At 44.2% G+C, this 93,510-nt stretch carries 92 protein-coding genes and 1 riboswitch (1 of these 93 cut by a window edge); of the genes, 45 read left to right on the plus strand and 47 right to left on the minus strand.

What is annotated here, in order from left to right; genetic code table 11:
- Window positions 1–164: the start of a hypothetical protein gene (locus C9I98_RS10630; RefSeq protein WP_107271949.1), read on the minus strand. It extends 343 nt beyond the left edge of the window; 164 of the gene's 507 nt are visible here — the first part of the coding sequence; it begins with the start codon at window positions 162–164; its stop codon lies off the left edge, out of view.
- 412 nt (window positions 165–576) lie between these two features.
- Between C9I98_RS10630 and C9I98_RS10635 the strand changes: the two genes are divergently transcribed.
- Genes C9I98_RS10635 through C9I98_RS10645 form a run of 3 tightly spaced genes read left to right on the plus strand, consistent with a single transcriptional unit; the run spans window position 577 to window position 4,146 of the window.
- Window positions 577–1,926: a paraquat-inducible protein A gene (locus C9I98_RS10635; RefSeq protein WP_107271950.1), complete on the plus strand. Its 1,350-nt coding sequence runs from the start codon at window positions 577–579 to the stop codon at window positions 1,924–1,926.
- Window positions 1,919–3,565, plus strand: coding sequence for an intermembrane transport protein PqiB (gene pqiB / locus C9I98_RS10640; RefSeq protein ID WP_036816954.1), 1,647 nt, complete (start codon window positions 1,919–1,921; stop codon window positions 3,563–3,565). Before C9I98_RS10635 ends, pqiB begins: the two co-directional genes overlap by 8 nt.
- Window positions 3,565–4,146, plus strand: a complete 582-nt coding sequence (locus C9I98_RS10645; protein WP_036816951.1) for a PqiC family protein — start codon at window positions 3,565–3,567, stop codon at window positions 4,144–4,146. Before pqiB ends, C9I98_RS10645 begins: the two co-directional genes overlap by 1 nt.
- 56 nt (window positions 4,147–4,202) lie before the next feature.
- Here the strand turns inward: C9I98_RS10645 and C9I98_RS10650 are convergent, their stop codons facing one another.
- Window positions 4,203–4,418 carry a hypothetical protein gene (locus C9I98_RS10650; RefSeq protein ID WP_036816948.1) on the minus strand — a complete coding sequence of 72 codons (216 nt, stop codon included), beginning with the start codon at window positions 4,416–4,418 and terminating at the stop codon, window positions 4,203–4,205.
- 108 nt (window positions 4,419–4,526) lie between these two features.
- Between C9I98_RS10650 and C9I98_RS26445 the strand changes: the two genes are divergently transcribed.
- Window positions 4,527–4,736, plus strand: a complete 210-nt coding sequence (locus C9I98_RS26445; protein ID WP_146153877.1) for a hypothetical protein — start codon at window positions 4,527–4,529, stop codon at window positions 4,734–4,736.
- On the plus strand, window positions 4,700–5,611 hold the full coding sequence (locus tag C9I98_RS10655; protein ID WP_338049185.1) for an ROK family protein: 912 nt from the start codon (window positions 4,700–4,702) through the stop codon (window positions 5,609–5,611). Before C9I98_RS26445 ends, C9I98_RS10655 begins: the two co-directional genes overlap by 37 nt.
- A gap of 95 nt (window positions 5,612–5,706) precedes the next feature.
- On the opposite strand, the gene C9I98_RS10660 is transcribed toward C9I98_RS10655, so the two are convergent.
- Window positions 5,707–6,753, minus strand: coding sequence for a porin (locus C9I98_RS10660; RefSeq protein ID WP_051901842.1), 1,047 nt, complete (start codon window positions 6,751–6,753; stop codon window positions 5,707–5,709).
- Window positions 6,754–6,756: 3 nt separating this feature from the next.
- Window positions 6,757–7,230: a hypothetical protein gene (locus C9I98_RS10665; RefSeq protein WP_051901845.1), complete on the minus strand. Its 474-nt coding sequence runs from the start codon at window positions 7,228–7,230 to the stop codon at window positions 6,757–6,759.
- A gap of 417 nt (window positions 7,231–7,647) precedes the next feature.
- Between C9I98_RS10665 and C9I98_RS10670 the strand changes: the two genes are divergently transcribed.
- A complete protein-coding gene (locus tag C9I98_RS10670) occupies window positions 7,648–10,014 on the plus strand; it encodes an ATP-binding protein (protein WP_051902231.1) in 2,367 nt (788 codons plus the stop codon).
- 726 nt (window positions 10,015–10,740) lie between these two features.
- Here C9I98_RS10670 and C9I98_RS10675 read toward each other — a convergent pair.
- Complete coding sequence (locus C9I98_RS10675) at window positions 10,741–11,913, minus strand: MFS transporter (RefSeq protein WP_036817940.1); 1,173 nt, start codon at window positions 11,911–11,913, stop codon at window positions 10,741–10,743.
- Window positions 11,914–12,662: 749 nt separating this feature from the next.
- The gene (locus tag C9I98_RS10680) at window positions 12,663–13,928 is read right to left on the minus strand and encodes a serine hydrolase domain-containing protein (protein ID WP_036817937.1); all 1,266 of its coding nucleotides are present in this window, start codon (window positions 13,926–13,928) and stop codon (window positions 12,663–12,665) included.
- A 59-nt stretch (window positions 13,929–13,987) separates the two neighbouring features.
- On the opposite strand from C9I98_RS10680, the gene C9I98_RS26525 reads away from it, so the two are divergent.
- The gene (locus tag C9I98_RS26525) at window positions 13,988–14,128 is read left to right on the plus strand and encodes a hypothetical protein (protein WP_158262677.1); all 141 of its coding nucleotides are present in this window, start codon (window positions 13,988–13,990) and stop codon (window positions 14,126–14,128) included.
- Between the two features lie 110 nt (window positions 14,129–14,238).
- Here C9I98_RS26525 and C9I98_RS10685 read toward each other — a convergent pair whose 3' ends face one another.
- Window positions 14,239–15,870, minus strand: a complete 1,632-nt coding sequence (locus tag C9I98_RS10685; RefSeq protein ID WP_173424663.1) for an AMP-binding protein — start codon at window positions 15,868–15,870, stop codon at window positions 14,239–14,241.
- Window positions 15,871–16,316: 446 nt separating this feature from the next.
- Here C9I98_RS10685 and C9I98_RS10690 point away from each other — a divergent pair, with 446 nt between their 5' ends.
- Complete coding sequence (locus tag C9I98_RS10690; protein ID WP_036829499.1) at window positions 16,317–16,778, plus strand: TetR family transcriptional regulator; 462 nt, start codon at window positions 16,317–16,319, stop codon at window positions 16,776–16,778.
- A 188-nt stretch (window positions 16,779–16,966) separates the two neighbouring features.
- Window positions 16,967–17,155 carry a hypothetical protein gene (locus C9I98_RS10695; RefSeq protein WP_036830997.1) on the plus strand — a complete coding sequence of 63 codons (189 nt, stop codon included), beginning with the start codon at window positions 16,967–16,969 and terminating at the stop codon, window positions 17,153–17,155.
- A gap of 13 nt (window positions 17,156–17,168) precedes the next feature.
- On the opposite strand, the gene C9I98_RS10700 is transcribed toward C9I98_RS10695, so the two are convergent.
- On the minus strand, window positions 17,169–18,059 hold the full coding sequence (locus C9I98_RS10700) for a LysR family transcriptional regulator (protein ID WP_051902635.1): 891 nt from the start codon (window positions 18,057–18,059) through the stop codon (window positions 17,169–17,171).
- A 127-nt stretch (window positions 18,060–18,186) separates the two neighbouring features.
- Between C9I98_RS10700 and C9I98_RS10705 the strand changes: the two genes are divergently transcribed.
- Both C9I98_RS10705 and C9I98_RS10710 read left to right on the plus strand, forming a co-directional pair.
- Complete coding sequence (locus tag C9I98_RS10705) at window positions 18,187–18,600, plus strand: VOC family protein (RefSeq protein WP_036830991.1); 414 nt, start codon at window positions 18,187–18,189, stop codon at window positions 18,598–18,600.
- 10 nt (window positions 18,601–18,610) lie between these two features.
- Window positions 18,611–19,342 carry an isochorismatase family protein gene (locus tag C9I98_RS10710; protein ID WP_051902638.1) on the plus strand — a complete coding sequence of 244 codons (732 nt, stop codon included), beginning with the start codon at window positions 18,611–18,613 and terminating at the stop codon, window positions 19,340–19,342.
- Window positions 19,343–19,494: 152 nt separating this feature from the next.
- On the opposite strand, the gene C9I98_RS10715 is transcribed toward C9I98_RS10710, so the two are convergent.
- The 4 genes from C9I98_RS10715 to C9I98_RS10730 all read right to left on the minus strand — a co-directional run bounded on the left by C9I98_RS10715 (window position 19,495) and on the right by C9I98_RS10730 (window position 24,030).
- Window positions 19,495–20,826 (minus strand): NCS2 family permease, encoded by a 1,332-nt coding sequence (locus tag C9I98_RS10715; protein ID WP_036830993.1) that lies wholly within the window; start codon window positions 20,824–20,826, stop codon window positions 19,495–19,497.
- 65 nt (window positions 20,827–20,891) lie between these two features.
- Window positions 20,892–21,992 (minus strand): adenosine deaminase family protein, encoded by a 1,101-nt coding sequence (locus C9I98_RS10720; protein WP_036830995.1) that lies wholly within the window; start codon window positions 21,990–21,992, stop codon window positions 20,892–20,894.
- A 158-nt stretch (window positions 21,993–22,150) separates the two neighbouring features.
- Entirely contained in the window at window positions 22,151–23,068 is a 918-nt protein-coding gene (locus tag C9I98_RS10725; protein WP_081879131.1) for a LysR family transcriptional regulator, read from the minus strand.
- Between the two features lie 8 nt (window positions 23,069–23,076).
- Window positions 23,077–24,030, minus strand: coding sequence for a LysR substrate-binding domain-containing protein (locus C9I98_RS10730; protein WP_245907133.1), 954 nt, complete (start codon window positions 24,028–24,030; stop codon window positions 23,077–23,079).
- A gap of 198 nt (window positions 24,031–24,228) precedes the next feature.
- Here C9I98_RS10730 and C9I98_RS10735 point away from each other — a divergent pair, with 198 nt between their 5' ends.
- From C9I98_RS10735 to C9I98_RS10750, 4 genes are all read left to right on the plus strand, one after another.
- Window positions 24,229–25,788 (plus strand): Mur ligase family protein, encoded by a 1,560-nt coding sequence (locus C9I98_RS10735; RefSeq protein ID WP_081878844.1) that lies wholly within the window; start codon window positions 24,229–24,231, stop codon window positions 25,786–25,788.
- The gene (locus C9I98_RS10740) at window positions 25,785–26,975 is read left to right on the plus strand and encodes a D-alanyl-D-alanine carboxypeptidase family protein (protein ID WP_036817648.1); all 1,191 of its coding nucleotides are present in this window, start codon (window positions 25,785–25,787) and stop codon (window positions 26,973–26,975) included. Before C9I98_RS10735 ends, C9I98_RS10740 begins: the two co-directional genes overlap by 4 nt.
- A 2-nt stretch (window positions 26,976–26,977) precedes the next feature.
- Window positions 26,978–28,198: an MFS transporter gene (locus C9I98_RS10745; RefSeq protein WP_036817650.1), complete on the plus strand. Its 1,221-nt coding sequence runs from the start codon at window positions 26,978–26,980 to the stop codon at window positions 28,196–28,198.
- 324 nt (window positions 28,199–28,522) lie between these two features.
- The gene (locus C9I98_RS10750; RefSeq protein WP_107271951.1) at window positions 28,523–29,404 is read left to right on the plus strand and encodes a hypothetical protein; all 882 of its coding nucleotides are present in this window, start codon (window positions 28,523–28,525) and stop codon (window positions 29,402–29,404) included.
- Between the two features lie 146 nt (window positions 29,405–29,550).
- Here C9I98_RS10750 and C9I98_RS10755 read toward each other — a convergent pair whose 3' ends face one another.
- Window positions 29,551–30,447 (minus strand): dihydrodipicolinate synthase family protein, encoded by an 897-nt coding sequence (locus C9I98_RS10755; RefSeq protein ID WP_036823652.1) that lies wholly within the window; start codon window positions 30,445–30,447, stop codon window positions 29,551–29,553.
- A 301-nt stretch (window positions 30,448–30,748) separates the two neighbouring features.
- Here C9I98_RS10755 and C9I98_RS10760 point away from each other — a divergent pair, with 301 nt between their 5' ends.
- Window positions 30,749–31,621: a MurR/RpiR family transcriptional regulator gene (locus C9I98_RS10760; RefSeq protein WP_036823655.1), complete on the plus strand. Its 873-nt coding sequence runs from the start codon at window positions 30,749–30,751 to the stop codon at window positions 31,619–31,621.
- A gap of 140 nt (window positions 31,622–31,761) precedes the next feature.
- On the opposite strand, the gene nagA is transcribed toward C9I98_RS10760, so the two are convergent.
- Window positions 31,762–32,919: an N-acetylglucosamine-6-phosphate deacetylase gene (nagA, locus tag C9I98_RS10765; protein WP_036823658.1), complete on the minus strand. Its 1,158-nt coding sequence runs from the start codon at window positions 32,917–32,919 to the stop codon at window positions 31,762–31,764.
- Between the two features lie 345 nt (window positions 32,920–33,264).
- Here nagA and C9I98_RS10770 point away from each other — a divergent pair, with 345 nt between their 5' ends.
- The 4 genes from C9I98_RS10770 (at window position 33,265) to nanQ (ending at window position 36,945) form a co-directional block, all read left to right on the plus strand.
- A complete protein-coding gene (locus C9I98_RS10770) occupies window positions 33,265–33,972 on the plus strand; it encodes an N-acetylmannosamine-6-phosphate 2-epimerase (RefSeq protein WP_036823661.1) in 708 nt (235 codons plus the stop codon).
- Window positions 33,969–34,862, plus strand: a complete 894-nt coding sequence (locus C9I98_RS10775) for an N-acetylmannosamine kinase (RefSeq protein ID WP_107271952.1) — start codon at window positions 33,969–33,971, stop codon at window positions 34,860–34,862. The genes C9I98_RS10770 and C9I98_RS10775 overlap by 4 nt, the downstream gene beginning before the upstream one ends.
- Window positions 34,863–34,899: 37 nt before the next feature.
- Entirely contained in the window at window positions 34,900–36,393 is a 1,494-nt protein-coding gene (locus tag C9I98_RS10780; protein ID WP_107271953.1) for a sodium:solute symporter family protein, read from the plus strand.
- An 84-nt stretch (window positions 36,394–36,477) separates the two neighbouring features.
- A complete protein-coding gene (nanQ, locus tag C9I98_RS10785) occupies window positions 36,478–36,945 on the plus strand; it encodes an N-acetylneuraminate anomerase (RefSeq protein WP_036823802.1) in 468 nt (155 codons plus the stop codon).
- Window positions 36,946–37,328: 383 nt separating this feature from the next.
- On the opposite strand, the gene C9I98_RS10790 is transcribed toward nanQ, so the two are convergent.
- Together C9I98_RS10790 and C9I98_RS10795 are read right to left on the minus strand one after the other, a co-directional pair.
- Window positions 37,329–38,396, minus strand: a complete 1,068-nt coding sequence (locus tag C9I98_RS10790; RefSeq protein ID WP_051902256.1) for a porin — start codon at window positions 38,394–38,396, stop codon at window positions 37,329–37,331.
- 522 nt (window positions 38,397–38,918) lie between these two features.
- Window positions 38,919–39,707 (minus strand): M48 family metallopeptidase, encoded by a 789-nt coding sequence (locus C9I98_RS10795; RefSeq protein ID WP_036820965.1) that lies wholly within the window; start codon window positions 39,705–39,707, stop codon window positions 38,919–38,921.
- Window positions 39,708–39,799: 92 nt separating this feature from the next.
- On the opposite strand from C9I98_RS10795, the gene C9I98_RS10800 reads away from it, so the two are divergent.
- The 4 genes from C9I98_RS10800 (at window position 39,800) to C9I98_RS27025 (ending at window position 42,304) form a co-directional block, all read left to right on the plus strand.
- The gene (locus C9I98_RS10800) at window positions 39,800–40,240 is read left to right on the plus strand and encodes a hotdog fold thioesterase (protein ID WP_036820968.1); all 441 of its coding nucleotides are present in this window, start codon (window positions 39,800–39,802) and stop codon (window positions 40,238–40,240) included.
- Window positions 40,237–40,470, plus strand: a complete 234-nt coding sequence (locus C9I98_RS10805; protein WP_036820971.1) for a DUF3389 domain-containing protein — start codon at window positions 40,237–40,239, stop codon at window positions 40,468–40,470. Before C9I98_RS10800 ends, C9I98_RS10805 begins: the two co-directional genes overlap by 4 nt.
- A gap of 233 nt (window positions 40,471–40,703) precedes the next feature.
- On the plus strand, window positions 40,704–41,591 hold the full coding sequence (locus C9I98_RS10810) for a phosphotransferase (RefSeq protein ID WP_036820974.1): 888 nt from the start codon (window positions 40,704–40,706) through the stop codon (window positions 41,589–41,591).
- Between the two features lie 80 nt (window positions 41,592–41,671).
- Window positions 41,672–42,304: a putative ATP-dependent zinc protease gene (locus C9I98_RS27025; protein WP_107271954.1), complete on the plus strand. Its 633-nt coding sequence runs from the start codon at window positions 41,672–41,674 to the stop codon at window positions 42,302–42,304.
- Between the two features lie 83 nt (window positions 42,305–42,387).
- On the opposite strand, the gene C9I98_RS10820 is transcribed toward C9I98_RS27025, so the two are convergent.
- A complete protein-coding gene (locus C9I98_RS10820) occupies window positions 42,388–43,203 on the minus strand; it encodes a DUF2797 domain-containing protein (RefSeq protein WP_036828311.1) in 816 nt (271 codons plus the stop codon).
- Window positions 43,204–43,442: 239 nt separating this feature from the next.
- Here C9I98_RS10820 and C9I98_RS10825 point away from each other — a divergent pair, with 239 nt between their 5' ends.
- The gene (locus C9I98_RS10825; RefSeq protein ID WP_036828455.1) at window positions 43,443–43,889 is read left to right on the plus strand and encodes a c-type cytochrome; all 447 of its coding nucleotides are present in this window, start codon (window positions 43,443–43,445) and stop codon (window positions 43,887–43,889) included.
- Window positions 43,890–43,973: 84 nt separating this feature from the next.
- Here the strand turns inward: C9I98_RS10825 and C9I98_RS10830 are convergent, their stop codons facing one another.
- The 4 genes from C9I98_RS10830 to C9I98_RS10845 form a co-directional block, all read right to left on the minus strand.
- The gene (locus C9I98_RS10830; protein ID WP_245907134.1) at window positions 43,974–44,648 is read right to left on the minus strand and encodes a cytochrome b/b6 domain-containing protein; all 675 of its coding nucleotides are present in this window, start codon (window positions 44,646–44,648) and stop codon (window positions 43,974–43,976) included.
- 172 nt (window positions 44,649–44,820) lie between these two features.
- The gene (locus tag C9I98_RS10835; RefSeq protein ID WP_107271955.1) at window positions 44,821–47,196 is read right to left on the minus strand and encodes a fatty acid cis/trans isomerase; all 2,376 of its coding nucleotides are present in this window, start codon (window positions 47,194–47,196) and stop codon (window positions 44,821–44,823) included.
- 177 nt (window positions 47,197–47,373) lie between these two features.
- Window positions 47,374–48,639 (minus strand): winged helix-turn-helix domain-containing protein, encoded by a 1,266-nt coding sequence (locus C9I98_RS10840; protein ID WP_107271956.1) that lies wholly within the window; start codon window positions 48,637–48,639, stop codon window positions 47,374–47,376.
- A 246-nt stretch (window positions 48,640–48,885) separates the two neighbouring features.
- On the minus strand, window positions 48,886–49,338 hold the full coding sequence (locus C9I98_RS10845) for a DUF3069 domain-containing protein (RefSeq protein WP_107271957.1): 453 nt from the start codon (window positions 49,336–49,338) through the stop codon (window positions 48,886–48,888).
- 320 nt (window positions 49,339–49,658) lie between these two features.
- Between C9I98_RS10845 and C9I98_RS10850 the strand changes: the two genes are divergently transcribed.
- The 5 genes from C9I98_RS10850 (at window position 49,659) to C9I98_RS10870 (ending at window position 53,438) form a co-directional block, all read left to right on the plus strand.
- A complete protein-coding gene (locus C9I98_RS10850) occupies window positions 49,659–50,597 on the plus strand; it encodes a GGDEF domain-containing response regulator (RefSeq protein WP_173424700.1) in 939 nt (312 codons plus the stop codon).
- 379 nt (window positions 50,598–50,976) lie between these two features.
- Window positions 50,977–51,648 (plus strand): YceH family protein, encoded by a 672-nt coding sequence (locus tag C9I98_RS10855; RefSeq protein WP_107271958.1) that lies wholly within the window; start codon window positions 50,977–50,979, stop codon window positions 51,646–51,648.
- Between the two features lie 83 nt (window positions 51,649–51,731).
- Window positions 51,732–52,082: a GIY-YIG nuclease family protein gene (locus C9I98_RS10860; protein ID WP_051902649.1), complete on the plus strand. Its 351-nt coding sequence runs from the start codon at window positions 51,732–51,734 to the stop codon at window positions 52,080–52,082.
- A gap of 142 nt (window positions 52,083–52,224) precedes the next feature.
- Window positions 52,225–52,764, plus strand: a complete 540-nt coding sequence (locus tag C9I98_RS10865; RefSeq protein ID WP_036831144.1) for a YaeQ family protein — start codon at window positions 52,225–52,227, stop codon at window positions 52,762–52,764.
- A 32-nt stretch (window positions 52,765–52,796) separates the two neighbouring features.
- A complete protein-coding gene (locus tag C9I98_RS10870; RefSeq protein WP_036831142.1) occupies window positions 52,797–53,438 on the plus strand; it encodes a YdcF family protein in 642 nt (213 codons plus the stop codon).
- A gap of 116 nt (window positions 53,439–53,554) precedes the next feature.
- Here C9I98_RS10870 and tenA read toward each other — a convergent pair whose 3' ends face one another.
- From tenA to C9I98_RS26830, 6 genes are all read right to left on the minus strand, one after another.
- Window positions 53,555–54,220 carry a thiaminase II gene (gene tenA, locus C9I98_RS10875; protein WP_036831141.1) on the minus strand — a complete coding sequence of 222 codons (666 nt, stop codon included), beginning with the start codon at window positions 54,218–54,220 and terminating at the stop codon, window positions 53,555–53,557.
- 18 nt (window positions 54,221–54,238) lie between these two features.
- Complete coding sequence (locus C9I98_RS10880) at window positions 54,239–55,180, minus strand: ABC transporter substrate-binding protein (protein ID WP_036831140.1); 942 nt, start codon at window positions 55,178–55,180, stop codon at window positions 54,239–54,241.
- A 48-nt stretch (window positions 55,181–55,228) separates the two neighbouring features.
- On the minus strand, window positions 55,229–56,086 hold the full coding sequence (locus C9I98_RS10885) for an ABC transporter permease (RefSeq protein ID WP_036831138.1): 858 nt from the start codon (window positions 56,084–56,086) through the stop codon (window positions 55,229–55,231).
- Window positions 56,079–56,855 carry an ABC transporter ATP-binding protein gene (locus C9I98_RS10890; RefSeq protein WP_036831136.1) on the minus strand — a complete coding sequence of 259 codons (777 nt, stop codon included), beginning with the start codon at window positions 56,853–56,855 and terminating at the stop codon, window positions 56,079–56,081. The genes C9I98_RS10885 and C9I98_RS10890 overlap by 8 nt, the downstream gene beginning before the upstream one ends.
- An 18-nt stretch (window positions 56,856–56,873) precedes the next feature.
- Entirely contained in the window at window positions 56,874–57,707 is an 834-nt protein-coding gene (thiD, locus tag C9I98_RS10895) for a bifunctional hydroxymethylpyrimidine kinase/phosphomethylpyrimidine kinase (RefSeq protein WP_036831134.1), read from the minus strand.
- Between the two features lie 67 nt (window positions 57,708–57,774).
- A riboswitch (TPP riboswitch) is annotated at window positions 57,775–57,870 on the minus strand.
- 207 nt (window positions 57,871–58,077) lie between these two features.
- Window positions 58,078–58,650 carry a PhnA domain-containing protein gene (locus C9I98_RS26830; RefSeq protein WP_036831132.1) on the minus strand — a complete coding sequence of 191 codons (573 nt, stop codon included), beginning with the start codon at window positions 58,648–58,650 and terminating at the stop codon, window positions 58,078–58,080.
- Between the two features lie 242 nt (window positions 58,651–58,892).
- On the opposite strand from C9I98_RS26830, the gene C9I98_RS10905 reads away from it, so the two are divergent.
- Together C9I98_RS10905 and C9I98_RS10910 are read left to right on the plus strand one after the other, a co-directional pair.
- On the plus strand, window positions 58,893–59,384 hold the full coding sequence (locus C9I98_RS10905; protein WP_036831130.1) for a hypothetical protein: 492 nt from the start codon (window positions 58,893–58,895) through the stop codon (window positions 59,382–59,384).
- Between the two features lie 272 nt (window positions 59,385–59,656).
- Window positions 59,657–60,847 (plus strand): S1 family serine peptidase, encoded by a 1,191-nt coding sequence (locus tag C9I98_RS10910; RefSeq protein ID WP_158262678.1) that lies wholly within the window; start codon window positions 59,657–59,659, stop codon window positions 60,845–60,847.
- A gap of 73 nt (window positions 60,848–60,920) precedes the next feature.
- Here C9I98_RS10910 and C9I98_RS10915 read toward each other — a convergent pair whose 3' ends face one another.
- Together C9I98_RS10915 and codB are read right to left on the minus strand one after the other, a co-directional pair.
- A complete protein-coding gene (locus C9I98_RS10915; protein ID WP_036821092.1) occupies window positions 60,921–62,207 on the minus strand; it encodes a cytosine deaminase in 1,287 nt (428 codons plus the stop codon).
- Between the two features lie 12 nt (window positions 62,208–62,219).
- The gene (codB, locus tag C9I98_RS10920) at window positions 62,220–63,461 is read right to left on the minus strand and encodes a cytosine permease (RefSeq protein WP_036821095.1); all 1,242 of its coding nucleotides are present in this window, start codon (window positions 63,459–63,461) and stop codon (window positions 62,220–62,222) included.
- Window positions 63,462–64,255: 794 nt separating this feature from the next.
- On the opposite strand from codB, the gene C9I98_RS10925 reads away from it, so the two are divergent.
- Window positions 64,256–64,921, plus strand: a complete 666-nt coding sequence (locus tag C9I98_RS10925; RefSeq protein WP_036821098.1) for a response regulator transcription factor — start codon at window positions 64,256–64,258, stop codon at window positions 64,919–64,921.
- Between the two features lie 36 nt (window positions 64,922–64,957).
- Here C9I98_RS10925 and C9I98_RS10930 read toward each other — a convergent pair whose 3' ends face one another.
- From C9I98_RS10930 to C9I98_RS10940, 3 genes are all read right to left on the minus strand, one after another.
- A complete protein-coding gene (locus C9I98_RS10930) occupies window positions 64,958–65,221 on the minus strand; it encodes an Lpp/OprI family alanine-zipper lipoprotein (protein ID WP_036821101.1) in 264 nt (87 codons plus the stop codon).
- A 159-nt stretch (window positions 65,222–65,380) separates the two neighbouring features.
- Complete coding sequence (locus C9I98_RS10935; RefSeq protein ID WP_036821104.1) at window positions 65,381–65,980, minus strand: SCO family protein; 600 nt, start codon at window positions 65,978–65,980, stop codon at window positions 65,381–65,383.
- On the minus strand, window positions 65,977–66,432 hold the full coding sequence (locus tag C9I98_RS10940) for a hypothetical protein (RefSeq protein WP_036821107.1): 456 nt from the start codon (window positions 66,430–66,432) through the stop codon (window positions 65,977–65,979). The genes C9I98_RS10935 and C9I98_RS10940 overlap by 4 nt, the downstream gene beginning before the upstream one ends.
- Window positions 66,433–66,753: 321 nt before the next feature.
- On the opposite strand from C9I98_RS10940, the gene ansB reads away from it, so the two are divergent.
- Complete coding sequence (gene ansB / locus C9I98_RS10945; protein ID WP_107271960.1) at window positions 66,754–67,815, plus strand: L-asparaginase 2; 1,062 nt, start codon at window positions 66,754–66,756, stop codon at window positions 67,813–67,815.
- 123 nt (window positions 67,816–67,938) lie between these two features.
- Here ansB and C9I98_RS10950 read toward each other — a convergent pair whose 3' ends face one another.
- Window positions 67,939–68,850, minus strand: a complete 912-nt coding sequence (locus C9I98_RS10950) for a polyprenyl-phosphate transporter (protein WP_036818311.1) — start codon at window positions 68,848–68,850, stop codon at window positions 67,939–67,941.
- Between the two features lie 167 nt (window positions 68,851–69,017).
- Here C9I98_RS10950 and C9I98_RS10955 point away from each other — a divergent pair, with 167 nt between their 5' ends.
- Entirely contained in the window at window positions 69,018–69,464 is a 447-nt protein-coding gene (locus C9I98_RS10955) for a GtrA family protein (protein ID WP_211318321.1), read from the plus strand.
- On the opposite strand, the gene C9I98_RS10960 is transcribed toward C9I98_RS10955, so the two are convergent.
- Window positions 69,418–70,716, minus strand: coding sequence for a sensor histidine kinase (locus tag C9I98_RS10960; RefSeq protein ID WP_036818307.1), 1,299 nt, complete (start codon window positions 70,714–70,716; stop codon window positions 69,418–69,420). The two genes, C9I98_RS10955 and C9I98_RS10960, sit on opposite strands and share 47 nt — an antisense overlap.
- Complete coding sequence (locus C9I98_RS10965; RefSeq protein ID WP_036818305.1) at window positions 70,713–71,393, minus strand: response regulator transcription factor; 681 nt, start codon at window positions 71,391–71,393, stop codon at window positions 70,713–70,715. Before C9I98_RS10965 ends, C9I98_RS10960 begins: the two co-directional genes overlap by 4 nt.
- A gap of 135 nt (window positions 71,394–71,528) precedes the next feature.
- Between C9I98_RS10965 and C9I98_RS10970 the strand changes: the two genes are divergently transcribed.
- From C9I98_RS10970 to C9I98_RS10980, 3 genes are all read left to right on the plus strand, one after another.
- Window positions 71,529–72,587 (plus strand): glycosyltransferase family 2 protein, encoded by a 1,059-nt coding sequence (locus C9I98_RS10970; RefSeq protein WP_081878863.1) that lies wholly within the window; start codon window positions 71,529–71,531, stop codon window positions 72,585–72,587.
- The gene (locus C9I98_RS10975) at window positions 72,584–74,023 is read left to right on the plus strand and encodes an ArnT family glycosyltransferase (protein WP_107271961.1); all 1,440 of its coding nucleotides are present in this window, start codon (window positions 72,584–72,586) and stop codon (window positions 74,021–74,023) included. Before C9I98_RS10970 ends, C9I98_RS10975 begins: the two co-directional genes overlap by 4 nt.
- A gap of 124 nt (window positions 74,024–74,147) precedes the next feature.
- Window positions 74,148–74,399: a hypothetical protein gene (locus C9I98_RS10980; protein ID WP_036824493.1), complete on the plus strand. Its 252-nt coding sequence runs from the start codon at window positions 74,148–74,150 to the stop codon at window positions 74,397–74,399.
- 82 nt (window positions 74,400–74,481) lie between these two features.
- Here C9I98_RS10980 and C9I98_RS10985 read toward each other — a convergent pair whose 3' ends face one another.
- The 5 genes from C9I98_RS10985 to C9I98_RS11005 all read right to left on the minus strand — a co-directional run bounded on the left by C9I98_RS10985 (window position 74,482) and on the right by C9I98_RS11005 (window position 80,827).
- Complete coding sequence (locus C9I98_RS10985) at window positions 74,482–75,027, minus strand: carboxymuconolactone decarboxylase family protein (protein WP_036824494.1); 546 nt, start codon at window positions 75,025–75,027, stop codon at window positions 74,482–74,484.
- Window positions 75,028–75,041: 14 nt separating this feature from the next.
- Window positions 75,042–76,862, minus strand: coding sequence for a thiamine pyrophosphate-binding protein (locus C9I98_RS10990; RefSeq protein ID WP_107271962.1), 1,821 nt, complete (start codon window positions 76,860–76,862; stop codon window positions 75,042–75,044).
- 20 nt (window positions 76,863–76,882) lie between these two features.
- The gene (locus C9I98_RS10995) at window positions 76,883–78,334 is read right to left on the minus strand and encodes a Dyp-type peroxidase (RefSeq protein WP_107271963.1); all 1,452 of its coding nucleotides are present in this window, start codon (window positions 78,332–78,334) and stop codon (window positions 76,883–76,885) included.
- Between the two features lie 130 nt (window positions 78,335–78,464).
- A complete protein-coding gene (locus C9I98_RS11000; protein WP_158262679.1) occupies window positions 78,465–79,031 on the minus strand; it encodes a carboxymuconolactone decarboxylase family protein in 567 nt (188 codons plus the stop codon).
- A 5-nt stretch (window positions 79,032–79,036) separates the two neighbouring features.
- Complete coding sequence (locus C9I98_RS11005) at window positions 79,037–80,827, minus strand: flavin monoamine oxidase family protein (RefSeq protein WP_036821788.1); 1,791 nt, start codon at window positions 80,825–80,827, stop codon at window positions 79,037–79,039.
- A gap of 344 nt (window positions 80,828–81,171) precedes the next feature.
- Here C9I98_RS11005 and C9I98_RS11010 point away from each other — a divergent pair, with 344 nt between their 5' ends.
- Window positions 81,172–81,588 (plus strand): VOC family protein, encoded by a 417-nt coding sequence (locus tag C9I98_RS11010; RefSeq protein ID WP_245907135.1) that lies wholly within the window; start codon window positions 81,172–81,174, stop codon window positions 81,586–81,588.
- Window positions 81,589–81,708: 120 nt separating this feature from the next.
- Here the strand turns inward: C9I98_RS11010 and C9I98_RS26645 are convergent, their stop codons facing one another.
- Both C9I98_RS26645 and C9I98_RS11015 read right to left on the minus strand, forming a co-directional pair.
- Window positions 81,709–81,879 (minus strand): hypothetical protein, encoded by a 171-nt coding sequence (locus tag C9I98_RS26645; protein WP_170111215.1) that lies wholly within the window; start codon window positions 81,877–81,879, stop codon window positions 81,709–81,711.
- A 259-nt stretch (window positions 81,880–82,138) separates the two neighbouring features.
- A complete protein-coding gene (locus C9I98_RS11015) occupies window positions 82,139–82,450 on the minus strand; it encodes a DUF3081 family protein (RefSeq protein WP_036821794.1) in 312 nt (103 codons plus the stop codon).
- Between the two features lie 221 nt (window positions 82,451–82,671).
- Here C9I98_RS11015 and C9I98_RS11020 point away from each other — a divergent pair, with 221 nt between their 5' ends.
- Window positions 82,672–83,850, plus strand: coding sequence for an amino acid aminotransferase (locus C9I98_RS11020; protein ID WP_107271964.1), 1,179 nt, complete (start codon window positions 82,672–82,674; stop codon window positions 83,848–83,850).
- Between the two features lie 23 nt (window positions 83,851–83,873).
- Here C9I98_RS11020 and C9I98_RS11025 read toward each other — a convergent pair whose 3' ends face one another.
- From C9I98_RS11025 to C9I98_RS11045, 5 genes are all read right to left on the minus strand, one after another.
- A complete protein-coding gene (locus C9I98_RS11025) occupies window positions 83,874–85,631 on the minus strand; it encodes an ATP-binding protein (RefSeq protein WP_245907136.1) in 1,758 nt (585 codons plus the stop codon).
- 2 nt (window positions 85,632–85,633) lie between these two features.
- Entirely contained in the window at window positions 85,634–86,173 is a 540-nt protein-coding gene (locus C9I98_RS11030; RefSeq protein WP_107271966.1) for a heme NO-binding domain-containing protein, read from the minus strand.
- Between the two features lie 260 nt (window positions 86,174–86,433).
- Complete coding sequence (locus C9I98_RS11035; RefSeq protein WP_245907137.1) at window positions 86,434–86,925, minus strand: hypothetical protein; 492 nt, start codon at window positions 86,923–86,925, stop codon at window positions 86,434–86,436.
- Between the two features lie 90 nt (window positions 86,926–87,015).
- Window positions 87,016–87,744 (minus strand): nitroreductase family protein, encoded by a 729-nt coding sequence (locus C9I98_RS11040; RefSeq protein ID WP_107271973.1) that lies wholly within the window; start codon window positions 87,742–87,744, stop codon window positions 87,016–87,018.
- A 119-nt stretch (window positions 87,745–87,863) separates the two neighbouring features.
- Window positions 87,864–88,712 (minus strand): lipase family protein, encoded by an 849-nt coding sequence (locus C9I98_RS11045; RefSeq protein ID WP_036818875.1) that lies wholly within the window; start codon window positions 88,710–88,712, stop codon window positions 87,864–87,866.
- Window positions 88,713–89,010: 298 nt separating this feature from the next.
- Between C9I98_RS11045 and C9I98_RS11050 the strand changes: the two genes are divergently transcribed.
- The 5 genes from C9I98_RS11050 (at window position 89,011) to C9I98_RS11070 (ending at window position 93,337) form a co-directional block, all read left to right on the plus strand.
- Window positions 89,011–89,721 carry a hypothetical protein gene (locus C9I98_RS11050; RefSeq protein ID WP_036818872.1) on the plus strand — a complete coding sequence of 237 codons (711 nt, stop codon included), beginning with the start codon at window positions 89,011–89,013 and terminating at the stop codon, window positions 89,719–89,721.
- A 164-nt stretch (window positions 89,722–89,885) separates the two neighbouring features.
- Window positions 89,886–90,383, plus strand: a complete 498-nt coding sequence (locus C9I98_RS11055; RefSeq protein WP_036818877.1) for an acyl-CoA thioesterase — start codon at window positions 89,886–89,888, stop codon at window positions 90,381–90,383.
- Between the two features lie 131 nt (window positions 90,384–90,514).
- A complete protein-coding gene (locus tag C9I98_RS11060) occupies window positions 90,515–91,153 on the plus strand; it encodes an SDR family oxidoreductase (protein ID WP_036818870.1) in 639 nt (212 codons plus the stop codon).
- Window positions 91,154–91,312: 159 nt separating this feature from the next.
- Complete coding sequence (locus C9I98_RS11065) at window positions 91,313–92,437, plus strand: acyl-CoA desaturase (RefSeq protein WP_107271967.1); 1,125 nt, start codon at window positions 91,313–91,315, stop codon at window positions 92,435–92,437.
- Window positions 92,438–92,716: 279 nt separating this feature from the next.
- Window positions 92,717–93,337 (plus strand): heme-binding beta-barrel domain-containing protein, encoded by a 621-nt coding sequence (locus tag C9I98_RS11070; protein ID WP_036829174.1) that lies wholly within the window; start codon window positions 92,717–92,719, stop codon window positions 93,335–93,337.
- Window positions 93,338–93,510: the final 173 nt, after the last annotated feature.

Consider the following 93,510-nt stretch of genomic DNA (forward strand, 5'->3'; position numbering starts at 1 on the left):
GCTAAAGCTTCAGTTTGGAACTCGAAGTCTGAGCTATTATCACACCCACTGAATATTTCAATACAGCGACCATCAACGAAACTAACATTATATAATTCATTGTTAACTTCAATATTCTCTATCCCGGTAAGGCTGCCTGTATTACTAATTTGTAAAATTGGCATAGAGAATGAAGATATGCTGAATAGTGAAGCTACTATAGCTAATATAAGCTTGTGTGCTGGAATTATTTTACTCGATTATTGAGTGTGAATTAGAATAAGCAAAATGAATGCCATACAGATAAATCAGTAGGTTATCATGAAGTATTACAATATCTGTAATAAACGCTGACACTGATGTATTGATTATTTACTGTGTTTTAATAGTTGTGAGTATTTAGTGCTATATGTTTTTTCCGTTTAAATCTTTGATTATAAAATACGTGCTATTGGTTTTCTTTATAAAAATTAAAAATTGTTGATTGTAAAAATATCTGACACTGTCAACTTTAAATGAATAATAAGTATTGTAAATGCAAGCACTTAGGTTAAATCCTTCCTATACTTGATTCAAGGCGCCATTTTTGGAAAGGAAATGTCTGAATCAGAGCAATTACAACCGCTAATTAGTTGTGAAGAGTGTGGGCTTGTTGTCGAATTGCCACCGCTTGAAGACGGTGAGAAAGCGTCGTGCCCGCGCTGCCAGCACACATTAGCCAAACGTGTCGCTCAGCCTTTCCAAAGGCCGCTTTCCTACGGGATTGCCAGCCTTGCTATGCTGGTTGCCAGTATCAGCTTTCCTTTTATGTCATTCAGTGTGCAAGGGATCAGCCAAGAAATAACCCTGATGCACTCTGCCAAGATGTTGAGCGAGTTTGAAAATAGCTTGCTGGCATTGCTTTTGCTGGCAACGGTTGTAGTACTTCCTGCCTTGTATCTGTCAGTGTTGCTTTATTTGTATGTTCGAGCAGGGCGCCTCACTAATTCTATTCACAAGAATGCGAGCCACAAGCCTATCTCGCATTTCGAAAAGCAACTGTGTCGGGTGATGATTAGGATTGAGCCATGGTTGATGGTCGATGTGTTTTTGATTGGCGTGCTGGTGAGCTTAATAAAAATCGCATCATTGGCCGATATTGGCCTCGGGTTGTCATTTTGGGCATTTTGCATATACACCATACTGGTGGTGAAGTGTGTGTCGATGGTGGATAGAACTTGGCTGTGGATGCAGTTCATTCCTATCACACCACTGCAAGGGGTGTCGGCGGGTGATAGCCACCAATCGAAAAACCATATCAGCTGTCATATCTGTGCGCAGATGAACCCGATGGCTTCAGAAGATAGCCACGAGCGATGTCACCGCTGTCACGGTGCACTTCACCCCTATAGCCCAAAGCAAATGTTACAACGGTCTTGGGCGCTGTTGATAGCAGCAGCGGTTTTTTTCATTCCCGCGAACCTGTATCCCATGATGTATACCGTGAGTTTGGGTAACAGCGAAGGCTCAACCATCATGGGCGGGGTGATTCTATTGTGGCAACTGAAGTCTTATCCAATCGCCGCCGTTATTTTCCTTGCCAGTGTTGTTATCCCCCTAGCTAAAATTTTTGCCCTAACTTGGTTGTACTTCCATGCCCATAAAAGCGCAGCTAGCGATGAACATCAGGCCATTCAAAAACTCAGGCTATACCGGATTACTGAGCTTATCGGGCGTTGGTCGATGATTGATATTTTTGTCGTCGCTATCTTGGTTGCCTTGGTACAACTGCAAAATTTAATGGCGATTTTCCCAGGTCCTGCGGCGTTGTCTTTTGCTTGTGTTGTGCTTTTGACCATGCTGTCAGCGATGACATTTGACCCAAGGGTCTTTTGGGTTGATCAGGTACAAGAGAAAGAGATAGACGAAAACTTAAATAATACGAACGAGAGCAGTGGTTATGAGTGAGCAGCAAGCTCCGAAAGCGAAAAAAGAGTCGGTAAAGCAGGTATCGTCCATATGGCTTGTACCGCTGGTTGCGATAGGAATAGGTTTATGGATGTTTTACCAATATATCACTAGCCAAGGCCCAGAAATAACACTCAATATGGGTACTGCGGAAGGGATAGAGGTAGGCAAAACCGAGATCAAAGCCTTGAATGTCAAAGTAGGGGTGGTGACAGATGTCACTTTAAATGATGACTATACCTCTATTACGGTTAAAGCGCAGATGGATAAAGACGCGGCGCGAATGCTTAAAGAAGACACCCTGTTTTGGGTGGTGAAGCCGAGGATTGGTAAAGAGGGGGTGTCAGGGCTGGAAACACTGCTTTCGGGGGCCTACATACAATTACAACCAGGGCGTAATGGCGATGAAGAGCGAGAATTTACCGTGTTGGATATTCCGCCAGTTGCGCCACCAGATGCAAAAGGCCTGCGCTTAGTGCTAACCCACAATGAGGCAGGCAAACTAGGTGTCGGTGATCCGGTGTTATATGAGGGGTTTACGGTTGGACGAGTTGAAAAAGTGAGTTTTGACCCTGAAACCAAGAAAGCACATTACCAGCTTTTTATTTTTGAACCATACAACAGCTTAATTAGAAAAAGAACGCGCTTTTGGCTGACTTCTGGTGTTGATTTGAATATGTCGGCAGAGGGTTTCAACTTAAAAATAGGTTCGATCGAATCGCTGATCACCGGCGGAGTAAGTTTCCGCGTCCCCAAAGGGCGAGATCCTGGCGAGCTTATTACCAAAGATTTGTCGAAATTCCGTCTTTACAACAATCTCAAGCAAGTACGTGAACGATTCTTTGATGAGTACCTTGAGTACGTCATGCTGTTTGATGAGTCGGTGCGGGGGTTAAACCCTGGTGCGCCAATCGAATACCGTGGTATCCGAGTCGGTACCGTACAAAAGGTGCCGCTTAGTTTACGCACTATGCGAGAAGGGTTTACCAATAAGCAAATCCCTGTGTTGGTTCGTATCGAATTAGGTAGGGTGCTTGATCATGTTAATTATGCCTCGTTGGGTGATTTGAAAACCAATCTAGAGCGTGAGTTTGATGGTGGGTTAAGGGCTTCATTAAAAACCGGTAACTTGCTAACGGGTGCCTTGTTGATCGATTTAGAACTTTACCCGGACGAACCGCCCATCAAGCAAAGGGAATATGCCAACTATGATTTGTTCCCAACCAAGGCCGGTGGCTTTGCCCAGATCCAAAAACAAATTATGGCCATTTTGAATAAGGTGAATGAACTGCCTGTTGAAGATACGCTGCTTAGTTTAAATGCAACCTTGCAAACGTCACAGAAAACATTGGCAGCCGCTGAAGGTGTGGCTCAAGAATTGAGAGGATTGCTAGCCAAAAACGATACCCAAGCCATACCGGGTGAAATACGGGAAAGCCTTCAGCAAATACAGCAAACCTTAAATGGCTTTGGACCGGATGCGCAGCCCTATCAGAACCTTGAACAAGCACTTGCCCAGTTTGAACAGGTAATGGCTGAGTTGCAGCCTGTATTAAGACAACTTAATGAGAAACCCAATTCGCTAATCTTCACTGGTGAAAAAACGCCGGATCCTATTCCTGTAGGGGGAGTGCAATAATGTACAGAGTTATTTTGTTAGCCTTGCTTGCCCTAACTGGGTGTAGTGCTTCGGAACCGGTGGTGAAAACATACTTATTGCCAACCAATGATAACGATCAGCTGGTAACTTATGCCAATAAGTCGCAACCTCTGGTGATCGTTAGGCCAGTTGAAGTCAGTGCCCATCTTGGTGGCACAGGGCTGGTTTATCAGGTAAGTGAAACGGAAGTGGTGCAGGCCCAACAAAACTTGTGGGCTGAAAACTTAAGTATGCAACTCACCCGTTTGATCACAACAGACTTGCGACAAAAGCAATCGCGGTATTGGTTTGACGAACTGACCCCTGCGATTAGCTCGGTTGATACGCCAAAGTTACAAGTGAGGTTCACTGAATTTAATGGCCACTATACTGGGCTAGCCAAATTAAAAGGGCAGTGGTTAGTGATCAACAAATCGGGCGATGTCGTTTCACGCCAACCATTCTTTATTCAAGTTCCTTTAGTTGAGTCTGGTTATGATGCGCAAGTAAGGGCGTTATCCGAGGGCGTGGATAGGTTGACAGGGCAAATGAGCCAGTACCTAGGCCAGCTTACCTTGTAAAAATATCCCCTCAGTAAGTAGTGAGGGGATATTTTTAAGTGGGGGAGCCAAGCTAACTAGCGTTGGCACTGCTTGTAGTAACCATTCACCCAGCACTCTGGTAACTCTTCTCCAGATGGGAAAGCGAGTTGTTGCTTATCGATATTGACCGGATCAGCCAGATCTTCACCTGATTGGTACTGTACAGTGACCTGTTGAGAAAAAGGGTTGATTAGTGATGACATATCAACAACATCAACGAGATCACCTGTGCGAGACTCTTTCAAAAACATTGCATTCATCTCCTGAAAGCCATACGAATACAAGCGCGTTTGTCGTGCCAGAGAGCAAGCTACAGACCATCGCTAACAGACAATCGCTCTGATAGTTTTGGTTTAAGTATGGCTGATTTTTCACTTTTTGGTGCCGGGTTGGTGTCTTGTGAGCAACAACCAGAATTGCCAAGGTTGTTCTGGTATTTTCTTTATCAAGATGACCCAGTGTTTTTGTACTCAACCTGTAATGGGCTAGGGATCGAAAAGATTAAAGCGCTGGGGGGAGTTAAGGAGGAGCAATGCCAATGGCCAACCACTATTGGGGTGTTGATTTAGGCGGGACTAAAATCGAGTGTGCGGTTTTATCTTACGCGAATAATGAATGTGTCGTTCGCGAGCGTATTCCAACGGAAGGAAACAAGGGTTATCAGCATGTGCTGCAACAGATAAAACGTTTAGTCGTTCGCTGCGAATCGCTGGTTGGTGAGCGACCTGAAGCCATTGGCTTTGGTACGCCGGGGACGTTAGACCCAATCAGCCAAACTATGAAAAACTGTAATTCGACGCACTTAAATGGCCAACCGCTTCACCATGACTTGGAAGCCGTACTGAATGTCCCGGTGCGTTTGGCGAATGATGCTAACTGTTTTGCCCTTGCTGAAGCCCATTTGGGTGTGGCAGCAAAGTTAGAGCATCAGCCAGAAGTGGTGTTTGGCATCATTATGGGGACAGGTGTGGGTTCGGGCGTTGTTGTTAATGGTAAAGCGCTATACGGGTGCCATGGCATAGCCGGTGAGTGGGGCCATAACGTCATAGAGCCTGAAGGTCGCGCGTGTTATTGCGGAAAACACGGCTGTGTTGAAACGGTGTTATCAGGCAAAGGACTTGAGGCTTACTATAGCGAAATATCGGGTGAGATACGGTCATTACCTGTAATCGTCGATTTAGCAAGTAATGGTGATCAACATGCGGTGGCGACGATAGAGCGCCTGCATCAACAGTTTGGCCGTGCCGTTGCCAATATCATTAATGTATTGGATCCTGACGTTATTGTTGTCGGGGGTGGCGTTGGCAATATCGACAGCCTTTACACTGCTGGTCGTGAAGCGATTTTGCCTCACTTGTTTAACCCGGTTTTAAATACCCAAATACTGAAACCTGAATTGGGGGATAGTGCAGGGGTGTTTGGTGCCGCGATGTTGGTGAAATAAGGGTTGAGGGAGAGTGAATAAAGGCGAGAGCCTCGTGATGTAAAAACGCTCAGCATGTGCTGAGCGTTTTTGGTTTTAGTCTTATAACCTTTCGTTTAGAAGACAAAATTAAGCATCAGTGTGTAGATGTTGGTATCTTTGTCTTCGCCAGCGATCCTTGGCGGCGTTACATACTGGCCAGTGTTAAATGCATCGTAATCACTTTGGCTCATGTACACACCTTGCCATTCCGCATTTAAAGAAATGGAGTAGGTCAGATCGTAGCGCAAGCCAGCGGTTACGCTGTTTGACTTTCTACGGTGGTGACTTTCGCCGTAAACAAGGTACGGCGTGAACTTGTCCATGCGATAGGCGCCACTAACGTACCAGTTAGTCTGGATTGAGTCGGCTTGAACTTCAGCCATAAACTGCCAATCATCTAATGAGTATTCACCCCCAAGGGTATAGATGTTTAAAATCTCTTCGTTAGTTGAAGGCTTTATCGAGTATTTGGTGTTCATATATCCAAAATGGACACGGTAGTTAAAGCCGCTGACTTCGGCTGAAATGCCCGCCATGTGCTCGGTATCAAAGGTCAGCTTTGAATCCCCTAACTCCGTTTTATTATCGCGCTCAAAACCATAGTAGGGGGTAAGGCTAAGTACGGCCTCATCGCTCAGGTCGTGACGCCATGTTGCCGACACCCCGTCAAAGTAGGTAAAGCCAAGAATTGAGTCATACACTTCTTGCGGAGGCCTTGCCCAAGTGTAGGCCTGCCCCACATAGTAGTATTCTGAAACAAGGAACAATGGAATACGAAGACGACCCCCCTTGAATGTGAGGTCATCATATTCGTATGATAAATATGCCCATTCTAGTTCAGGATCAGACCAAGTATCTTGTGGGCGTTTTACGAGTTGAACAGATGCATGGAACTCATCTGTCATAGCTAAATCAGCTTGTAAGCCAAATGTGGTATCGCAGTCGTAACAGGTGTCATCGGTGATTTCCCGATGAACAAAAATAGGCACGCTGTTATCTGAGCGGGTAATAGAGGTAGAGCCAAAGCCACTGACTGATAGATTGTCCGTAATACTAATCGCCGCTAAGGATGTTAATGGTGTTACAAGCAAGGGTAACGTAAAGATCAACTTATTCTTCATTGTTTACTCTCCTTGTAAAACAGTGATAAGAATATTGGCGTTTTCAGGCACAGCATTGACAGGCGCGTAGGCAATGCCATTTGGGTTTTGGTTTAACCACTCTAAGATATCTTTGATGTCATCGCTGCTGAGTTCTTCAGGCGGGGTTCCTTTACCTGAGAAAGACAGACTTGCCCAGTAGCCATTCATTTGAGAAATCGATTTACCAAGTAGCATGTTGTAGAACTCTTCACGATGGATAGAGTTTTCAGGTAAATCGACCAAAATGATTTTAATACTGCCGTTTAGCTTCTTAGTCTTCCCTTTATAAAGCATTCGAGCTTTACTTTTACTTAAAGTAGGCATGTCATTGTTCATCGAGAAAACGGCGAATTCAACGTCTTTTGCTTCTGCATGAACGGAAGTGGTTGTTAATGATAAAAATGTAAGCAAGCAGGCTGTCGCCAGTTTGGGCATTAATTTCAATCCATTGAGCATTAATAATTTTCCATTGTTATCGAGTAATACTGCTATAAATAATAGTAGACATTGAAGTGACTACAAACAGTCATTTAAGGGATTTAGCGTCAAGGAGCGATAATGGGGTGGTTTAATCGATTTTCAATAAAATCAAGGTTGCTTTTTTTAATATTAATACCCTTGGCTTTTTCTGGTGCCCTAGCCACTATTGAGCTTAAGTTATTGTTTGAAAAGGTAACCAATCTAAATACATTAAATGCCAGAATTCAGTTTTTGGGATCGAATTCAAACTTTTCAAATTCAGTTCATACATTAAGGATTGGCACGTTAACATCATCTGGTGAATTATTACCTGAAAGTGACATTAATAGCGCAATATCACAAATTTCAAATGTAATACCTAATGCTTTCACTGCGAAACAAAGCTCAGAGCTAATGGCAATCACAGATGAAATGAAAGAGCTGGTTGCAGACTTTGAAGGGGTAGGAAAAGAGGATATTAATGACTGGTCTGATTGGGCATATGATTTGTCAATTCAGAGTATGGTTAGCTTAGAAAAAAATAAGTTGAGTGCGGGTGATGTCATTATTGATCAAAAGATTTCTATTCTTTATCAATTGCAATGGTTACAACTTTGGGCTCAGCAAGAGAACTGGTACATCAACTTAATTAATGAGCAGCCTATCGAAAATAGTGACTACAAAGAGCAGCTAGACACCCTTATCGAACGACAGCAGTTGATTATTGATCGTTATCTAACAATCAATGCAACCCCTGCGCAGATTGAACTGCTGAGTAAAACATTCACAAACCCTGTTTTTGCAGAAAGCTTCCGTCTGCGTAGTTACATCATGTCGGATGATTTTAGCGGTATTCAGTCGAAAGCAACTTTCAACGCTATCGATGAAAGGTTTAATCTTGTTCAGTTCGTCGTGCATAAAATCAGCGATGAGCTTGTTTCAGATATTGACCGCTCTATTGCCGGTGCGAAGCGAATGATGTTGGTGTATTTGTTTGGCATTATTGTCTCGCTAACCATCATTGTCATGTTTGGCGTCAATTTGATGAAGCGAATAGGCTCGTACTTGAATCGAGTATTACGGGCGATGTCGTCTTTTGATAATGAAGACAGTGAACAAGCAAAAATCAAAGTAGACGGTAATGATGAATTTACTGTGTTCAGTAATAAACTAAATGCGCTAATCGAAGAGAGGGCGCAGAACCAAGCAAACTTGGTTAAAGCAAAGGATGAAGCCGAAAAGGCCAACGTGGCAAAAAGTTCATTCCTTGCCAATATGTCACATGAGATCAGGACACCGCTAAACGGGATCATTGGTATGTCGAATATTTTGGCAGATACCGATCTTAACCCCTCACAAACTGAATACCTGCAAACCATTGAAACTTCATCGCAAACATTATTGCTTCTTATCAACGATATTCTGGATTTGTCTAAGATTGAATCCGGCAATTTGATCCTGGCACCGAATGAGTGTGATGTTAAAGAAGTTGCTTACGACACCATGTCGATTGTTATCGCCAAGGCGGCAGATACCGGGTTGGACTTGGTTGTGAATATTTCACCCGATGTGCCTTATCGTTTGATGATAGACGAGCACAGGTTACGCCAAGTACTAATGAACTTGATGTCGAATGCGGTGAAGTTTACGACCAGTGGCTCAGTCACACTGCAAATAGAATCGGCGCTGAAGTCAGACAATAAGGCTGATTTAACCTTCTCAATTATCGATACTGGTATAGGTATTGAAAAGGATAAGCAAGCTCAGGTGTTTGCGCCGTTTACCCAAGAAGATGGTTCTATTACCCGGCAGTTTGGCGGTACTGGCTTAGGCTTGGCTATCTGTCGCCAGCTGGTTGAATTAATGGGGGGTGATATTCAGCTTGAATCAACAAAAGGGGTAGGGAGTAAGTTCTTCTTCACGGTTGAGGTTGATATCGTCGCGCAAGTGTCGCCAAAAGTTAAAGAGCTAGATCAGCGCCATGTATTGATGGTGAGTGAATCGAATAATGCCCAAACTCAACGCTTTGTTGATGAGTGTGAGTTAAACGGACTGCAGGTGGTGAAGTGTAATGAATTAAGTGCCATCAAGTCTAATCACCAAAGTGTTGATGTGGTGATGTACTGCCAAGAGTCAATTTTCCAGTCGACCAAAGAGCTGGGTGAAATTAGAACACTACTGCCGAATACGCCCTTGGTGCTGTGTTGTAGCCATATGGATGAGCAACACGACTTTGGTAATAGCATTGAAGGGATTGTGACAACACCGTTGTTAGGTAAGCGATTTACCAATACCTTGAAGTCAGTGCTTGCTGCTGGATTGGCGGCTAAGGCTAAACAAGCACAAGCTGTTCAAGACGTTGTCACGCCACAGGATGATGCAACCTCTCAAGGCGAGAGCAGGGCCACCGTGTTGATTGTTGAAGATAACCTAGTTAACCAAAAAGTTGCCTCATTATTTTTGAAAAAGGCGGGTTACGAGTTTGAATTGGCGAACAATGGTAAGGAAGCCGTCGATATGGTGAGGGAAGGTAAGCGCTACCATGCGGTGTTAATGGATTGCATGATGCCAATTATGGATGGTTTCACGGCAACTCAAGAGATCAGAAGCTGGGAGCAAAACCAGGATAGCGAGCGTTTGCCAATCATTGCTCTTACCGCAAGTGTGTTGGATGACGATATCACTAAATGTTTTGATGCGGGTATGGATGACTACGTGGCAAAACCGTTTAAGAAAGATGTTTTGTTAGAGAAGTTGGAAAACGTGGCAACGGTAGCCTAAAGGCGATGAGCTCGAAGGAACGCAAGTGGTGAGGCCCTGATATGCAGTCATATCGGGGCCTCACTTTTAGTATACGCTATAGAATTAACCTGCGTTCGCTGTGAGAGATCTCTTACAAAACTGTGGGAGTTGGTACAAATGTGTATAGCGACCTTTTCTGGTTGAAAATTAAACTCGTTTAAAATCAGTTTCTTATGGTTTGTTTGTGACATGGTGGTTCTTTGAGATAAAAAAGAAACCGTCGGCGTGGTTGAAAGAAAATAGGGAAAGCGTAATCTTATTGGTGTCGGAAGGAACTGACGGAACGGAACAGGAAATCAGCCAAGGATAATGGCAACCTCAGGAGGAGGTCGGTAAATTAGGATGATTTATCGGACATGGACTGTGAAGGGATAACCGTATGGATACGGTAAAGTAAGTAGGATACTTACTGGTCAGGACGACATGAATGGACCACTTCAGGATGAAGTTAGGGACACCTCCAGGAAGGAGAAGAGAGTCGAAACAGGATGAATCGACGGGTCAAGGTAGACTAATAGGAACATCTCTAGGATAGAGACTAAGGGAATACGCTGACGGATACAGCTTGATCATGGAATGATGCAGGGAGCACCATAGTAGCCGGATTGCTGCAAGAAAGACCAAGGGCGCGACAATAGTCGCGCCCGCTCTTTTTTATACCTACCGAAACACCACCTCCATTACCTGATTAGATATTTAGTGGCATTAGCTAACAATGGCTTGCGGCTTGGTTTTCACACTCGCAATCAACATATAAATTGCCGTTGCAAGGAATATGCTGAAGAAAAACCCCATAAGCCCGATAGAACGGCCCATTGCCCCTTGGATAAATTCATTAGCCAACATTGGTCCAGCCACTGAGCCCACACTGTAGCTAAACAGCATAACCTGAGTTGCCGATACAATGGCGGATGACGCTAAGCCATCACAGGCTAAGGTGATAGCTATTGGGTACAGGGCAAATGCCGACATGCCAAGTAGCGCTAAGGCGATGATCTGTGTTGTGTAGTGCTGATCAAGTAGGTACATCCCCATTGCAAATACACCTAACAATGAAAATGCAGCCAATAGCAGTGATTTCGACACCTGGTTTGCAATCTTGCCAACAATCGGTTGAATAAACATACCACCCAGCACAGTGACGGCCATCAGCACGCCTACCTGCTGTGTATCACTCGCCGTTGAGGCCAAATTGAGAGGCAGTAATCCATAAATTGAGCCCATGACCATCCCAGATACAATACAGCCAATAATTGCCGGCTTACTTAAAGCAAGCATTTTTCGCAGTGGAAGGCTCTGGTGCTCGGAACACTCAGGGTTGGCATTTTGGGTCACAACCATTGGTAGCGCAGCTAAAATCAATAATCCTGCAATAACAAAGAATGGCATTACACCATTGGTACCAACTATGCCAACGCCGAATTGACCCAATGTTGTACCACCATAGAGCGAGGTCATGTACAGGCCTAGGTTTTTGGCTCGTTGTTGGGCGTTGTCCCCGATTAGTAGCCAAGATTCAATCACCACAAAAATACCAGCTACGGCAATACCAGCAACTAAGCGAGAGAATAGCCAAGCACTGAGTTCTGTAAACGAAGCCATGGTAACAACACTGGCAACGAGCAAGCTTATAAAACCAACGAATGCGCGTTGGTGGCCTAAATGGACGATAGCCTTTTCAATGAACATCGAGCCAATTAATAAGCCGAGATAAAACACACTAGCCAACCAACTCGCTGCATCGGCATTAAAGTCAAATTGTTTTAATGAGAGCGGTAGCAGGCTCATTAGATATCCTGAACCAATAGAAAATACGGTTAGACCTGCAATTGGTACCCAAACGGTATTTTTAGCGAGTGTTGTAGTGTGCTTGTTCACTACTGCGATCTCCAAAGCAATAGAGACATGACTGACTAATCAGTTATGAATCATAAGTTTAAAATTAATTTTAGGTGTTTCAATAAGGCGAAAAGAAGGGTTTATGCCTTACCACTATCTAGCTAGGAAAGCTATTTTGAGGAATATGAACGGTTTTTTATGAACAGTAAAATGAGAAAAACTAATATCTAAAGAGGAAATCGATAATTATCGATAAAATACATTATAACCCTAAATATAGGCTTGCCAGTTATCGTGTATGAGCAGGGTGGAAATTACATACTATCAACGAATTAGACTTACTTTTTAGCGAGATAATCGAGTTGATTAGATGTCTACCCATTAGGGACGTAAGTATTTTCATGAAAATTACTTAACAAATTATTTTGAAAATAACCGAGTTTTCCGTAATCCCCCTTGTTCTTCTGCTTTGCATCGAAGTGGTTTTCGGCTCCTTAATGAGAGAAGGGGGTAGGTTACAATGCAGATGAATCACCTTGGTGCGATTAAGCACTATATTAGTGCCAAAGCAGGTTGGATATGTACATAATGGGTTGAATCAACAGGCTTTTATAGTTGGCATCAACATTGCTATATTCATTCTGTATCGAAGTATTAGTTAGCCCATGCCCTTTTAAACCAAGTGGTTTGGTAGAGCAAGTAGTTAACTGAGTAGGGTAGATATAGACACAATCTCATGTTGATGTTTTTGGGGACGACTTCCAGTAGCGGGGAAGTCGCCCCTTTTTTTATTTGATACGGGAAAAACGCGAAAGATAGCGACCATCTTTGGAGAAAAAGATGATTTCTCTGGTGGTTTCGTTGGCGTTTCGACTTATCCTGATTTTATTGTCGACACCAATGGCAAACAGGGTGTGATTGTTTTTAATTTTCAACGGGATATCAAACTGATTAACCTTGGCGACCAAGGCGCCATTTTGATACACAACCTGTAATGGCACCCCACTGGTATCGAGGTAGTTACCTATAACGTCGACATCATATTGCCAGTCAGCAAAGTTTGTTTTGGGCGGGATGACCTTGTGAATGGGGGCTTTATGATTGAGGATGCTAATGAGGTCAACGGCAAGGAAGTCGATGTTGGTATTGTTGAGGTTACTAAGCGCAATGATACTTAGCCCTGAGGTGGGCTGTTGAATGATGAATCCCTTGAAACCATCAATATTACCTCGATGAATGTAGTAAGACTGGCCGCCAATCTCTTCATGGAAAACACCATATTGCTCTTTGAGCATGGTTTGATATAGCTCGTGGGAAATAATTTTGCCGGTTTGAAGGGCGCGGCTCCATATATAAAGGTCACGAACGGTAGTGATGAGTTCACCAGCTGCCCAGGCACAGCCTGATGGGGTAATGTGAGCATCAACCAAACCGGATAACTCATAAGATTTAGCCAATTGGAAAGAGAGGGTCAGCTTGAGGCTGCTGCCGCTCATGCCTAGAGGGCGAAGTAATTCGTCGTTGATAAAGGAATTGTATGGCTGGCCCGTGACTTGCTCAATGATTCCACCTAACAAATGGTAGTTTGCATTGCTTTCGTTGAATAGTTTACTAGGTGGATAGGTGCTTGCTCTGTCGATGGTATTTTCTATTAACTTCGATGACTCACAGCGGCTTTCATACTCTCGCCAAGACGGGTCCCGATAAAAGCCAGCAGTGTGGTTCAGCAACATCGCAACAGTGATGGTATCGCCATGTTTAAGCGTGGGGTAGAAAGCTTTAATGGGCTGGTGGATATCGAGTTTGTTCTGTTCATGAAGCCTTAGTATGGCAGCTGCAGTCAACTGTTTGGTTATCGCCCCTGCTTTGAAAAGTGTTTGTTGTGTAATCGGGCGTTTTAATTTGATATCGGCATAACCAGTGGATTGCTCAAAGACAATATTATCTTGGTAGGCGATCAAGATATTGCCCCCGAAGCGCCCATATTTATTCTGATGCTCAATATAGTCAGCGAGAACTTGGTGAGTGTGGCTTTCACTTGCTTGGGTTGGCAAGGCTAGAAGCCAAGAAGCGGCAACGAGAATAAGTGCGGTGCAAAAGGGTGAGGGTAGGTATGCCATTGTTTAAAAAATTAAAGAGTAATAATGAAAAAGGTATCACTACTGTTAAGGTGCGGAAATTAAACGGCAAGGTGGTAATGGAAAAAATCGAGGCATTTTTCTTTATGGGTGAATGGGGTTTAACTGTTTCATAAAAAAGTGTCTAGCTGGACATTGTGGTGTCTTCAATACTTATTTCAGTTACAAAGAAAGAACAAGGCGGCTATTAAGCCGCCTGTACGTTGTTATGATAAGCGCTACACTATTACTCTTCCCACTGAACAAGCTTGTCTTTAGGCCAGTTAGCACCGATATCGTGATACTTCTTCTCAAGCAAGTGGCGCTTGATTTTCAGTGTCGGTGTTAGGATGCCGTTTTCGATGCTCCAAGGTTCTTTAATCATCAGCACGCCTTTGATTTTCGCATGTGATTCTAGCTCTTGGTTAATCGTCTCGATAACACGATGAGCTTTGCGTTCATAGCGCGCAGGGTCAAAGTCAGGGAACTCATGCGGGATGGCCAGTAGGATTGGTGCTGGCATACCTGAACCCACGACACACATCATTTCAATGTTAGCGAGCTCGAATAGGCGCTTCTCAATCGGCACTGGTGACACAAATTTACCTTTGGCTGTTTTAAAGGTGTCGTTTTTACGGCCTTGGATGGTTAGGTAACCTTCCTCGTCCATAAAGCCGATATCACCGGTATGTAGCCAGCCATCTTCGTCGAACATGGCCTTGGTTGCTTCTTCGTTTTTGTAGTAGCCAGAGAAAAGACCTAAACCGCGAACCAAAATTTCTTCATCGGCAGCGATCTTCACTTCAACACCTGGGCCAGCGTTACCAACCGTACCAATCTTATCGCTACGGAATGGGTGGTTGAGCGTGCTGTAGGCAAAGGATTCTGTCATACCCCATGCTTCAGTAATATTCAGGCCAATGCTTTCATACCAGCGAAGCAGTGCAGGTGAAACCGGTGCCGAACCACAGCCTAGAACGCGAGCTTTGTTCAGGCCAAGTCCATCCGCCAGCTTGCGCTTAATCACACCAGAGATAAACGGGATTTTCAGCAAGATATTCAGTTTGCCCTGAGGCAGTTTTTCAAGAATACGTTGCTGGAATAGCGTCCAGAGCCTTGGTACTGAGATAAACAGGGTTGGGCGGTGCATTTTGACATCTTCGATAAAGGTATCCAAAGATTCAGGGAATGCGACCTGAATACCCGCCATGACTGATGAACCGTAGATGTAAACACGCTCGGTAATGTGGGCCAGCGGTAGGTACGAGAACAGGCGCTCGCCATCACGCATACCAATGTGGTCGATAAGCTGCTGCGATGACCAAGAGAAAGCACCGTAGGTCAACATGGCACCTTTTGGTAAACCTGATGTACCAGAGGTGTACACAATAGACATTAAGTCATCTTGTTTATGGCTTGGGCGCTCTTCAGAAGGGGCGTGTTCTGAAATTAAGGATTCAAACTGATATTGACACGTTGATGGTGCCGTTGGGTAGTTGAAAGCAATAGTTGGTAGCGATGGGTATTTTTCCATTACCGAGGTAACGGCTTTATCATCGTCGAGTTTACCAATTAATAAGACTTTCGATTCACTATGGGTTAGGCAGTGCTCAACTGTTTCAGCCCCTGCAGTTGGGAAGATAGGTACACTGATGTAACTACCCAGCATTAGTGCGAGGTCGGTGATAAACCATTCGGCGCAGTTCTTTGACATCAGCGCTACACGATCACCGGGTTTAATGCCCATTTCTCTTAAAGCAGTTACTAGCCTTAAGGCTTTGTCGGCAACCTCTGCATAGGTGTAATCAACAAACTGGCGGTTAATGATTTGGCGAAGATACACTTCATCAGCGCGTTCTTCTGCCCATTTCAGAATCATTTCTGTTGGCAGTGGTTGGGTCATTTGTGCTTCCTTTAGGCGTTCCGATTGCAGAGGTAGAGTCATACTTCGATCCTTCCGTGTTATTGTTTTGTTAAAATAATGCTATTTGCACTGGTCCGTCAAGTAGCAATTTGCCATGTAACTGCATTAAAATGCGAGAAAAGTAAGCCTAAAATTCAAGTTTGCTTAAATGTTATAAATTAAAAATAGAACAAATTTAGCACTGGAGTGCATTTTTTTGTTATAGAGTATGCCTGTTCATAAATTTTTGTTTCTATTATAATTATGAAAATTTGAACCTAGTTACAGAGAATTTTTTTTGGTTTGTCGTATCGCTAACAAAAGGGTTTGTAACTTTTGATTAACGAATACAGCACTGGTATGGCAATCAAAACGATGTTCTGTAATACTGACAGCAAAGACGAATATAGAGTCAAGCCAATATGCCGAAGCGTAGTAAAGAAGATACTGAAATCACGATCCAGACCATTATGGATGCCGTTGTCGACCAAATTCTGACTTTGGGTTATGACAAAATGTCATACACAACGTTAAGCAAGCAGACCGGGATTTCTAGAACGGGTATCAGCCATCATTTCCCTAAAAAACAAGACTTCGCTAATGCGCTTGATGGTCGTATTTTCCGTTTGTTCGTTGAAAAGTTAGATATGGAAAACGGTATCGAAGGGTTTTCTGCAAGCTGGATTGCGGCGTTGGAAGATGAAAAGTTCCGTGCAACGTTGCGCTTGCTTTTCCACCATATTGCGGCGGCTGACGTTACCAATGAATTCTCTAAGCGCGGCATCGAGCGTTTATACGGCCTGTGCAAAGAGCGCTTCGGTGAAGAGAGTGAAAAAGAGCTTGAATGGCTACTGGGTAAGTCTTTAATTAGCCTAGTGAGATAAGTCAAGTTCTGAAGCAGTCATTCTTGCGCCAGACAGGTTACTGAAAAAATTTGTTTGAAGTCGATAGAAAAAGCAGCGAATTATCGCTGCTTTTTTAATGGCTCGCACTTCATGACTGCTCGCTTGTCTATGCATGTAAAAAAATATGTATATAATTCAGATTGGTTAACAATGATAACGAGAAAAACATGCTCAAATATATCATCATTGCTCTGGTGGGCTTCGGAATCTACATTGGTGTGACGTATAAAGATCAGATTGAAGATCTGACTAACTCTCGCTCGTTGGAAGATGTGCAAGACGTTTATGAAGACATCAGCGATAAAGCATCTGATACAGTCGGTGAACTGAGCGATAAGCTTGAAGAGCTGAAATAATCAGAGAGGTTGGCTAAGCGCCTTGGGCTAGCTTTTCGACCAAAAAATCGATCCACACCCGTGATTTTCGACTTAAGCCTCGGTGACTGGGGTAGAGCACATAGTAATAAATTTCTGGGCTGTGCCAATCAACAAGTACTGGTTGTAACAGCCCTTCAGCAACAGCACTCTCAGCAAGATACTCAGGGAGATGACCAATTCCAGCACCGCTTTCGATGACCGTACGTAGCGTACTGAAATCATTAACACTCATTTGCGGCTCTATCGATACCATATGCTGCTCATTCCCTTCTTTTTCCAACAGGCATTGATAACTTCGGCTGACATCAGACATAGCAAGAACTTTATGGCCCAGCAGGTCGTCTGGATGCTTAGGCTCACCGTACATTGACAGATAACCTGGCGCAGCATAAAGGCGGGCATAGGCACTAAAAATACGTTTGCTAACCAGTGACGAGTCATCTAAATCTCCCACTCGTATGACTAAGTCAAAACCCTCGCTGATCAGATCCACGCGGCGGTTATTCAAGTCTAACTCAACAGTAATATCCGGGTAAGTTTGCAGAAACTCACCCATATGGGGGGCAACCAGATACTGGCCTATCGCAACCGAAGTACTAATGTGTAGGTGCCCTCGCGGATTATCACTCAACTGTTGGAGTGACTCCAATGCGCCATCGGCTTCTTCTAAAACCCTCAAGCAATGCTGCAAAAATAGCTGCCCAGCCTCGGTCACATTGACTGCACGAGTACTGCGCTCTAATAAACCAACACCAAGACGCTGTTCCAGGGCAGCCATACGCCGACTAACTTTGGATTTTGGCATATTCAATACCCGTGCGGCAGGGGATATGCCTTGCAACTCTGCCACCTTGGCAAAGATCTTCATATCATTTAAATCCACGCTCTCACTCCAATTGACTTAGCCTGTCGTTCTATTTATAGAACAGTTTATTGCTATTTATGGGTCTAGTTAAACATTTTGCAACGATTAAACTGAATATAAGAAAAATAAATACAGGGAGATAACCATGAAAGCCATAACCCGCGTTAATCATATCGGTATTCGCGTCTGCGACTTTGAAACAGCAAGAGATTTCTATAGCAAGTTAGGGTTTGAGTACATCGCTGGACCAACAGGGCCAGAGCCTGTAGCCATTGTTATGCATCCATGCGGAATTAATATCAACTTGATCCTAAATGCTAACCAACCGGAAAGTAGTAATATTTTGATGGATGTAAAGACCAAATATACCGGTTACACCCATGTCGCACTGGAAGTTGACGATGCCGAAGCAGTAATCAAAGAGTTACAAGCAATGGATATTGCCTTAAGTGGTGAGATGAAGCACCCCACAGGACACTCAATTTTCATCCGAGATCCAGACCTTAATGTCATTGAGTTTTGCGAATACATCGGCTTGTCATCACTTAAAGCGCTATAGGGAGAAGATCATGAAAAATATACTATTAAGCATAACGCTACTATTGATGCCAATGCTGAGTTTGGCGGGTATAAAAACGATTAATGGTGTCGGCCAATATCCCGAAGGCTATTCGGGTACTGCGCCACGGGGAGCAGATGAAGATCCCTTTTTATCGCCACAAAACTCAGCGCTTATTCTCATTGATTACCAGCCGCATATTTTGATGGGAGTAAAAAGCATTGCCCATGAAGATTTAATGAATAACACCATAGCGCTAGTCAAATCGGCAGTACATTTCAATCTACCGATTATCTTTTCTCATGTTGGTGTTGGCTTAAATGGCTCTAAACCTTTTCTTGAGGAGTTGCGCAAGCTAGCACCCAACGCGGTGATAATTGATCGTACCAATGTTAATGCTTGGGAGGAGCCTGAGTTTGTGGCCGCCGTTAAAGCAACGGGACGGAAAAAGTTGATCATGGCCGGGTTGTGGACAGATGTTTGCCTTGCCTATCCCGCGATAGAAGCGGTTCAAAACGGTTTTGATGTGCATGTACCGGAAGACACAGTGGGTAGTATTAATCAATTGGCTCATAATAATGGTATGAAGCGAATGATTCAGGCCGGAGTGAAACCTCTTACCTGGAATGTTGTACTCGCTGAGCTACAACGAGATCATGCACGTAAAGAAACCGAGCATGAAGTGTCACGTATCTTTCTTGAGCACCTTTTTAAAATGGATCCGGATAAGGGCTGGCAATAAGCCATCTTAATGAAACAACAGCTACCCCGGATAGCCGTGGTAGCTGTTGTTTTGATTTATTGTTTATACCCAAGTTACTTGTTATATCAACTCAAGCGTTTGTCATTGGGTATTAGATGCTTGCTTGTTGTATTGCTGAGTAACAATGGCAATTAATGGGCTGAGATAATGTAGAAGTAATAGATCATGGAAGCTGCAATCACATAAACTGACCAGTGATCTTCTTTATATCGACCCGTTGCCAATTTCAGGAATGCGTACACTAGCATAGCCGCTGCGATACCATTACCTGCATTGAAGCTGAATACACTCATTACCACACAAACAAATGCAGGTAGGTACTCGGTAATATCGTCATAGTTGATCTTCTTCATTGAGCTCATCATCGCAATACCGATGTACATCAGTACTGGTGCCGTTGCTTCGGTAGGGATCATGCCTGCCAGTGGCGCCAAGAATAATGTCAGGCAGAAACATGCGGCTGTAACAAGTGCAGTAAAGCCTGTGCGGCCACCTGATTCAACACCAGCAGAGCTTTCTACATAAGTTGTGAGTACCGGGCATGAAAATAGCGCGCCAACGGTCGTGGCTGTCGAATCAACATGGAAGTTCTTTTCAATACCCGGCAGGTTACCGTCTTTGTCTAAGTAGCCCGCTTGTGCGCCAATACCCAGCATTGCACCCAGAGTAGAGAAGAAGTCAGGAATGAAAAATGCCAGTAGGAACGGCAGGTATGCAGGGCTTAGTGCGCCTATCACATCCAGCTCGAAAATCATGCCATCCATGCTGCCTGGCATGCTAAAGAAGTTTTCTGGTACTGAAGTAATGCCTAGGGGAATACTCAAAATTGTCGTGATGATAACGGCGAGGATAATGCCACCTTGAATTTTGCGCGATGCAAAAAACAGCACCATGAAAAAGCCAACAACGGCGGTAATCACTTCGATTGAGGCGAGATCACCAAAGATCAATACATTCTTACGAGGATCAGCAACAACAATACCGGCTTGCTTGAAGCCCAATAGGGCGATGAACAGGCCAATACCCACGCCAACGGAAACTTTGACACTGTGAGGGATGATTCTCACTACAAAGTCACGGACACCAAGGAAGGAGACCATCATAAACAACACACCACTGATGAAGACGATACCGGCGGCAATACTCAGCGGTACGTCGTTACCCAGTAGGGTGAACGAGAAAATAGCAACACTACCAAGACCAGGGCCAAGAACAAACGGGCGATTAGTATAGAGTGCCATACCGATAGTGGTGATGACGGTCATCAGTACCGTGACAGTCAATGCACTATCGAAAGGAAGGCCGCCTTTACTGAGCATGCCAGGGACGACCGCTACCATGTATGCCATTGTGGCGAAGGTGGTTAAGCCGGCAATAATTTCGGTGCGTAAGTTTGTATTATTTCCTTTAAAGTCAAACCATTTGGCCAAACTAAAGCCAGGTTTGCTTGCAACAGTTTCCATGGGGTTCCTCTACACGTCGTGTGTCTGTTATTTTTTATCCAAGCGATGTTGGTTCATTTATATTTTTATCGGCGATATTGAATAAGATGGTGCTCGGCGATGGATGGCTCGGCTTCCAGTAACGCTCTTAGGCGATCAAATTCAGCAGTCCATTCAATCAGCCATTGATGCTTAATCTCTTCTGGCATCCAACTCGCATTAATACTGTTAACCATCATCTGGCGTAAGCTACCTAAGTCAAAACCGAAATCTTCAACCATCACACGGTAGCAATTGGCGCTGGTGGTATTGTGGATATGCCAGTCATCAGTACATGGAATAATGTTTAATCCTGCTTTTGCCATGGCGCGAATAGGATGCTTTTTACACCATTCATTGTGTTCTGGCCATTGGGTGAAATAGTAGGTGTTCGATGGGATCACCGTAAATGGCACACCTTGGGTGGCATATTTTTGGGTAAGGGTTGGGTTGTCGAGAATGGTGTAGCCATGATCGATACGCTCAACATTGATCAACTCAAGCCCGCTTTCAACATTACGCCAGTGAAGGCCGAATTCAGAGCAATGTGCAGTGAGCTTCAAGCCATTTTGCTCAGCCAGTCGATAGGCTTTCCAAAAATGCTCAACCGGTGCATTGTGCTCTTTATAGTCAATACCGATACCCAGCACATAAGGGTGTGGGTGAGCGATGAGTTGCTCGACCATCTCAACAGCGACTTCAGGTGTCTTTTCTCGATTGATAGACGGAATTAAGCGAACAACAAGTCCTAGTTCACGTTCAACGTGATCAATGGCTTCTGCCATAGCCTGGGTTGCAATAGGGTAGGGAATGTTAGTGTCGCTAGGGTTCCAGAAGGTTTCGATATATCGTACGCCACAGGCATGGGCATCTTCGGCAACTTCAACAAGGACGCGGAAGTAATCTTCAGGCTCTCGCATCAAGCCATAGAGAAAGGTCAGTGCCTCAATGCCCCCTTTCACAATACCCGTTTCATGTTGGTGGGCCCGGTAGTAACACTTGGCATCCGTTTCAGAAAGCTCAACGCCATACTTGTTCGCAAGCGCAAGCATGGTCTCTAGTCTTACCCCACCCAACAGATGGTAGTGTATATCTGCTTTTGGGAATTTATGATAAAACTGGTTAAGTGTAATTGAAGTAGCGCTCACCTGATCTCCTCTGACGCAACGTTGTTGCGCAATCGTTTGCCTTGTGGGTGAGTATCTACCTGTTACGAAGAAATGTTAAATGCAAATAATGGTATGCTGGTGCCGAATCGGCACTAAGGTTTTATTTTAGTGCCAATTTTAAATTGCTCGTGAGCCTATTATTGTTGCCAAGGAAGGTGAATTTGCCAGCCCGATTGCACTTGCTTGCTCAGTGCTAGCCATAGTGCTTCAGCCTCCTTTCTCAACGGTGCCGAGTTACGGTACAGGCGAACTTGATAGGGGAGGCGATAAACATCAGGCTCGATTGCAACCAGGGTTTTATCTTTAAGAGCTTGCTGTATTTGGGAATCTGGCAACCAAGCGATCCCTTTCCCCCTGATTGCCATTTCTTTGTGTAGCTGGCACATGGAGGTTTCGAACACGGGGTAAGTATTGAGTTGCGGTAAATCGGGCTGGTGTTGTTCGATTAACCGAGCGCTATAGGATTCGGCACTGTAGCGAATGATTGGGGTGCGCTCGCTATTCGGTTGAAACAGCGCTTGGCCATTGTTATCGCTAGCCGATACCAGCAAAAAGTGGCCATGGCCAATACACAGGCTTTGGAATGGCGGTTGCAATAGTGACAAGATTTCAAAGCCGAGGAAAAAGTCACAATTTCCTTCTGTTAGCGATTCAACCGCGAAATCCACTCGAAGTATGTCGATAGCGTAGGTGAGGTCGTGCTCTTTATCACTGTGCTCAATGAGATCGAGTAAGGTCGGAGACGATAGAGAATGCGGCGTCGCGATTCGAATCGGGTTGACCAGTGGTTGCTCTGTACCATTGATAAGCCTCAAGCCTTCTTCCATTTGGGTGATCATATTACGCGCGATGTTCCTGAATTGCCTGCCGGCCGGTGTCAGGCTGATGGGTGTCGTCGAGCGGTCGATTAGGTTCTGTCCCACGGCTTTTTCAAGGGCACGTATATGCCGTCCAAAAGCTGGCTGGGTGATATGCCTTGCTTCTGCTGCGCGTGAAAAGTGCTGTACTTCGGCAAGCATGAGGAAATCTTCAAGCCATTTGGTATCAATGTTCATGGTTCAACCTATTTTATTGTTGTTATTTCGTTGTTTCTAAGTTTGCTGACCTTGGCTTGGATCACCTGCTGCACCTGCTTCATTAACCATTGGGTCTTCGGGTGTTGCTTATCGCGCTCGCGGCTTAGCATATCAATGTCAAAATCGGGGATGGGTATGGGCGGGGTACAGGTTGTGACGCTGTCACCGAATAGCTCTGAACGGCCTAGCATTTCTGCCATGACGCAGAGTAACCGTCGTCCATTGATCATGTGACGAAGCGTTAAGAAACGGGTAGAGCCCAGTACGACACGGCGTGCCTCATTCATATCTGCCAAGGTGATATCAACAGGACTGGATAGCGCTTGGTTAGCCGTAATAACGAGTTGTGGCGTTGCAAGGTACTCAGCAAGGCTAATGGGTAAATCAACATTGAGTATTGTATTGTCGAACAGGCAAACATGCTTTTCTCGATAAAGAAATGTTCGGCATAAATGTTCGCCTGATGTTTTGAATACGCCGATTGCGATATCAACATCACCATTTTCTAAGGCTTGTTCGCAATTTCCAGAATCAATGGCTTGGAAGAGGATTTGGCATTGTGGCGCGGCTTGAATCAGGTGGTCGAAGATGTCGGGACCAAATACTTGCTCTGCATAATCGGTAAAGCCAACCACGAATTTCTCTGTAAATGCAGCGGGCTCAAAGGCAGCTGGCTGAAGAATGTCATCTCGGATGATACTTAATACTGTGTTTATTTTGGGTGCCAACTCCATTGCCCTTGATGTTGGTACCATAATATTGCCTTGGCGCTCGAATAGTGGGTCATCAAGTAAAATACGTAATCGCTTCAAGTTATAGCTGGTTGCTGGCTGACCGAGGTGGAGCCGTTCAGATGCGCCAGAGACACTTCTGCAGGCCATGACAGCCTCAAAGGTCAGCAGCAAATTTAGGTCAACCCCTTTCCAGTTTATTCTATCCACTTAACTACTCATCCCGCTGAATCATCAATGCGCTTAGCGCTATACAATCACAACTCGATATGGGTTATCAAGCACGCTTATAACTTATATTGATTTATTCGATTTCACTGATTCAGGGTGGTTTTCTACAATCGTTGCCACACTCAACACCTTGGTTATGACGCTGGGTATAACCGAATTTAGCGATAGAACAACGATATGAACACAATCAGCCCCCCAACAGGAAAGCAACAGCTGGTAGGGAAGTTCTTGGCGATGCAGTCGCCATTGGAGCTCCTACAACGGCTACCGGTACGTAACTTTAAAACCCACAGCCAGAAAATTGAGCACGGGGACGTTTTTGTTTGTCGCCAGGGGCTAACTTGGGATAGCCATTTATCAGTGGACGATGCAATAAAGCGCGGAGCCGTGGCCGTTATTGCCAACAGGCCGCTTGATGTTGATATCCCCTGTATTGTCACCCCTAGCCACAGTAGCAGTATTAGCCTGATCAACCAGTTCTACCAATACCCGCAAGATACCATCAAACATATTGGCGTGACGGGAACGAATGGCAAAACGACCGTCGCGTATTGCTTGAATAGCTTGTTCAATCAAGAAACACCATCTGCGTACACGGGAACGTTGGGGAGCTATTTTGGTGATGCTCATTTCCCTCTGGATAACACCACGCCGGATGCGATTACGTTGCTTAACTTATTTCATCGCATGCAGCAAAACGACATCACCCACCATGTGATGGAAGTCAGTAGCCATGCGCTTTCTCAGGACAGGGTGAGTATTGTCGATTTTGACGCTGTGCTCATTACTAATATTGGCACCGACCATCTTGATTATCACAAAAGCCGTGAAGATTACATTCAAGCAAAATTACGACTGATTGACCGCTTGAAACCCAACGGTGTCGCGGTAATCAATCTTGATGATGATCTGGCGGCTGCAATGATTGAGCGATGTCGTTCCCGAGCGAGGGTTGTCACTTTCAGTCATCAAAATGAAAACGCAGACTTGGTCGCCAGTAAGTTAAAGGCATCTTGTGAGGGTGGGGAATATGAGGTTCGGTACCAGCATCACAAGTGTCATGTAAAAACCAATCTGCCATTTATGTTCAACATTGAAAAAACCTTGGCCATGTTAGCCATGATGGTTGCATTGGAGGCGCCTTTGGGTGTCGCGGTATCAAGGCTGAGCACGCTTAAGCCCGCGCCCGGACGGTGCGAGGTATACCGATTACCGAATCAGGCCAGGGCAATTATCGACTATGCCCATAACCAAGATAGCTTGTCGAATTTATTGATGAATGTTCGCCAGCACAGCCATAAAGGGCGTATTTATACCGTCATCGGGGTGACGGGCGATCGCCTTGGTGATGCGGCTGAAATCGGCAAGCTTTGTAGCCTCCATTCTGACCATGTGTTTTTCACCACTGATAATCCATTAGGCGTTTGCCAAGATGCGCTGTTTGCGGCACTGACAAGCCAGGTTGAAGGCAATAATGCCACCGTTGTATACGACCGAGCGTTATGTATTAAGAAGGCCGTGTCATGTTTGGCTGAAGGGGACGTACTTCTTCTGTGTGGAAAAGGGCATGAAACTCACCAGTATATTTCTAGCAATAAGAACGAGGCGAGTCCGTACATTGGCGATCTTGCCGCGTTAATGTCAGCCAGTAAACAAAATGTATGGCATGGCGAGCATCAACGGGAAACCGGGGAGCAACACATCCCTCAACCCGAGAGCACCGAGGATCAGCAATGAAAAATAATAAGTTAATCACTGTTGGTTTTAGTGTCTTGATTGCAACATTGCCGATAACCGGGCTTGCTCAACTGGTCCCGGCGGCACCAGAAATTGCAGCCAAAGGCTATGTGCTAATGGATTACCATTCGGGAAAAATTTTGGCATCAGGTAATGTCGATCAGCCGATGGCACCAGCTAGCCTAGCCAAAATGATGACTGCCTACGTTATTGGTCAAGAAATTAATAACGGACGACTAAGCTTAGATGACGAAGTCGTGGTCGGGGAGAGTGCTTGGTCAGTGAAATTTCCTGATTCGTCGAAAATGTTCATTCAGCCGGGTGACACGATAGCGGTGTCTAATTTGGCACGGGGGATAATGGTGCAGTCGGGCAACGATGCTTCTGTGGCAATGGCCGAGCATATCGCTGGGAGTGAAGGTGCTTTTGTGAGCTTGATGAACAGTTGGGCGAAAAGTTTGGGAATGACCAATACCCGCTATATCAATGCCCATGGGCTAGATGGCGAGGGCATTGCGACTTCACCAAGGGATATGGCAACCCTGCTCACACGGATGATTCAGGATACGCCTGATATCTATTCTATCTATAAAGAGAAAAGCTTTACCTGGAATGATATCACCCAGTACAACCGCAATAAGTTGTTGTGGGATCGATCGCTAAACGTCGACGGCGCCAAAACCGGATATACACCAGAAGCGGGCTATAGCCTAACGACCTCAGCAACAGATGGACGCATGCGATTAGTGTCGGTAGTGATGGGCACAAGTAGTCAACAAGCCCGTGTAGCTGAAACGAGAAAGTTACTGAATTATGGTTTTCGATTTTACGATACGAAACCAGTCGCCGTGTCTGGGGAGGCCTTGGGTACAGAAACTGTTTGGTTGGGAGAAAGCGATGAGTTGGAGTACAGCGTTGCAGATGATATCTACCTGACTTTACCAAAGAGTGACTATGGCAAATTGACGGTGAGTTATAAGCTTGAAAACGCAATCATTGCACCAGTTAAGCAAGGTGAAAAGATAGGCACAGTAACCTGGAGCGTTGATGAAGACATTGTACGAGAAGCGCCTTTAATCGCTTCTAAAGCTGTGGAACCGGGTAGTTGGTATAAGCGGTTAATGGATATGGTAAAGCTCAAAATCAAATCATTGTTAACCAGCCTGTTTGACTTTATTGGGCGATAGCAATGGCAGTAGAGACCGTTACGACACCTTTGTCGATGTGGAAAAATACCACTTATGTAAAGCTGCTCAGTGCGCAAATTGTTTCGCTGTTGGGTACAGGTATCAGCTCTATCACGCTAGCATTGCTAGCGTGGGATTTAGCGGAAGAGAATGCGAGTGCCGTATTAGGGACGGCATTTGCCATAAAAATGATCGCCTATGTTGGCTTGGCGCCTATTTTTGGTGCTATTGCCCATAAGTTACCGCGAAAAGCCTTCATGTTTGGACTAGATATTGTTCGTGCAGGTTTAATTCTGTGCCTGCCGTTCGTTACCCAAGCGTGGGAAGTGTATGTATTGGTTTTTTGTATTAATGCATGCTCCGCTGGCTTCACCCCTTTGTTTCAATCCACTTTACCGCAAGTGCTGCCCGACAGAGAGCAATACGTAAAAGCATTATCTTATAGCCGCTTAGCCTATGACTTAGAGCAAATCATTAGCCCTTTGATTGCAGCTGCATTGCTAATGGTGATTAGTTTCAGAGGCTTGTTTATTTTTGATGCTTGCACTTTTTTAGTGTCTGGGTTGCTGATTCTTTTTTGTATTTTGCCTGTATCATTACCCGTCGAACATGGGAAAGGGGTTTGGAACAACCTAAAGTTTGGGATTCAGTCTTACCTGCAAACGCCAAGTTTAAGGGCGCTCTGGATTGCTTATTTAGCGGCTTCTGGTGCGAGTGCAATGGTAATCGTCAATACCGTGGTTTATATCAATGAAGTGCTCGCTGGTGGGGATAAGCAAACTGCGCTAGCCATGGCCATTGTTGGGCTGGGTTCAATGGTTGTTGCCTTTAAACTTCCTACCTTATTGGATAAGTTTGATGTTCGTACGTCGATGATCGCCGGAACGGCTGCTATCACGATAAGCCTACTATTTATGAGTGCTCTGCCAATGTGGTTTGGTTTTGCGATAGCTTGTTTTGTCTTGGGCATGGGGATGTCATGTATTCAAACCCCCGCAGGGCTGTTGATCACGCGCTCTTGCAGTGAACAAGATTCAGCATCCTACTTTGCAGCTAATTTTTCGCTGTCTCACCTGTGGTGGCTGTTTACCTATTTGATCGCCGGATGGAGTAGTGCAGTGCTTGGGTTGTCTCATTCTTATTTGCTAATGGGACTACTGAGCGCAATCAGCTTGTTGCTAGTGGTGTGCTATTTCCCAAAACAGGGTAAACGGTTGGAGTAGCACTTTTAATTGCAAGTGATATTTCGAAACTAAAATTTAACATCTACCATTGTGAATATATTAACTATAAATTATCTTTGGTTGTTTAAATCTTATTCGCTAGCTTGTGACTAGCTGAGTAGTCATAACAACTAGGACGTTGCCATGGTTGATGGATTTAACAATGTGGTGAAAAAATGTGAACGACAAACGTTTCATTTGTTGTTCTTGCTTATTGGTTTTATTGCGTTTTCCGTAACGATCGTTTTATCACTAAATAATGATCAGAAAACCGTCGAAAAGATCATTGAGAAGGGAAATGTTAAAAGTTAATACATCAACAAGGTGATTAAAGATATTGGTTATGGCGGAGCAATCCATAGCTATAAAAACTATATTTTGCGGGCAGATGAAGACTATTACAAAGCATTCAGGCTAGCCTTTGAGCAGGCGTTGTCTGCTATTGGTGAACTCTACTTATTTCAAGACGATAACCTCGAACCTCACCTCGATAACATCAGTGAGATGCTATATGCCTACAATGACAAGATAGATATTGTTAGGAATCAGATTAAATTTTATGACCTATCAGCAGAGGAAAGGGATCGGGTCGGTCGAGTGGATGATAGAAAAGCCCTTAAAGCGATTGCTTATCTCATCAAACAAAAAGATGATATTGCCTTGCACGTGGCGGCTTTGGAGCGTACCAAGCAAGATAAGAAATACCTGATTCTTGTCGTGATGCTACTTTGTATTTTGTATTGTGCTTATGTCATTTTCGTTCGAAGTTCGGATACACAATATGATAAAAAGCTCATTAACCAGTTACATAAGACCATTGCTGAACATGATGGGTATAATAAATATATTAATGAGCTTTATTCACGAAGTGAGATGGTTTTGTCTGAGAAAGAGACCATTGATCGGATAGAAAAGTACAACAACAAGTTCATCGTAACCTGTGCCCTTAAAAATCAGTCGGAATATGATAAGCCTCTGCTTCTGCTGCGGAGTGAAATCACAACGGCAGTTCACTCGATCAAATGTATTAAGTTTACGGATAAGGAAGCAACGTTCTCTATCTACTCCAGCAGTAAAATGGAGTATGAGCTAGCGTTAAAGCTACTCAGAGGGTATGCGAGAAAGTACGATCTTGAAACTAAAGTGTATAAATTACCTGAGCAACTTGAGGATTATTTCAATTCCATTAAGCCCACTTTTGTTTAGCTGAGGCAAGTGGTGGTATTTCCAAACCTCTCAGTGTAGGTTGCTTCTCGGATTGAGTGGCTAAAATAGAGAAAAGCTCGACAAGAATTATTTTGTCGAGCTTTCATCGTAGAAATTGATTGGCGTAATTTCCAACCGCTCAGCGATTACAGGTCAATAAAGCCTGCTGCTTTCATGCGCTCAACCACAACTGCTTTTTGTTCATCGTTAAGTGGGGTGATTGGCAAGCGTGGGTTACCAGCATCAATGCCGTGCAATGCCATTGCCGCTTTACCAGCCGCAACACCGCCGAATTCAACCAGTACACGAATAAGTGCAATAACACTGTCCATGCCGTTGTAAACCGCGGTCATATCACCAGCGTTGAAGTCGTTAATGATCTTATGGAAAAGTGGGGCTGCGTAGTTGTAAGTACTGCCTACAGCGCCTTTAGCACCAACAGCTAGAGCGCCCGGTAGGTGCTCATCAACACCAAATGGAATATCAAACTTGCCGTCACAAGCACGAATACAGCGTTGGTACTCGTATAGATCACCGCTGTTGAACTTCAAGCCGTATAGGTTAGGAATGCGCTTGTCCGCTTTAATTAGGAATTGCTCCATGTCTAGGTTCACACCCGACATGCCAGAGTGGTAGTAGTAGAAACCTTTAGATGGAGCTGCTGCAGCAACTTGTGCACAGTATTCAACTAAATCGTCAACTGAACCTGGTTTGAAGAAGCAAGGACCAATGGCAGATGTTGCGAAGATATCAAGTGTTTCAGCATGACGAGTCAGTTCTAACGTATCAACAATGCTTAGCGCGCCAGTATGAACAGTGATTTTTAATTGACCATTTGAAGCCGCAACCCAACGCTCTGCGATGGCTTTACGCTCTTCAACCGAACAGTGAATGCCTTCACCTGTTGTACCGCAAATGTAAACACCGTTTACACCATCTTTGATAAGGTGCGCTGCAATTTGATCGATAGCAGCATAATTAACGTCTCCCTCTGATGTGAAAGGAGTGTGAGGTGCAGCGATAAGGCCCGTTAGCTTTTCCATAAAGTGATACCTAGTTCTTGAAGTTAAACTTCACTATTTGAAGTTAATCTGGAGTTTGGGTTTATTCTATGGAGTAAAATTTCATGTGGCAATCAATGTTGGTTTAATTTTATCGCTCATTCATCAAAAGTGTGAGCTGGTTTGCAAAGTTCATTTCATGCTTTATGAGCAATTGAGCGGTTTTATGGGTGAAGTTTTTACGTGTATTGTTACAAATGTACCGGAGTATCACTTCACAAACAGGGATTCTCATGGGAAAATCATCAATTATTGATACCAGTTACAATGTTAAGGTTTAACGATGGTCTCGAAACAAACGCCAGTTAAAGCTGGAAAAGTACTTGATATGATGGGTAGCCTACATGAAAGCTTTACTCCATCGGCAAGGCGGATTTCTGAGTTCGTGATGAAAAAGCCAGCAGATGTGACCAAGTTTTCAATTGCTGAATTATCTCAGGCTGTGAATGCGGGTGAAGCAACCATCATTCGCTTTTGTCGTACTTTGGGTTTCAAAGGCTTCCAAGACTTCAAAATGGAGTTAGCCATTGAGCTGTCGAACCAAAACCAAAGCGAAAAATCGATACTAGATACCGATGTCACACCTAATGATCATGCTGAGCTTATTGGTCAGAAGCTGCAAAATACCTTGAATAATGTGCTGACTGAAACCCTTAACTTATTGAACTTTGAGTCATTAGAGCAGGTGGCAGAGCAAATTCGTCAGTGCAATGCGGTGTATTTCTTCGGGGTTGGTTCATCAGGGATCACGGCGGAAGATGCTAAGAACAAGTTTATGCGTATTGGCTATAACGTTGATGCCCTAACCAACAACCACTTCATGTATATGAAGGCTTCATTGCTGAAAGAGGGTGATTTGGCAATTGGTATCAGCCATTCAGGTAACTCGGCTGAAACAACCAAGGCCATGCAACTAGCAAAAGAAGCGGGAGCAAAAACGGTAGCGCTGACTCACAATCCCCGTTCATCGGTTTGCGAGTATGCTGATTGGGTTTTGGTGAATGGAAACCGTCAAGGCCAATTACAAGGTGACTCAATCGGGACTAAGATCACTCAGCTGTTTGTTATTGATTTAATCTATACACTGTTGGTGAAAGATGATGTTTCTGGTGCCCAGGCCCAGAAATTGAAAACAACGAAAGCCCTTGAGACCTAACGGCTCCATCGCTGTTCGAGCTGGGTGGTTTTCAGCCCAGGCTTAGAGGTTGTATGAGGTAATAGTGATGACGCGTATCACTATTACCTTGTTATTTATCTTAGAACTCTTGCCTTATCTTTGGGATAGGCAGTGAATATTTACCCTTCAAATAACTTACCCATTTGATAAACGCTGTGCACCGTGTTTTCAGCTGTCAGTAGAGTTAAGTTGGCTTTATAGCCCGCTTTAACCGCACCATATTGGTCATCGATGCCAAGCGCACGGGCAGGGTATAGGCTTGCCATTCTTAGCGCTTCTTCTTTTGAAACGCCGACATGCTCAATTAAATTGCGAACACCGTCGATCATTGTTAATGCAGCACCGGCAATAGTACCATCCTTATAATGGCATTTCCCATCGGTAACAAAGGCCTCTGTACCCGCCATATCATATTGTGTCATTGTGGTGCCTGCCGGAGTAACGGCATCGGTGACTAAGAAGAGTTTTTCTTTCAGGATATTTTTCGCAATACGAACAGACGGGTAGGATGCGTGAATACCATCAACAATAATGCCTGCAGCGGGCTGCTGATCAAAAATATAACCAACAGCCCCCGTTTCTCTTGAGCTTAATGGCGTCATGGCATTGTAGAGGTGGGTCGCCATTGAAACCCCTTGCTTGTCGAGCAGTTGCTGATAACTGGCATTGGTATGACCCATAGAAACCGTGATCCCTGCGTCAACCAGGCAATCAATGGCGTCTTGGCTCGTTCTTTCTGGTGCCAAGGTAATGACTTTGATGGCATGGTTAAAACTCGCAAGATGCTTGGCCGTTGCCAAGTCTAGCTGCCTGATATGCTCAGGGTTATGCGCCCCTTTTTTTTCATAGCTGATAAAAGGCCCTTCTAAATGCAAGCCAAGGATACCTTCTTGTTCGTGAGTCGCCATGCCATCAATCAGCGTTATTGCTTTGTTCATGTCGCTTGATGAACTGGTGATTAGGGTAGGTAAGTATTGTGTCGTGCCGTGTAAGAGGTTAGTGCGATTTATTGTATCTAGCGTCTCTTTGCTGATGTCAGTATTAAAGAGAACCCCACCACAGCCATTAAGTTGAACATCAATAAAGCCTGCCGTAACAAGCATACCTTGGCCATCAATCTGATTGCTTGGTAATGCGTTATTTTTGTCCATTGGCTGGACACTCTCTATGGTGTCTCCGCAAATGATAACAGCGTGATTGTGCAAAGTGGTATAACCGTCAAAAACACTGATATTGGTTAACGCATACATATTTGTAGGACGAGTATGGGTGGTCATAGTGGCTTCCATAAGATGCTCTGAAAGTGGAGTGATAATGCTGTCCATAAAGATTTCAAAGTAAATCAATGTGGAGTAAAACTTCTTTGTGCGAAGGTTATAGTCATCCAAACTTCATTTCAAGCGTAAAAAAACAAAAACGTGTGACCTGTTGGAGTTTGACTCCTCCATGTTTTTGTTCATATATGGCTTCGCATGACTTGTTTTTAGTGCGTCCTTTATAAAGATGAAGAAAAAACGTGTGCTTGATCTCCTTTTTTGATTATTTTATTTGAAGTAAAACTCCATGATGTTAATTTGGAGCTCAACTTCGTTATTGTTCTATTTTGTGGAGTGTTGCTATATATGAGCGCCGTTGCAAAAAATTGTCTTGATGTACTTCGACAAGGCTTCGTTGCTTCTTGCCAGCCAGTAGATGATGGTCCAATGGACTCACCTGAAATAGTGAGTGCAATGGCACAAGCTGCGGTTGCGGGAGGAGCAGCTGGGCTGCGTATAGAAGGAATTGCTAATCTTAAAGCGGTGAGGAAAAACGTTTCTGTACCGATTATCGGCATTGTAAAGCGTGATCTTGAAGGGACTGATGTGCGAATTACGCCATACCTTGAAGATGTGCGAGCGTTACAGCAAGCGGGGGCGGATATCATTGCGATTGATGCAACTGATCGTGTTCGCCCTGAGTCAGTGGAAGCGCTTGTCGCAGAAATTCATAAGCTGGGCTGCATTGCGATGGCAGATTGCGCCACTTATGAAGAAGGGATGCACTGTAAGCAATTAGGTGTCGAAATTATTGGTTCGACATTGTCTGGCTATACCGGAGGTGAAGTCCCTAGCGAACCTGATTTTGCCCTCGTTAAACAACTGGCAGAGTCTGGTTGTGAAGTGATGGCAGAAGGGCGTTATAACACCCCAGAGCTTGCTCGAATGGCCATTGAGTCGGGTGCTTTCTGTGTCACCGTTGGCTCGGCAATTACGAGAATTGAGCATATTTGCCAATGGTTTAACACTGAAGTTGAACTTGGTCGTAAAAAAAGCGAAAAGGCAATCGCATGAAAACTTACTTAGCTGTTGACATTGGTGGTACGAAATTAGCGGCGGCGTTGATTAGCCAAGGGCTGATTATTGAACGAGAGCAAATTTCAACGCCATCATCGCAATCACCAGAAGCCCTGAGTGATGCGTTAGCAGCCTTGTTAGTGCCATTAGCCCAAAAGGCGGATGTTGTGGCTGTTGCTTCAACGGGCATCATCAACAACGGCATCTTGCATGCGTTAAATCCCGCTAACTTAGGTGGATTGAATGCATTCCCATTGCAAGCGGTTATTGCGGAAATGACGGGTTTAGAGACCGTTGTCATTAATGATGCGCAAGCCGCTGCCTGGGCTGAATTCCAAGCATTGGAAGAGCAGTCGTCAACAAGTATGGCTTTTATCACTGTATCAACAGGGGTTGGGGCTGGTCTTGTTAACCAAGGTAACTTGCTAGTGGGTGCTAGGGGCATTGCGGGTCATGCGGGCCATATGCTTGCCGATCCAACAGGGCCTCAGTGCGGATGTGGCCGTATTGGTTGTGTCGAGAGTATTGCTTCTGGTACTGCGATTGGCCGAGAGGGCGAAGCTTTCTTTGGTAAAGAAACGACTGGTTACGATGTTTATCAGCAGTTTCTAGCAGGCAACCAAGATGCGGAGCGCATTGTTCGCCGCTCAGCCAAGGCGATTGCAAATCTGATTGCCGATTTAACCATTTCTCTTGATTTAGATGTCGTGACATTGGGTGGCAGTGTTGGCTTGGCGGAAGGCTATCTCAATATGGTCAGTGAGTACCTTGAAGCCCAGCCAGCAGTATACCGCCCCAAGGTCATACCCGCGCAGACGGGCGCAGACGCAGGTCTGATTGGTGTAGCGTCATGGGCTGCAAACCAGGCAACTAAATCAAAATCATAAACTAACTTACCTCACCCTACGTTTAGAGGAGCAACGCATGGAAACGCATGCTTTTGGTACATTAAATTATATTGTGTTAGTGGTGTACCTCGCCGCCATTATGTTGGTTGGCGTGTATTTCGCAAAACGACAAAAATCAGCAGATGACTATTTCAAAGCGGGTGGTCGTATTCCTGGCTGGGCCGCTGGTATCAGTGTTTTTGCGACAACGCTTAGCTCAATTACCTTTATGTCTATTCCGGCCAAAGCTTACACGGAGGACTGGACGTTCTTGATTGGGCAGTATATCGCCATCCTTATTCTGCCGTTTGTATTCATCTATTACATTCCGTTTTTCCGCAAGCTGAATCTAACATCGGCTTATGAATACTTGGAAAAACGCTTTGATGTAAGAATGCGCCTATTTGCCAGTATTTCATTTATGCTGTTCCACATTGGCCGTATTGCAATCATCACGTACTTGACGGCGCTAGCGCTAATGCCATTCATTGATATTAGCCCGCTAACTATCGTGTTCTTGATTGGTGTACTTTGTATTGTCTACACCTTCTTGGGCGGTATCGAAGGGGTGATCTGGACGGATGTTATTCAGGGCATCATGTTGTCATTGGCTGCCGTCATGATCTTCGTGATGATTTGCTTTAACGTTGACGGTGGTATCGGTGAGATCTTCAGCATGTCTGCACAGGCTGACAAGTATTTCCCTGCCGATAAAATGGCGTGGAGCTGGTCTGAAAGTACTATCCCTGTGCTAACTATCGGTTTCTTGTTTGCAAGCTTGCAGCAATTTACAGCCAGCCAAGACGTGGTTCAGCGTTACATCGTTACTGACTCTGTCGAAGAAACGAAAAAAGCACTGGTAACTAACGCGAAGCTAGTTGCTTGTATCCCTGTATTCTTCTTCGCGGTTGGTGCGGCACTATATGCTTACTACACGCAGAACCCAAGTCTATTACCTGAAGACTTTAACACTGGTGGTATTCTACCGTTCTTCGTTATCTCACAAATGCCAGCGGGTATCGCAGGCTTGATTATTGCGGCAATTTTCGCAGCATCGCAGTCAAGTATTTCCAGTAGCTTAAACAGTATCTCTGCTTGTTTTACGTCTGATATCTACAGCCGTTTTGGTAAGAAGAAAACGCCAGTTGATAACCTAAAAGCAGGCCGTTTGGTTACAGTAAGTGCGGGTGTATTCGGTGTGATTGCATCAACTTACCTAATCATGGCAAATGAAAGTGAGCTATGGGATGCGTTCAACAGCTTGATTGGCCTAATGGGCGGCCCAATGACTGGTCTGTTCATGCTGGGTGTGTTCGTACGACGTGCAAATGCCAACAGTGCGCTAGTTGGTGTTATTGCTGCAGTGGCCTCGATTCTAGTTGTACGTTCGAGCACTGACCTAAACTTCTTCTTCTACGGTGTTATCGGTACCTTGGTGGTTGTGATTGTCGGCTTTGTGACTGCGCCGCTATTTAAAAATAGCCACAGCGAAGAAGAGATTGCCTCACTAACGATTCAACGCCAACCATAATTTAGTTTTTATAATTCCCCCATAAAAACGCCCGAAGGCTTAAGTGTTGATGACTTAAGCCTTCTTTTTTGCAAGGAAAATTCAATGTTGTTAGCAAACTTAGACAAACCAGAGTCATACGCGTACTTGCCAGAAGCGTTGATCGCCTGTGTAGAGCACCTAAAGAGCCTAGATCTTGAGAACCTCGAGCTAGGTCGGCACGAAGTTGATGGCGACCAGGTATTTATTAATGTGATGGAGTTTGAAACCGGCAATCCAGCCGACAAGCAAGCAGAAGTTCACAAAGAGTACCTTGATGTCCAAGTGTTAATTAAAGGTGAAGAGAGAATAGACTTCGGTCTTTATTCAGAACTGAATCCAGTAAGCAAAGAATATGATGATGCTGATGATTATTACTTAGTTAGTAAAATGAATGCACAATGTACGATTGATTTAGAACCGAGAATGTTTGCTATTTTCTTTCCTGAGGAGCCTCATAAACCAGGTTGTTTTATATTTAAACCAACTTTGCTAAAGAAAGCGGTGATGAAAGTACATAAAAGTCTAGTCTAGTTTAGACGTTGCTAATTACAAAGGCCAGCATTGTATGCTGGCCTTTTTATTGGCACTTTTTAAATTGGCAATGCTCTTTAAATTGAAAATAGTGTTGCAAGGGGGATAGGTTTGCAAGAGGTGATAGGATTTTAAGTAGTAGGTTTTAAACTGGCTACAGGGTTTAACATAGAAGTAGTGATTTAATTATCAGTGGGCTTTATGGTTAATACTCCCTTTGCCTATTACAAACTCATAATATTGTATATTGATGAGGTATTAACTTTAAGCGTATGGGAATATCAGGTACTTAATGGCGTTACAGATGTAAAAAAGCCAGCAAAAAAATGCTGGCTATGGTAAAGGGTACCAATTAAAAGGAGTTAGGACAAGTTAGATTACGATTACCATTCAAAACGAAGGCTAGTTGTGAATACATCGCCTTGCTCAATGCTACTTACTTCAACACCCGTTGCGGATACCGTTGATTTACCACCACGGTTGTTGGTGTAGTTTAGGTATAGTGATGTTCTTGGTGTGAAGCGATATTGCAATTCAGTTTGAATAGCATCTTCTACGACATCGTTGGTTGATTTAGTTTCGTCAAACTTAAGGTAACGGTAACCAATTCTCGCTACCCAGTCACCAAATGTGTACATGGCGCGGAAATCCAGACCTATTGTGCTAGCGTCTTTCGATGAACTTCTTAAATCAAGGTTTTCCTCGGTATAAGCGGCACCTAAGTAAAGATCTTCGTAAAAGTACTGTGTACCAATACCATAGGTCTCGTAAGTCGTTATGTCATTCATTTTGTCGTAGGCTTTATCTTTTTGATACATGACAACTGGATGTAAAGTACCTGCTTTGCCTAGGTCAATCGAGTATTGTGCGGCAGCGTTATACGCATAATCTACCGAAGAGTTAGTGATGTAAGCAGCTGAATAGTCAAGGTTTCCTATATTGTTACGGTACTGGAATGTACCGTTCTGACGAAACACAAGCGCTGCACTTTCATCTACTGTACCAACATGGAAGCCTGCAACAGGGTCGCCGCCGGTTGAGAAAATATCACCGATATTGGTAAACATAGTTAGGCCGGAAACAACACGGCCAGCTTCGATGCGGCCATATTCGCCCATATCGATACCCGCCCAAATGTAACGAGCTTTCCAATCGACATTATCTTTGTCATCTGGCACTAGTTGATATTGGGCTTGTCCCATAACAGCCATAGTGTCATTAATAACTTGGCGGCCATTAAAGCCTAGACGGGCATTATAAGTACCATTTGTCTTACGTTCACCAGTTGCTTCGCCATTCTCATCTTTTTGCTTGGCGTTTTTAAAGTCCGCTTGGGCACGGCCATAGGAATTAAGAACAGAACCATCTTCCGCACGATATATTTCGGCGGCAAAAGCACTTGTTGATAATAAAGTAAGTGGAATAATAATGGACAACGATGATTTTTTCATTGTAATGCCTTGGTTTTAATATATTTAAGGTGAATAAATTCCTTCCCAATAAGGGAATAAATATGGTAGTGATTAGTTGAATTGTTTATAAGTTATGGCGTAACTATAGCTCCATTCATTAATTCATTTTTTGCAATGGGGTAATTATTTTATTAGCTTATTCTTGATCTTTTGGAGTTAAACTTCAAGGTGCAAACATCTAAATGGAGATTTGCTTCTCACTTTATTTTTTCTAACTTTTGTTTGTAAGGGGTTTAATTGTGTTTTTATTTTTGGTTTGTTTTTGTTTTTGTTGTGTTGTTAGATATGTGTTTGGTGAATTTATTCGTTATTGTTCTATGTTGCTATTTATTGTTTGGGGGAGGTATGATGGTGTTCTATTTCAGGTTTTAGCGCTAAGTTGTTTTTTAACAGCTAGGGTCTATTTAAATGGCAATATAATTTTGAAAAGGCGAAGGTACAAATTGCTCGTGGCAATTTGTACTTTTTACTAGCTATATTGTCTCAGGAGGTGCCTCAAGGCTACAAAGTACAATTAGGCTTTGAAGCGGGCGTGTTCGGCAGGCGTGTGATTTCAGCGCGTAAGTCATCAATCCGTGTGCTGTGCGATGGGTGAGTTGACAGTAATTCTGGCGGTTGGCTTCCTCCAGATGCTCGTGCCATGTTTTTCCATAGGCTAACACTTTCATTTGGATTAAAGCCGGCTTCAGCCATTAGCTGTAGACCAATGATGTCGGATTCAGACTCTTGGGCACGGCCATAAGGCATTAATACTCCATATTGAACGCCAAGGCCCAAACCGGCCATCGCTGCATCATGATACTCCGTTCCGCTAATTGCCATGCTGGAGATTTGCATTCCGATGTTAGCCAACTGCGAGCGAGACAAGCGCTCGTTACTATGGTGGGCAAGGACGTGGCCGATTTCATGTCCAATGACAGTAGCAAGTTGATCTTGATTGACTGCAACATCAAGCAAACCGGTATATACACCAATTTTACCGCCAGGCAGGGCAAAGGCGTTAACTTGCTTGCTATCAAATACCACGACCTCCCATTTACCCGCTTGATTGCCACTTAGCTTTTTGGTTAGGGCGTCTGTGACGCATTGGACATACTGGTTAGTTTTTGGGTCAGTGTAGATTTTCTCTTGTTGTTTGAGTTGCTCAAATGACTGGGCGCCCAGTTGAGACATGTCTTGTTCTGAGAAAAGTAGGACTTGTTGGCGCCCTGTTGGCGAGCTGCTACAAGCCGCGAGAAGCAATGTAGCTGCTAAGGCACCTGCGAGTTTAGTATGTTGTTGATAATTCATTGAAGATTCCTTTCATTCAATCCTAAAATCACGATAGCAGAATTATACATATTGTGTATCATCGTAAGAAATAGGCATGCACGGAAAAAATCATGGCAATTTGGAAAAAAAACTTCACGTTAGAGTCTCTGAATCAAACCTCGGTAAACACCTTAGTTGAACACTTGGGTATTGAGTATGACTCTTTTGATGATAGTAGTTTAACTGCGATAATGCCTGTTGATGCGCGTACCCACCAACCTTTGGGTATGTTGCACGGTGGGGCATCGGTGGTACTGGCTGAGACGCTAGGATCGATTGCTGCCAATATGTGTGTTGATGAAGGTAAATATTGCGTTGGGCTAGATATCAACGCCAACCACCTGCGGGCAATGCGCAGTGGTGTGGTTAGAGGCAAAGCCACGCCAATTCATATCGGTGCAACCACCCAAGTATGGCAAATAGAAATTGCCGATGAGCGCGATAGACTTGTTTGTACTAGCCGGCTGACAATGGCTGTTATGACTCACAAGAAAAAAGCGAGTGAAGCATGAACATTACGTTTTCAGAAGGTCGCATTATCGCCAACCAACATGAATTGGTTGTGCGTTTAAATGGCAATGCTCGTGTGACTTTGCAAGCCATGGTTGATGATGTGAACCTGATGGGGAAGGGGGCCAATGTGATTACTGCAATGGGAAGCGGGGTCAATTGGTCTGTTAAACTCGATGACCAACAACAACTTGAACAAGTAGCAGAGGCCATAGGTGTTGCTATTCAATAGTTGAAACTCCTTATTGCCCTTACTGCCTGTAAGGGCAATGGCAATTTAATTAAATCAATCCCAATTTAAATGAGAGCTTGAGCTCATTCCTGCCCTTTTTGACCTATTTTGCTGGCGATTAGCTGCTTTGTGTTGCATGCTGGTAATGCGAATAAATCTAATAAATTCATAACCTTGATGTTTATTCGTCTTGGGAATAATTGTCAGCTCAACAATGGGAAAAAGGATTGCCGATGAATAGACCTCAGCTAAAAAAAATAGCTGAACTGGCGTATCGGACCATGTTCCGGCAAGCGCCTGATTTGTGTGAAATTCAAGAAACATTTTATGGATGGGTGGTTTTTCTAGCGTCTAACAAAGGCCGTGTCGTCGTTAAGTTTTCAAGGGAAATCGGCCGCTTGGCTAAAGAGGTGGAAGGCCTTGAGCGCTTAGCTAAAGTGCTGCCTTGTAAAGTACCGGAAGTGTTATTTTTTGGTCGAGAAGACGGATATAGCTATATCGTTTTGGAGTGGGTTGAAGGGGTGTCAGCGCACCAGTTACCTACCGATGATAAGGCTATCGCCGCTTTTCGCGAAAGTTACCTAAATATCTTGTTGTCACTTCATGAGCAACAAGCCCCGCAAGGATTCGAAGTTGGCAGCGGTGAATATGTGCCAAGTTTTCTTGATGCCTTCGAGCAATGGATGGAGCCAGTATGCCGCTATGTACTCAGTAGTGGTTCGCCATTTTCTAAAGAGCTAAAAGCGTCCTTTACCTCACTGTGGGAACACAAAAGTGAACTGTTGAACCCAATGTCTCAGCATAGTTCGTTGATTCACGATGACTGCCACCTTGGTAATGTGCTATTTGATCCTAAAACCTACCAAGTATCTGCGGTGCTTGATCCATGTGATGTTGGTTTTAAGCATCGGGAAATGGATCTTTTCCATCTATATGATGTTCGCCCCGAATTAGAACTTGTTGAGCATTATTGTCAGCAGCACCCATTAGACGATGGTTTTGAAGCCAGGCGATGGTTTTTCAGTTTATGGGATGATGCCAAGCATAGCCGTAATATGGGGTGGTATGATGAAGCTTGGCTACAGGATAAGGTAGATAAATATCAGCGATTTTTTTCATAAGAATGAATTGTCTGCCTAGTTTGTCTGGGTATATTTGGTATATATTGAATTACATGGATGTATAGGGAGAAATAATAATAATGAAAAAAGTAAGTGCGCTGTTGCTGTTTTTATTGTTATCTGGATGTGCGCAGCAAACGACTCAAGTGACTGAGCCGACACCAGAACCGGAAATTGGTGGGACGCCTGATCCAGAAACCCCGCCAGTAGTCGTTGAACCTGAAGTACCGGTTGAACCAGAAACATCAACGCCAGAAGTGATACCGGAACCAACACCTGAATCGAAACCGATTGAGCCTGTGGTTCCCGTTATGACTAAAACCGAAGATGGTAAGCTGATATTGGGTGCTGAAGAGTGGATTTGGCTATCGCCAGCCAACCGTTATGTTCGTGCTCAAGTCGATTCAAATAAGAAACTGTCAACAATTGGTGTAAGCCAAGTTCAAGCATTTGAACGTGATGGTTCTGATTGGGTCAAGTTTAGTGCAGGGGGCAACTCGGTTGAACTACCTGTCGAGCGTTGGTTAAAGAGTAAATCAGACGATACCCGACAAGCTGTTGTTAAGTTAAGGGCGAAACTTGGTGAGTTGAATGAACTTACAGAGTTTGCTTTGACAGCCGGTAAAGGCATTATCCTGGGTGGTAATTTTATTAAAGACGTTGCCGTTGTTGATGGTAGCCGAAAATATGTACAACCTAAATCAGCTAAGTAATCTGATGTGCTAGAAAAAACGGCTGATTTCAGCCGTTTTTTTTATGCTTAATTTAAGCTCAACAGACCTTAACCTTGCGAGGTTTACTCAGTTTCTACCATCACTTCGTAACTGGTGAATTTACGAATGTTAATCACACCCGTATCAAAGATGAGGTATTGGCCTTTGATGCCGAGTAATACGCCTTCGACAACAGGCTCTTTATCGAAATTATGCGACGTAATTTTGGTCGGGTATTGTTCGACCGGATAGAGGATGTCGACAATTTCCTCGTCGAGCGTTTCTACGGCATCTTCCCCATATAAAGCGAGCAACTCATTAATCTTGGCTTCGATTTCAGGTAGCAACCTAGCGGCTTCTTCCTTAAGTGGTAGGGGATCGTTATCTCCTTTGAGCATTGCACGCCAGTTGGTTTTATCTGCAACCATATCGGCTAATGCCACTTCAGCGAGACCTGAAATTTGGCGTGTTTTCACTTTCAGAATCGGAAGTGCCTGCGTTGCACCTTGATCAATCCAACGGGTAGGGATTTGCGTATGGCGGGTAATCCCCACTTTCAGCCCCGAAGTATTTGATAGGTAAACGTAATGCGGGATCATACAATTAGCTTCTCCCCACTCTGGTTCGCGACATGTGCCTTTGGCATAGTGGCAAGTTTCCGGCTTCATGATACACATGTCACAACTGGCTAATTTCTTCATACAAGGGAAGCAATGGCCTTGTGAGTAGCTTTTCTTGGTTTTCTTACCGCATGAGCAGCAGTAGATATTACCAGTATGGGTGAGTTTTAAGTGTTTACCGATAAGCGGATTCAGCGCGAGTTGCTCTTCACCGACTGGCAGAAAGTAGTCGACCTTCTCTCCCAGGGTTGATCGCATTTTATTCAGTGTACCTTGCATGACTTTGCTCTTGTCGTTGTATTTTGGGTGATAATACCAGCCTACGTAATAGCGTGCTGCATTAATCCTGAATTCATATTAATTATGACTATCTATATAGTTTCATTTGTAAATTTTTGTAAGTCCAAAGTGGTAATTGTTTACTGTTGTTTGCAGATTGGTATCATTCTCTTATCTAAGTGTACGTTTTTTCGGCATTGATATTACTTGGGTACAAACAATAATAAGGAAGTGAGCAAATGAAAAAGTTAGTTATTGCGGGGCTTGTTTTAACAGCAACCAGTATTTCGGCCAGCCCTTTTGAAAAGCCAACAGATGCAATTGAATACCGCCAGTCAGCTTTCTCGATGATCGCCACCAACTTTGGCGACATGGCTGAAATGGTTAAGGGTCGTAAAGATTGGGATCAACAGCAATTTAGCCAGCGTGCGCAGTTTATTTCTCAATTATCACTAATGCCGGAAGAGGCGTTTGCCGTTGAAGGTACTGATAAGGGTGATACTAAAGCAAAACCAGAAATTTGGTCTGACTGGGACGGCTTTACAGCGAAACTAAACAAGTTCCAAGGCGACATGGCTAACTTGGCAAAAGTGTCAATGGACGGTGATGAGCGAGCCACTAAGCGTGCGTTTGGTGAAGCAGCGAAGAACTGTAAATCTTGCCATAGCGATTACAAGTACCGCTAAACCAGCGTTACCGTTATTTGAAACAAAGCCCAATGTGATAAATAAACACATTGGGCTTTTTAGTTGATGCAACGAAATGAAGGATTAGAACAGGTAGACAACTATATCTTTGGCAAACTGTTGGTAAATCACTGTACCAATAATGATGAATACTCCCCAAGCTATCAGGCTGTTTGTTAGCTTAGGTTTGTCATTTTCATCCAGTGATTTCTTACCATGCAACATTGGTAGAATCAGGTTTTCTTTTTTAAGCAAGTAAACCACGATGGCAAATAAATGAAGGCCAATTGCACCTAGCATGATGTTGAAATTAATGGCGTGGATTTCTGTCATCAGGCTGCTAGTAGCGCCGCTGACATACATGGCAAACGGCCCTTCTGAAATGATGTCATCGGTTGCAAATAGCCCAGTGGTTAACTGGGTTGCAATAAGCAACATAAAGGCAACTACCATGTAGGCGCCAGCCGGATTATGGCCGACATGCGATGGTTTGTCCTTTGAATGCATACTCGCCAAGTACTTCAAAGTGGTACGGGGTGAACGTACAAAGTGCGTAAATTTGGCTGTGTCGCTACCAACCACACCCCAGACAAAACGGGTGAGTAACAGCGCGAGAAGAAAGTAGGCAATGCTAAAGTGCCAATCCATTAATCCTTCTGTACCTGTATACCACAGGCCAGCAATCGAAAGTGCTTGAAGCCAATGGTAGCCACGAATAAAACTGTCCCAAACGGGAATCGGCTGAACAGACGTTTGCATATTCACTCCCTGACAACGACGTTAATAAACCTATAAACTTGATAAGGGTATTTTACAGGGTGTGTACAAACACGCTACAAGGTAGGGCTAACATTTTCAAATATTTACAAAAGCCCCTGTGACAAAATGTCACAGGGGCTTTTATCTTAGCTTGCTATGGCAATGTAAAGTGTTAGCGGTTTTGCAGGCGGTTATAATCGAGTAGGCCAGCTTCAACTGGATACGCATCTCGGTATAGCTGGTTTAATTTGTCGCTGAACGCCCAGAAATCCGGTGCGGTTCTGCGCACGGCGTATTTATCTAGCAGCTCTCTATAGGCCTGCTCTGAATCGACATAACTGAGTTGGATGGCCAGCATTGGTAGTTGAGACTCTTTTACATGCCAAAACGCGCCTGGATAGCTGCCAAGGATCCCTTTGACCAGAGTGACATCATCAAGCTCGTAAAGGCGATTAGATTCTTCATTAAACAGGCTGGAAATATTCTTATGGGCGCTGTTTTGTATAAGCGTGAACATCTGGGCGGGTGCTTTAGTGTCTGTCGGCTCAACCATAATGAAAGTCAGCTCTGGTAAGAGGTTGGCTGGCTTGCCAGTAACCGAGTCAATCGACTCAAGCGCTTTAATTGATTGTGGTTGCAATGAGGCATCCTTAAAGGCGTAGCGAGTTGAGTTAACCGATTCAAGCTTCTGTTCTAGCATAAACAGTAATTCACCCTTTGGATTCGTTGTTTTGTACTCAACGCCTGATGGTTGATCAAATTGGTTGATATCGCCTTTGATAAAGTCACTTAGGTGCTGGTTGGCCCCTTGATACCAGTCTGCCAACTCTTTGCGTCGAACATCGGCTGGGAGTAGTGACAGGAAGTTAGATTCACCTTCCATACGTAAGAAGTCCATGTACATGCGTGTCACTAACTGGTGGCCAAAATTACCATAAACATCAAAGCCTGCAACGAGGAGGTAGTGGATACGCTCTAGCAAAGAGTAATCAAGTACCCATGCTGTTTTTGGGTGGTCGCCAACCAGCCCTTTGGTTACGGTTGCACTATCAAAATGGCGGAAAACGGTGAGTGTTGCATTCGGGTTATGGCCATCACCTTCCCAAATAAGCTCAGTCGTTAGATGTTCGCCATTTTTAAATGCCTCTGAGAGGAATTCATTTTTAGCACGTAGGAACCGACCTTGCTGCTTGGCATAAGACACCCAGTTTGAGATCGGCAGTGTGTTACTCTCTTTTTCTGCTGGCAAGCGCAGGTTATGTGCTTGTGAGGCATAAAACTCATTCACGCTTGGGGTATCCGACATCGCGGGATCAACGAAGAAAACCCAGAAGCGATCATTAATCACATTTAGCGCTAATTGCCCACGGCAAACCGGGCCTTTAATGAAGCCCATAATGGTGTTTTGGGCATTATCAAGCATGAAGCGATAACGGCTGTTTACCGGCAACTGGCTAAATGCCATTAATGGGTTAGCCGCTAGTTTAGGCTCATACCCGGGTAGAGCAGAGACTGTGTAAGTTGGTTCGATGAAAAGCGCTTTATAACGTTCAAGCTTGGTATTGTTGAGCGCATAGGGCATGTGTGTTTTATCAACAATGGTCTCTCTTACTTGCTGAAAGCGATAGTAGACTCTGTCAGCATGAGGATCATCAAATGGCCTTCTGGTTGCAATAAGGTCAATTGGCTGGCCGGGGGCAGTACGCGAGCGTACTAATTTAAAGAAGGTAGGGTTGGCTTCATCATCAAAATAGAGGTGTGAGACAAAAAGGTGTTCGTAGATATAACGGCTGACTAGTTGTTGCTTTAGGCTGGTGCCGTTGAAGAAGGCTTCCCATTGAGCGACTTTCGCCATGGTGGCTTCGCTAGGGGCTGGCACTGATGCCATTGGTGAGCCAGCGGCTAACCAGTCCATCAATATTTGATTTTCAGTATCGCTAATTTGTGGCAGGCCATAGGGCATTCCCCATTGTGGATAGCTTTGCTCATAACTGGCCATTTCCTCAATGGTGGGGCACTGTTGATCTCGGTCTAGGGAAAAATCCCATTGGCTGTCTTCAAGTACTGCTTGGGTAGGGAGTGGGTGTGCTTGTTTTAGTTGTAGCATCCTTGCCATCACACCTGCTTGGGTGTTAGCTTCGGCTGATTGCTCTCGTTCGTTTAATACTGGGGTAAAGCCTTTCTCACGCCATTCAGCGGTAGTTTGCGCATCAATAAACATTCGGGTGGTATTGGCGGCAAGTAGACGAGTGCCATGGTACACCTTTTCTTTATTCGAACCTCGATCGATACCTTCTGCTGATGACATCTTCAACTGGCAAGGCGCATCATAACAGGCGTGGCAGACAACACATCGGTTTTCAATGACTGGCTTTACGTCGGTGAGGTAGTTATTCGCCAGAGGAGCAGCTGGTGGAAGTATCCGCTGTTTTGGAGATGCTTCCCCATAAAGTTGATCGAAATTCAAACCTGCGTAGACGGCACAGCCTGAAAAAAAGAGGGTGATCGCCACCAAGAGTGTTCGTTTGCTGTTTTGTAAGTTAATCATTGTAATTATGGTCTTCTGTAGAATGCCGTTATTCTATGATTATATTGCAAAATGTGTCTGTGTTTTTTTATTTGTTTAATGAATTTATCACTGTGTTTCTGAATGATTTTGCAAACCATTAGAAACAAGTGAGCCATGCATTAGCATGGCTCATGGTGTTTTGGGCGAATGTGTAGATTAGTAATCTTCGTAATTGAACGTTGTAGCGGCTTGGTCACTGTTATGGGCCCAATAAAGGCCAACTTCGTCATTGAGCACCAGATCAAGGTAAGGTTGGTGGTATAACAAGTAAGTGTAGGAAATTGTCTTTGACTCAAACCTGTCTTTCACCTGCTTCTCAACCATCAAGGCGGTAGACTCATTTTCAGTGATCAAGTCGTTATCTTGATATGCCCAGTGGTACATGCCAGGTTTCAGCTCCCCGACCGCCATGAAAGGTGAATTGTTGACTGCTTGCGTAATGACTGCCGAGCCGATGGATAGTGCATGGTGATACTCGGTGTCTTTTTCAGCAATAAATGTGAGATACGAATGGTTAAGTTTGCCGTCTTTGTTCTTTGACATGTAGTGATAAACAACTTGCGAATCAATACCAGATTCATCAACAAACTTCAGAAACACTTCGGCCGTAGGATCCCGAGCCATATCCGTTTGGATAATTGGGTCTTTACGAATAATGTTTAGGTTCGTTAAGGTTTGGTGTTCAAACTTATCCCAGTCATTGAATGCGATCAGATAAGATTGATCGGTATATGGCTGGCAATAATTAGCTTCATCGCGTCGACACCATGAGACAGAATAATGCTGTTCACCTTTGTAAGCGTAAAGCATGATATTAGTTAGATTAGCAACAGTGCCTTGTTTTTCATGCTGGGTATAAATTTTCTGGAGCTTGGATTCGAGATCATCAACACCGGCATTGCTTAAACCAATGATGGTGATATCGGTAGTCCCCAGTGTTAATGTACGTGTTAGGTATTCGTCTTGTGTCGGGTATTTGTAGCCATACACCCAATAGAGACTGGCAAGCGCAACCATGATCACCCCAAGTAAGCTCACCATGATATAGGGTAGGTAAGCACGGGTGATTTTGGTGAATTCAATCGGTTGCTTGTCGACATAAACTTCTTGGCTGAAGCGGGTGATTTGGTAACCTACACGCGGCAAGGTTTCGACAATTTCACCTTTGCTGTTTTCTTGTAATTTGACACGCAGGCTTCGGATTGTTTGAAACAAAGATGCTTCAGATACTACGCGTTCAGGCCAACCCGCCTTAAGTAATTCACTTTTAGTGACAGGGCGGTTCGCATTATCAATAAGAAATTGAAGAATATATTGCTCAGAAAGGTTGAGTTTTTGAGTCGTCGTTTCCGATTGGATCACACCAAGTGATGGTATGAAAAATACACCATTAATAAATTTATATTTATGCTTACCAGACATCGACACCTCAAAATCGTTCTTACCCAATGATATTTATATATTCAACCTATTGACCTTATGGCTGAATGGTTTTGCTTACTGGTATAAGAAACGATCAATAACACATGTTTATCATTTAGATAGATTTTATCATGAATAATGACAAATAAAATCATTACTTTTAAAAGGGATATGTGAAATATAGGGTAGGGTCTGAATAAAAAAATAGGGAGGTCAATCCTCCCTATATCAGTAATTCTGAATAGATTACTTTTTGAAGATTTCCATGAACTCACGCTTCATTGGCGGGTTACGGCGAGCTTTCTTAAGCTGCTTACACATGTCTTTCACACAGTTGTGTAGCACCTTGTCAAGTGTTACTGCTTTGTATTCAGTAAACTCGTCATCAGTCATGTCAGCTGGCTTTTGCGTCTCTTGCATTTCGCCTAGGAAGTCGACACCTGAGTAGCTCTGGCTTAGTGCAACAAGCGCGTGGAACTGTTCGAAGTTATCAAGCACATTTTGTGCACTTGCAGGTAGTTGATCCCATGCTTCGCGAGAAGTTGGCTCAGATGCTTTGTAAACGTTGATCAGCATGTCTAGAAGCTCTTCTGGCACTTCTTCAAATTCAACTACTTGACGTAGCTCTGGTGAGCAATCGTCTAGTGTGAATTTTACTTCTTCAATGATTTGCTCTTCTTTGTTTTCGATATCAGACATCGCTAATTCCTACAGCATTAATAGTTTAAGGAGGGGAATCCTAAAGCCCTGTGGTAAAAAGTCAACTCTCACCCTATTTGAGTAAAGCGAGTTGAGCTTTTATCTGTTTAGAATTTATCCTCAACTCAGTCAACTATACAAATAATAGGCATATATCAGAGTAACGAATTGTGAAGTGGGGACAAATTTTTGCTAACGAAATCACGTTAGCGGCTAAGAATGGCAACACGGCAGATATCAGATTTAGGTTAATCCATTTGCTGTGCTATAAATTATTGAGGGAATATTTTTGATATCAACGGGATACTTACATGGAAGCAATGCGGATCTTATTGGTTGATGATGTCCATCTTGAACGTATGCAGTTGGCGATGCGCCTGCAAAGATTAGGGCATGTCGTTGAGGCTGTTGGTTCAGGTATGGATGCGATAGAGAAATATCCGCTTTTCGACCCTGATCTGGTATTGCTGGATGTAAGCATGCCTGACATGAGCGGAACTGAAGTTGCAGAACAGCTTAGAATTAAGCACCCTGAATGGGTACCTATCATTTTCCTCAGTGGTCATGATGAGCCCGAAATGATTGCTAAAGCGATTGATATGGGCGGGGATGATTACCTAGTCAAACCGGTCAATAAAATCGTGTTGGCTTCCAAATTAAAAGCAATGCAACGTATTGCTCATATGCGTCACCAGCTAAAGCAAGCCAGTGAGAAACTGGAAGAAGCCAATGACTTGCTATCGAAACAGGTCAATGAGGATGGTTTGACGAAATTGGCAAATCGCCGTTACCTTGATCAGAAACTTGAAGAGTTTATTTCATGGCACGGCCGAAATAACTTTTCGCTTACCATGATCATGATTGATGTTGACCACTTCAAACCTTACAACGATCATTATGGTCACCTTGAGGGGGATCGCTGTTTGCAAGCCGTTGCGGGTGAACTGAAAAAGAACTTTAGCCGAGCTGGTGAAGTCGCGGCGCGATATGGCGGTGAGGAATTTGTCATCTTGATTAGTAACTGTGACAAAACGAAAGCAGTCAGAGAGTGCGAGCGGTTAAAGGCGAGTATCCAACAACTTGAGATCCCACATTCAAAGTCGACCACATCGGATATCGTAACGGTGAGTCAAGGGATGGTGTCTTGGGTGCCAACCGGGCTTGAAACCAAAGAGAATATGTACGAAATCGTCGATAAGGTTCTGTATAAGGCCAAAGAGCAAGGTCGCAACCGTTTTGTAGCTGCAGAATTTACCTAACGTATTCTCGGTGGTGAATAACCAATAATTTGAACCCACCAACAAAAAACTTTATCTCATCAATCATTTGGTTGTTTTACAGCCAAATGATTTTTTTTACTCTTGTTGTTACAGAAAGGCGTGCTAATCTGCCTGTAGGCATTTTTAGCCACTGTTTATGAATAATACCAATCTACATAAGTACTTGTTCAGTCTTACTGGTTAAAATCGCTGTTCTCTGCGTTAGAGATTTTGTCATTAGAACCACTAGTCACTGCAATCTCTGCCTTGATAACAACGATTTTTCCTGCGTAATACTTAGATCAATTACTAATCCAGATTGGTATAAAGAAAGTAGACTTTATTCAACAATGATTTAGAAAAAGGGTGAGGGAAGATCATGGATATTTGCTTTTCAGACACAGAAGCGAGAGTTATTGGTTGTCTACTGGAAAAAGAGGTAACCACACCCGATCAATACCCATTGACGTTAAATGCGCTAACCACCGCATGTAACCAGAAAACAAACCGTGAGCCGGTTATGTCGCTGGATGAGGCGACGGTACAAGACACGATTGAATCTTTAAAAGCCAAGCGCTTTGTTCAGGAAGTCACTGCTGGCTTCGGTAGCCGTGTTGCAAAGTATCAGCACCGCTTCTGTAATACTGAGTTCAGCACTTTCCAGTTCACGGCCCAAGAAAAGGCGGCACTGTGTGTCATGCTACTCCGTGGTCCCCAGTCTGCGGGTGAAATCCGTACCCGTACTAACCGTTTGTGTAGCTTTGGCGACGTCAAAGAAGTTGAAGCGGTGCTTGACGGCCTGGCAGAACATCCTAAGGGGCCATATATTGTAAAATTGCCTAAGGAGCCGGGCAAACGCGATTGTCGTTATATGCACCTATTTAGTGGTGAAGTGGATATTGAGGCTTTAAAAGCCGCGGCCGCAGTAACGGCTTCTGCGGCACCAAGTTCCCCAACTTCAGCGCGCATTGATGCATTGGAAACGGAATTTGCGGAGCTTAAACAGGAAGTGGCGGAGCTCAAAGCCATGTTGGAGTCACTGACTTCCTAATAGGTTGGCAATAGTCTTTATAAGTAAATGTATAAAATATATAAGCCCAGCACTTTCGCTGGGCTTTTTCTCAAGCAAAAATGATGAAAGATTCAAAGCATAGCCAAGCTGAAGGGCAAGACCAAGCGCTTGAGCAAACCGAAGAAAAGCTGAAAGTTGTCACTAATTGGTCGGTCTATTTAATTAGAACGGCAGCTAACCAGCTCTATTGTGGTGTTACCACCGACGTTGAACGTCGATTTAAAGAGCACCAAGGCACGAATAAAGGTGCCAAGTACTTAAAAGGCAAGGGGCCACTGTTGCTAGCATGGTTTGAGCAAGTAGGCTGTAAGCGTACTGCCATGCAGTTGGAATACCGAATAAAGCGCCTTCCCAAAGCACAAAAAGAGAAAATTGTAGCAGGCAAATTCGCTGTGCTGTCTCTTTTAGAATAAAAATTATCTGTTGATAATTTAAACAAGGAATGCAGTTTACTGCTTTGAAAAATAAATAGAAATTGAACAAATATTGGGTTCAGACTACACTGCGAGTCATTGAAACATCCCCTATTGGGATAATTGGTTAGGAACACTCACTATGGCACTTAAAGCCACGATATATAAAGCGCAATTTAACGTCGCTGATCTTGATCGCCACGTTTACATTGATCAGTCACACACACTAGCTTGTCATCCTTCAGAGACATTGCAGCGCTTAATGCTGCGCCTAATTACCTGGGGCTTTAATGCCAATGAAGACCTTCAGTTCACTAAAGGCCTGTGTGAGACAGAAGAGCCCGCTTTATGGATTAAGAGCCTGACCGATGATGTTGAGCTATGGATTGATCTAGGCCTTCCTGATGAGAAGCGCATTAAAAAAGCCGCGCACAAATCTGAGAAAGTCATTATTGTTGCTTATGGCGATAATGCTGCGCCGGTTTGGTGGCAGCAAAATAAAGCCAAAGTGTCTCAGTATGGCAATATTTCGGTTGTATTCTTTAATGATCAAACCTTGGCAGAACTTGAAGCAATGGTAGAGCGTACCATGCAATTACAGTTAACCATTGAAGGTGAGCAAGGTTGGCTGAATTGTGGTGAGCAAAGCTGCACCATTACACCTGATTGGTGGCTACGTTAATTTGTACTAATTTTTAGCAATAAGGATGATGCATGGCTTCGTTGATACATACGCTGGCTTTAAAGGTTTGGGATTACCATCACTTGGATCACTCGTTAGAGAAAAGTGATTGTATATTTGTCCTTTGCAGTAACGATACCCGTGTCGCAGAGCGTGCTGCCCAATTGTATCTACAAGGCTATGCGCCATTTATTGTTTTTTCTGGTGGGGTAGGCGAGCTAACCCAAAACCTGTTTAGTGGTTCGGAGGCTGAAGCCTTTGCCAATATCGCCATCGATCTGGGTGTACCAGAAACCGCTATTTTGGTTGAACCTCATTCGACCAATACCGGCCAAAATGTTGAATTTACCCGTGCGCTATTAGAGCAGAAAGGATTAAACCCCGATACCTTCATTTTGGTGCAAAAACCTTTCATGGAGCGCCGTACGTACGCTACCTTCATGAAGCAGTGGCCAGGAAAGCAAGCCATTGTGACCTCGCCGCAAATTAGCTTTGATGATTACCCAAACGATCAAATTACTTATAGTGATGTGATTAACGTGATGTTGGGCGACCTTCAGCGGATTGATGCTTACCCTGCTCGTGGATTTTCTATAGAACAAGATATTCCCCAAGACGTTTGGCAAGCCTTTGAGCAATTGGTTCATCATGGATTTAATGAGCATTTGATTTAGGGTCTTACCAAGCTGGTTAATTAAAGATCCAATACATTCATAAAAAAGCCCCGCTGACTTAAATCAGCGGGGCTTTTGTTAGGTATAGGCGCAACTGTTGTGTTACTAATCAGCGATTATTGCGCTGCCTGCATGCCCTGTTCCCAAAAGGCAACTTCCATACGAGTCGCTGTTTTGAAAATTTCACATAGACGTTGACCACGCTTGCTTTCTAGCGGGATTTCTTCAAGCATGTCGTCTAAACGGCGGATGGTTTCTTCAACGCCTGACTGGTATTCTTCACCCGCGTATAGTTCAACCCAGCTACGGTATGGGTTGCCTTCTAGCTTAGTCTCAGCCCATTTTTCAAGGCGCTGACCCACGACCGCATAGCCGATTGCACAAGGCGCTAGTGCCGTGAATAGGTCGGTACGATCACCAGCTGAACCCGTGTCTAACACATAGCGGGTATAGCATACAGTACCAAAGTCTTCAGGCTCTGCTTCCATCTCGTCGGCACTCAGGCCCCAAGTTTGGCAGTATTCGATGTGGTGATTCATCTCTGACTCTAGTAGGGCGCTTAAACCTGGTAGCGGTTCGCGCATTTCAGCTAGGGTTGATGATTTGAAAATAGCGAGTGCATAAGCACGCGCGTAATGCTTAAGGAATAGGTAATCCTGCTTTAGGTAATGGAAGAATGCGTACTTATTGAGATCGCCCGTCGCTAGCTGGTTCACGAAATCGTGCTCTGTGTATTCTTCCCAGTCTTGCTGGCAGTATGCAATTAGATCTTGATGGTTCATAGTGGCTATATCCCAATATTAGAATGTTAAGACGTAGTCTTTTGCTGAAGGCAAGCTGTTGATAATACCGTGCTCTTTCATGAATACGGCATACTCGTCGTAACGTTTTAGGTCAACAGCTGCTGGGCGTAGGGCAAAGCGGGTTAGGGTGTCTTCCCAAGCCTTGCGGTTTAATTCGTTGTTTAGTGTATCTGGCGCATAAGCAACAAACTCTTTCCACGCTTTTTCTGGGTGGTTAATCATGTATACCGTTGCCTTTTCGATAGCGGTATTGAATTTGTTGATCATGTCGATGTCGTGGCTGTTTTTGTTAGCAACAAAAATGAGCTCATCATAGGGAGGAACACCGTGCTCTTCAGGGAAGAAAGCTGTGGCTTCATAACCTTCGATTTCAAGCTGGTTAAGCTCGAAGTTGCGTAGACCACCCCAAATGGCGTCGACTTTGCCTGATGCTAATGAAGATGAAAGTGCCCAGCCAACGTTGATGATTTTTACGCTATCCATCGAAACGCCTTCTGAACGAAGCATTGTACCGACAGTAGCATCTTCGTTACCGCCGATTGCAACACCGATGTTCTTGCCTTCAAGATCTTTCAGGCTCTTGATACCCGATTTGTTCAGTACAGTTAGCGCGTTCAACGGGCCCGCAATCAAAGTAGCCGAGCGAACAAGCGGTAGTTTAGCTGCCGTGCTTGAAATCAATGTGCTTTGGTAAGAAACCGCCATATCAATTTTCCCCGCAGCAACCAGTTTATCTGGTACGCTCGGATCGGCAGGTTCTTGAATTTCAACCTCAAGCCCTTGATCTGCAAAAAGTCCTTTTTCTTGAGCAATGATGATTGGGCCATGGTTCGGGTTAACGAACCAATCTAGCATCAAGGTTACCTTTTCTGCTGCGGCGCTGAATGAGGCAACAGTTAAGCCGAGCGCAGTAACGATTTGAAGTATTGGGGTTTTCATTCACTATTCCTTTTGATGTTTTATTCTATTTGAGCTGTATGGAGTTAGTTATTTATCTTGCCAAGGGATGGCTTTTCTAAGTAATACGTCAGCGGTGAAGTACAAGCTGATGGAAAAGAAGGCCAAGATAAACAAGGCAGCAAACATTTCATCAACAAACATACGGGCATTGGCTTGTAGCATTAAGTAGCCAAGTCCTTCGCTTGAGCCAACCCATTCACCAACTACAGCACCGATTGGAGCAACAACCACAGCAACGCGGATACCTGAGGCCAGCGCGGGCAGGGCAGCGGGTAGACGTATACGCCAAAGCTGTTGCCAACGGGTAGCCCCCATGGTCTTGGCAAGATCAAGGTAGCCATTTGGCGTGTTACGCAAGCCGTCATAGCTGCAGGTGGTAACAGGGAAGAAAATAATCAGGGCTGCCATGACGATTTTTGACGCCATGCCATAGCCTAGCCACAGCATTAATAACGGTGCGATGGCAAATACCGGTATTGCTTGGCTTGTGATCAAAATCGGTAGCAACCAACGGCGAAGCGGGGCAAATAACAGCATTTGCAGGGCAAAGAATAGCCCCATAAATAAGCCGAGCAATAAACCGAAGATGACTTCAGTACCTGTGACAATGGTGTGTGCCCACAAGACATCAAACCGCTCGACCAACTTGGTTAATACCGCTACAGGGCCTGGTAGAATAAAAGGCGGCAATTCGAAAACAATGACTGCGGCATGCCAAAGGCCAAAAATCACGACGATGCTGACAACAATTCGTATTAGGTTTTGCTGCCATTGGCTGCTTTTTGTCCCGCCTGCATTTTGTTGGTGCTGCTGCTGTGCTAATAAAGGCGATTGAAGCGCGGATTCACTTTGCACAGCTTGATTTGCTAGTGGAGTATTAGACATAGTCACGCTCCAGTTGTTCGATAATCGCTTGTTGGTGGGTGGCCAACTCCGCCGTAAATTGACGAGGTGGCGCCGAATTGGGTACACCTAAAGGTAGTAACGATGCCGGGCTACCAGACATGATGTGAATATGGTGGCCAAGGCGGAGTGCTTCTTGCGGATCATGGGTGATAAGCAGTACTGTGCGGCCTTTTAGCAATTTGGCGGAAAGGCTTTGTAGCTTATGACGAGTGACGGCATCAAGCGCCGAGAAGGGCTCGTCCATTAACACTAATGGTTTGTCTTGCATCAGTGTGCGTGCAAGCGCGACACGTTGGCGCATACCGCCCGATAGTTGGTCTGGGGTGGCTTTTTCATAGCCGTTTAGCCCAACGGCCTCCAGAAGTTTTATCGCACGAGCATGATCGGAAACTTGCTTGGCACCAAACCGTGAACTTAAACAAACGTTATCCAGTACGTTTAGCCAAGGTAGCAGCAAGTCTTGCTGCGCCATATACGCAACGTTACCGAATAATGGGCTATCGTCAGAGGTGGTTAACTCACCTTGCCATTCAACTTTATCGCCCAGCAATCCAGCAAGGTGGCGTAGTAGGGTCGTTTTACCACAGCCACTCTTACCAAGCAGGCAAGTCCATTCACCAGCAGGCAGCGTTAAGCTCAGGTTCGAAAATAATGGCTCGGTAGCATCGTTATAACGCAGTGTTGCCCTATTTAAGGCAACACCGACGTTGCTAGCGAGTCCTGTAGTGTGATCAACTAATTCAGGCATCGTTTTTCGCTACTCGATTTACTCTGGCTTGAAGTGGCCAGCAAAGAAGTGGTGAACAGGACCGTGGCCAGCGCCAATTTCCAGATCATCGGCATGGCTAATCGCGTTCGTGATGTAAGATTTAGCGTGCTTAACTGCGTCTACCAATGGGTATTCTTGTGCTAGGAAAGAAGCCGTCGCAGCGGAAAGCGTACAGCCTGTACCGTGAGTGTTGCGTGTGTTAATACGCGGCGTGCTCATGCGAATTACGTCATCAGCCAGGATCAGTAAATCCGTACTGTTTTCGTCTTTTTCAAGATGACCACCTTTTAGCAGTGTCGACTTCGCCCCGATTTGGCGAAGGCCGTTAATCATATCGCTCATTGCTTGCTCACTTTCAGGTAACGCTGTACCGAGTAGCGCTGCAGCTTCAGGCAGGTTAGGGGTGATAACATCAGCAAGCGGTAGCAGTTCTGTTTTCAACGTTGTGATGGCGTCTTGCTCCAATAGCAGGTCACCACTGGTTGCCACCATGACAGGGTCAATAACAAGGTGTTTCGGTTGGTATTGGCGAAGCTTGCTTGCTACTGCTCGAATAATGGTTGAGTCGCTAAGCATACCAATTTTCACTGACTTAACGTCCAAATCTGTAAATACAGCATCCAGTTGCTGCTCAACAAAAGCTGGGTCGATACCTAGAATGCCAGTTACGCCTTGGGTGTTTTGTGCGGTTAGTGCAGTAATCACAGAACAAGCGTAACCACCTGTTGCTGAAATTGCTTTAATGTCTGCTTGAATACCTGCGCCGCCACCGCTGTCTGAACCAGCAATGGTTAAGGTGATTGGTGTTTTTGATGGTGTTGCGTTGCCCATAACTACCCCTAAATATGTAAGCGAAGGGTAGCCGGTGTCAAAAGGCTCTCTGATGTCAGAGAAAGGAGAGACACAGATGCTAGTTCCCTACGCCATTGTTAAATGGATCAGGTTCAACGGGTCCCACAAAGTGGTCTCAGCCTAAGCTCCCCGACTAACGAATCATTAATTGATATTTATACCAATTGGTATTTGCGCCATTTTAACCATGTTTGGAAAGGATGGGCAAATGAGATTAACCAAACTGTTACTCATGTAGAGTATTTAGCAACAATTTGGATAAAAAATGGGCGGCACATCAGTACCACCCATTTGTCAGTATAAAACGTTAAGTGCAATCATTCAGCTTGATTATATCTAACTGAATTAATTACATCTTTTTACAGTAAGCGGCAATGATCACCATGTTTGTACCAGCAGCTTTACCTGTCACGTGTAGCGGGTTGTCAGTTAGACGAATGCCGCGTACTGCTGTGCCTTGCTTAATCACAAGGTTAGAGCCTTTTACTGGTAGATCTTTAATAATTGTGACGTTGTCACCTGCTTGCAGCGGCGTGCCATTCACATCAACCGTTTTGATTGCATCCAGTTCTGCAAGCGCGATACCTTTTTCAGCCCATTCGATCTTGTCTTCTTCCATGTACATCATGTCTAGCAGATCTTGAGCCCAAGTTTCTGACGAAAGGCGCTTCAGTAGGCGGTAAGCCATTACCTGTACAGCAGGCTCTTGGCTCCACATGCTGTCATTCAAACAACGCCAGTGGTTTTGATCTAGGTTCTCTGCGTCTTCAATTTCTGTACGGCAAGTACCACAAACCATTACACAGCTTCCAGCAGTCGTATCTGGTGAAGCGGGTACTTCATAGACACTTAGGTTATCTGTAGATGAACAAAGTTCACATTTTTCGCCAGCACGCTGTTTAACGATATTTTCAATACTCATAAGGGATCCGTAGATATGTAATGGGGTTTACCATACAGGTAATTGTTCTGTTTAATATTATGACAGCAAATGAGTAGAAGGAAAGAAATCCTGCTTAAGATCACATGAATTAAGCAGCTTGCGGATAAATTTTATGCGAGTGATACTTTGCGTGTTAATTGCTTGGTGTTTTTGTGTGGGTATTGTGTTGCTTTCAGGCTAAAATAATACTGCTTAATAAAATATTACAAACAAGGATTGTCATGAAAAAAGCAATTGTTTTACTGAGTGCATTAGCATTATTTGGGTGTGACGAAGATGATGTAAAGAACACGCTAACAGGTAAAGCTGAAGTATTTGCTGTTGTTAGTGCAGAGGTCGAGAGTGTCGACGGCTACAGAAGTGTAGAAGACCTGGAAAATGATTATGGTATTACCTTACCTGATGATTTCCCGTCAGGCACTGAGTCTGCGCTGGATAGCAAACTAAATTCATTAGGTATTGATTTTGATGATACGAGTTGCGGGGTAATCGATACAACGGGCGATGTCTGTTTCGATGATGGGGGTGACAGCGTATGTGTGCCTGATGAAATCGAAAATATCGGTCTGAAGCTATACACCATCGATATGGGTGATGTTGATGATGCCTATAAGAATGGCTTTTATCCAAAACTTGCTGCTGAATTACTTGGTGATACCTACACAGACTTTGATATTAAAGAGGATGTCAGTTGTTCATCCATTGGATTATAGGAAAGTAATAAAACTAAATTTCGTACCACTCTAGCGACTAGTTTTCTCTGCTAGCTCAAGCACAGATACTTGGCAAAAAACAGTTTGATCTGTTTTTTGCCTTTCTTGTGAGCGTATAGGTAATTTGGTCTATTTGACAAGCGCTGCAAATAAAACCTTTTGCATTTAAAAATCGTTGTTCAGTCCCACTATGTTTGAGAAACCAGTATTTGTTCCCATAATATTGGTACATTATTGCCTATTAAAAATTTAACTAAATGGAATTAGTTACAATGAAAAAGATCGCTTTGGCTTTTGTGCTTGGCAGTGCATTAGCAATGCCTTCGGTTCAGGCTGCTGATGTCGTCGGCTATGTTGTCGGTGGTAATCCTGTATCACCCTCTGATAATCAATCTTGGATGGCCTCTGTCCGTTATACTCCTCAGAATACTGCACACCTCTGTGGTGGCAGTGTCATTAGTGAGCACTGGGTGCTAACCGCCGCCCATTGTGTAGTTCATATGATTGATGGTGACAGTTACTCGGTGTTACCACCAAGCACACTCAATGTGATGGTAGGCTCAACTGAGAGTACAGTCGAAGACCCGAGTACTCTCTATGCCGTCACGCATGTTGTTGTCCACCCAGACTACATCCCAGATCCTGTTGTTAAATTCAGTGACTCTGGCACGGTTGAAGAAGTCATCAGTACCGCTTTAGACAGTGACTTAGCGCTTTTACGTGTTGGCAGGAGTTTTTTTGACTCGAACATCACACCAATAGCGCTGGCGAGCGATCAAGTTGCTAGTGATATTGAAGAAAGGTTAAACGGCGAATGGTCAGAGGTTAATCGCCCGACGAATACGAAAGTATCGGGGTGGGGGTCGACCAACCCAAGCGGTACAGGTGGTTCAGATGAACTGATGGAGGCGGGGTTATCATTCTTACCAACAGCCGATTGCTTTGAGCGATTAGAATCAGGCATGCAGCAGTATTACATTCTTGATAGCCCATTTAATCGTACAAAGATTTGTGCGCTGCCACCTGACGTTGAGCCTGATTCAGAAGGGAACTCGTTGGGCTATGGTCCCGATTCATGTAAAGGGGATAGTGGTGGGCCACTTCGTGCCGAGGATGCCAGCGGTGTATGGCGACAAATAGGTATTGTGAGTGGAAGCCCAATGGGTATACCGGTTTGCGGTTCTATCTCACGGCCAGGCTTTTATACCCGTGTAGGTACTTATTTTGACTGGATTGAGTCGACAAGCATTAGCATTCCTCAACAGCCAATTACTAATCCCGATTTTATCGAGCGAGCTTTAGAGCAGGAAGCAAAAGAAGATAAATGCAGTGCAGGGGTTGATGGTGTTAGCCATACAAATTGCAATATGTCTTCGGGGGGAGGTGGGGCTGTTTCATGGCTTGCAGCGTTACCATTGTTATTGGTAGCGTACTTACGACGCCGAAGACACAACATCAGCTAATTTATGGTCACACTGGCTAAAAAAGAAAAAGGGAAGCAAGCTTCCCTTTTATTTTGTCTGATGAATAAGTGATTTATCGGCGGAAAGTCACTTCTTCTTTACCGTTATCCAATTCAATCTTTGTTGTCGCTGGTTGTGTTTCAGCGATCACGTTACCTTGACGTACAGAGTAGCGAACTGGTACTTGGCGACGAACCGCATCAAAACCATTTTCAGCCGGTAGCACCAGCAAGTTACCTGGTTTGCCTACTTCGATGCCATAGTGATCTTGAATGTTCAGTGTGTGCGCTGAATTCGTGCTGATCAAATCCAGTGAATTATTGATTTGGTCATAACCCATCACTTGGCAAACATGTAAGCCCATATGTAGCACTTGCATCATGTTAGCCGTGCCTAGTGGGTACCAAGGGTCGAATACGTCGTCGTGACCGAAACAAACGTTGATGTCTGATGCCAGCATTTCTTTAACGCGAGTTACACCTCGGCGCTTAGGGTAGTCGTCAAAGCGACCCTGAAGGTGGATATTCACTAGTGGGTTAGCCACAAAGCTAATACCTGACATCTTCAATAAACGGAACAAGCGTGAAGCGTAAGCGCCGTTGTATGAGTGCATAGCTGTAGTATGGCTAGCCGTTACCTTGTCACCCATTTCGAATTTATGCGCTAGAGCGGCAAGGGTTTCGACAAAACGAGATTGCTCATCGTCGATTTCGTCACAGTGTACATCGATTAAACGGTCGTACTTGCGAGCAAGCTCAAACACATAATGAAGCGACTCAACACCGTATTCACGAGTGAATTCGAAGTGAGGGATCGCACCGATGACATCAGCACCTAGTTTAACTGCTTCTTCTAGCAGTTCTTTACCATTAGGGTAAGACAGAATACCTTCTTGAGGAAAGGCAACAATCTGAATGTCTACCCACTGTTTCATCTCTTCTTTCACTTCAAGCATGGCTTTCAGTGCAATTAGCGTAGGATCCGAAACGTCAACATGGGTACGAACATGCTGTACACCATTGGCAATCTGCCATTTTAGTGTTTGCTTCGCACGTGCTTTTACGTCTTCAATCGACAGCATCGACTTACGCTCAGCCCAGCGCTCAATACCTTCAAACAGCGTGCCTGAGATATTCCAGTTCGGTTCGCCAGCTGTTTGTGTTGTGTCTAGGTGAATGTGCGGCTCGCAGAAAGGAGGCACCGCCATGCCACCTTCGCCATCAATCACAGTTGCGTTATGAACAAGCGATTCATCCATGCTCGCGATAGTTTTGAATTGACCGTCCTCAATAAGGATTTGGTGCAGGCCACCCTTGCCGCGTAGGGTAACATTTTGAATCAGCGTGTTTGAGGTTTGCATCTTAAAGAATCCTTATGCAATAGAAGCCGATGTTTTGGTCGAGCCGTTTAGCAATGGGTTAAGGATAAGGTAGCTGATAGCACCACCTAGTACCGCATTTACAGGCACTACGCCAGGTAGGAAGTGACCCGCCGCTACACCGATGGCTACACCAATAATGGCAGCCCAGTTAACTGTCTTAAATTCTGCGTTGGCAAAATCTTTGTAACGATGACGGTTTTTCAAGAAGTCTGCAATGATGATACCGCCAATTGGTGGAATTGCAGCCGATAGGAAGGTTAACCAGCCAACAAAGTTATTGTACAGCCAAAGCGCACACAATGTACCAATTAAGCCGTTTGCCATCGATAGGTATTTACTCGATAGACCTGTTACGTTCGAGAAGCCAAGACCAGATGCATAAAGCGCGTTATCGTTGGTTGTCCAAATATTTAGGCCAAGTACGATAATAGCTGGAATTAGTAGGCCTTGCGCAATCATCACTTCTGAGATGTCTGATTGACCAGTTGCAGCTGCACCGGCTGCACCAAAGATGAACATCAGCGAGTTACCGATGAAGAAAGCAATCATTGTAACTGCAACGGCACCCATTGGCTTTTTGCCAAAGCGAACGAAGTCAGCTGTTAGTGTACCCGCTGAAACGAATGAGCCGACTACAAGTGCAAGGGCGGTAGAAAACTCGATTGGGTTTTCAGGGCTAATTGCACGAAGTCCTTCAACACCACCTACGCTACCAACTGCTTCAAATACAGAATAACCACCAAGCAGGGCAATTGCTGGTACGGCAATCGCAGATAGTACCATCAGCGCTGAGATACCGAAGTATACCGTGGCAGTCATTAGTAGGCCGGAAACAATGATAAGTATGTTGGTATCAATGCCCGTGGCTTTCTGTACTGGGATTGCGAACATCGCCACACCAACGCCGAACCAACCGACCTGTGTACCGCCAAGAAGAAGAGAAGGAAGCCAAGAGCCTTTAGAGCCAAAAGAGAAACGAGCTAGGAGATGAGTAGAAAGACCAGAAGAAGCGCCGATGTATCCGAGGAAGGAAGTGTAGATACCGAGGATGAGGTTACCAATGAGAACAGCAAGGAAGAAGTCATCGAAAGAAAGCCCCGTTCCTAATGTTCCACCGGTCCACATACTGGCGGAAAAGAAGGTTAATCCCAACATCACCATTGTTAGGGATAGTACACCTTTACGTGCCGATTGCGGCACCGCGCCAAGACTGTAGTTATTATCACCAGCCATTTTTACACCTCAAGCTACATCATTTTAATAGTAAAAATGTTTACCTACTTCCGGGCAAACGGCGCGTATTCTATTTGATTTTTTGCTCGTGTCAATTAAGTATTTTGCTTTTATTGCTATTTTTCAACTTGCTTTATTTATCTTGTTGTTTTTAAAGGGTTGCATGATCGGCTCGGTGTTATGTTTATTTATATAAAAACGATTTCATTAGCATGGAAAAGTTTAAAACAAAGCAAAATAAGGCCGCTTGCTACAAGCTTGTAACTAATGGGCGAGGAGTGGATATTGATGACTAACCACCACACAGTGCAAACGGTTGCTTTTGTGTTGATATACAAAGGTTACGTGCGGTAAAGGGTATGCATGATGGTATCTCTAGTTTTGTTGTTGTTTTTGGTTGCTTGGGTTTGTTTTTTAGAGGTGTTTGCTGTTTTTTGTTGTTTTGTTGGGGTTTTTTAAAGGTTTTATTATGGCTAAAATTTAAGTTGGTGGTTAGTTAACCACTTTTGATTTACTCAAGGGGCTGTGGATAACTTCGTTATCCACAAAAGCTGTGAGTAACCCTGTGGGAAATGCTACGGGGCTAACTCCCATGCTGGCTACGGCAAAGTCAATAGTTCTAGCAATGAAAAATGATGTAAATTCAACACCGTTGACCTAGTTCAATTTCGCATAAATACAAGTATTTGTGACTGTTTAAGACTCAAATGTTAGTGATATTTCGCTTGATTAAGAAAAGGTAAGAACTGATAATTGCTTACGTTTGAGAATGGATATTATCTTTAGGTTGGTACGTGTCGAAGATCCTGGTAATTGATGATGATGTAACGCTTTGTGAGTTACTTGAAGAAGTCTTGATTGAAGAGGGCTATGACGCCCACTGTGAACACTGCGGTGAGTCTGGCTTGAAATACTTACAAGATAATGCAATAGACCTTGTTTTACTTGACGTCATGTTACCTGAATTAGATGGCATGCAAGTGGCGAGACGAATATGCCAGCGCTTTGCCACTCCTATTCTTATGCTGACAGCTCTATCTGACGAAGCGTCTTTACTTGATGGATTACAGGCTGGTGCTGATCAATATGTCGCCAAGCCGTTCAAAGTTGAAGAGTTATTAGCACGTATTACCTCTATGTTAAGAAGGGTGGCATTAGAAAGGCAACGTTTAGGTGCCAACCAAGCGGTATCTGTTATTGCCGAGCAATTACAACGCTTACCATTGACAGGAACTGAGTCTGAGTTACTTGAATATTTAATTACGCATAATGGAATTGTTGTTTCTAAAGCGGAATTACAGAAAGAAGTACTGAAGAAGGAGCTTAGTCCGTTCGACCGAAACCTTGACATGCATATTAGCAATATACGAAGAAAGATGGTGAAGTCAGGTTTGTCAAAGCAGCATATTAAGACGGTGCGTGGGCGAGGGTATAGTTTCTTGGAAACAGTTGGACAATAAAAAAAGAGTGGCGCATAGAGCGCCACTTTTTTCTATTTACTTGCTATATGAACTAGCAATGTTGTCAATACGCTGGTTGGCGCGCATTGCTTCTTGGTATGCAGCATCAGATGCAGCACGTGCATCGTTAACTGCGCCAGCCATTTGGTCTTGCTGGCTTTGTAGAGCACCTACCTGATCAGAGAGCATATCGACTTTGTTAGTGAGTTGCTGCATTTGATCAACTTCGTCTGAGCTTGAACAACCAATTAGTGTTGCACTCAGAATAATACCGGTAAGGATAGATAATGAACGGTTCATTTTTCTTTCTTCTCCTTTGTTTGCCACTACAGACCGAGTGTTAAATTTATCAGTCGGCAGAGTTAGTATGGCATATGTCTCGCAAATTGCTGCTTAAACACCAATTTTTGTTAAAAAATATGCTCTCAAGAATGAGAAAAACAGTAATAAGGTGCGTAATTACGTGGCTTCTGGCTTTTCATCATTGAGTAAGCGATTGATGGTCTCAACCAAAATATTTGGGTTCAAAGTATGCTGCACCTTATCAATCAGCTCACCTTCAGGGTTTAAAAAATAAAAGTAAGAGCTGTGATCAACGGCGTATTCTAATGCCGAGTCTTCTAGATCTGTACGCATATAGAGCACACCATATTTTTCAGCTAATGCTTTAGTTTGATCCGCGGTACCTGTCATGCCTGTAATATTTTTATGAAAATATTTAGCGTATTGGTCACTCTTTTCAGCAGTATCTCGATCGGGATCTAATGTGATAAAGATTGGCCAAAGTTGGTTTAATTGCTGGTCATCGAGTTTCTTCATTGCAGCAGAGAGTACTGCAAGGGATGTTGGACAGACATCTGGGCAATGGGTATAGCCAAAATAAATAACACGGAGTCTTGAGTCTGCCTCGTCATATAAGTCTACTGCTTCTTTTCCACTTTCAAGTATATTGAGTGGATAAGCTGGGGCCGTAGCAGTTTGGTCTCGGTTATCAACGATAACGCTAGTAAGAAGCCCGGCAATTAGCGCTAAGGCGAGAATTATCCATTGATATTTCACTGTATCATCCTTATTGAAATATTAACTGGTCGTGTTTCAGGGCCAGGACGCGTAGTTTGAATTTGTCCCTGCCACGTCATTTCATCACTTGTACAAAAGGGTAGCATTAACTCCCCCGTAAACTGGTTACTTTGATTAATTCGGGTGAGGTTAAGCTTGTAGATCCCCATCATCATTTCATTGCCTTCAAGTGATAACGTCAAAGTATCTTGCTTCTCACTTAGAGCAGGCCAATCAACAGTGATGGTTGATGCTTGCATCGGGCGGATCACATCTTCACTGAGTGTTACTGTCACGCCTTCCTGATTGCAAGCGGTGGTACTAAGGTTGCAGTAATCCACAGAAGGCAACATTGATGATGCTACATTTCTACTATAAAACTGATAAACACTCGTGGCGAGCAGTGTTGTAATCAACATTACCGCAGCCTTGTGAGTCTTTTTAGTGAGCATGGTCACATCCTTCAGCGCTTTTTCCCTAATTTATCATTCTCTTAGCTGGGCTTTTAGATTAAGCCTTCGTTTTGTGAGTAACGTAGGAGTTCATGCTATTTGCGTATGTAACACGTTGTTAATGCTGTTATTAAATGTTAGGGATTTCGTTTTCTGTCGTCATTATTGGTTAAATTTATGATTCCGTTTCATATTATTGCTAAATAGGTCACATATTGTACGTGTTGAATAGTGATCTATACCACGAAAGAGGTAGTTAAAAACAAGGATACTTCTTCACGATCATTGAAATGCAATATAAATTACTATTAGGTGATGATAATGAAGAATAATCTTATTACGATTGGTTTGTTTGTAGCTGGGGTGTCTATTAGTGGTCTTAGTATGGCTGCGGACTTACCGAATATTAAGATCCTTGCAACAGGGGGCACGATTGCTGGCTCTGGCCAATCGGCAACGGACTCAAACTACACTGCTGGTAAGGTAGGGGTGGACTCTCTTATTCATGCTGTACCGCAAATGACGAAGGTTGCAGACATAAGCGGTGAGCAGGTTGTCAGTATTGGCTCGCAAGATATGAATGATGAGGTTTGGTTGACATTATCTAAGCGTGTAAACGAGCTGCTAGCAAAAGATGATGTTGATGGTGTGGTCATCACTCATGGTACCGACACCATGGAAGAAACCGCTTACTTCCTCGATCTAACCGTTAATAGTGATAAGCCCGTTGTGCTTGTTGGCGCAATGCGCCCGTCAACTGCAATGAGTGCTGATGGCCCTGTAAACCTATATAACGCGGTTGTTACTGCGGCCGATGAAGACTCAGCTGGTCGAGGCGTACTTGTTGCCATGAACGACACTGTGTTTGGTGCAAGAGATGTCACAAAGACAAGTACGACAGCGGTGAACACCTTCCAAGCGCCGAACGTAGGCCCGGTGGGTTACATCCATAACAGCGATGTAAAATACCAGAAAGACAATGCACACCACCATAACGGTGAGTCAGTATTTGATATTTCTAAGCTAGAAGCGTTGCCGAAGGTAGGGATTGTATACAACTACGCCAATGCATCCGACTTACCCGTTAAGGCGTTTGTTGAGGCAGAGTACGATGGCATCGTGAGTGCTGGCGTAGGTAACGGTAATATGTTCCACACTGTTTTTGATCAACTGGCGAAAGCTAGTGAAGAAGGGGTGATGGTGGTACGTAGTGCGCGTACGCCAACAGGTTCAACCACGCTTGATGCGGAAGTTGATGACGATAAGTACGGCTTTGTTGCCTCAGGTACATTGAACCCACAAAAGGCACGTATCCTGTTGATGCTTTCACTTACACAGACTCAGGACTATAAAGAAGTCCAGAAGATGTTCCAGTACTACTAATTTTCAAAATAACCCAGTTAAATTGCCCAATGGCTTTTGGTTATAAAGAAAGCGGGTAAGAAAAAGCCGCCAAACTAACCAGTTTGGCGGCTTCTTTTCATTTAAGGGTTAATAAAGCGATGCTTATTTATCAGCGACCTTTTCCAGTCCCCAAACCAATACAATACCAAAAGCCATCGCGATAACGGCATACCCAAGTAGCGCGGGCTGACCTGTGATTTGCTCGAAGCTGAATGGTGATAAGTTTTGCTCAATGAGCGGCACTTGCTCACCGCTTGAGTTGGTTCGCCAAGTCAATGTTTCTTTCCAAGGCCAGATTTTGCTAAGCGTGCCAATCATCAAACCTGTTAGGAAGGTAAGGGCCATGTCGCGGTAGTTGCGAAGTACCCAAGAGAGTACATGGGAAAAAGTCAGCAACCCAATCAAGCAACCTGAGGCAAATAGGGCAAGGGTGATAATATCCAATGACTTTGCTGCAGCCAGTACAGGGGCATACATCCCCAGTAGCAACAGGATAAAACTACCTGAAATGCCAGGAAGAATCATGGCACAAATCGCAATGGAACCCGCGAATAAAATATTGATGTATGTTGGGTCTAGCGTTAATGGGTGAAGTACCGTGATGCCATAAGCGAAAGCAGCACCTGCAATCACCGCAACAACCCGGGTCGCTTTCCAGCTTTCAACCTGCTTGAACATATGGATGACAGAGATAATGATCAAGCCAAAAAAGAATGACCATAGCGGAATTGGATGGGTTTCCAGCATCCAGGTGATCACGCGGGCAAGGGTAAAGATACTGGTTAGAATGCCTGAGAAGAGCAGTACGAGAAAAGTCCCATTGATATGATCAAATGCTGCTTTGGTTCCTTGTTGACGCCAAATGCCGATCAAGCTCGGGTTTACACGTCGGATACTTTCAAGCAGCGTGTCATATATGCCAGTGATAAAAGCGATTGTGCCTCCTGATACACCAGGTACGACATCGGCGGCGCCCATTGCCATCCCTTTCAGGAAAGTAAAAACTTTGCTCATGGTTTTCCATAGTCAGTGATTAGAAATAACGCTCGCTATTATACGCGGTTGAGGTGAAAAAAAAGTAATTTCTAGAAACTATTCCCTTTTTAATCCCTCTGTTTTGACAGTTTTTTTACTTGCCACGTTTTAAATTGGTAATACGTATACTTTTATGGAAAATTGACTTGAATTTCCAACGCTTAATGATGTTTTCACTGGTTGGTGGCAGTGGGTTTGTTGTTGATCTTGCGGCAATGTATTGTTTATCTACCTTGGTGTCGTTTGAAGTTGCCAGAGCTTTGGCTTTTTGGGTGGCTGCATCATCAAACTGGTGGGTTAATCGGACCTTTACATATCGGAACTTTACAGACAATGGTGCTGAGCATGATGGCCTCATAAGGCAATGGATACGATTTTTGTGCTCTGCTGTTATAGGCTTTATACCTAACTATTTGGTTTACTGGGGGTTAATCACTGCCTTTCCGCCAGAGTGGTGGGCGCTTAGTAGTGAAAGGCCACTATTTGGAGCAATGTGGCCTTATATTGCAATGGTACCGGGTGTGTTATGCGGTATGTTGGTGAATTTTACTTTGTCTGAGCGTTGGGTTTTTCGTCATCAAGCAGCGAAATAGTCGCGGTGCAGCCACCGTACTCATTGTCACTATGGCTTAAAGTCCAATGGTATTTACGACAAATATCGTTGGCGATGAGTAGGCCAAGGCCAAACCCTTCTACGCCTCTTGGCTTGCTACCTAGCCCAATACCTGTATCAATCACCTCAATTTTTGAGTTGGATACGGTTACCGTCACGCTTCCTTCTTCTGTACAAGCAAAGGCATTTTTAATCAGGTTTCCTAACAGGATCTTGAACGTTGTTTCCGGAGCTTTGATATAAGTGGGTTCACTCAGTTCTATATGCCACTTTACGTCTTTGCCTTTGATAAGGGCATCATGGCTTGCGATGGTGCTTTCAAGTTCCTCTCGGGTGATTTCTCTTGGTGCCAAAGTGTGGTTGCTTTCCTCCCGGGTGAGTGAAAGTAACGCTGTAACGAAGTCGTTCATATCATTACTTGATTGAAGCAGGCGCTGGCGTTGCTTTTCAATAAAAGCCGGATCGTTAGATTGGCCCAGTAAAGAGACAGCCCCTTTCATCACCATTAAGGGGGTTCTCAGCTCATGGCTAGCATAGCGATTGAAAGCCCGCTCACGCTCGAGTAGTTCTTGTATTCGTTCTGCATAGAGATTAAAGCTATACACAAGCTGTACTAATTCCCGAGATACAATACCGCTTGGCAAGGTGATTGGTGTTAAGTCCGAAGACTTACGTTGATCAAGCTCACTCGCTAATTTGGATAAGGGATGGGTGAGTCGTTCAGAAATTCGAGAAACAACAAAAAAACTGAGAAATAAAAGGAAGACAGTAATGAGTAATTGCTTTTTTTCATTGTTGAAAACTTGCTCTTCACTTAACTCATACAAGTCATCGTAATATAGAAAATAGACTACTTCCTCTTTGCCCCTTATAGAAATAGGGCTGCGCATGATGAAGTATTCTGTGCTTTCGTTGTCAGCATCGTGTAGTTCTACGGCTTTATCGTAAGGTAGGTTATTTGGCACATTTACGTGTGACGGTAGTGCTTCTTTTCCGATATATGCATGGGTAAAGGGGGATGTTCCTATGTCCATTCTTTTACTGTCTTCAAATACGACAGCAGCAACTTCTTTTGCGTGCCTTAGCCTGTTGTTGGCATTGATATGCTCAAAGTCTTCCAATGTTGATTCAATAAGAGAAACATGAATCGTGATAATTGCAAAGGCAACAATAGAGAAATAGGTGAAAGTCAGTTGTTTGGCACTTTTCACCTTCTTTAGTTGTTCTTTCACTGGTCATCCTCTTGGCATAATTGGTAGCCGACCTTGGGCACTGTCTTTATATAGGCATGCTTGAAAGGTTTATCTATTTGGTGTCTTAGTTGATAGATATGACTACGTAGCACATTGCCTTCAGGCTCATCATCCCCCCACAAAGCTGAAATAATTTCATCTTTGCTTACCACTTTGGGCGCACGTAGCATTAATAGCTTTAAAATAGTGAAAAGGGTTGGGTTGAGTGAGAATGTACAATGTCCTCGCTCAACGACATGTTGATTCAGGTCGAGCTTCAAGTCACCAAACTCTAAGGTGTTGGTCGCTGTTACACCGCTGTGGCGGCGGGTGAGGGCTTGAATTCTTGCTTCCAATATTTCTAGGTCGAACGGTTTAACCAGGTAATCATCTGCACCTTGGGCGAAACCAGTCAGTGTATCTTCCCGGGTATCACGGGCTGTCAGCATAAGAATAGGGGTTTCGATACCTTGCTCTCGCAGTTTATTGCAAACAGCGTACCCATCAAGCTTGGGAAGCATTATATCGAGAATGATTAAATCATAATGGTTTTGGCTGCCCAGTTCTAAGCCATGTAAGCCATTGCTGGCGTGGTCGAGAGTGTGGCCCTTTAGCTCAAAGTAATCAAAGATAACGCCTGCAATATCTTGATGATCTTCAACCAATAATAACTTCATGTTGCTGTAACCCGAGAAATAATGCCAGCCAATATAATGGCACAATTTAGCGTGAAAAAAATGTCAACGACCTTTTTATGACATCCAGCTGGGTAGTCTTGTTTGCAAGCATTAAATATTGCATCGAGGCCGATTATGTCTTCCATTACTTTATTGTCACAGCGCAGGGATGCCCATTCTAAGTCGCTGCAGCAAGATCGCTTTCATCACCGTCAGTATTCGAGCTTTACTGATAAACCATTCATTTCGGTCATTGTGCCGATGTATAACGAAGAAGCTGTGATTGAAATCTGTCATGAGCGCCTTTGCCGGGTTCTCGATGAGCTAGAGCAAGTATGCGAGATTGTTTATGTTGACGACGGGAGCAAAGACGCTTCGTGGGAATTAGCCCAGCAATTTACTAGTTCCATTCACCGTGTAAGAAGCATTCGACTTAGCCGTAATTTTGGTAAAGAGGCTGCAATGAGTGCAGGTTTACAGGCTGCTGAAGGCCAGGCCATTATTTTGCTTGATGCCGACTTACAAGACCCTCCTGAATTAATTCCTGAAATGGTTGCGCAATGGCAAGCCGGCTTTGATGTTGTGGATATGAAGCGGAAGCAGCGTCATGGCGAGGGCTGGTTCAAGCGTTTCACTGCAGCCACATTCTATAAGTTAATGAATCAACTTAGTGAGATGCCAATACCTGAAAATGTGGGCGACTTTCGCTTAATTGATCGCCGTGTGGTGGATGAAATCAATAAGCTACCGGAGCGTACACGTTTTATGAAAGGCCTGCTAGCGTGGCCAGGGTTTCACCGAACGACTCTCATGTTTGATAGGGATCCTCGCTTGGCTGGGGAAACGAAGTGGAATTATACCAAGCTATGTCATCTTGCTTTTGAAGGGATCACCTCTTTCAGCACTCGTCCATTGAGGCTTGCAACCGGAGCTGGCTTACTTACCTCGGCAATTGCCATGGTACTGGCTGCAGTTGTGTTGACCAAGACATTGATTTGGGGCGACCCAGTAGCTGGCTATCCATCAACTATCTTGGTGGTGCTGATATTGGGTGGAATCCAATTGCTATCGATTGGCCTTATGGGGGAATACGTAGGGAGGTTATTCATTGAATCGAAGCAACGCCCATTGTTTGTCGTTATGGACGACAAGGTAAAAACTGAACAAGATACCAAAGAGGAAGTACAAGCATGATGCGGAGTAACCGTAAATTATCTTTAACCCAGATAGCTATCCTGATGGTGTTTGGCTCGGTTATTGTTCGATTGCTGACATTGGGTATGTATCCGTTAATGGATACAACAGAAGCTCGCTACGGTGAAATGGCGCGGATCATGTTCGAAACGGGCAATTGGATCACACCAATGTTTGACTATGATGTGCCATTTTGGGGCAAGCCACCATTGTTTACTTGGTTGAGCGCAGCCGGTTTTGAAATGATGGGCGTCAATGAGTTTGCGGCACGAGTTCCTCACCTTGTCATTGGCTGTTTAGCTCTGGTGTTAACATGGCTACTTGCTGCAAAGTACCGGAGTAAGAATGAAGCTTGGCTTGCAACCGCCATTGTCGCTTCTACTGCTGCATTTATTGTCATCTCAGGGGCAGTAATGACTGATACCGCTCTGACCTTGGGTATAACACTCAGCATGGTGAGCTTTTGGTTGAGCTGGCAGCAGAAATCACCAGTGTGGGGCTACCTATTTTTCGCCGGATTGGCTATTGGTATGTTAGCAAAAGGGCCACTTACCTTGGTTCTGGTAGGCATAAGCCTAGTGATGTGGTTATTGCCTGAGCAACGCTGGAAGCGTATTCCTTCATGCCTGCCATGGAAAGGTGGAATTGCACTATTTCTAGCCATTAGTTTGCCTTGGTATTTATTGGCAGAGTCAAAAACGCCAGGTTTTCTGAATTACTTCATTATTGGCGAGCACATAAAGCGATTTGTTGTGAGTGGTTGGGAAGGTGATTTATATGGGAGTGCACATGATGAAGTTCGGGGCACCATTTGGCTATTCTGGTTCCTTGCTGCATTGCCTTGGGCGCCGGTATTGATTTACCAAGTAGGGCGCTTATTTAAGAAAGGTGAAGAAGGGGTTCAAACCACTAATGGGTATACCTGCTATTTGTGGTGTTGGATGATATCGCCAATGCTGTTATTTACACTGGCTGGCAATATCTTACCTAGTTATGTCATGCCAGGTTTACCCGCATTAGGTTTGTTAATTGCAGCCTATCATACGCAGAACAACCTATCAGAGAAGGTATTTAAAGTCGGCTTTATTACCCCTGCATTGTTGGTAGTGGTAGCATTATTGTTGCAGTTTAATTTAACGGGCAAAGAAGTTGAAAAAGGCTTACTGGCGCAATGGGAAACACAAGCAGAAAAGGCGAGCAGCGAATTGGTCTACATTCGTAAAAGACCATTTTCCGCGCAATTTTATTCTAGCGGAGAAGCGAAGTTCCTTTCTGAGTCTTTGGTTGAAGCATTAAAAGATCAAACAAAGCCTACTTTCTATGTGATTGAAAAGAAACACATAAACAAAGGCTTTATGTGGAATAAAAAACGGTGCGAGCTGCGAGCTGAGTCAAAGCGTCGTCAACTGGTTTTATGTCAGGGAAGTGCTAGTTAATAGGTTAAGCCAAAATTGTGAACGTGGTCATTGGTTGTTTTTTGAACTGTGACCCGTTAAACAAAGCCCCCGAAAGATATGTGTGAATATGACTTCAGTTGATTAAAAATCATTGGAGGCTGTTATGTATAGAGATTTACTCGGTATACCGACAGAGCACAAATTTATTCGCACAGATATGAAGTGGGATATTGGTAAGAAAATAGACATTGATACCTTTTGGTATGATGAAAAAGACCCTGGGGGCAACATCATCGCCAAGTATGTAGTGAAGGTCACCAAGTTTATCTATCCACCGAAAAAGTCAGAAATTAGCTATCAAAAGTTTACGCCAGATAGCTTATCTATGCTTTCAAGTGGGGAGTTAGCTCATTAGCTATAAAGCTCAATAGCATCGTTTAAGCAGGATAAGCTGAACACTTATCCTGCTTTTTCTTTAGGTTGTAGAAAGTAAATGATTAAAAAGGCGGTGCACCGTCTTCTGGCAGCGGAACATCAAACGAGAAAATAACCGTTGAGATCATTCGGTACATTCCACACGCCATGGTCAGATCCAATAATCCTTTAACACCTAACTCGCTAATCACAGCCTCTTGAGTTGTCGACGATATGCTGCGATGGTGGACAACATCTTCAGCGACTTGCCAAGTCAGTAAATAGAGCGGTTTCATGTCTGCGGTGGCTATATCTCCTGAGAGTACTTGTTCTATAACCGCCTGTGGTAGGCCTGCACGTTCAGCTGGTGCTAGGTGTTTTTCCCATACAAATGGAGCGCCTAGCGCTCTAGCTGTTGCCAAAATCCCTAGCTCACGAATATCATCGGCTAACTCACTTTGGTAACGAACATAGGTACCCAGCTCACCAATATGTTGGGCCAATACAGGGTGGTTCATTAAGGTTCTGTACATCCCTGACAGGCCGTCACGCGGACCGATTAGGGTGTCGTATATTTCTTTGCCTTGTTGATCGAGATCCTCTCTCTCAACCAGTGGAAGTGCAGCCATGGTTTATTCCTTTTTTAAGATTGATCTTCAGCCCAATTAGGGTGCTCATTGGCTGTACGCCATGGGTTGATAGGTGTTGGGTATTTAGGGTCGCACCGTGCATCAATGACAAAAGGCCCTTTGGCTGCAAGTGCACGATCAAATGCTGCAGCAAGTTTACTTGGATCTTCAACGACCTCGCCATCACCACCTAGCGACTTGGAGAAATCAGCCCAGTTATGCCTGTTTAATGAGGTGAGCTGTTTTGCGATTGGGGTCTTTGCGCGTAAGTAGACATTGCCTAGTGCACTGTTGTTAATTACGACGACAATAAGCGGGATATTGTTACGTGCGGCTGACTGTATTTCTATTCCATTCATCAACATACAGCCGTCGCCAGTAATAACGACGCTTGTTTTATGTGGTTGGGCAACTTTGGCGCCTATACCTGCGGGAATAGCCCAGCCCATCGGGGCCAAGGCGGTTGCTGTTAGGTATTCCCTTGGGGCTTGGCTTTGCCAGTAGTGACCAGCAAAAGCACGATGCGCGCCGGAGTCTCCGATGATCATGGTTTCTTTTGGCATTAGCTGCTGAAGTTCATGGATGACTCGGGCTGGATGCATGGGGATAGCATTACTTAGGGTATTTTCGCTATCGTAAAAACGCGATCTATCTTTTATGGTGCCGAGCCATGCTTGCCGTGCTGAGACAGTTTCGGAAACTGGCTTCAACTCTTCACTTTGTTCATCCGCTAACAACCACTCAAGCAAGGTTTTTATATCGCTGTTGATGGCATAATCAATGGGGTAGTTCTTAGAAAAAGCCGAGATGTTAACATCGGCTTGATAGATACCGTTCTCGGGCTTGAGGTGTTCATCCCAACGCATGGTATCCCGTTGATTCAAACTTGAACCTAAGACGATAAGCACATGGTTATCTGCAATACCTTGGTTGGGGCAGTTCGGGTTGGACTTATCACTATTGAGTAGTGCCAACGTTGAGTGCTGAGTTCCCGCATAACCAAATACACCGAGGGACAATGGATGATCTTCCGGGAAGACACCTTTGGCTTTTAGGGTTGTTGCCACTGGGATATGGTATTTTTCCGCAAAGGCGAGTAGGGCGTCGCTTGCTTCCGACCTGACAGCACCGCTACCCGCAAGGATCGTGATATTCGTCTGATTTGACAGGCAGCTGGTTACCATACCTTTTATTAGTTTGCTCGCCGCGCTTAAGTCTATCGCCCTTGGACTGATGTTTTCGCATTGGATGCATTTGTGCAGAGACGGTGTGTACTGGATGGACTCAGTTTGTATTTGCTTAGGAAAGCTTAAGCTAACCGGCCGTTGATCCCGTCCGAGCATTTTGCGCATTGCGGTATCGAGCATATGCGGTACCATTTGTGATTGCGGAATTTCCAGCGCCAGTTCGGTAACTTGGCTTAAAAAGCCAATATCATTGAGTCCGGCTGCACTGGCATCTTGGAATCCACCGCGGCCATCCCATTCGGTTGGGACTTCCCCCGCGAGGGTTAGGATCGGTGAACCATCCGCGTAGGCTGCTGCTAGTGGGCCCACCATGTTAGCTATACCTGGCCCGCCTATCCCCATGCATACGCCAAACTTACCACTCGCCCTCGCATAACCATCGGCCATGTAGGCTGCGCCAGCTTCGTTGGCAGCAACAATCGCTTTTACGTCTTTGTCTGTCGTACCGAATTCATCAAGAAAAGGGTCTACCACACCACCTGGGACCATAAAGATATGATCTACCCCTTGTTTGTGTATGGTATCGAGTACATAGCGAGCTGTACTTGTTTCAACTGTCTGTTCATTACTTTGTTCTGGCTTTTCCATTGGAATACCTATTGAAAAGATTAAGCTGAAAGAGAGCGTAGGAACTGTAGGCTAGGCATAAAGAAGTACTCTCCGCCTAATGTCTTCACAAAACCTGAAAAGCTAAAGTCAACCTGCTCTGCGTTAGGGCTGCCCCAGCTTGTTGGCCATTTTTGTGCCGCTGGTGGTTGCCCTTTCTTAGCTTGCCCAACGAGGGGATCCATGCCCGTGCCTTGGCGAACAAATCCCTCGTTGTTACACCAGGTGTTTTGCATAAAAATAAACTGATCAACAATGTCTGCTTGTAGGCTGATAAAGAGTAATCCAGCGTCTGTCCATTCTTTATTTGGGGCTAGGTCAGTTGAACCAAAGCTGATGCCGCGTCTGACTATTCGTCGGCTTCGCTCGATGGTGGGTGGGGAGTTAAACTGACGTACCGTGTCACCGCGTGGGTTAGTTTTACGGGCATGGGAGTGGAAAGGGCATTTCAATCCATCAGCGTCATCGTCGTAGTTAAAGTTGTTGAATAGGTTACTCCAGCCATCGTTACCTTGCTCAGAGATCGGCGTACCATCTTTGAATCGTCCAACGCATAAAGCTCCGGCATATTCAGCGTCAACGTTGGTTGGGCTATTCTCCGAAAGGGTGTTCGCTAATATATCCAATCGGTCCCAAAAACCTTTGATATTTTGTTGCAGTTTTCGGTAAACAACATAGGTACCAAAGCTGTCAGCATTACCGCCTGGATCCGGTACCATGACCGTATTGAGTGGTGCGCTGGGGTCATTTCGTGAATAGCCACCATTTTTAAATTCTTCATTTAATTCAGAGAATAAGAACTTAGGGTTGCTGACGCCATCAACGAAGCCAAAGTGCTCGATAACCTGCTGCTTATCGTTACGCATTACATGGCCTTTCTGCACGAAAACGACCTCGGCAACCCCAGCCATGGATGCTTGTAGCTTCTGAACCTCTTGCTCGAGTTGCTGTTCAGCTTGCGCGCTGTCGATTCCACCAAGCGCAAGCAATACCATGCCATCAATTTGACGAAGAAAACCGTTTTCCCATTGCTCTAGGTCATCGTTCAATGGGTTGGCCGTAGGGTTATGATCGCCGCGAGGTAAGGTATCAAAAGGTGTGGTTAGATCTTTCATGCCGGCTTGAAATGCTTTGTCGCTAGGCCATTTCTCCTGTTCAATCCCTAATTGCTTATAGCCATGGCAACTCAACATCAGATTAGTGAAAAGGTGTATTTCATTCTTTTCCTTAAACCGCTGTTGTTGGTTTTGTTGCTCCAACGTTGAAGTCACCTGATTGCTGATCTGAGCAAGCCATTGACGATTCGCGGTTGAATCACCAACAAAAGAAAAGAAGACATGGCGTGAATGATCTCTACCATGGCCTTTTAGGATATTGCCCTGTAGTTGACTAAATGCTTGTTGAAAATTGGGGTCATCAATTTCGATGTTGGTTTGGTTTAAATTGGCTGACATTGTTCATCTCCTGCTATCCGTGAGTCGATGTATTTGAATGAGTCGGGGTAATCTGGCTAGATAAGGGGGTGACCACCCATGTGGCCAACGCCTTATTCTTTCCAATCGACAAATGAAGTGTGCGCTAGCGCTATAGTGATGGCTCTTGAAGGTGCGGCATTCCTTCAGGTGCACCAAGTTCAAACACATTAAGCTGGCAAGCAACCATGCAGTAATAGCCCGTTAAAGCGGCGATCTCGGTAATTTCCTGGGTATTGAATGCTTGCTTTAGCGCTTGGTAAACGCTGTTTTTTACGCGTTTGTTATTCACAACTTCACGTACAAAAGTGATTAGCATTGCTTCCTGTTCGCTCACCTCTGGTTCAGAGTGAATAGGGCGACGGTATTTGATGACATCGACTACTTGAGGTGAAATGCCAGCCTCAATTGCAAAACCTTCATGGAAAGCCCATTCGAACTGGCAGTAGTTCTCACTCAACGTTGTTAAGATGACAAGCTCTTTTACGATCGGCGGTAGTATTGAGTCAAAGCGTAAATAGCCACCAAGATCTGCGGTGAGCCTTGCTACTGGTGGGCTATTGAGTTGTAGAGCAAAAATACCAATCACATTGCCACGACTCTCTTTAATGTGTTCGAAAGTTTCAGCAGCATCGGGTTCAAGATCTGTATTTTGGTCCAAGTATGGAATTCGAGTCATCGTCATTATCCGTGCTTAAGTGTCGGTAGGGAGTTTTCATTTACAACAAGTGCGGCGTTAACGGCCGATTCAATAGCGCCTTCAATCCATGCGTGCTTCAGTGATGCATGCTCGCCGGCAAAGTGAAGTACAGGGCGGCCTGTTTGCTTACATGGCCACTCAGAGCTGATGATTGATTTATGAAGCAATTCAAGCTGCCCAGGGTAGAAAATGGCGGCTTCACCGAAAGCGTATGGGTTGTTCATCCAGCTGATAGTGGCAGCACCAACGATATTGTCTTGGTTGTCTTTGTATTTTTCAGGGTTGAAGACACAAAGGTCGCGGATGCGCTGGTGGGCTTTTTCACGGGTTTCATAATCATCACCCGGGTTATGTTTGGCATGGGTAATCGCCACATTCTCTAGTGCGTAGCAAAAGCGCTCATACTCAGACATTGAGTCCCATTTACGGGCATCATCCGCCCATGAGTAACTGGCTAGCATGACACCGCCCTTGCCTGAGCCCATACGCTCGCTTGGGTAATACATGAACCGATTTGGCAAATCGGTCACTGAACCACCACCGTATATGTCATTTTCGGTTTCCCAGAAGCGTTCTCGGAACTCAAGCAACACCTTGGTTGCGGCATCATAGTGCAACTCGCGCACTGCTTTTCGTTTGTTTTGTGATAGCTCTGGCCAGACATGGACCATTCTAAAGCTTGGGAAGGGGATAGTAACAATGGCTTCGTCCCAACTGCGCTGGGCCAGCAGTTTAGAGACTGCTTGGTCTCGATCGTTATATTGTCCAGATTCGGAAGAAACCTTGGTGTTGATCTTCACCTGACCGGTTTGTTCACATCGGTATAAGTCAACTAAGGTCTGATTTAGGAAAGTGACATCCGATAAGCCTTCTTTCTCGTAATAAGCTTGGCTAAATTTATCGGTACCGCCTTTAATGAGCCAGAAAGGGGTTTCAGGTGTAATGATGGCAAGCTCGATAAAGCTCTGAATGAAAGAATATGACATGCGTGATTCTAAGTTTTCGAGCACGCCAATCATTTCAATCGCATTCTCAGACAGGTCTGGATTCTGCTCTTTCAAGAAACGGCGCATTGAGTATTCACCGTATTTCTCAATGATACGTGGCCAGGCCGTTTTGGGGTCTTCTTCTACCTGACGGCGAAGCTCGCCTATGGCGGATTCAAGTAATTGGCTTGCTTGCGTGTTCTCATTACTTTCAAGGTGATAATTCAGTAGTCGATTGACGTCTGAAGTATCTTCATAAGCCCGACGAGAAACATGGCGGTGATTGACATGTAGGAAGTTGTTACCTGTTGCCTTTAACGTTTGTAAATCGACATTCCCGTTGTCGTCGATTGTTGGGTTATCGATAAAAGAGGAAGTTGCATCTTCCTTAGAGACTGTCTTGTTTAAAAACAGTTGTTTCTCTACACCCGTGTATTCGATGAGAAACTGAACAAGTTTGTGCATATCCGGAATACGCATTGCACCCGCTTCACCTGTTAGGTTGTCATCTTCAAAGTAACGTTTTTTATCACTGTTTCGGAAGGTTTTAATTCGGCCACCAACGCGATCGTCAGCTTCAATAATGGTGACTTTATGCCCTGATTTTCTGAGTAAGGCGGCTGAAACCATACCTGCAATACCACAGCCTACAATCAGGATGTTTTTCTTTTCGCTTTCACTGTCGGGTAGCCCCAATTCAAGATAGGAGCGGTAGGCTTGGCTGATTTCGTCTTGGTCAAAGGGGAGTAAACCGTGAAGTTTGTTATCAAGGGGAGTGACAGTAGACATATGCATTCCTTGTATCGTCAATGAGCGAGCTTGAGGTTTATCTGTTTTTACCGCTAATGAGCTATAGCAGTCAGACATCCAGTCATTGAGAACTTAGAAGAATTGACGTTTTGAACAAGGCTTATGAGCTAAATTGCACATTAGTTCCACATTCAGAACTACATGGGTTCCAAAAAATGCGCGTAACAATGAAACATAATGCTTAAAGATTGAACCTATTCCCAAGCTAGTTACTATTTAATGCTTCCATCACTGTGATTGATATCAAAGAATGTGCAAGGCAGATTATGAGCTTGGTTGAGTAAAACTGCTAACAAGCATAAGATACTGAATGTAGAAATTAAATGGAGTTTGATTTAGTTATGATACCTACAGATTCAACATTACGCGTTGTCAGACCGACAGATAATTTAAATCAAATTGCGGTTATGTACAGCAAAGCATTAGGCTTTGAGATGCTTAAGCAGTTTAAGGATCATGAAGGCTTTGATGGTGTAGTGTTAGGGCATCAAAAGCACGCATACCACCTTGAGTTTATCCACCAAATTGGTACAACGGTTGGCAAAGCGCCATCCCCGGAGCATTTACTTGTTTTTTATGTCGATTGTAGCCAGATGTGGGAGCGAGCGTGCCGCAAAATGATTGATGCTGGTTTTGTGGTGGTAGAGTCAAATAATCCATACTGGGAGACAGTCGGTAAGACGTTTGAAGATATTGACGGTTACCGTGTTGTTCTTCAAAACCGCGATTGGGATTTATAACACTTATCACCTCAACAACGTACTAAGCTCAAGAGTGATCTTGAGCTTTTTTGCGTAACAGTAAATCAACTCGGCATTAGATAGCCTTCTGCATTAGCTGTATGCAGGCATTGGGTTGAATTAGTGTTTCTTATCGGCGACAGATTGGTAAGCGGATTTAAACATCAGCGTAAAACCATCTTGTGTTAAATCGCTAGCCGACATTTCTGCTGCATTAAGGCGACGGTAGCACTCATCTAGTGCCTCAATTAGCATATCGACATCTTTTACTTTTAATTGTTGTGTCATCATAAGACTTACTTCCAAAGATAGACAGTTATGTCATACAAGCAATATATAACAATCAACATGAATGAATTCTGAATGAAATATTGTTCGTGGTGATGCTTTGCTTGTTGCTTAAAGGCTAAAAATTATTGGCAGTATTGATGTCAGGTTTATGTAAAAGAAAGGGTGCGAATTGCCTTAAGTTTGCCCTTATGCCGGCGGTTCGCCGGCAATAATGACGCTGTTGCTTTAATTATGAGATGTTAGTTCCACTACGGTGTTTTTAGTATTTTTTATCAAGTTCATGCAGCTTGTGAATGAACGCTTGAATTTGTTGTTCGTTGTTATTGTGGAACTCAGTCGTTGTTTGATTGATGACGCTGTCTGGGTCTTCATTCATCGTATGGAAGTGGTAGGTATTATGGAAATTGATATCAAGGCTAACGTTGCCATCCGATAAGCTCACGCGGTAACCATCGTGATCCTCAATACACTGTATATCTTCCAGCTGGTTACCCATCTCGATGGCTTGTCCTTGGGTTTTCACTTTTTCATAGACATTCAGCAGGGTGCGGACATCAACACTGTTTTTCATTGTGACCTCCAATAGTACAGATACTAACGAGTACACTATAAATTTAGGTGCTGGGGCAGGGGTTGCCAAAAGAGTTGAACGAAGTATTGTTCTAGATCAAATGCATTTTGTCACAGAACGAAAAAACAATGTTCGCAATAACTTGTTATTTCCTGATGACGTATCGTAAATGACATGGTAGGTTGATGATATAGATCACTTAGTTAAACGGAATTATTCGAATGTTCAAGCAGCTAGCTGAAGCACAACTTGATCCAATCTTGTCTTTGTCTATCGCTTACCGTGAAGATGAGCGTGAGCAAAAAATGGATCTGGGGATTGGCGTTTACCGTAATAGCCAAGGCGAAACCCCAATTATGAATGCGGTGCAGCTTGCTCAACAGCAAGTTATGAGCACGCAAAAAACCAAAGCTTATGTTGGTTTAGCTGGAAATGAACAGTTTAACCAATCAATGATGGACTTGCTTCTATCTGGTACCTCAGCACATCAGCGATCTGCGGCTGTCCAAACGCCGGGTGCAAGCGGTGCGTTGCGTATGTTAGCTGACCTAATGTATCTCGCTGAGCCTGAAACAACGGTATGGATTTCTAACCCAAGCTATGTCAACCACAAGCCTGTAATGGAAGCGGCGGGTCTTAAAGTACGTTACTACCCATACTTTGATCCTGCTACCAAGCAAGTAGACAGCGCGGCGATGCTTGCAGCGTTGTCGAAAGCAGGCCCCAAAGATGTCGTTCTGCTTCACGGCTGTTGCCATAATCCGACGGGTGCTGATATTTCTTTTGCTGATTGGCAGGCAATTACTGAACTGGCCAATAAAAATGGCTTTATGCCATTTGTCGATATTGCTTACCAAGGCTTTGGTGACGGGCTTGAACAAGATGCCGCTGGATTACAGTTTATGGCTGATAATACTGAAGAGATGGTTATTGCAACGTCTTGTTCGAAGAACTTTGGCCTTTATCGTGAACGGACCGGCGCAGCCATTATTGTGAGCGATAGCTTGAAAGAAGCGCAAAAGGCAAAAGGTCGCATTCTTAACCTGGCTCGTTCGACTTACACTATGCCGCCTGATCATGGTGCTGCAATTGTTGCGACAATCCTAAACGATGATGCACTAACAGCTAACTGGAAACAGGAGTTGGCGCAGATGAACGGTCGCTTATTGAACCTTCGCTCTGGTTTAGTGAGTGCGGTTCAGGCCCAAGGTTCACAGGCATTTAACTTCATTGAGCAGCATAAAGGTATGTTCTCGGTCACGGGTTTGAGCCCTGAACAAATTGGCCGTCTACGCGATGAGTTTGCTATTTATGCTGTTGGCGATGGCCGAATCAATATTGCGGGCTTACAAGAGCAGCAGATCGATCATTTGGCCAAGGCATTGATCACCGTATCGTAACGGCGCGGGATGTTTGTGCCGTTTCAAGCGGGTAAAGCTTGTGTATTCGATGGGGAGGCCTTTGGGGCTCCCCATTTTTCCAGCGCTTCCCTCAATTCTTCAGCTTGATAGGGTTTGCAGAGAATATCGTCCATACCTGCATCATAACAATCTTCTCTTTCGGCCGTGGTTGTCCCTGCAGTAAGCGCAAGAATTGGACGAGAATAGCCTGACTTTCTTAACTGCTCCGTTGCGGTATAACCGTCCATAATGGGCATACGGCAATCCATAAGCACCACATCAAAGTTTTCGTGCTTAAGGCGTTCAACGGCATCTTTACCGTTGTCACAAATTTCAGGCTTGATGCCGAATTTACTCAGCATGAGCTGAATGATCATTTGGTTGGTTTTAAGATCTTCTACCACTAGTATCTTTAATGAATCAATCGCTTGGTTATGGCTGTGCTTGGTATTATTACCATTCTCGATTTGGGTATGCTTATCCAAAGGCAGGCTGACACTGAAAGTGGAACCACAATCTTCAACGCTATCGACCTCAATGTTGCCTTTCATTTGTTGGGTGAGCTTTTTACAAATCGCCAAGCCTAAACCGGTTCCTTCGTGATTCCGCTGACTGGAATTATCAACCTGGGTAAATGGGTCAAAGAGCGTGGCTTGTTTATCTTTGGGTATCCCGCAACCTGAGTCGGTAACGGAAAAAAACAATTGCTCGCCTCGCCAATCAAAAGTGACGTTGACACTGCCTTGCGCCGTAAACTTCATCGCGTTGCCAATCAAGTTAACGAAAATTTGTTTTATACGGTCGGCATCGCCAACTAACCAATTGGGTAAGGTCTCTGAGCAAAGGATATTGAATTGCAGTTGTTTTTCGTTGGCTCGGTGCTGAAAGATGTCACTGAGCATGTTTGCTAGGCCATGGCAGTCAAAGGGTTTTTCATTGAGTTCTAGCATGCCTGCATTGATTTTGCTGTAGTCGAGTAGGTCGTTGATAATGGCACGTAATAGTTCCCCTGAGTGGTCTAGGGTATTGAGTAGCCTTCTTTGATGATCATCTAACTCAGTATCGGCCATTAGCTCTGCAGTGCCTAGTAGTCCATTTAATGGGGTGCGGAGTTCATGATTTATCATGGCGAGGAAGTCGCGTGTGGCTTTCTCTGAGGCTTCCGCTTGCTTGCGAGCATTGATAGCTTCAACTAACTTCAGCTGTCTATCGATTGAAGAGAGGATCATTTCACTAAATAAATGAATGTGTTTTTGAATGGTGAGTAATCCATGGCCGCTGGCTTTTAACCGTGCAGAAAAGAAACCGGTGACGTTGTCACCTGTGTTGAGCGAGATCCAAAGAATCCCTTCATTTTCATCCCAAATGTGCTTTTGCTGATCTAACTCTGCCGGGCATTGCCACTCCTGTTGGCGGCCTGAAGTATACTCGGTGTTGATTGATGGATCAGGAACACAATGAATGGCAACCCCGCATGCCCTTACCGCAATACTATCGACTAAAGAGTCAGCCAGCTCTTTTATCAGCTTTTCTGTTGGAGGGTGGATGAGGAACTTGCGACCAAACTCAAGCAACATGTTTTCCATTTTTGCCTGATAGGCGAGCAATTCTGAGTCACTTTCCGCTTGGGCTTTGACTTTCTCCAAACTTTGTTCAATGAGCTTTTTGGCATCAAATAGCTCAAGGCTTTTAACTTCAAGCAGTCGCTCAGCATTACGACGTGCCGATTTCTCACGCGCAATTTTCTTCTCAAGCAAGGCGATGAGTTTGTCTTGTCCCATAATTACTCCGTTACTAACTGGATATCAAAGCGGACATGGCTTTTGCTTGGGTTTAGTGCCTCCATATTGATGGTAACTTGTTGATCGAAGTGGTTCGCACAACCTTTAATAAGCCCCATGCAAACATGCGACATACAACGGGCTGATTTATAATCCATTAACATGGTTGATTCTGACTGTGAGATAAAATCGAATTTTGGCGGGGTGGCGTCGGGGTAGAGCTTTTTCACTTCGGTGTGAATATGCTCTTCTACTTTTCGAATGAACGAGAAAGTATTGTGTTGCTCGCCGGGAACGCCTGGTAAGCTTTCTAGCAAGCGAGTAAACACCGCTTCACCGTAAACCTCTTGAAGCTGTTCTGCCGATACGCCAGTGACTTTACTCAGTGTGATGATTAATTTGACTAGGTCACGGTGGTCATAACTACCCACAGCGGTATAACTACCTTCATCTAGGGCATCGTCAAGCATGGTTTGGCAAACCTCAAGCCCAAATGACGACTCGACAATATCAAGAAATTCCGTAAAAATGATTCCTTTCATTTTATTCCCCACTCAGTTTGTCAGTTTACTCAAGCAGTCGTTATTAACATGCTAAAGACATTATCTATTTCTAATAATTACTAGCATGAACATGCTGTTTCATATAAGTATGGTCAGGGAATAAATATAGGTCAAAACTATGTATAAATGAGTGAGCTACGAATGGAAAAGCGACAATGGAATGAGATAAAAAAACGCCAGCATGGTATAGCTGGCATTTTTAATTGAACTTGAGTAATGGCTTCGCTTAATTTATTGACTTAGCTTTCAACTAAGATGTCGCCTGCTTGGCAACGCTCAGCTAAGTGCGCTGTCATTTCATCAATCAGTGCCTGCTGGTTTGGCAGTGGTAGGGCATGAACATCGGTAATCAAGTCACCTTGAACCGAGTCACTGTAGATCATACCGCAGGCAGCTGGCTTACCTTTGAAGAACCCAACAAAGAGTTGTGCCGGTGATGAAGGCTCAAACATAATTTGAGTGAGGTATTCAATCAGTGCTTCCTTCTCACTCTCATTTTCCCATTTGCTCGCAAGCACCAAAGCGTAACGAATGGTGAGAGGGTGACAGTCCACTGGGTAGAGTGACAGGTTGTTGGTTTGAGCTGATAATGTCGGCAGAGGTTGGTGACTAAGTTGCTGAAGGTATGATTGATACAGTGACAACCCTTTTTCACTCAAAGGTGTTGGGTATTCCGCATCTGTGATGTGGCTTGCCATCCACTTATTTTTTAACTCTATGAGCTGTTCCATCTGTAACCGCATAACCATTCTGACTTTTGATGTAACCAACCATACCTTAAATCGTACCATTAAGGTATGGCGTAAGGGGTAAATGCCTAATTAATGACTAAATATTACCTCGTCATTAGCGACTCGATGGCGATCACTATAGATACCGTCTTCTGCTTGTTTACCGCAACTGATGATCATGGTAATTTCGGCGCCTTTGGGTAAGCCAAGAAGCTGTTTCGCTCGTTTCGAGTCAAAGCCCTCCATTGGGCAGGTATCATAACCTTCAGCACGCATTGCCGTCATAAATGTCATTGCAGCAAGTGAACTGCTTTTATGCAAGCATACACGCACGTCACTGCGGCTGACTTCTCTTACCATCGGCTTTTTCAAACCCATGAAAAAACTTAGTACTTTGCGTGCTGCCCCAAAGATCCCAAAGCGATCGTTGTTATAAACAAACGGGATGAGTTTTTCATAGTATTTTAGCGCGCGTTTTGCTGTTGCATCTTCTCGACCTGAAAAGGCTGAGCGGATCTGGGCGGCATTAAGTTCAGCGCGAGATTGCCACTTATACGGCGTAACCACAAAAGCAACCAATTCATTGGCGGTTTTTGCAGCGTTTTGTCCCATGCAGTATTGGGCTAGGGTTTGTCGTTTATCATCACTAACAACCCGGTGAAATTCCCACAGCTGCATATTGGAGCTGTTCGGAGACAGGGTCGCAAGTTCAAGTGAGCGGGTTACAGCGTCGTGGTCAAAAGGGGTGTCTTGATCGTACTTGCGGACAGAGCGTCGTGAGTGGATAAGTTGTTCGAAGGTTTTTTGATTATCAGACATCATTTTTACAGCTAGCAAGATGAATTTAATCCACTATACCATTAGGTGATTAATCCATACTACATAGTGAGCCTTTATAACCCGATCTGGATACTTTCGAGTTGTTGTGATTGGGCAGATTAGTGCTTGTCAAAAAAGTCCTTGTTGCGAATATATTTGTTCATGTAGTGGTAGGAAATTGGACGTAATACCCAACTGAGTATTGAACGTGATAGGCGTTTTAACGTTGGGATATCTTCGTATATTTTTCCGTCATGCAGCCATAGCATTTTGCCCACATGCCAAAACATAAGCGGAATAGGGGGAAGGAAAGTCACAATATCAAGATCGCAACAGATACGATAAGTGCGTTGATGAAGCGGGTAGCGCTCTTTGAAATTCCAAAAACCGGTGGCCGGTTGGCCAAAGGTCACAATGCGTTTTATTGAATCTGGTTGGTGCTGAAAAAGGCGATGAGCAACTAATACCGCCATCGCGCCACCGGATGAATGGCCTGTAAGGGAGATTTTCTTTCCAGACTGAATTAGCGGCAATAATACGCTTTCGATTTGTTGGTATATGGTGTGGGTAGGGCTTTGGTTATGCCTATCCATTGATTGTGCTAGTTCGACTTGAATGGCTTCATTGATTGAAGGATGAGGTTGGATATTGGGATGTTTGCTGCGTTGGTCCAGTAAGTAGTTATAGCCCCAGTGCACATGGCTGTACCCGTCACCACAGGGGATCTTCTGAGGGATCAAAGCGAGATTCAGTAACCAGTCCCACAGGCTTTGTGACCCTTTGAAAACAACCACGACTTCTTTACTTTCTCCCCACAGAATACGAATAATGGTACGTCCCCAACGATCGGTAATTTCATGGCGCCCTTGCTTGCTGAATCCATATAGCGTGTGATTAAAAGTGGGTGGATAGGCGAGATTGCACAAAATCGCATACCTTTCATACTGATAGCGCTTTAAAGGTTTCATTATATAACTTAATCACCGTTGAAATGGGCTTACTGAATAATAGCGCGCCAATGAAAGAAACATAACGTAATAATAGCTAGGAATACGTTATAGCCGCTGCGTATATCAGAAATATTACTGTGGTGAAATTGTCATCAAGATAACCATAATTTGTCATTGAAAATGCTTAATATAGATATAATCGCATCAGGTTCAAAGTTTCTGAAATTCAATGCGTTTTTCTCTGATTTTTGGTCTATGAAGGGATAGGCATTCTTTTTATTTTTCATTTTTGAAATACATGGCAAGGAAATACATGATGGAATATGATTTTCGTAACCACCCCTTTGTTCAGTTTGCCCAAGTTGATCAGTACCAAGAGTGGGTAAAGCAGTTTCAAAGCGCAATGCTTGCGGGTAAAGCCGTTGAAGGTATGGCGATTAACCAAGCCAAGCAAGCGCTTGATCAAAGTTATGAGCGTACTCTGGCCATGCTAGAGAACCTGGATAAACAACACTTTCCTGAAAAAGAACAAAGTGAACGACTTTGTTTCCCGTTTGACGTGATGGATAAGTTTTTGCGTGATACCGCAGAGCATTGGTCAATCATGACGGGGCAACCTTCCTCTAAAGCCAATGAGCAACACAATGAACAAGAAAAGCAAATAGAAGCACTAAAAGTTGCTGAGCTAGCGTTGAAGAAAGAAATAAATGCGTTAGCTAGCCAGCTGGCTGATGAAGAGAAAGCACGTATTGATGCTTCTGCACAGGCGGAGAAGTCACATAAGGCAAAATTAGCGGCTCAGCGACAAACCCGAAAAGTGAAGGGGGAGCTAGAGTTGGCAACCAACCTTTCGCAGCAATTAGAGCAACAAGTTTCTCAATATAAGTTGGATTTGACGAACAGCCAAACTGAAAATGCGGCACTGAATGACGCTAACCAACAGCTAAGCAAGAAGTTAGTCGAGCTTGAACAACAGTTAGTGATTGCAAGCAAAGCAGAAAAGCAAGGGCAGCAAGAAGGGGCATAAATAACTGAAAAGCTGTCGATGAGAAGCGCCGTTAGGCGCTTTTTTTATGACACTTGTGGGCAGGTATAAAAGTAAGTGATTATTGTTGCGAATATGTTATGTTTTAATGGCGGTGACGATAAATTTGATTATATAAAACAATGGAATGAGCAGTGGGGTTGAACATGGGAAGTAAACAAAGATCAGTGACATTACGTTTTCTAGCAGAGCCTGGGGATGTGAACTTTGGCGGAAAAGTTCACGGCGGCGCAGTGATGAAATGGATCGATTTAGCAGCTTATGCCTGTTCGGCGGGCTGGAGTGGCAAGTACTGCATCACGGCTTATGCTGGTGGTATTCGTTTTGTTCAACCGATTCATGTCGGCAACTTAGTTGAAGTGAGTGCGAAGGTTATTTATACCGGCAGGTCATCGATGCACATTGCTATTGATGTTCAGGCAAGTGATCCAAAAGAGTTGGAAAACCGACTTACCACTCATTGTATTGTGATTATGGTGGCTGTTGATGAAGACGGCAAACCGACAGAAGTCCCAGAGTGGGTGCCAGTGACTGAGGAAGACATTGAGCTTAAAGAATCAGCTATCCGCCTGATGAACATGAGAAAGCAAATCGGTGAAGAGATGGAAGCACATGTGAAAGGAATTAAAGCCAGCACGGATTAGCGCATAAATTGAACGAGTGATTTTTGATGGGAGATTCTTTCTGATCAAGATCAAAACGTTGGCAAATGCTTAAATCTCAACGCAAATGATATGTATAATCATTTGCGTTGATTTGTTTTGTGGTAAGTAAAATGAAAACATTATTATTGTTTGGCGCTAGTCGTGGGTTAGGTTTTAGCATTGCAAAGTATTATCGCAATGAGGGCTTTAATGTTATTGCAATGGCAAGAAGTGAAGAAGCAATCCAATCACTTGAATCGATTGGCGTGCAGGCTTTCCAAGGTGATGCGTTAAATAAGTCTGACATAGAGCAGGTATTGTCGCATGCACCTAAAGATGCAATGGTTATTTCGACTATGGGAAGCTTCCAAGCTGCTCAACCTGTAGATTATGTTGGGCATCGTTACCTTATTGACTTGCTAGAGCAACTTAGCATTAAACGCTTCTTAATGGTGACGTCGCTGGGCTGTGGTGATAGCTGGGCAACGCTGCCAGAGCGAGCAAAAGTTGCTTTTGGCCAAGCCGTGCGTGAGAAAACGTTGGCTGAGGCTTGGCTGCAGACGAGCCAATTAGACTATACCATCCTGCGCCCTGGTGGGCTTAAAGATGGTGAGGTCACTGATACCGGTCGATTGATTCAAGGTGAAGAGGTTCATGGATTGATTACACGTGATGAAGTGGCAAGGCTGACCCTGGCTTTACTAGAGGAAAATACTTCGATCGGCCAGATTTATGCCTGTGTTGATCCTGAGCTAAAAATTAATCGCTAATCAGTAAGCTAAACATACCCTGTTGTTAGATCGTTTTTATAGCCACCTGAAATATCAGGTGGCTATTTTATTTGTAAAAAATCACTTTGTACGTTGACGCCAAACGTTTACCTGATTACTCTAGCTTACAGTTGTACGCTCAATTGTATAGGTTAAAGGATGACAACCAAGAAACCCCCAGTTATTTGGCTAAATGTTGCAATATTCACGTCCACATTCTTAGTAGCAGCCGTAGGCGCACCGCTATATGCATATTATGTAGGCTTTGATTGGTCGCAAGTTGTGATGCTGATAGTGGCTTTTTCATTTTGTGGCATGTCGATTACTGCAGGTTATCACCGCTTGTGGTCTCACAAAGCTTATGAAGCGAATGCAGTAATGCGATTTATTTTCGCCATTGGCGGGGCGTTTGCACTTCAAAATAGTATCCTGCACTGGTCGTCAGATCACCGTGTTCACCATCGTCATGTTGATAACAATGATAAAGATCCTTATTCAGCCAAGATGGGCTTTTTCTATAGCCATATAGGTTGGATGCTACGTGAGTATCAAGCAAGCCGTTATAGCGACTACTCAAACTGCCGTGACTTACAAAAAGACAAGATTGTGATGTGGCAGCATAAATATTATGCGCCGTTGGCAATTGCAACTAACTTTGGTATCCCACTCGTGTTTGGTTTGATCCATGGTGATGTTTGGGGAGCGTTGTTACTGGTTGGTGTGGTACGTTTGGTACTGAGTCATCACACGACTTTCTTTATTAACTCTTTAGCGCATGTGTGGGGTAGTCAGCCATACACTGATAAGAATACCGCACGGGATAATGGTGTTTTGGCTTTCTTAACCTTTGGCGAAGGTTACCATAACTACCATCATATCTTTGAGAATGATTACCGTAACGGCATTCGCTGGTGGCAATTTGATCCAACTAAGTGGCTAATCAAGTCTTGCGAGTTATGCGGGTTTGCCAAGAACCTGAAAACGTGCCCTGAAGATCGTATTGAAAAAGCACAAGCTAAGATGGTACTTAAGCGTATGCAAACCAAACTAGCCGATGTGCCAAACAGCCAAGCTCGACTTGAGCGACTTGAAGATGAGTACAATATGTTACTTGTTAAAATGTCAGATTATTATGCCGCACAAAAACGTATGCTTGAGTTGAAGAAGAAGCGCTTGTTGAAGCATTACGAGAGCTTCGAGTTTTTGCAGCAGTATAATGAAATGAAGCGCCTGCTAGATGAGCAAAGAAAAACGTGGAAAACACTCACCGCGCAATATGCTTAATTTGCTTTAATACTTATTAATGACGAAGCGAGGCTCTAGGGTCTCGCTTTTTTGTATTAATTCTCATTAATATTAACGAACTGCATTAATTCATGATTTTTATGATAAATTTTGTTAGATAAATGCACGTAAATGCTAAAAAACGATCAAATTCACGATTTAATTTATAGCTTAACTGATTAATTAAGATTATTGATTGTAATCAAGGTTATTAAGCCTGCCAAAAATTACGCTTCACATGCTCAAAAAATTAATAACAAGCAAAAAGGAAGTGTAGTAATGAAAAAATTAACCATGTTAGCCCTTGCCATTTCAATCTCAGCACCAGCTTTGGCCGATCACAATACCATCAATGGTGTTGATTACGGACCATTAGCGCAATTGGTTGGCTCTTGGGAGTCGACTGATACTGGTGGTGTTGATATGTCGCCGGCTCAAGAAGGTTCTGGGATGCCAGCAGGTAGCCCTGCAGTGACTCCTTTTTATGAGACGATGACTTTTGAAGTAGCGGCTGATGCTATTAATGCGAGTAAGCAGACGTTGGTTGCTCTTTATTACAAGCAGGAAGTATTCCGTAAGAAAGATGACACTAAGTTTCATGATCAGCGTGGCTATCTGATTTACGATGCGGAAAATCAGTTTATCTACAATTCATTTTGTGTACCTCGTACTACCTGTGTAACGGCTGAAAGTCCTGCAGGTAATGAGATGACCTTTGTGGCAGCAAGACGAGGCATCGCAGAATCGGACTTTATGAATGAGAATGCGTCTACAACATCATTCACTATGAACCTGAGTGTTGATGGTGATACATTAACTTATTCTCAGAGCACTGGGTTAGATATCTATGACCAACCTTTTGTACATACTGACTCAAGTGTTTTACAACGCGTAGAATAAAAACAAGCCATTATTCATTGAGCTTAATTAAGGAGGGGAAACCCTCCTTTTTTGTTTGCCCAGCAAAGCTGGCAAACCCGTCAGGTTGAAAGAAACCTGAATCGCCCCGACTAAGGGGAAGATAATCCGAATGGCAAGGGCGTTATTGGCCAACGGTAGGGTCTGAAGGAAGC

This window comes from Photobacterium sanctipauli (genome assembly GCF_003026495.1).
Lineage (GTDB): Bacteria > Pseudomonadota > Gammaproteobacteria > Enterobacterales > Vibrionaceae > Photobacterium > Photobacterium sanctipauli.

Excerpts from the sequence above, each read along its gene's own strand:
- C9I98_RS10635 (WP_107271950.1), top strand. The coding sequence starts at position 577 with ATGTCTGAATCAGAGCAATTACAACCGCTAATTAGTTGTGAAGAGTGT.
- pqiB (WP_036816954.1), top strand. The coding sequence starts at position 1,919 with ATGAGTGAGCAGCAAGCTCCGAAAGCGAAAAAAGAGTCGGTAAAGCAG.
- C9I98_RS10645 (WP_036816951.1), top strand. The coding sequence starts at position 3,565 with ATGTACAGAGTTATTTTGTTAGCCTTGCTTGCCCTAACTGGGTGTAGT.
- C9I98_RS10650 (WP_036816948.1), bottom strand. The coding sequence starts at position 4,418 with ATGTTTTTGAAAGAGTCTCGCACAGGTGATCTCGTTGATGTTGTTGAT.
- C9I98_RS26445 (WP_146153877.1), top strand. The coding sequence starts at position 4,527 with ATGGCTGATTTTTCACTTTTTGGTGCCGGGTTGGTGTCTTGTGAGCAA.
- C9I98_RS10655 (WP_338049185.1), top strand. The coding sequence starts at position 4,700 with ATGCCAATGGCCAACCACTATTGGGGTGTTGATTTAGGCGGGACTAAA.
- C9I98_RS10660 (WP_051901842.1), bottom strand. The coding sequence starts at position 6,753 with ATGAAGAATAAGTTGATCTTTACGTTACCCTTGCTTGTAACACCATTA.
- C9I98_RS10665 (WP_051901845.1), bottom strand. The coding sequence starts at position 7,230 with ATGCTCAATGGATTGAAATTAATGCCCAAACTGGCGACAGCCTGCTTG.
- C9I98_RS10670 (WP_051902231.1), top strand. The coding sequence starts at position 7,648 with ATGGCAATCACAGATGAAATGAAAGAGCTGGTTGCAGACTTTGAAGGG.
- C9I98_RS26525 (WP_158262677.1), top strand. The coding sequence starts at position 13,988 with ATGCCATTGTTTAAAAAATTAAAGAGTAATAATGAAAAAGGTATCACT.
- C9I98_RS10685 (WP_173424663.1), bottom strand. The coding sequence starts at position 15,870 with ATGATTCTGAAATGGGCAGAAGAACGCGCTGATGAAGTGTATCTTCGC.
- C9I98_RS10690 (WP_036829499.1), top strand. The coding sequence starts at position 16,317 with ATGCCGAAGCGTAGTAAAGAAGATACTGAAATCACGATCCAGACCATT.
- C9I98_RS10695 (WP_036830997.1), top strand. The coding sequence starts at position 16,967 with ATGCTCAAATATATCATCATTGCTCTGGTGGGCTTCGGAATCTACATT.
- C9I98_RS10705 (WP_036830991.1), top strand. The coding sequence starts at position 18,187 with ATGAAAGCCATAACCCGCGTTAATCATATCGGTATTCGCGTCTGCGAC.
- C9I98_RS10710 (WP_051902638.1), top strand. The coding sequence starts at position 18,611 with ATGAAAAATATACTATTAAGCATAACGCTACTATTGATGCCAATGCTG.
- C9I98_RS10715 (WP_036830993.1), bottom strand. The coding sequence starts at position 20,826 with ATGGAAACTGTTGCAAGCAAACCTGGCTTTAGTTTGGCCAAATGGTTT.
- C9I98_RS10725 (WP_081879131.1), bottom strand. The coding sequence starts at position 23,068 with ATGAACATTGATACCAAATGGCTTGAAGATTTCCTCATGCTTGCCGAA.
- C9I98_RS10735 (WP_081878844.1), top strand. The coding sequence starts at position 24,229 with ATGAACACAATCAGCCCCCCAACAGGAAAGCAACAGCTGGTAGGGAAG.
- C9I98_RS10740 (WP_036817648.1), top strand. The coding sequence starts at position 25,785 with ATGAAAAATAATAAGTTAATCACTGTTGGTTTTAGTGTCTTGATTGCA.
- C9I98_RS10745 (WP_036817650.1), top strand. The coding sequence starts at position 26,978 with ATGGCAGTAGAGACCGTTACGACACCTTTGTCGATGTGGAAAAATACC.
- C9I98_RS10755 (WP_036823652.1), bottom strand. The coding sequence starts at position 30,447 with ATGGAAAAGCTAACGGGCCTTATCGCTGCACCTCACACTCCTTTCACA.
- C9I98_RS10760 (WP_036823655.1), top strand. The coding sequence starts at position 30,749 with ATGGTCTCGAAACAAACGCCAGTTAAAGCTGGAAAAGTACTTGATATG.
- nagA (WP_036823658.1), bottom strand. The coding sequence starts at position 32,919 with ATGACCACCCATACTCGTCCTACAAATATGTATGCGTTAACCAATATC.
- C9I98_RS10770 (WP_036823661.1), top strand. The coding sequence starts at position 33,265 with ATGAGCGCCGTTGCAAAAAATTGTCTTGATGTACTTCGACAAGGCTTC.
- C9I98_RS10775 (WP_107271952.1), top strand. The coding sequence starts at position 33,969 with ATGAAAACTTACTTAGCTGTTGACATTGGTGGTACGAAATTAGCGGCG.
- C9I98_RS10780 (WP_107271953.1), top strand. The coding sequence starts at position 34,900 with ATGGAAACGCATGCTTTTGGTACATTAAATTATATTGTGTTAGTGGTG.
- nanQ (WP_036823802.1), top strand. The coding sequence starts at position 36,478 with ATGTTGTTAGCAAACTTAGACAAACCAGAGTCATACGCGTACTTGCCA.
- C9I98_RS10790 (WP_051902256.1), bottom strand. The coding sequence starts at position 38,396 with ATGAAAAAATCATCGTTGTCCATTATTATTCCACTTACTTTATTATCA.
- C9I98_RS10795 (WP_036820965.1), bottom strand. The coding sequence starts at position 39,707 with ATGAATTATCAACAACATACTAAACTCGCAGGTGCCTTAGCAGCTACA.
- C9I98_RS10800 (WP_036820968.1), top strand. The coding sequence starts at position 39,800 with ATGGCAATTTGGAAAAAAAACTTCACGTTAGAGTCTCTGAATCAAACC.
- C9I98_RS10805 (WP_036820971.1), top strand. The coding sequence starts at position 40,237 with ATGAACATTACGTTTTCAGAAGGTCGCATTATCGCCAACCAACATGAA.
- C9I98_RS10810 (WP_036820974.1), top strand. The coding sequence starts at position 40,704 with ATGAATAGACCTCAGCTAAAAAAAATAGCTGAACTGGCGTATCGGACC.
- C9I98_RS27025 (WP_107271954.1), top strand. The coding sequence starts at position 41,672 with ATGAAAAAAGTAAGTGCGCTGTTGCTGTTTTTATTGTTATCTGGATGT.
- C9I98_RS10820 (WP_036828311.1), bottom strand. The coding sequence starts at position 43,203 with ATGCAAGGTACACTGAATAAAATGCGATCAACCCTGGGAGAGAAGGTC.
- C9I98_RS10825 (WP_036828455.1), top strand. The coding sequence starts at position 43,443 with ATGAAAAAGTTAGTTATTGCGGGGCTTGTTTTAACAGCAACCAGTATT.
- C9I98_RS10830 (WP_245907134.1), bottom strand. The coding sequence starts at position 44,648 with ATGCAAACGTCTGTTCAGCCGATTCCCGTTTGGGACAGTTTTATTCGT.
- C9I98_RS10835 (WP_107271955.1), bottom strand. The coding sequence starts at position 47,196 with ATGATTAACTTACAAAACAGCAAACGAACACTCTTGGTGGCGATCACC.
- C9I98_RS10840 (WP_107271956.1), bottom strand. The coding sequence starts at position 48,639 with ATGTCTGGTAAGCATAAATATAAATTTATTAATGGTGTATTTTTCATA.
- C9I98_RS10845 (WP_107271957.1), bottom strand. The coding sequence starts at position 49,338 with ATGTCTGATATCGAAAACAAAGAAGAGCAAATCATTGAAGAAGTAAAA.
- C9I98_RS10850 (WP_173424700.1), top strand. The coding sequence starts at position 49,659 with ATGCGGATCTTATTGGTTGATGATGTCCATCTTGAACGTATGCAGTTG.
- C9I98_RS10855 (WP_107271958.1), top strand. The coding sequence starts at position 50,977 with ATGGATATTTGCTTTTCAGACACAGAAGCGAGAGTTATTGGTTGTCTA.
- C9I98_RS10860 (WP_051902649.1), top strand. The coding sequence starts at position 51,732 with ATGAAAGATTCAAAGCATAGCCAAGCTGAAGGGCAAGACCAAGCGCTT.
- C9I98_RS10865 (WP_036831144.1), top strand. The coding sequence starts at position 52,225 with ATGGCACTTAAAGCCACGATATATAAAGCGCAATTTAACGTCGCTGAT.
- C9I98_RS10870 (WP_036831142.1), top strand. The coding sequence starts at position 52,797 with ATGGCTTCGTTGATACATACGCTGGCTTTAAAGGTTTGGGATTACCAT.
- tenA (WP_036831141.1), bottom strand. The coding sequence starts at position 54,220 with ATGAACCATCAAGATCTAATTGCATACTGCCAGCAAGACTGGGAAGAA.
- C9I98_RS10880 (WP_036831140.1), bottom strand. The coding sequence starts at position 55,180 with ATGAAAACCCCAATACTTCAAATCGTTACTGCGCTCGGCTTAACTGTT.
- C9I98_RS10885 (WP_036831138.1), bottom strand. The coding sequence starts at position 56,086 with ATGTCTAATACTCCACTAGCAAATCAAGCTGTGCAAAGTGAATCCGCG.
- C9I98_RS10890 (WP_036831136.1), bottom strand. The coding sequence starts at position 56,855 with ATGCCTGAATTAGTTGATCACACTACAGGACTCGCTAGCAACGTCGGT.
- thiD (WP_036831134.1), bottom strand. The coding sequence starts at position 57,707 with ATGGGCAACGCAACACCATCAAAAACACCAATCACCTTAACCATTGCT.
- C9I98_RS26830 (WP_036831132.1), bottom strand. The coding sequence starts at position 58,650 with ATGAGTATTGAAAATATCGTTAAACAGCGTGCTGGCGAAAAATGTGAA.
- C9I98_RS10905 (WP_036831130.1), top strand. The coding sequence starts at position 58,893 with ATGAAAAAAGCAATTGTTTTACTGAGTGCATTAGCATTATTTGGGTGT.
- C9I98_RS10910 (WP_158262678.1), top strand. The coding sequence starts at position 59,657 with ATGAAAAAGATCGCTTTGGCTTTTGTGCTTGGCAGTGCATTAGCAATG.
- C9I98_RS10915 (WP_036821092.1), bottom strand. The coding sequence starts at position 62,207 with ATGCAAACCTCAAACACGCTGATTCAAAATGTTACCCTACGCGGCAAG.
- codB (WP_036821095.1), bottom strand. The coding sequence starts at position 63,461 with ATGGCTGGTGATAATAACTACAGTCTTGGCGCGGTGCCGCAATCGGCA.
- C9I98_RS10930 (WP_036821101.1), bottom strand. The coding sequence starts at position 65,221 with ATGAACCGTTCATTATCTATCCTTACCGGTATTATTCTGAGTGCAACA.
- C9I98_RS10940 (WP_036821107.1), bottom strand. The coding sequence starts at position 66,432 with ATGCTCACTAAAAAGACTCACAAGGCTGCGGTAATGTTGATTACAACA.
- ansB (WP_107271960.1), top strand. The coding sequence starts at position 66,754 with ATGAAGAATAATCTTATTACGATTGGTTTGTTTGTAGCTGGGGTGTCT.
- C9I98_RS10950 (WP_036818311.1), bottom strand. The coding sequence starts at position 68,850 with ATGAGCAAAGTTTTTACTTTCCTGAAAGGGATGGCAATGGGCGCCGCC.
- C9I98_RS10965 (WP_036818305.1), bottom strand. The coding sequence starts at position 71,393 with ATGAAGTTATTATTGGTTGAAGATCATCAAGATATTGCAGGCGTTATC.
- C9I98_RS10970 (WP_081878863.1), top strand. The coding sequence starts at position 71,529 with ATGTCTTCCATTACTTTATTGTCACAGCGCAGGGATGCCCATTCTAAG.
- C9I98_RS10975 (WP_107271961.1), top strand. The coding sequence starts at position 72,584 with ATGATGCGGAGTAACCGTAAATTATCTTTAACCCAGATAGCTATCCTG.
- C9I98_RS10980 (WP_036824493.1), top strand. The coding sequence starts at position 74,148 with ATGTATAGAGATTTACTCGGTATACCGACAGAGCACAAATTTATTCGC.
- C9I98_RS10985 (WP_036824494.1), bottom strand. The coding sequence starts at position 75,027 with ATGGCTGCACTTCCACTGGTTGAGAGAGAGGATCTCGATCAACAAGGC.
- C9I98_RS10990 (WP_107271962.1), bottom strand. The coding sequence starts at position 76,862 with ATGGAAAAGCCAGAACAAAGTAATGAACAGACAGTTGAAACAAGTACA.
- C9I98_RS10995 (WP_107271963.1), bottom strand. The coding sequence starts at position 78,334 with ATGTCAGCCAATTTAAACCAAACCAACATCGAAATTGATGACCCCAAT.
- C9I98_RS11000 (WP_158262679.1), bottom strand. The coding sequence starts at position 79,031 with ATGACTCGAATTCCATACTTGGACCAAAATACAGATCTTGAACCCGAT.
- C9I98_RS11005 (WP_036821788.1), bottom strand. The coding sequence starts at position 80,827 with ATGTCTACTGTCACTCCCCTTGATAACAAACTTCACGGTTTACTCCCC.
- C9I98_RS11010 (WP_245907135.1), top strand. The coding sequence starts at position 81,172 with ATGGAGTTTGATTTAGTTATGATACCTACAGATTCAACATTACGCGTT.
- C9I98_RS26645 (WP_170111215.1), bottom strand. The coding sequence starts at position 81,879 with ATGATGACACAACAATTAAAAGTAAAAGATGTCGATATGCTAATTGAG.
- C9I98_RS11015 (WP_036821794.1), bottom strand. The coding sequence starts at position 82,450 with ATGAAAAACAGTGTTGATGTCCGCACCCTGCTGAATGTCTATGAAAAA.
- C9I98_RS11020 (WP_107271964.1), top strand. The coding sequence starts at position 82,672 with ATGTTCAAGCAGCTAGCTGAAGCACAACTTGATCCAATCTTGTCTTTG.
- C9I98_RS11025 (WP_245907136.1), bottom strand. The coding sequence starts at position 85,631 with ATGGGACAAGACAAACTCATCGCCTTGCTTGAGAAGAAAATTGCGCGT.
- C9I98_RS11030 (WP_107271966.1), bottom strand. The coding sequence starts at position 86,173 with ATGAAAGGAATCATTTTTACGGAATTTCTTGATATTGTCGAGTCGTCA.
- C9I98_RS11035 (WP_245907137.1), bottom strand. The coding sequence starts at position 86,925 with ATGGAACAGCTCATAGAGTTAAAAAATAAGTGGATGGCAAGCCACATC.
- C9I98_RS11040 (WP_107271973.1), bottom strand. The coding sequence starts at position 87,744 with ATGTCTGATAATCAAAAAACCTTCGAACAACTTATCCACTCACGACGC.
- C9I98_RS11045 (WP_036818875.1), bottom strand. The coding sequence starts at position 88,712 with ATGAAACCTTTAAAGCGCTATCAGTATGAAAGGTATGCGATTTTGTGC.
- C9I98_RS11050 (WP_036818872.1), top strand. The coding sequence starts at position 89,011 with ATGGAATATGATTTTCGTAACCACCCCTTTGTTCAGTTTGCCCAAGTT.
- C9I98_RS11055 (WP_036818877.1), top strand. The coding sequence starts at position 89,886 with ATGGGAAGTAAACAAAGATCAGTGACATTACGTTTTCTAGCAGAGCCT.
- C9I98_RS11060 (WP_036818870.1), top strand. The coding sequence starts at position 90,515 with ATGAAAACATTATTATTGTTTGGCGCTAGTCGTGGGTTAGGTTTTAGC.
- C9I98_RS11065 (WP_107271967.1), top strand. The coding sequence starts at position 91,313 with ATGACAACCAAGAAACCCCCAGTTATTTGGCTAAATGTTGCAATATTC.
- C9I98_RS11070 (WP_036829174.1), top strand. The coding sequence starts at position 92,717 with ATGAAAAAATTAACCATGTTAGCCCTTGCCATTTCAATCTCAGCACCA.